The following is a 115,343-nucleotide window of genomic DNA, read 5'->3' as shown; positions in this document are numbered from 1 at the left end:
TCCTGATATTGATAATTTTGTTGTTCCATTTTAAATTTTGTGTATTTAACTATATAAAAATAAATATTTAGTTTAATCTTTTTGTCAGCAGTTCTTCAACTTTTTTAAAGAACTGTAAAGGTTTTAAGGTGCGCCATGGCAGGTTGTCAAAAGCACCACCAAAGTTAATGTAATAATCGATGTTATTGTCGCGAAACTCGGTAATAACGTGTTGCTGAAAATTTACGCCCACAATCCAGCCGTCTTCTACTTCCTGAAACCATTCTTCGTAATAACTATCGTCAGAAGCATGGAAATTTAGCACATTTTCTCCGATCAGGATAAATTTATTAATACCTTCATCCATCATCAGCTCTAAAATATCGCGTTTCAGCAGCATAATATCATTATTAATGGCATCATTCCACTCGCCTATAAACTCGATAATGGCATAACTGCGATCGTAATCGGCATATAACACCTTCATGTACAGGGTACTCGAACCAAATTCGTCCCACTGCGGGTGCAATAAAAAGTTATAAATCTGCTTATCGAAGTAAAGTTCTGAATATTCGGTATTGTAAAATGGCGATCGCTCATCTTCTGCCGAAATGTAATCATCTCTCCACTGATAATAAGGCTCAATTTCGTGCATACTTCTTTCTAATTATGAATGAGTGAATGTTTGATATTGTGCTAAGCTCAATCATTCTTTAATTCTATCACTCAAACATTTTCTCCTTTTTAATGTCTTGCTGCAACTGCTTTACGCACGCTTCCGTAACGGGTTAACAATTCGGCGGCTTCCTCATAACCAATATTTAACTCATCGGCAACCATTTGTGTACCGCGGTCTACCAGTTTATGATTGGTTAACTGCATATCAACCATTTTATTACCCACAACACGCCCCAGCTGAACCATAACAGTAGTGCTTAACATGTTTAACACCAGTTTCTGTGCAGTGCCCGATTTCATCCGTGTAGAACCGGTAACAAACTCAGGTCCAACCACCACTTCAACCGGAAAATCCGATTCTGCAGCAATAGGTCCGCCGATATTACAAACAATGCAACCCGTTAAAATGCCATGCTTACGTGCCGTGTTTAAACCACCAATTACATACGGTGTAGTACCCGATGCGGCCAGGCCAACCAAACAATCTTTTTCATTAATTTCAAATTCCTGAAGATCTTTCCAGGCTTGTTCGGCATCATCTTCAGCAAATTCTACTGCTCTTCTAATTGCAGTATCGCCACCGGCAATTATTCCGACAACCCAATCAAAAGGAACACCATATGTAGGCGGGCATTCTGATGCATCTACTACACCCAAACGTCCGCTCGTGCCTGCACCAATATAAAAAAGACGACCACCTTTTTTCATGCGCTCGGCAACTGCCGAAGTTAATTTTTCGATCTGAGGCAAAGATTTTTCAACTGCAAATGCTACAGTTTTATCTTCGTTATTAATGCCCTGCAAAACTTCTAACACCGACATCTGATCGATGTGGTCATAGTTAGATTCTTGCTCGGTAACTCTATTCATAAATTTAATTTTGATAAAATTCGGTAAATTCTTTCTAAAAACTGCGCTAAAAACCCAAAAATATCTGTCATAAATTTCAAGTGAAGCCTTCCCCGCGTTAATTAATGTTAAATATTATAAACAAAAGACATGAAAATGCAGTTAAAAAATATATCAACTCGCTAATTTTCATAAATTTGCAGTAACGCTGATGAAAAAAAATACCCGAAATAACATACTGATCGCTGTAAGCTATTCTGTAATTTTAATAGTGGGTATGTTTTTGGGCATAAAATTTATTAAAGATCAAGGCTTTGGCATTAAAAAGAGTCCTCAGCTAGCCAGCAATAGCGACGAAAAATTAAACGAAATCCTACACATCATCAACGGCAATTATGTTGATGACATCAATACCGATTCGCTTCAGAATTTACCTATCGATAGCGTTTTACACCAACTCGATCCGCATAGTGTTTACCTGCCACCAACTGATGCGCAAGATATGACCGATAACCTGGAAGGGAACTTTGAAGGTGTAGGCATAGAATATTACATGCTTAACGATACCATGATGGTGACCGGTGTGGTTAAAGACGGACCGGCTTACCAGGCGGGCATTAAATTGGGCGATAAAATCCTGAGTATTGATACGGCTGTGGTAAGCGGACGAAACCTGCCCAAAGATCAACTTACCGGTCGTTTTAAAGGTAGATCAGGTACTGGTGTGAGTGTAGTGCTTTTACACCCGGGCGCTCCGCAAAGTAACCGCATTATGGTTACCCGCGGAAAAGTAAACATCAGTAGTATCGATGCCGCCTACATGATCAATAACGAAACAGGTTATGTGCGGATTAGTAAATTTGGCGCCAATACCGATAACGATTTCTCTGCTGCTGCTAACAACCTGAAAGCAAGGGGCATGAAAAAACTGATTCTTGATTTACGTGATAATGGCGGTGGTTATTTTACTGCAGCTACAGGTTTGGCCGACCAGTTTTTAGCAGAGAATAAACTTATCGTGTATACACAGGGCAAGCACGAACCACGTACCGATTATTTCTCTACCGGAACAGGTGCTTTTCAAAATGGGAAACTGGCAGTGTTGATTAATGAAAATACCGCTTCTGCCAGCGAAATTGTAGCTGGGGCCATTCAGGATTTGGGTCGCGGGATTATAGTTGGCCGCCGCTCTTTTGGTAAAGGTTTGGTACAGGAACAATTTGCCTTTGGCGATGGCTCAGCGCTGAACTTAACCATCGCGAGATATTATACCCCATCTGGGCGTAGCATCCAAAAATCGTATAAAAAAGGTTATGATGCCTACAAACATGAATTAGACGAACGCATGATGGATGGAGAGCTTACCGGAGACCGTACCTCTTTTCAGGATTCTATTGAGAAAGCTGAAGGGGTAAACGTTCAGCCTGGCAGAAAAATTAAACCCATTGGTGGTATCCAGCCAGATGTATTTGTGAAATTAGATACAACAGGCTACAATAAGTTTTACAGTAACCTGGTGAGCAAGAAAGTACTTTCTGATTATGTATTTAATGTCCTAACCAATAAGTACAGCGCCAGTTTTGTAGAGCAGAACATCAATATTTTTACCATGAACGATAACGACTTTAAAGACTTTATCGGGTTTCTCCAACGCAAAAATGTAACAATAGATCGTTTCCAGCTATACAATTCGAAAAATGTGATCTTAAACGACCTTAAAGCTTTGCTTTGTCGCTATTACCTGGGCGATGTGGGCTACTACAAGGCAGCAAACCAGACCGACAATGCGGTAAGGCAAGCACTCCTTAACCTTCAGTAGCCATATTTTATATTTCATGGAGGATAAATGCATAGCTAGAATTAAATTTTAATTTCGACCAAACCAAATAATACAACATAATATTCTTAATTAAACACTAACCATAATACTATATTTTGTTTTGTTAATTTTGCCCGTAAATCATATTTTTTATGGAAGCGAGCAAATTACAGGAAAAGGATCAACAGGTATTAAATGATCTATTAGAAAAGGTTAAGGAACAGACCGATTTATTTTTAGGTTATCCTGTTTCAAAAGACTTCGACTATCAGGCATTATCCGATTTTTTAAAATATCCGATGAACAACCTGGGCGATCCTTTCGTTACATCAACCTATGGCGTAGGCTCTCGTGAACTGGAAAAAGAAGTAGTGCAGTTTTTTGCCGAACTTTTCCGTGCCCCTGCTGATAATTGGTGGGGTTATGTAACCAATGGCGGCTCAGAAGGCAATTTATATGGCTTATACCTTGCCCGCGAATTACACCCAAAAGGAATGGTTTATTATTCTGAAGCTACACATTATAGCGTTCAAAAAAACCTGCATCTACTCAATATGTCGAACATCGTGATCCGCACACAGGAAAACGGAGAAATCGATTACGAAGACCTCGAGCACACTATCAGGATGAACCGGCATATGCCTGTTATTATTATGGCCAATATTGGCACCACCATGACTGAAGCGCGTGATGATGTGGCCAAAATTAAAAGCATTTTAAAAAAACTGGCTATCCAACATTATTATATTCACGCCGATGCGGCCCTTTCTGGTACCTACAGCGCCTTAATTGAGCCAAGACCTGCATTCGACTTTGAAGATGGCGCAGACAGCATTGCCATTAGTGGTCACAAGTTTTTTGGCTCGCCAATGCCTTGCGGAGTAGTGGTGGCCAAAAAATCGAACCGTGACCGCATTGCCCGTTCGGTGGCTTATATCGGAAGTGTTGATACCACCATTACCGGATCCAGAAATGGCCATAGTCCCTTATTTTTATGGCACAGCATTAAACGCTTGGGTTTAGCAGGATTAAAAAGTAGGGCCATGCACAGTTTGGCAACAGCAGCTTATACAGAAAACAAACTTAAAGCGATTGGTATTGCAGCCTGGCGGAATGTGAATGCGATCACCGTGAACTTCCCTACCCCATCTGTAAACATCTGTAAAAAATGGCAGCTGGCAGCAGAGCAGGGACATTCACATATCATCTGTATGCCAAACGTCATGCAATCACATATCGATCTTTTAATTGCTGATCTTAAAGCTGAAATGGTGTTGCAGGATTAACATGTTATACAAACATTTTAATGAAGCTGATGTTTAATAACGATGCTAAATTAGTATTCGCACATTAAACTGCTTTATATGAAGATAATAATTGTAGGCGCAACAGGTACACTAGGCAAAAAAGTAGCCGAAGCTTTTGCGCAAAAACACGAGATAATCCGTGTAGGAAATACCAAAGGCGATGTTCAGGTAGATATTACCAATGAAGCATCGATCAAAGCCATGTTTGAGCAGATAGGTCCTTTCGATGCACTAATTAGTACCAGCGGGAAAGGCCCTTTTGCACCTGTAAGTGAAATGACTGGGGAAGTATTTAAGACCGGTCTGCTGGATAAACTATTGGGGCAGGTTAACCTGGTGCTTATCGGTCAGCACTACATTAATAAAGGTGGCTCATTTACGCTAACATCGGGCATATTGGCCGATCATCCGGTTGCAGCAGGCGCCGCACTAAGCACAATAAATGGAGGGTTAAATTCTTTTGTCCTCGCGGCTGCTCCGGAACTTAAAAACGGGGTTCGTATAAACGCCATCAGCCCTAATGTGGTTGAAGATTCGCCCGCTTATTTCGATTCATTTCCCGGCGAAATTCCAGTTACTATGGAGAAAGTAGTCAAAGCCTACGAGAAAAGTGTGCTGGGTATTGTAACAGGCCAGGTAATAAAGGTTTATTAATTTCGCCCGCATTTGAAGAAATCCAGGACATCCTTTCTTAACAAAAGCTTGTTCTAAAATTTTGGTTATTCAAAACTCAAAGTATTATATTAGTCTGTCTAACAATCTCAAAAATGATAGAAACACAACGCCTCATTTTAAAACCCTTAACACACAATCAGCTCTTAAAATATATTAAAGATGATCATTCCCTTGAACAGGAGTTAGGCCTTTTGCCAACAAAGAAAAACATTTCGCCTTCTCTCCACGATGCGCTGGAACAAACCATTTTACCCAACGTTTTCGATAAGGATAAAGATTACCTGTACCATACTTTATGGACGATTATATCCAAACCCGATCATCGAATGGTAGGCGATATCTGTTTTGTTGGTGAGCCCGATCCCAATGGCGAAATCGAAATTGGTTATGGCACTTACGAAGAATTTAGAGGGAAAGGATTTATGACTGAAGCCGTTGGCAGGATAATAGAATGGGCAAAGGAGCAGCCCAAGGTAAAATCTGTTTTTGCGGCCACCACGAAAGATAATGTAGCCTCCTATTCTATCTTGGAAAAAAACAACTTTATCCATATTGGAGAAGTTGATGATATGTTAAGCTGGAAGATTGAGTTGAAGTAAATTTTACCAACATCCTGAATTTATTTCAGGATTTACCCAGAGGTTATTTTTTTACATGAAAGATGCTGAAACAAGTTCAGCATGACGATCATTTATGGTGAACTTGTTTCAATTGTTACGTTAGTCGGGATTTGCAATCCCGTCTTTGAAGCTTAGTCTGTTGTGGATTTAAAATCCATAGCACAGTGTGACGAGATTATAAATCCCGACGAACAAAGGAAATCTATGTAGTTACCGTCATCCTGAATTTATCTCAGGATCTACCCAAAGGTTATTTTTTTACATGAGAGATGCTGAAACAAGTTCAGCATGACGATCGTTTATTTCAGCAAGACGATTGCTTTATAAAAATTCCAGTTTTTATAAAGCAATTTCAAACAGACTTAAACTAATTCCTTCATAGTGTTTTGGTAATCCATCAGTTTTTTCCATGGTTACCACACCAACATAATCAAAACCACAACCCGTATAATATTCGAGCAGTTTTTCATTGTCGGCCCAGGTATCCATTCTGATAAATTTAATGTTGTTTTTTGCTGCGTAATCTTTGGCCCATTTGATAATCTCTTTCACAAAAGAATAACCCCTAAATTCGGGATGGGTTACAATCCGATGGATATAAATCGCATCGTGGTCGCGATCACCCCAAATCAAGCTATCGTTAAAGGTAACAGCAAATATACAGGCTACCGCGTCATCTACCAGAATTTTATATTGACGGTTTTCATCAATTTCGGTCTGCACCATTTCCCTGCTAAAGCCTTGCCAGTGTTTGTTAAACACTTTCTTTTGATGAGCTATAGCCATATCATAAAATTCGAAAATGGTATCGATATCAGTTGTCTGGCTATTTAGAACTTGTAATTGCATGAGGCAAAGGTAAGGGTAAATTTTTATCTGTTAGCCGGGATTGACAAATCCTGGCTTTTGGTGGATTGCAAATCCACAACACCGTGCGACGAGATTACAACTCTCGACGAGCAAACAAAAACAGGGCTATTTCTCAAAGAAACAGCCCTGTTTTAAATACGTTGATTTGTAGGTATATTGACCTTACGCCCTCTACCTTTAAACTTCAACCTTACCTTATTTCTGTCTGAAATAAATCTGGATCGGTGCACCGGAAAAATCAAAGTTTTCCCTTAATTTATTCTCAATGAAACGTTTATACGGATCTTTAATGTACTGAGGCAAGTTGCAGAAAAAGGCAAACATTGGCGAAGTGGCATTAATCTGTGTGATGTATTTAATCTTAATGTGTTTTCCTTTTAATGCCGGTGGCGGGAATTTCTCGATCAATGGCAACATCACATCATTTAATTTAGATGTAGGAATTTTTTTGCTACGGTTTTTATAAACTTCTAAAGCTGCTTCAATGGCTTTGAAAATACGTTGTTTGTTTAATACAGATGTGAAAATGATCGGCACATCGGTAAACGGGCGGATACGCTCATGAATCTGCTCCTCGAAAGCTTTCATGGTTTGGGTATTTTTTTCAATTAAATCCCATTTGTTAACCAGAATTACGATTCCTTTTTTGTTCTTCTCGGCCAGGTGGAAAATATTAATATCCTGACTTTCGATTCCTTCTACCGCATCAATCATTAATACCACAACATCAGCCTCTTCTAAAGCTTTAATGGTACGCATTACCGAGTAAAACTCTAAGTTTTCTTTAACCTTTGTTTTTTTACGTAATCCGGCGGTATCGATCAACATAAATTCATGACCGAACTGGTTATAATGGATTTTAATCGAATCACGGGTTGTACCTGCATTTGCGGTAACAATATTACGTTCTTTACCAATTAATGCATTAACCAAAGAAGATTTACCCACATTAGGGCGGCCTGCAATGGTAATTTTAGGCAGCTGGTTTTCCTCTTCCGCAATATCTTCGAAATTTTTAACAATTTCATCCAATAACTCTCCTGTTCCGGAACCTGTCATGGATGACAATGGATACACTTCGCCTAATCCAAAACCATAAAAAGTATGGATTTCGTTATATAATGCAGTATTATCTACTTTATTTGCACAAACGAAAACCGGTTTATTACTTCTGCGCAATACCTGCGCAATATCATCATCCAAATCGGTAATGCCTGTAGTTACATCGACCATAAAAACCAAAACACTGGCTTCTTCGATGGCGATCATTACCTGCTCGCGGATTGCGGCTTCGTAAACATCTTCTGAGTTGGCTACGTAACCACCCGTATCGATTACGGTAAATTGTTTATCTATCCATTCGCCCACACCATAGTGCCTATCGCGGGTTACGCCGCTCATATCATCTACAATGGCCTTACGGCTTTCTGTTAGTCTATTAAAAAGGGTGCTCTTGCCTACGTTTGGCCTGCCTACGATGGCTATAATATTACTCATGGGTGTTCTTTTGATAGTTAATGGCTTATAGTTAATGGTCGTGGTGTTTAGGCAAGCTGCTCAAACTATTTGGCTATCAGCCATTGACTATCAACTACTAACCGATTTATTTCGGGCTGCAAAGGTACGGTTATTTTTCGTAACCTCTATTAATATTAATTTTTATACTTCTCTAAAAGTCCTTTTATGACTTCTTCGGTTAATTGATTTCCCTGCAATAAAGGAAATCCCTCCCACCTTACAATTCCTTTCGGATCAATTAAAATAGCATGCGGAATACCTTTAACCTGAAGTGAGTCTTTTACCGTTCCCTTCGTATCAATGGCTTCAAAATAGTTGATTTTAGGATTATTAAAAGCTTCTACTTTTTCTGCTGCTTCATCAGAAACACAAATAATTACCATTTTATCAGCGTATTTCTTTTGAATATCATTTAATGTAGGGATATATGCCCGGCATGGCCCGCACCAGGTTGCCCAAAAATCGATTAATACAAACTTACCTTTGGTATCAGGCTGTTTCGAAATCCACTTTTCCACAACCAAATCTGGTGCTTTTTCATTCAGGATAGATTTTGCCCACAATTTTTTACCATTGTTTGATTCCTGGGCAAAAACTGTTGTACCGATCAACAGCAAGAGAAACGTTAAACTTTTCTTCATCTCCTAAAATTCGAAATTAATTATCGTAACCGAAGCTTTTTAAATAATTCTTTTTGCTTCTCCAGTCAGGGATTACTTTAACAAACATTTCCAGGAAAACCTTGCTATCTAAAAACTTCTCGATTTCTAAACGCGCCTCGGTACCCACCTTTTTCAACATACTCCCGCCTGTACCAATTAAAATGTTCTTTTGTGAATCGCGTTCTACCACAATTTCTGCAGTAATCCTGATCATGGCACCTTTACCGTTTTTCATTTCTTCTTCTTTAAAACTCTTCACAATGACCTCGGTACTGTAAGGAATTTCTTTCTGATAATTAAGGAAGATTTTTTCACGAATAATCTCCGAAACGAAGAAACGTTCTGAGCGATCGGTTAAATCTTCTTTATCATAATATGGTGGATGTTCTGGCAACATTTCCAGTACGCGGTCCAATAATCCGTCGACATTGTGTTTATGTAAAGCCGAAATTGCATAAATAGCAACCGGATTTAGCTTCTCCTGCCAGTAGGCAATCTTCTCGTCAACCTGTTCCTGTAATGCTTTATCGATTTTATTGATGAGTACAATTGTTGGGATATTACGGTTCAGAATTTTCTCCAGAACGTCTTCCTCATCGTGCTCTTCATTAATGTCGGTTACGAATAAAAGTACGTCCGCATCAGTCAAAGATCCGTTAACAAAGCTCATCATACTCTCTTGTAAACTGTATTTTGGCTTAATTATACCCGGAGTATCAGAGAAAACGATCTGATATTCTTCTTCATTTACGATCCCTAAAATGCGGTGTCTTGTGGTTTGTGCCTTAGGAGTTATAATGCTAAGTCGCTCGCCTACAAGCACATTCATGAGGGTAGATTTACCTACATTTGGTTTACCTATTATACTAACAAAACCTGCTTTATGCGCCATTAAAATATTTTTTAAAAAAAATTTGCAGCACAAAGAAACGAATTATATCTTTGCATTCCAATTCGGAAACAGAGTTAAGGATTTAATTCAAAGAAAAAAACGAGTTGTATAGAGTGCGGGGTGGAGCAGTTGGTAGCTCGTCGGGCTCATAACCCGAAGGTCGCACGTTCGAGTCGTGTCCCCGCTACCAATTCAGTTGGCAGTTTTAATTGCACATTGTAAACTGGAAATTAAAATGCTGAAAATGGCCCGTTCGTCTAGGGGTGAGGACGCCAGATTTTCATTCTGGAAACAGGGGTTCGATTCCCCTACGGGCTACGAAACCGCTACAAGAGCTGAGCGGTTTTTTTTATCAGTTTCAACACTGCAAAATTGAAGGTTGGTATTCCTTAAAAATACATGAGAGTGCGGGGTGGAGTCCCGAAACTTCGGGAGTACGCTCGGTGAGCCCATAACCCGAAGGTTAAATGACAACATAGAGTGCGGGGTGGAGCAGTTGGTAGCTCGTCGGGCTCATAACCCGAAGGTCGCACGTTCGAGTCGTGTCCCCGCTACCAATTCAGTTGGTCGTTATCAATTGGCAGTTTTAATTGCAAATGATAACTGGAAATTAAAATACTGAAAATGGCCCGTTCGTCTAGGGGTGAGGACGCCAGATTTTCATTCTGGAAACAGGGGTTCGATTCCCCTACGGGCTACGAAAAGCATCAATCTGATAAAGGTTGGTGCTTTTTTTATGCTCCATGAAATAGCAATGGGTATAATCTTTGCCAAGATTCAAATAAAAACACAGCCACTATTTGTAACAAGTCTAAATAAGCTTATATTTGCCGCATATCCTCCAAACAGATATGAACAACCAGCAATTTATCGATTTCTTTAATCTACATTGGGGCAATGTTTATGGTTTAGCGCTATCAAAATGTGGCGACGAGGTAATCGCTAAAGATATCTGTCAGGATATATTCTTATCCATCTGGAAAAGGGAAATCACATTTGAAAATGAGGTAGAAGCATCCAAATACCTTGCCCGGTGTACCAAATATCAGATTCTTAATTTTTTCAGGAACAAGAAACAACAGGAAGAAATTACGGATGTAAACTTTGGTAGCGATATTGAAGCTTTACGATACAATCCGGAGGCGATGCTGCTTGATAAAGAACTTTCAGGAGAACTTGAAGTGTTTATATCAAACCTGACAGAACCAACCAAAAGCATCTTTCTACTGAGCAGAGAACAGCAGCTGAGTTATAAAGAAATTGCATCAGAATTGGGAATAGCTGTAAAAACGGTTGAAAAACATATTTCGCGTGTACTTAAGGAGTTTAGGGCAGTTCTCAACCCTGCTTAAAGTATCCAATCATCCTCAAATAAAATATTTTTCAGATTTCGCGTAGGGTAATCCCATCTTAAGGGTAGATATAGGTATGGAAGATATCGATGCCGACTTACTGGAAAGGTATGCTAAAGGCAAATGCAGCCCTTCGGAGCAAAAGCAAGTTGAGTTATGGCTTGCCGACGAGCAATTCCCTGAAGGATCAAAAATTGAGGATGAGCGTATTCAGGCGGAGATTTATTCAGCCATTCAGCCTCACCTAAAGCCGATTCAAAGAAAAATCAATTTCAAATGGCTGATCTATGGATCGATAGCTGCTAGTCTTGCGCTGGCATCTGGATTTTTCTTCTTTAACCAGCAGAAACACCAGACGCAAAATATAGTATTTAATGCCCCGTTTGGGCAACCCAGTACCATTACCCTGCCCGACAGCAGCAAAGTAGAACTTCAACCAGGAAGTCAAATTTCTTACCCCAGTAAATTCGACAAAACCACAAGAAATGTAACGCTATTTTCTGGTGAAGCCTTCTTTATTATACGACATAATTCCGCACAAGCCTTTATCTTAAATAGTGCCAACAGTGAAATTAAGGTCCTTGGAACGAGGTTTAATGTGCGCAATCTAAAATCAGCACCTGTTCTTGAGGTTACCCTTACCCAGGGCAAGATTAGTTTCCAACCGAAAAATGGTGCGCTGAGTATCCTAAAACCAGGTGAAAGTTTAACTTTCAATAAACACAATCAACATCTTTTAAGCATTACTCAGGTAGATACCAGTGCGGTAACAGCATGGAAAACCGGAACGATCCGTTTTAATGATACACCTATGCCCGAGGTACTGGAAACGCTCGAGAACCGATATGGATTTAAATTCAAAATCAGCTGCCAACTTGATAAACCCATTAGCGGAAAGTTTGGAGAACAGTCTATAAGCAGAGTGCTGCAACTTATGGAGCGGGCTTCTGATTATCGCTTTAAAAATTCAGGAAAATATATTGAAATCTATAAATAAAAATTAAACAAGAAACTACCGGAAGTGCGTCAACACCCCGGTAGTTAAAATTACCATCAATTCTCACAATCAATGATCAATTACAAATTTATGAATTTAAAGTCTGTTCTCTCAGCCTTTTGTATTTTGCTATGCCTCCTGCTCTCGAGCAATAGTTTTGCTCAGCAGGCAACTGTAAACATTTCTCCACGAACACTAAAATTACGTGCCGCACTTGAACAACTTGAAAAAAAGGCAGGCCTGAATTTTATCTACAGTGATCTCAATACTGAGCTGGACAAAACCATTACCTTATCACCATCAGCTTTATCGGTTAACGAAATCCTGATCGAATTAGCTAAAAAAACCGGACTGACCTTTACGGCTAGCGGGAAAGACATTACCATTAAACAACAGGCTAAGGGCGAAGTTCGCGGTAAGGTAATTACTGCAGAAGGAAAACCTGCCCAATTTGTAAGTGTTAGTCTCGATCGCTTACGCACTACGATTGTTGACGCTGATGGGAATTACCGGTTTCGTGATATACCAGAAGGCGCACATACACTTTTCGTTAGCTATATTGGCTTAGAAAGTCAGAGCAGAGAAATCAACATCAAAGCTGGCACGAAAGTTAGCGCTGATTTTACTTTACGCGAAAGCCATTCACAATTGGATGAGGTAGTGATTAATGGCGGTGAAACCAATAGATTTTCGGTAAAAAAAACCACTACGGCAGCAAAAATGCCATTGGCAAATTTAGATAACCCTCAGGTTTATACCACCATCCCAAAAACCTTGTTAAACGAACAAATGATTACGGATTTCAGCTATGCGCTTAAAAATTCTCCCGGGGTTTATAAAATTCAGGGATCGAGGGGCATTAATACTGATGGTGCATCGTATTATAGTATGAGAGGTTTTAGAACCGAAGCTGCATTGGTTGATGGGTTACCATCGCAAACCAATGGTGAAATCGATCCATCCAATATCGAACGGGTTGAGCTGATTAAAGGCCCATCAGGAACACTTTTTGGCGGCGCAGTGGTATCGTTTGGTGGCCTGATCAATATTGTAACCAAAAAGCCTATTGATACGGCTGGTGGAGAGATATCTTATCTTACCGGAAGCTTCGGACTAAACAGAATAACAGCCGACGTTTACGGACCAGCTAAAAAGAATTCGAAGTTATTATTTAGGATGAACGCGGCTTACCAATACCAGGGCAGCTTTCAGGATGCTGGTTTTAGAAGGACAACATTTTTTGCCCCTGCGGTAGAATACCGTGCATCGAACCGTTTAACACTCAGCCTTAACGCTGGTTTCTATCAAACAGAGGCAACCAGTTCATCAACAATCTTTTTAAACAGGGTAAGAAAGTTTATTGCCACCACACCGGAAGAATTAAATTTTGATTGGAAAAGATCTTACAACTCGAACGATCTGACCATGAAAAACCCAACCGTAAACATTAAGGCACAAATAAACTACCAGATCTCAGATCAATGGCGCTCACAAACCATTTATTCTAGCAATTCCAGAAAATCGGATGGCTTTTACCAATATGAATTTATCAGAGGTGCTACCAGCGATGAAATGTTAGAACGGAATATCAGTCTTCAAAACTCGACAAATACCGCGAGTGATATCCAGCAGAATTTTATCGGAGATTTTAAGATACTGGGGCTTCGAAATAGATTAATTGTTGGTCTCGATTACCTTAACCAAACGATAAACAATAACAATTCGCCATACCTGGTGTTTGATAACGTAAGTGGATTAAATCCATCAGATCCGAATTATGTAAAACTTTCGAGAGCGGCTGTTGAGGCCAGATTAGCAGCAAGTACCGCAGCACCAACTAAGAACATTGGAAAAAGCAATATCTATAGCGCTTATGCTTCGGATGTACTGAATATTACCAACCGTTTACTGGCCATGTTAAGCTTACGTGTTGATCGTTTCCAGAACAGAGGTACATTGAACCAGGCCACCAATACCATTGTTACCAATAGCAAATACATGCAAACGGCTGTATCGCCAAAGCTAGGTTTAGTTTATCATGTAATCAAAGATCAGGTATCTGTTTTTGGAAATTATATGAACGGTTTTGCAAACGTAGCACCTGTTACACAGCCTGAAGGCGCTGGTGTATCGGGTACATTTAAACCGCAGCATGCTAATCAGTTTGAGGCAGGAGTAAAAACCGATCTGTTTAATGGTTTGTTAAGCTTCACTGCCAGCGTATATGATATTAAAGTGGATAATCTAACCCGCAACGAGGACTTGATTGTAGGTGGAACAACTTATAATATTACGGTTCAAAATGGCACGCAGCGGAGTAAAGGTGTCGAATTAGAACTGATCGCCAATCCGTTGAAGGGATTAAATATTATTGCCGGATATAGTTACAACGACAGTAAACTGACCAAAGCTACTGTTGCGCTCGAAGGCAGAAGACCAGCTTCTGCTGGTCCTGCCACCTTAATTAATAGCTGGATCAGTTATGTTCTTCCTTCAGGAGAGCTTAAAGGATTGGGGCTTGGATTGGGTACAAATTATGTAGGCAAACATTTAACCTCTAATTCTGCTGTAACCGGGATATTCACGCTTCCATCATATGTGATGATGAATGCAACCGCATTTTATGATACTGGAAAATATCGTCTGGGATTTAAGGTGGATAATCTTACTAATCAATTGTACTTTACCGGCCAGGGCGTATTGAGTGCCCAGATGCCAAGAGCTTTTGTTGCCAATGTTTCGTACAGGTTTTAAAAAAATCATCTACTTATTACACCTCTGGCTCGGACTTTCATCCGGGCTAGTGGTGTTTGTAATCGGTTTAACAGGCGCTATTTATTCGTTTTCTGATGAATTAAAAGCTGTTCTGTATCATGACAGATTATATGTAGATATTCCACATGGCGCAAAAAAGCAATCATTCGATCAGCTTTTGTTTGTTGCACAAAAAAAGCTCGGTGGGCTTAAAAAAATATCCAGGGTAGAAATACAGCAATCGCCGGATAGAACCTACATGTTCAGGGCATACAAAGCAGAGAAATATTTTGAAAAAGTATACCTAAATCCCTACACCGCACAAATTGTATTTCATGAAGACGCCAACAAGGAGTTTTTCAATGTGGTGCTTTCCATTCACCGTACTTTGCTCCTTGGAGATGTTGTTGGTCATTTTATCATCCGTTGGTCGGTAGTTTGTTTCGTGATATTACTCCTTTCAGGCATTGTACTCTGGTGGCCAAAGAAATGGAAAATGAACTTCTGGAAACAAAAGCTTCAGGTAAAATGGGATGCGAAAGCAAAGCGACTGAATTACGATCTGCACCAGGTTTTCGGGTTTTATGCTTTTTTAATATTGTTAATCATTTCGCTTACCGGCCTGATGTGGTCGTTTGATCTGGTATCCGATAAAAAAGTAAAGATTTTTTCAGATACCACATCATTGGCCGGACCAACGCCAAATCACCTTATTCTTTCAAATACCAAATCGCTGAGTAAGGAGGCCTCCTACCTCCTTTATAATCTTCCGGTTACCAAAGGAGGAACAGTTAATGTTTCGGCTTATCTTGATCCTCAGCGAATCCATCAGAAGGTTCAATATAGATTTGATCGCTACAGCGGTAAATTATTATTAAAGGGGAAATCATTTTCTTCCCTACCTGCATTAGATAAAGTAAAAGCACTTAATTACGATCTGCACACCGGAAGTATTTTTGGATTCTGGGGCAAACTTCTTGTGTTTTTCGCTGGATTAATTACGGCTTCACTCCCCATTACAGGCTTCTTAATTTGGCTCTGGCGGAAAAAGGGAGTTAATAACCGTTAAACACGTTTCTTCTTTATACTATTTTTGCTTTGGCAATTTTTCTATTTTTTTAAAACACTCTTTTTCTAATACGGTTACTGGATTAAATTTGTCACTTTCCATATACCTCAACAGGCTGTATTTTAACTGCCTGGCGATTGGCCTATTGGCAATATTGGTATTGATATCCATTGTACAGAGCAATAACTTACCATTGCCAACCTTTGCTTCAACTATGCTGGCCATATTTCTATTTTTAAAAAAATTATCAATATTTCGCAGCACAATGGCCGAAGGCGCTAAACCAATACTATCGAGCTCCAACGTTGTTGATTTTTTGCAAAGGTCCCACCATTGCCAGTCTGTATGATTATCAGTAGGGAAGTTTTCAAAAGCAGGATGTTGCGGGTTGATCAACAAGCCCATCGTACCCGGCTGATTAGGAAAGTGAACCGGGCTCCAAAAAACCTGTACAAATTTACCTTCAACACCATTTATTTTTTCTTTAACTGGATTTAACAACACCTTTTTCCCTTGTGCTAAAGCATCCGCAGCCTCCTGGTAATCGGCAGTAAAAATAACATCTCTAACTACTTGCTCCACTTTTTGAGGGTACACCCAGATATTCCAATTGTTGCTGTATAGCGTATTTTCAATACTTACATGTACCGTTAATTTTTGTGCCCGATCTACTTTAGTCAAAACAGCATTAATCTCTCCTACAACGGAACTATTTCCCAGATTAATATTTGTACCGCTTATTTTACCCGATGCAATTTGCATATTGTTATCGCCTTTAATCTGCCAGATTATGTTTACATTTTTTAAGGGAGCCGCGCCAAAATTAGCCACCTCGATTTTAGCTTTAAAGGTTTCATCATTGGTGTAAGTTGCCTTTTCAAATCTGATCAGGGGCACAACTGGCGCACAGAATTTCCTAAAATCTTCTGGTTTAATTAAACCTTTACTTTCCCAAAATGCATCAAGGATACCTACCAGTGCAGTTCCTTGTCCCGGAAAATCGTGCAGGTCTAACAACTGAAATCCACTTACTCCTTTGGTTTTAAGCGCCCGTTCAATTTCTTCTTTGTAAAGGAGTACGGCCAGCTTCCCACTGGCATTTGTAAAATCACCAGCTAACGAAATCATTTTTTTCTTTTCCAGATCATCTTTAATGGCCATAAAGTTTAATGGAGCAAGTACACCGGTATATTTAGAGATTTCATTGATATTGGGATACACAGCATATTGTCCAATCTCATGGGTGATGAGTGGAACGGGCAAACTATCTACCGATGTAGTATAATCTTTGTTAAAAGAAGGTGCTTCAACGTCAAAAATTCCTTGTCCCCGTACCCATCCTTTTTTGGTTCGTTGCGTAATAAAATAATCATCAGCTGTTACCGGCCAATCGCCAAATCCCCGTTCAAAGGTATAGGAAGTAGTGGTATACATCCTCCGCTGGTCTTGCGCTTTTAATTTAACAACCTCATCACTTAACCATTTCATGTTGCCTTGCATTTCGTTGCCCATGCTCCAAAAACAGAACGATGGGTGGTTACCATAATACCGGATGATCCTACTGGCTTCCCTATCAAAAAAATCGTCAGCCAATTTATCGGTTCCTATTTTAAGCGACCATGCGGGTAATTCGATCTGCAGGTAAAAGCCCATTTCATCAGCCGCACTAAAAGCTGCTTCAGGTGGGCACCAGCTATGAAAACGGAGATGGTTTAAGCCATATGCCTTTGCGCTTTCGAAAACTTTTTTCCACCCTGCTTTTTCCATTGGCGGATACCCGGTTAATGGAAAAATATTGCATTCTAAGGTTCCCCTTAAAAACAAAGGCCGATCATTGATGAGCAGTTGTGAGCCCTTACTACGCAATGTTCTAAAAGCAAAATTGGCACTTGTGCTATGTATTGTAGAGCCATATTTTACCGTTGCATTTAGCTTATATAATGATGGATTAAATTCATCCCATTTTTTAATGGCCGATCGAATGGCCATATAATTCACCACCGTATTTATACCAGGTTTCAGCAATACCGGAACAGGTGCATTTTTAAACTTCACCTGATTACTTATGGTTAAATGAAGTGCTGAAGTAATTTTTTTACCAGACTTATTCTCAATCTCGCTGACAACTTTTATCCGTTTTAATTTTTCTTCAGTAAAAACCTGTACATTTTTAATATAAATGCTTGGCCGGGAAATCAGCTGTAGCTTCCCGATTACACCATTCCAGATAATCTGTGTTTCGGCTGAATAGGCATGTCCATCGCCAATATCGAATTTCTTACTGTTATCGATCCTAATGGTAATGGTATGTTTTCCTGGTTTCAAAAAAGCTGATAAATCAAACTCATGTGGTGCACTAAGACTTTCACCCTGTACATTCACGCTTTTCCCATCAATCCATACATCCGTTTGCCAGATTACTCTTTCTAACAGCAGTGATATTTGTTTGTTATTCCAGGATACAGGAATATTTACTTCTTTTTGGTACCAAGCTGCCCCAACATATGAAAATTTACGCCACAAATGCAACATTACAGCGCGCTTAAGCTCAGGTTTCAATTGTAGGGGATTTCCTAAACCGGCATCATCAGTAGTACCGGGCAATTGTATTTTTTGTTGAAAAAATGGAGCAGGCTTGCTGTACCATTTTTCCTGTTCCCCTACTTTAAGAGAATCCATTCGGAACAACCAGGTTCCGGCAAGATCTATTTGCGCTTCGTCAATTGCAGTTTTGTTTTTGCCTTGTCCAACCACGCCTGAGATGAGGAGAAGTTGAAAAAAACAGGCAAACCATAATTTCTTCATCTAAAAATATATTTAGTAATTGGTTCTTTAGTTATATCATGAGCAACTAATCTTCTGGTACCACGACCAGTTGATCTATTTCAATACTGGCGCCACCTTCGGCAGTTACGTTTATATTTAACTTTCCATCGTTAGTATCTTCCCTCATCATAAATACTTTTATCCATTTGCCCGCAGCTGGTATTTCACCAATGGCCAATTCCCTACCCTCTAAAGAAACGATACCGGATGTTTTTGAAGCATTTGGGTTGGTGAAATGCAGGTAGATGTACCCTTTTATTCCATTTGGCGGAGCAATATTAATATTCATCCGTCTTGACGACCAGCCGCCCTTTTCATTCTCTTTCGAAACCTTAGCGCCACTTACTTCATACGTAAAGCCTTTGTTTACCACAACTTCATCCAGCGTATTATTCCAGTCGCTTTTAGCTGTACCGGCTTTTTTCCCTGCATTTAAATAAAGAATGGCATTTTTAAACTGATCGGGCAATAAACTCTGATTTTCTGCTGTCGGCACTTTTGCCAGGATGACCTTAAGTTTTTCAACTGGAAGTGCCTGGCCTGGATTAAACGCATTGCTCTGCATATAATTCGTTAAACTATACCTGAGTTGCTGTAAATAGGCATTTTCTTTTTTGGTTAAATCGTAACCACAAACCAGCAGTTTACCTGTGCCTACTTTGGTTTCGAATATACTGCCCAGCTTTTTATTGTAATGAAAATCGGAAACGGGCTGTACCAATGGCTTAAAGGCTTCAGGCATTGCCGATAGATCGAAGTATTTTGCACCACTACCCGCTTTATACCATTGCCAACTGGCAAAACCATCAGTTGGGAAATTTTTAAAGGCTTCACTTTGGGTATTAATCAGTGAACCTAAAGTTTCATTTCCCTGTCCAGGGAAAAAACTACTCGACCAAAAAAGTGGGGTAAAAGAAACTGGCTTAGCTGTATTTTTGGTACCCAGTTTGCTGGCCAGAAGTAATACTTTACCACCATTATTTAAAACACTATCAACTTTATTATCCCATTCGGAAGCTACATAAACTGCATTATGACCTATGATTTCAGGCGTTTTTGGGAATACATACAAAGGCCATGAATTGCGGTATTCTGTGCCCGCAAGCTGCAGGCTGAATGTATATTTTTTTGCTTGCGCAGGAAAGCTGTTACAGGCGATGGTCAACTGTCCGGCCGCGGTTAATGTTCCCTGTGGAAAACGGTCTGTTGAAGCTGTACCACTTTTAATTACATGTCCACCATCATCCGTTAATTGCCAGTTCAGTTTTGCACCAATATCTTGTTTGAAATAATTGGCCACCTCCATTGATAATTTGATGGTATCGCTTTCCGTAAATGTAAAACTGTTAATGCGGATTAATGGTACAACGGCATTTGAATGTTGTCTGAATACCTTAGGATCGGCTATCCCCTTATCCTCCCAGAAAGCATCTAACCAACCGATTAAAGCTTCACCCTGTCCCTGGTAATCCTGCATGCTCAGCAGCTGAAAACCAGCACTCGATGGTGCAAGCAGTACATTCTCTATTAAATTTTTATATAACAATTGTTGCAAAGCGCCGCTGGCTTGATGAAAATCGGCATCCTGACCTACAATGCCATTTTTTTGCGCCATTTCTTTAAAGCCTTCGAGGTTACGTGCTTTTAAAACGCCTTTATATTTATCAATTTCTTTCCATTCGGGATAAACAGGATACTGCCCCACCTCGTGTGCAATGATCGGAATAGTAGCCTTGCCGTAATTCTTTTCTAAATCGGCATCGGTTTTATTGATGCTGTTACCATAAGTACCACCTACGCCGGGGATATTATGGGTAACCATATAATCGTCAACCGGGGTGATTTTTCTGGCCGTAGAAACAGCATATAAGCGACGTGGATCTTCTTGTTTTACTTTTTTAATCCATTCCTGCATTACTGTAAAATCAGAATTTCCGAGTTCATTACCAATACAGAAGAAAAGGAAAGATGGATGATTGCCATAAGTATCTACTATACGCTTCATTTCTTCCTGTACAAATTTATCGGCACTGGGATTTTTCCCTAAACCCTGCGGAAAACCTTTTGTGTCCATTTCCGGGCGGTCTGGATTGGGTTTAGACATCCACCAATCGATCCACAGGACTTCAGCCTGGATGTAAATACCCATTCTATCGGCAACCCTGAAGGCAGCTTCCGGCGGACACCAGGAGTGAAAACGGACCGTATTCAGGCCATAGTCTTTGTACTTTTGAAAAATCTTTTCCCAATCTTTATCATTGGTAGAGGGATAACCGGTTAGCGGAAAGTGTACACAATCCAAATTCCCCCTGATGTACGAAACTTTGTCGTTTACTAAAATTTTATGTGCCGTGGTGCTTAATTTTCTAAATCCGATTACATCAGTCCAGGATGCAGCCGAAATGCCATTTTTAATTTGCAGGGCAACCTGATATAAAGCAGGGTCAAATTCATCCCAGGCATTAACTCCTTTTAATTGATTAAGAACCATATCGTATTTCGCTTGGCCAGGCTTTGCCACTACCTGCTGTTGCTGCGTACGGATTACCTTCCCTGTTTTCTGATCTTTTAGGGTAGCTGTAAGGATGAGTGGCATTTTCTTTTGCAGCGAGTTGTTGATCAAGGCCTCTAACCGCAGGCTTTTTGCCGAAAGATCGGGATAAGTTTTAACTGTATGAATGGCAACATCTTCCTGTTTTTGCAGCTCGATACGGCCTACCACCCCATTCCAGATACTTTGCGTATATTCTGAATAGCCATGGCCTTTATCGCCAATATTATGAACCATATCATTATTGACACAGATGGTAATGGTATGTACACCTTTGCTTAGCCTACCCAAAGCATGTTGGTGTGCAATATATAATGGTGATAGGGCTGAAACCTCTTTGCCATCAACATATACTTTACTTTCCCATAAAACACGTTCTAAAAAAAGGTTAACCTTTTTATTGTTCCATGCCGCAGGAATGGTTATTTTTTTTTGATACCAGGCTGGTCCGACATATTTATGTGCACGGGTAAGTATTCCATAATCAGAACCTTTGGTAACCGTTCCATATCCAGCCTGATCGGTAGTACCGGGTAGTTGTATCGACTTTTGGAGTACTTTTTTTGACCAGTTTTGTTTGTAACCCAGACTATCGGGATCTAACTCAAAAGACCATTTACCGGCTAATGAAATGATATGCTGGGCGCTACTATTTAAGTGGAGAAAGATGAAAATTATAAAAATCAAAAACCCTTTTATATGAAAATATCTTTTCATTTTTTATCTGTTGTTTTTTATGGTTTTAAGCCATCATGAACATTTACCATTCCTTTTTGTGGACGATATGCTCATGATGCTTTGGTTTGTAATATAAGATCAGTTTTTAACTGAATTGGTGTGATTGGTTATTGCCCTTACACCCAGATGTCCGTTATCCAGCATCAATATTTCGTTTATACTTTGTTCTGCAAGGTTGTTTTCTTCCAGGCCAGTATATCCTAATGCGGCCATGTACAGGCAATGCACTTTGTTGCGTTTATTCAGGTCATCATCAAAAATCATCAGATCGGGTAAGGATACGGCAAAATAATCCAGCTTAATGTTGTCATCCATATGGCGTTTTCCATAATCGATTAAGCTATTAAACTTTTCATTTGCAGCAAGATTATCCTTCAGCTCACGGTAGGCCAATCCCTGGTAAAATATGGCATCGGGTTGTGCATCATTGTAAAATATAGCCGCAGTTGGCTCCATATCTCCTGCACTTGCACTGGTAAAATATGCTTCTGCATTTTTTTGATCACCTAAATTACGGTATGCTACGCCCAGCCAATAATCAATATCGTTTTCTCTGGTACCGTACAGCTTGCCTTCGCCCAAATTCTCAGGATATCCAGTTGCATCATTCAGTAATTTTATCGCCCCGGTATAATCGCCTTCTTTAATGGCCATTTTTGCTAAACCTACTTTTGCAAAAACATATTGTTTACTTACTTTACCTTCTCCACCTTCCCAAGGATGAAATTTACGGCTGGTTAATAATGCTAAGGCTTCATCTAAATCTCCGTTTAGATTTTTTAATGTGAGGTACTCCAGGTACAGGTCATCCCTGTTTAATAGGAGTGCTTTATATTTTTCCAGAAAAGTCAATCTGTAAGAAATGGAATAATTTAATCTTTTATGCAGCTGATCCAATTCCAACAATACCCTGGCGTCTGTGGGGTCGTTAAAAAATGCTTTCTCCATGAAAGACAATGCTTTCTCTTCATTGTTATCCCGATTATAATAAGCGATGCTTAAATTACGGTTTACTGAGGCAAAATCAGGATTTATACTTACCGACGCATTCCAGCAGTTTATGGCTTCTTTATATTGCCTTTTATCGTACCATAAATTGCCCAGATAATAAAATGCCTTATCATCCTGTGGATTTTCTTTGGTCACAAATTTTAAGATTTCAATATCCTCTAAGCGATTGGGAAATACTTTATCCGGCCCCAGTTCAAAGCCCATGGACAGATACTGATGAGCTTTTTCTTTATTACCTAATTTGGCGTTATAGTTGGCCAGGTAATAAAAGTATAAAGGTTGCTGTTCTTTATTTTCGCATAACAACAATAAAGCAATTGCTTCTTCATACCTGCCAGAGGTCGCATAATCGATGGCGATTTCAATGTAGCTATGTGCATTATCCCTTAATCTTTCTTTTAAAATCTCTACCCATTTCTGGCTTTCAGCAGGGTTTTGCTGATGGATTAAAGATAATTCATAGATAGACCCGAAATCAAAATGATCAATCGATAATGTTTCGGCAGCTAGTTTCGCCGCGTCGTCGAATCTATGTAATTTGCGTAACAGCAATGTTTTTAAGTGCCTTGCTTTAAAACCATGTGCATTTCGGATCAGGGCCCGATCTACCAATTGCAGGGCCTCATTCCAATTATTTCTAATGGTTTCTATTTTGGCTAACTGCAGATAAGCGTTGTCTTGCTGTGCTACATTCCAGGCTGCCTTGTAAAACTTATCATAAGCATCGTTAAGCTTATCCTGATATAACAGGCTCAATCCTAAATGATATAAGGGTTCACCATCGTAAGGATTTGGATTATGCCTGGTTAAGGTGTTAACTGCACTTTGAAAATACTTTTCAGAAACGGCAAATTGCCCTCTTCTAAAATAATATAAGCCTAATGCATTGTTATTTCTGATATCGGTATCATCCCGTTTCAGCGCTTCTTCATAATAGTCCTTGGCCGAATAGGTGGCGTGTCTGTACTGCTCTAAATGAAGTCCGGCCATGTAAAGTTCTTCATTCGTTTTCATCGCCTTAGGCGCCACTAAGGGTTTGGCTGCTTCTGGCGAAACATCTACATCCTTTACCGCTATTGGCGAATAAACCACTAATTTTTCCCCTGCCGAATTACTGACCATCAATTCTATATTTTGTTCAACATAGTTTTCGGGCAGTTTAATGGTGGTTTCGAAAGCTTTAAGTGGTGATAGGTTCTCCTGGCTGCTAAAAAGGATTTGTCCTTTTAACTTCAAGGTAATATTGGCCTGATCCTGAATGGCTGTAGCATAAACTTTAACATTTGCGGTGTCGCCGTTAAATGTTAAGTTAACTAAGGCATCTTTTGTAGCATTTTTAACGTAACCGATTTCTTTGTAAGGCAGAAAATATTGGGTAAAAGTTATTTCCTGATTGGGCATAATCCACGAAAAATCTGGCTGATTATCGGTATAAACACCTGTCATTATTTCGATATAGGGCCCATCTTCGTCCGTTAAATGTTTATCCCACATTTGCCCAAAGTTACCAGATCCCCAGGTCCACTGTTTTTTACCCGGCGAAATATGGTGATTGGCAATGTGTAAAATTCCTGCTTGTTTTTGATGGTGATAGCCACCAACAAAATCGAAATCAGAACCTACGGCCATAAATGAGGTAGGCACAGGTATATTTTTGTACCATGAAATATCGGTACCTGGTGCATAATCCTTTTTATAATAAGTCCCCTTAGCTATCGGAAAAAGTGAGACATCTCTTTTTCCATGATCGTAAACGGCTGTTACATCCGGTGGAAAAACAGATTGATAATGTTCATCTACTGCAACCGCCGGATTTGCCCACCACAAAAAGGTTTGCGGTAATGCCGTTCTGTTATAAAGTTTACCTGTAATTTCGAGGTAAGCACTTTCAGGATACAATTTGAAACCAGCCATCCCCTTGGTATGGAACATTTTTTCAATTTCACTTACCCAAACGGTTTTGCTCCCGTCGGCGTGTGCTTCAATCGTAAAATCTATGGGATCGAAAGTGCTGGGACGGTGATGCTGGGGCCAGTTAAACTCTATTCCTCCCGATATCCAGGGGCCAGTTAAACCCACAAGCGCTGGTTTTATAACCTGGTTGTAATAAACAAAATGATAATCATTTGTTTTATCGTAGGCCATCTGAATGCGTCCACCCAGTTCTGGCAAAATCATGATTTTAATAAAATCGTTTTCCAGAAAAACAGCAAGATATTCCTGATCTACCTTTTCATCATATACCTGGTCTATTACAGCGTGAGGATAAACCGTGCCGCTACTTCCCTGATAAATTCTCTTTTCAAGAAACATTGGATTCTTGTCTGGCCCGCTCGTTTTATAGGTAGGGATAATTACTTTTTCTTCCCAGGCTTTTACTTCCATATTGTATATAAAGTGTTAATCGTAAATAGTAATGTTATTGCATTGCAGGTTTAATCTGCATGGTTTGTTGAGTGCGGTAATTATTTTATAGTAAACCAGGTTTAATGTACCATCTGTATATCTTCGATTTCTTCGAGGGTTTTTCCTTTGGTTTCTTTAACAAATTTCCAGATCCCAATACAGCCTAAAGTGCAGATTGCTGCATAGATGTAAAAAATACTTTCTTTGAGCCAATCGAATAAAATTGGAAAGGTAAATACAAGCACAAAATATGCACCCCATAAACACAGTATAGCCCAGGTAGTGGCTTTTACACGCACTTTGTTTGGAAATATCTCCGAAATGAGCACCCAGGTAACCGGTGCCAGCGAAACCGCATAAACGCCGATGGCACTCAATAAAAACCAGGAAACCATGGTAGAGCCAGATGCCAACAACTGAGAGATGAGCACATACAAAACGGCCAAACCACCTGCCCCGATCAGCATTAATGGTTTTCTTCCTATTTTATCGACTAAAAACATGGCCGAAATCGTGAATATCACATTTACCGCTCCAATAAACACTGTTTGTAAAAGCTGGTCATCCTGCGAGGTACCTATGCTTTCAAACAATTTAGGTGCGTAATTAAAAACGGTATTAATGCCACAGAACTGCTGAAAAATAGCCAGACCGATACCGATCATCACTGCAGGGAAATACATTTTATTGAATATACTTGCGTGCTCCACATTGAATTTGCGTTGCAAGGTTTGCTCTATATTTTTTAAAGCATCGGCAGCAAATTCATGATTCCCGATCTTATTTAAAACTTTAAGTGCTTTTTCGTTTTTACCTTTTTGTACTAGCCACCTCGGACTTTCAGGGAGTATTGAAATGCCTATAAGGAAGATACCTGATGGGATTGCCCCAAGCCCAAACATCCAGCGCCAGGCATCGTCGCCAGTATTTCTTAACGTATAATTGATCAGGTTCGTAATCAATATCCCCAATACAATCGTTAACTGATTAATGGCAACCAGTCGCCCTCTAAATTTTGGAGGTGCCAATTCGGCGATATACATGGGCGATAACATGGATGCCATGCCAACCCCTATGCCGGAAAAAAACCTGGAAACAATAAAAAAATCACGGTTTGGCGCCATAGCCATCGCTAAGGACGAAGCTAAAAACACAAATGCTGCAATCATTAACCCCGGCTTACGTCCATACGCATCAGACACATAACCGGCAATCAGACAGCCTACCATTGCGCCTAAAGCTAAACTGCCGGTTGCAAAACCTTCCCAGTAAGGGGTAAGCTGAAATTGTTTCTCTAAAAAGGGTAAACTGCCTGATATTACGGCGAAATCGAAGCCGAATAAATAACCCCCGCCTGCCGCAAGTAAGGAGATGAAAGTGATGTAAGCCGTATTAAATTTGCTTTGAGACATTGTGTGCATATATTTGGTTATTGATAAATACAAAACATACACAAACATCAGTATACCGCGGTAACATTTCAATGCACGGATTGAGGATAATAATGGATTTTCTTACTTTCTTGTAAAAAAATAGAATGATAAAAAAAAATGATGGTTTTGAGGGGCAAAAGGCCGTAATAGTGCCAAAAAAAATACTATCCAAAACTTGCGCAAGCAATAGTGTAATCAACAGCATGTGCGTAAACAGTATAGGTTATTACCCTAAAGCACGTTTTCATTACCGAAAAAGGGCAAATGGCACAAATGAACATATTCTTATTTACTGTACAGAAGGGCGGGGAACGGTTAAAATAGACAAAAAAGTTTATGAGATAGAACCCAATAATTTTTTCATCATCCCTAAAGGTACCGAACATGTTTATGGTACCGTTGGAAATAATCCATGGACTATTTATTGGGCACACTTTACCGGCCAAAATGCCGATTCTATCGTAAATGACATCAGTTTACGGCTAAATAACGGTAAAGAATTTATCCATTATTCTGAAAAAAGAATAGCACTATTCGACACGATATACCATCAGCTTGAGCGTGGTTACAGTGTTGAAAACATGGAGTATTCCAGCCTTTGCTTCTATCACTTTTTAGGAAGCTTTGCCTACCAAAATAAGTTCGATATCGACAAAACTAACCAGGATCTGGGTATTGTAAACAGAGCGATTGATTATATGACGAATAATATTCAGCAAACATTATCATTAACGCAGATGGCCACTGATTTAAATATTTCTGCTTCTCATTTATCTTTTTTGTTTAAGCAAAAAACAGGGTATCCGCCTATGGAATATGTAAATCACCTTAAACTCCAAAAAGCCTGTCAGTATTTGATGTTTACCCCTATGCGCATAAAAGAGATCACAACAGAAATTGGCATGAGTGATCCGTTTTATTTTTCCCGCTTTTTTAAACGTCAAATGGGGATGTCGCCTAAAGCATATAGAAATAAAAGGAAAAAATAAAGAGGTATAATTTTTTTGCAAAGGTTGCTTTCCCGAACATTCGGGATTCCTCCTCGCAATGACGACCTTTTTTTGGGATCTGTCACAATAGCTTGCCGAAGGACCTGTTTTAAATATCTTAAAGGGCGTTTCGGCAAGCTTAATGTGACAAATTCGAAGTGAATTACCAATAGCTCATTTTATTTCATGGCCAGTTGCTGATCATCGGCGTCGGCCATTTCTTTATAGAAAGCCTTAAACTGATCGATCTTATCTAAAGGAACATAATCTTTCTTTAGTGCAAAAGTCCGTTTTAAAACAAGTTTATTCCCTTGCTGTACGCTTTCGAGTTTAAAATCAACAAAATCATTACTCAGTTGAACAGCTTTAAAAGGCTGAACCATCGCTTTTCCGGTTGGAAGTTCTAATGATAATTCCTGATTAGACTCATCTACACCAAAAAGCTGGGTAAGATCGATACCAAATTTCCGTGGCGCAACCACCTGTAAGGCTGTTGCATAAGACTTGTTTGACCATGGAATAGAGAATATCGACATGCCCGCTACACTTTTACTGACGTTGAGCAACTTATATGAACAGGCTGTTCCAACAGTATCTGAACTCGATTTTGAAGTATTGAGGTTGGTAAAAGTAAGGTTATAAATCTCGTTTTCAGGATAAATACTGGTTAGATCCTCTTTCATTTTCTTAATTTGATCTGCACTGCTCAAATCGTTAAAAACACTTCTGATATAGCTAGACATTGATCCAGTATTCCAATTGGTTTCTTTAACCGTCATGTCGGCATTTTCCAGTTTAACCTCGGTTTTGTAGCCCATCATATTTCTTCCTCTTATACCAGGATTAAACTTGGTCAACGCCGTGCTTGTTTTATTAATTTCGAGGATATTAGAACCCAAAAATGTATTGCTGAAAGTATTAAAAGGCAAGGTTCCCGAAGTAAGCTCAACCCAGTAATCTTTCCCTCCGATGGTAGATTTGGCAATACAGTGGTTAAATTCAATACTAGGCAACAATAATGTATTTTGTCCGCGATCTCTGGTATTGGCTAAAGCCAGCGTTGCTGTAATTCCAGCCTCCTTACACATACTCACAAATAGCGTAGATACATCTTTGCAATCGCCAATTCTGGTGTTAATAACCGTTGATGGATTTTGAGGAATAATACCACTTTGCCTGAACGATACTGAACTGTATGCGATGTTGGTAATGATGTAATTATAAATCATCTTGATTTTGGTTAAATCATCCAAATTACTTTTACCGGCAAACAAATCGTTTACTACTGTTTTTATTTCATAACTGCTCCGCGCTTTAGCCGATGCAATATTGTCGTACCAATCTGCAATAAATTTCCAGTCGGGTATAGATGATAAATAAAGCATATTGGTTACATCATCCATTGGAGGCATTTTATCTTCATACCTCAAAGCTTCCTGTTTATTCTTTTCCCATACATACAGGTCAAACTCATCTTTCGCTGTTTTAACCGGCGCAATATCCTGTTGTGAAAACACATATTTAAAGGCTTTATCACGGTGGATTAACAATGAATATTTAATGTTAAGGTTATCTAAACCATCGCTAAAATAGAAAGAGTCCCAGAAGTGTGTAGACATTGCCCCGACATGGAAATTTTCGATTTTGTAACGGATATTAATCACATCGCCAATTTCGAGGTTTGTAAACACCAATTCGTTATTATTGGTTTCGGCAGGAACTTTTATTCCGTTTGCTTTTATCACCTCCGCTATTTCTACAGCATAATTCTGATCGTTGTTGTATGAAATCGAATATTCTTTAAAGCTTTCCAGTCCTTTTTGGGTTAATATTTTTGCTGTAAAAAAGTGCTTCTCTTCCGATCCGCCATTTTCATATACAACTTTCTGCACTTCATTATTTAAAACGACAACCTGCCCATCGGGATATTCGGTTTTAGACGGCGCCTTGCTCACCAGGCTTTTAACATCGGGTTTGTCGAAATAATCGAATACGGCTTTTTTATCCTGAAGTGTTCTTAACAACTGGATAACCGTGTAATTATTAGGGTTGATTTGTAAGCTCTTTTCGTATGCTTTAACACTTTTCTCCTTCTGTTTATTTGCATTGTAGAGCGTACCTAACTGAGAATATACAAATGCATTGTTAGGATCAATTTCGAGTACTTTTAAATATAATTTTTCAGCCTCATCGTATTGTTGCAACTGATAATAAATACCTGCAAGGTCGGTGTAGATTGCAAATCCGATCGGATCGTTCGCTAATTCCTTTTTGTAAATATCAATACCGGCATCGGTTTCTCCTTTATCCAAATGTAACTTTGCTACATATTTAGCGGCCTTGTAATCGTTATTCTCATCAATATATTTCTGCAAAATATCAATCGCTTTAGGGTTCTTCCTGATCTGCACTTCAATCAGGTATTTTAAATTGACAATATCAGCTGAACTTAAATATTGAGGATAAATTTTCTCCACCAGGGCTATAATTTCAGGTTGCTTTTTCTCCTGACCGAGTATATTGAGTTTTTTCAGCAGCACAGCTTCATCCTCTCCGTAAATTTTCTCCAGTTTAGCAAGAACTTCCTTTGCACGCACATAATCATTCTGTTGAAAGTGCTCCGTGTATACGAGTTCTAAAGCCAAAGAACATTCCGGATCGTGTGTTTTAATTTCTTCCCTGAGTGTTTCAATACCTGTTCTGTTATCGGCTTTAACAAACAGTTCTATCATCATCAGGTTGAGATAGGTGCTTTCGGGAAAACGTTTTTTAAGTTTCTCGAGAATCAACCTTGCATCGAACACATTTCCCAAACGCAAATAAAGCTTGGCCATCATTAACTGATTTAAATAGCTTTGTGGTTTTGCTTTTAGGGCATCTTCGAAATATTTAAAGCCAACTGGTTTTAGCTGCGCAGGAACCGGACTTGTTTCTTTTGAATATGCCTGCGGCGTGCTCGTAGTAGACAGATTGTTTAATGGCGTTCCGTTGGCATCAGTTAACCGCAGCATAAAATTCGATCGGCCAGCATAACTCTCGCCTATCTGCACCAAAACGCGGTTGTAGCCTTGGTTTAATTTAACCGGTACGATGTAGGCATCAAGGTCGTTATTTCTTTCTTCAGACTCACTGATTAAAAGCTGATCGTTTACCCAAACCTTTACCGATCCGGATACGCCAATTCTTAATTGTGCGGTGGTACTTGCGGGTGCATTAACAAAAGTTTGGGCAAACTGTAATGCATTTTCGTAAGTGTTATAATAGGTAAAATCGAACCATTTATCATGTCTTACATAAGGCACTGTTCTCCAGCTAAATTTGCGGTTCTTTTTACCGGTAAAAACATAATTAAGTTCTGGGTGGGCTAAAATATCATCATAAGGTTTATCGAAACCACTGGTCGAAATATTTTCATATTCGCCCGTGATTAACCAATTTTCGATTTCGCCTATTTTATTGAAATACTGATCGGCTTCGGTGTATTGTTTTTTTTCTTCGAAATGCGAACCTAATGATGCATAGGCCAATGCATTAATGGTACCATCAACATCTTTTCTTGTCGCCAGTTTTTTATAAAACTCCAATTGCTCCGCCGTTTTTATCCTCGAAGCATTATTAGGCAAATCGCTCCAAAGTGCAACAAGGTATGACTGCGGGTTTTTAGAAGTATTGGATAATTTATTTAGGTAGTTAAAACCTTCATTGGCCGGCCGATCCATTTCTGTCATCATAGATAGCGCAACATTCGCTTCATCAGAAAATGCGGGTTTAAGTGCTGCCTTAGTGAAAAAATCGCGTGCTGCTGTCCGGTTGTTTTTAAAAAAATATTCCCAACCTGGGTTCAAATTTGTTTGTGCCTGAATAGACGAAGAAACAAGAATTGAGAGAATTAATAGTTTAAATTTCATTTTGTAATTATATAAAAAAAACAAATCTGAATCAAAGCAATTTAGATTAAAAATAAGTGAGAAATACCCACGCACATACTGCGTTAATGTCTGTGCAATATTTTTTAACTTAGATGATCAGAGTAAAAAATTGCTGTAATGGAAAAAACAGAAAACAGATCGATGCAGATTAAGGGAGCTTTCAAAGCAAATATTCAATTGCTTTGGGAGGTTTGGACTAACCCCGATCACCTTAAAAACTGGTGGGGACCAAAAGGCTTCAGTGCGACCATCCATAAAATGGATTTGCAGGCGGGCGGTGAATGGAAACTGACTTTACATGGGCCTGATGATAAAGACTATGCCAACCGCAGTATTTTTAAAGAGATTATTCCACTTAAAAAAATTGTGTTCGAACACTTTAACCCACATTTCTTTACAACAGTTCTTTTTGAAGCACAGGGTGAAGATAGCCGGATAGACTGGACAATGTTATTCGATACCGCGGAGATGCGCGAAACGATAGTTAAAGTGCATAAAGCGGAGGAGGGGTTAAAGGAAAATATGGATAGACTTGGGGAGTACCTTTTGAACTATCAACCGATTAGGTCTGGTTCCTTAAAAACTAACCAAGTCTTTCCATAAGATGTTCTATTTCTGAATTCGCTAAACACATAGATGCTGAAACAAGTTCAGCAGGACGATCGTAGTAGTAGAAATAGTGCAAGAATTTTATTTTAGGCGGATCATTTCACCAGTTTTCACCGATTCATCACAGGCAAAAGCAATCTTCAGGCTGTTTACAGCGTCGTCAGTGGCATTGGTTAAATCGATACCTTCCGTAATTGCTTTTAAGAAATACCTTTGTTCACGGTTGCACAATTCCTGATGATCGGGTTCATCAGTAAGGTCTACCCAATTATCGGCTTTGCTGAATTCGTCATGTTCGTCTAAATCGGCATGATGTATTTTAATCGATTCGGTTTTGGTATGTGCATCAATGTTATCAGAGTTTCCTGCGGCACCTGCTTTTTTAGCCGTGATGGAAACTGATCCCTTCGGGCCAAAAACATCTTTAATAAAAAAAGCATTATCGCTTACCATCGGGCCCCAGCCAGCTTCGTACCATCCGACAGAACCATCTTCAAAACGGATCTGCAATTGGCCATAATTGTAATTCCATTCCGGTATATCGTTAGTCAGTCTTGCTCCAATGGCACTCACCTGTACAGGTTTCGATCGGGTCATCTGGCACATGATATCGATGTAATGTACGGCACAGTCTACAATGGGACTTAAACTCTTCATCAGGTTACGATGTACCGTCCATTTAGGTCCATGGCTCTGTTGGTTCAGATTCATGCGCATTACTAAAGGTTTTCCCATTTCCTGAGCCAGCTCAGTAAATTTTTCCCAGGATGGATGGTAGCGGAGAATATATCCTACGAGCAACTTTTTGTTTGCTTTTTTTGCGGCTTCTGCTACCTTTATTGCACCTGCTACACTATCAGCCAATGGTTTTTCGATAAACACATGACAACCGCTTTCGAAAGATTTGATAGCATAAGCTTCGTGTGTATCGGGATAGGTAGAGATGCAAACGGCATCGGGCTTGGTTATTTCGAGCGCCTCGTAAAAATCAGTATACAAATCATATTGCCCACCTAATTTTTCATTAAGTTTTTCTTTGCTTTTACCCGTCGAAACCAAGCCGCATATTTCAAAACCTGGTAAGGTATGATAAGCCGTGGCATGGGAAGCACCCATATTGCCACAGCCTACCACTAATACTTTTAAATTCTTATTTCCTGTTGACATACAGTTAAAGTTGTACCGTTTTAAGGTTGAACGCTTCAAAGTTGAAAGTAATAGCTTTCAAAATTAAACGCCTAAAGTCCAACCTTTGCGGTATTCGCGTTTCACAAACTGGTTTACCTCATCAAAATTGGTCACCTTCATGTTTACTTTATCCCAAAGCATTTTGATATCTCGGCCCGGATAACTGATTTTACCTGCTGCATCTCTGCGCTGTACATCTGTTCCTCTAATGGCCAGATTGGCAATCAATAAAGTTTCAGTAAGTGGTCCGGCGATTTCAAATGGCGAACTTAGTTCCATTTTTCCATAACCGGCAATGGCAGCTTCGGCAAATTGAGTATAGTGGCCTTCTTCCTGATTAGTGATACGTGGAATAGTAATTTTCGTTTTATCTGATTCGTTGCGCGACAGTGGCAGTAACTTTGGATTTTTGCCATAGGTTTCGCAGATCATTTTACCTTTGGTACCGATAAAAAGCACACCGTTATCGCCAAAACTTTCATTAGGACCTAATTCTTCCGGACGCTCGGGCTTGATTCCACCGTCCATCCAATGCACCTGAACCTCGTGTTTGGTTTTTGGCGTTTTGGCAAAAGTTAAAATAACGTGGCTTGATGGCGGACAACTTTCCGGTAAATAGGCGCGTTTAAATTCATCTACATACACGCTGCCCACGCTGCATTCTACACTGATAGGCGTATCTAAACCCAATACCCTAAAAGGAGGCTCTACCAGATGACAGCCCATATCGCCAATGGCACCGGTACCATAATCCCACCAGCCCCTCCAGTTAAAGGGAACCAGTTTATTTACATATTCTTTGTATGGTGCACTACCTAACCACAAATCCCAATCGAGTTCTTTTGGTATTTCGGCCTTGCCTGTTGGCCATGAAATACCCTGCGGCCATACAGGCCGGTTAGTCCAGCAGTAAACGGTATGTACTTTACCTATCCTGCCTGCATCGTACCATTCCTGAAGTCTTCTTACCCCATCTCCTGAAGCACCTTGATTACCCATCTGCGTAACCACTTTATAGCGGTTTGCCGCTTCGGTTAACATCCTGGCTTCATAAATATCGTGCGTTAAAGGTTTTTGAACATATACGTGTTTGCCTAACTGCATGGCAGCCATGGCAATTTGCGCATGGGTATGATCGGGTGTGGATACCGTTACAGCATCAATGTTTTTGCCTTCTTTATCCAATAACTCACGGTAATCTTTATAGTATTTTGCCTTTGGGAAGTTTTTTAAAGAATTTGCCGCCCTTCTATCGTCTACATCGCATAAAAAAGCAACATCAGTTTTCCCTCCCCTAACAATACTGGCAATATCACTCTCTCCTTTGCCACCTGCGCCTATACCAGCCAATTGCAAACGATCGCTTGGTGCCAGAAAACCCGGCCCACCCAACACATGGCGGGGTACGATCATAAATCCAGCGGCGGCAAGTGCTGTTGTTTTAATAAAGTTTCTTCTCGAATTTTCGGTTTTCGAATTTGCCTTATCTTCTATCATTATTAACTTGTTATGATGCTAATTTAACTTATTTCTTTTTACCCGCAGCTTTTACATCTGTTTCTTTCTGATCTGTCGCTTTCTTGCTCAGGTCTTTAATCCTGATGTTACGGAACTGCACAGGAGAACCATGGCCCAGGAAGCCGATATGCCCACTTTCACGTGATAAACCCGGGTGTTCTTTATGGTCTGGTGTTCCGTTTTTCTTAAAGGGTTCGATATCGCCATCTAAAATTACGGTGCCGTTTAAGATCACTTTAATTTTCGATCCTTTTGCAATTACCTCTTCGTAGTTCCACTCGCCTGTAGGTTTTAAAAATCCTCTTTTGGCCGGGATAGTACCATAAACCGAACCATGGTACTGGTACACTTTCAGGTCTTTATAAATTGGCGCATCGTTATCCAGTATCTGCAATTCCATCCCCACATAAGCTGCATCGCCTTCTAATGGCGCTCTGATTCCTAAACCGTTGTTTGCACCCGGGGTTAACTGAAATTCGAAACGGTAAACGAAATCGCTGAATTCTTCTTTAGTGAATAAGTTACCACCTGATCCTTTGCCTGGTTTAGGTCGGATGGCGATATTTCCATCTTCAATTACATAATCGGTGGTATTACCGGTCCAGCTATGCATGTTGGTTCCATCGAATAATACTTTGTATCCTTCTTTTTTCTCTTGTGCACTCAGCTCAAAAGGTTTTGGACGGGGAATTTCTTTGATGTAGATATCACGGTAAGCTACTGGCGATCCATGTGCCTGTAATTCAATCTGTTCTTCTGCAAAGATTGGCAAACTTCTGTTCCAGTAATTTTCTAAAATTACATTGTCGGTAACCAATTGTCCGTTCAGATAAACGGTAACGCGGTCGCCTTTCATTAAAATTCTGAAGGTATTCCACTCGTCTAACTTATTATCGGCTACTTTAAGTGGCTTACTTTCGTTAGTCTGGTTATTATACAAACCACCGGAACCTACCTGAGCACCCACTTTTGTGCGGGCAAGATCCCAGATTTGTACCTGTGGTGTACCGCGCAGGTAAATGCCCGCATCGCCTTCTCCTTTTTTATCGTCGATGATTTTCCAATCTACCAGCATTTCAAAATCGCCGTACTTTTTAACAGTAGCCAGGTTATTGCCATGACTCTGAAACTGCAGTTCACCGTTAATTACTTTCCAGCTTTCTTTTGCTTCGGCATCAGCTTTTGTTTGTGCTTCGGCCAAAGTTTTTTCATCCATTTTAGATCTTTTGATCGGATCGGCCACAAGTCCTTTCCAACCCGATAAATCTTTGCCGTTAAAAACCTGAACAAAGCCTTCGCCGGCTTTCATTTCAGAAATATACTTACGCATACCCTCTTTCTGATAACCCGCATCACCTCCGGTAATTACAGCAATGGTTTTATTTAACAGGCCTTTTACAATGTCGCCATTGTAGGTTCCGGCCATGGTAATGTTCATCACCGCATTGGCCGCAGCCTGTTGTAAAGTAGCATTATCTAAATACTGACCTGCAAATACGATGGCATTAAAACATTTAGCCTGTTCGGTATCTTTAAGGATCTGCTGTTGTTGTGCAGGGGTTTTGGCCACTGCCATTGCGTTGCGTAAGAGTAGTAAACGCTGTTCGGCAGGATACTTTGTATTCCTTACCAAAGTTAAGTAACCCACAATCGCCTGGTTCAAAAAGTCTGGATTGGTCGTCGTACGGGCAATGTTAATCAATGCATCCGTAGAGCCTGCATCCGACCATGAAGAAAGCGCTTCGATTGCAGCTTTTTTAGTCGCATCGTCGCCTGTGGCATAAGCTTCTGATACTGACTTTAACGACGTCTGCCCACCTAGGCTACCCAGCACCTTATAAAACAGCACTTTTTTATCAGCAGGTGTATTACCCATTTGCTGAAGGATAGCATTGGTTTGCGACTCTTTATCCGCTGATCCTTTTACCGAAGCGATAATGGCATCTTGTACAGCAGTTAGTTCTGTGGCATCGGTGGTTTTATTTAAAAGATCAAATAATTGTGCTTTATTTTCCGCTGCTGCAACATCTTTTAAAGAAAGAAATGCTGCCTTTCTCACTTCAGGTTTTTTACTGTTTAATGCAGCATAAATTACTTCAGTTTGGCTTGTGGCTGCACGGGCAGCTAATATATTAATCAAAGCAACCTGAACTTCTGGTTTAGCTTTCGGAAGATAAGCGCCAACTTTAGTGGCTACGCTTTCGCCTTTTATTCTTAAAATACCATTAGCAATGCCAGCAATATCTGCAGCATCTCCTTTGCCCATTAACTTCAACAGGTCGTCTATAACCTCTTCCTGGCCTAGTTTTACGGCTGTATTAATTGCAGTCAGTTTTACCTGTTGATCGTCGCTTTTAATTAGTTTGAGTACGGCCGGCAATGCAGATTTTGCTTTACTATTCGCCAGCATATCTAAAATAGAAACCTGAGTTGGGGCATCCACCTTTTTTAACTGGCTTACCCAGGCTGCACTATTGGTATCATTTACACCATCAGCAGCAAATTTAACCGCAGCTGCACGATATTCGAACTGTTTATCAGCCATGGCAGCTAACAAAACCTGCTGATCACTTTGTGCTGCCGAAAGTAATTTTAAGGCCGCAATGCGTTCATTTACCTGATCATCAGCTGTTGCTTTTTCTAATATGGTTTTAGCTATCGTTTCTGCTCCGCTTTTATCTGTTGCCAGGGTCTTTTGTGCAAACACCAATAATGCTGCAACCGCATTGGTTTGGTCGTATTTATAACCTGCTTGTTCAGCAGCTTTTACCAAAATTTCTTTAGCAGATGCATCACCAATATTGGCCAAAGCATACAAACTTACTTTGGTTAATGCTTTATCTGTTCCGGTAGCCAATGGCGCAATAGCGGTTGATGCTGTTTTAGCATTAGTATGCCCCAATGCTTCTACAATAGCAATTTTGGCCTGACCGTTGGCTTTACTCAAGCCACTAATTAATGCATTTGTAGCAGAGGCCGTACCAATTTTGGCTAGTGCTCTAGATGCTTCATCTGCCAATTGCTCGTCAGTTAAATAATCTGTTAAGCAAGATACCGCAGCATCATTTCCTACTAAATCGAACTGACTGATGATAAATGCTTTATTCTGTTTATCGGATAGTTTAGCCAGCGATTTGCAATAGGCACTAACAGCCATAGTCCTTAAGTTCTGTTGGCCATTTTTTGTAGCGTAGGCCGTAAAACCGCCTACGGCGTACTCAATAAGCGCGTTATTTCCTTTTGCTGAAGCGGTTAAACCACTAATTAAGGTTACGTATCCTTCCTCACCTAAATCGGCCACTTCTTTCATGTTACGTTCCAGCTGGGCAGCATCTCTGGCTGGTAATTGAGCCAGTAAATCGGCAATACGTGTGGTGGTCGTTCTTTCGTCTTTTTTATCCTGGGCCAGGGCTTTTACCGTAAATAATGCATTGGAAAGCATTACAATGGCTAACAGCACCAATAATATTTTTTTATTCATGATCGTCGTATTTTGGGATGTTTTAAATAGAAAATGGTGCACGCATTACGGGATTAATCAATCTGTTAGCCGCCTCATCATCTACGAATTCTTGCTTAACCGGGTCGAATTTTAACGATCTTCCCAATCTTAGGGCAGCCAAACCAATATTTACAATGTTGCATGAACGGTGTCCGTTCTCTTCATTTAAAGCGAATTTTTTTCTGGTTCTTACCGATTCTGAAAATTCTACAATCTCCGGATCAGGATCAGGGAATTGCGCCAGTTTACGTTCCAGATCAGGGATGTCGGATTTAAAACCCGGATATAATTTACCTTTTGGTCCTTCTATATAAGGTACATTGGTATCTTTACCTTCACCATCCAGAATAATCTGGCAGCCATCGGCATAGGTATAGGTAATTCTGCGCCAAATGCCTACCGCATCGGTATGTTGTTGTGGGGCATCAACCTCTACAGAAATCGGGTTTGTATCATCCTTACCCAGAAAATATTGTATCGGGTCGATATAATGTTGTCCCATATCACTTAATCCACCACCATCATAATCCCAGTAACCTCTAAAAGTCTGGTGAACCCTGTGGGCATTGTAAGGTTTATAGGGTGCAGGGCCTAACCATGCATTATAATCCAATTCTGGTGGTATGGGCTGAGGCTCTAAATGATCTTTGCCCACCCAATAGAACTTCCAGTCGTAGCCGGTATGTTTACTTACGGTTACTTTTAATGGCCAGCCCAACATGCCGCTATCAACCAGTTTTTTAATCGGTTTTACAGTTGTACCCATTCCGTAAAAAGTATCTTTAAACCTAAACCAGGTGTTTAACCTAAACATTCTACCATGTTGTTTTACCGCCTCAACCACTCGTTTTCCTTCGCCTATGGTATGGGTCATTGGTTTTTCGCACCAGATATCTTTTCCTGCATTTGCCGCATCTACCGCCATTATACCATGCCAGTGTGGCGGGGTAGCAATATGTACAATATCTACTTCAGGTAATTGTATAAGTTCTCTATAATCACTAAATGTTTTTACGCCTTTATCTAACATCGATGCCGCTAGCTTAAGGTGGTTCTGATCTACATCACATATGGCTACAACCTGGGTACCCTCATAGCCAAAATGGCCTCTACCCATTCCGCCGACGCCGATTACGGCTTTGGTTAATTTATCGCTTGGGGCAAGATAGCCTTGCCCACCCAATACATACCTAGGGACAATAGTAAATGCTGCCAGGCCAATTGCAGTTTTTTTGATAAAATCGCGTCTGGTGTTCTGGTCTTTTTGTGGTTCTTCTTTAGTTTTCATTTGTTTATTGGTGTTGTAAAAAAACTTATACGATAGTTTGGTTCCAAAAGCATTAGGGTGCCGGAACATCTGGTTTATCGATTTGGTTAGATTAAAATTACAAGGTTAATGTTAATAAGAAATTATTATAAAGACAAAACATCGTTGATTTCTTTACGAATTAAAAAAACTTTAATAAAATTTTAATAGAAGTTATCTATATTTATCAAAATAGTGCAATTAACAACATGAATCTTAATCTATTAAATAACCTAACATCAAACACCAGCGATAAACAGTTTATTCAAAAACACAAGCTCATCAAATATCTTTTCAATTTAGGCGCCTCATCAGTTTCTACTTTATGCGAAATCATGGAAATGAGTACACCGAGTATATTGAAACTTCTGATTGGTTTAATTGATGAAGGCTGGGTAGAAAAAAAGGGTTATGGTTTATCCATTGGCGGACGAAAACCCGATCTTTACCGTTTAAAGGATAAAAAGATTCTGATTCTCTGTATCGATATTGAATTATTTCATACTAAAATAGCCATCATCGATAACAACTATAATTTTGTGCTCGATGTTAAAACGGTTTTAGTACCCATTTCAAAAAGCAGGACCGATTTCTTCAATATTTTACACAGCCACCTTCAGGATATTCTAAAATCTGCAGGCATTCAGCGTGAACAGTTTATTGGCTGTAGTGTTGGTATGCCGGGCTTAATCGATGCGGAAAAAGGAGAAAACTACAGTTATTTCTTAAGCGATGGCGAAAACATACCTTTAACTGCTGCATTTGAAAAAATGCTGAATATGCCTGTAGTGATCCAAAATGATGTGAATGGCTCATCAATGGCTGAGTTTACGCACGGAATGGCGAAGGGCAAAAAAAATGTACTCGTATTGTTAATGGATTGGGGCGTGGGTTTAGGCATTATAATGGATGGTAAACTCAGGCAAGGCACTTGTGGCTTTTCCGGCGAATTGGGCCACATGCCTTTTGTAGAGAATGGCGCTCTTTGTTACTGCGGGAAACATGGCTGCCTCGAAACCATTGCATCAGGAAACGCCCTATCTGAAATGGCAAAAGAAGGGATATTATCGGGTAAAAACTCGATGCTTAATAAACTTTCTAACGAAGAACTCGAAAGAATTGAACCCGCTTTGATTATTAAGGCCGCGAATAAAGGTGACCAATACGCCATTCAGCTGCTCTCCAATGTTGGCACTTACATGGGCAAAGGAATAGCTGTGCTTATCCAGTTATTCAATCCCGAACTGATTATTTTAAGCGGCAAAATTGCCGGGGCCAAACAATATATCACCTTACCCATGCAACAGGCCATAAACACTTATTGCATGACCCAAATTAGAGAAAAAACAACCATAGTTTCTTCTGAGCTGGGCGAAAACTCCCGGTTATTGGGATATGCGGCAACTGGTATTGATCAATTTTTAGGTGCCTACATCAAAAAAGCAAAAAAGCTTAGAAAGTAAGATTCCACCTGGCTCAAATCCCCCTAAATTTGTCTGTTATCAGCACCTTATTTTCAGATAGCTTATTTAGATTTGTATAGCAAAAATTTAAAACCGAGACTGATGGAAACATATAAAAAAGCAGGACATGAAAAGGTAAATGGCATTAACATGTATTATGAAATTTACGGCGAGGGAGGAATCCCGCTTGTACTGATACATGGCGGTGGTTCTACCATTCAATCTACCTTTGGCAGACTTATTCCGCATTTGGCAAAATCCGGTCAGGTTTTAGCAGTTGAGCTTCAGGCCCATGGGCGTACCAGCGACCGTGACCAGGCAGAGTCTTTTGAGCAGGATGCAAAGGACGTATCTACTTTATTAAATCAGTTAAAAATAGCAAAAGCCAATTTCCTGGGTTTTAGTAACGGCGGAACAACCACTTTGCATATCGCAGCACATCATCCCGCAGTCGTGAATAAAATCATTGTTATTTCGGCCAATTACCAACGGGAAGGTTTAATTGAAGGCTTTTATAATGGCTTTGGAGATGCCACCATCGATCATATGCCGGAGCCACTTAAAACAGCCTTCTTAGCCGTAAACCCAGATCAAAATGCACTGCAGACAATGTTCGAGAAGGATAAACAGCGCATGCTCGATTTTACCGACCTGAGCGATGACGATCTGAGGGGAATTACTTCCAATACGCTTTTAATGGTGGCCGATCGGGATGTAATCAGGCCAGAACATGTGGTAAAAATGTCGAGATTGATTGCAAATGCACAGCTGGTTATCTTGCCCGGTGTGCATGGCGCCATGATCGGCGAAAACCTGAATCCGGATGTAAGCGACAAAACGATTGAGATGACGGCACATTTGGCGGAAACTTTTTTAAGCCAATAGTTGCGCGACCAGGCGTATTTTGGATGAATCGTTCCAAAAATTACCCTTGTCTGATTTAGCTTTTAATATCTTTGCCCAATGGAACACCTATTGGATAATCCAATTTATTATGCCTTAACATCTGGTCATAGCCCTGTTGCAAAAGGCCATGATGAGGTAAAATATTATCATGAAGATATCACCGCATTTGCCGGCTTAAAAGATAATTCGCAGGAGAATCTGAACACCCTTCATCAGATCAGCGCTCCGAATAGCCTTTTCGTGTTTTTCTCCAAAACACCGGTCGAGATACCGAAACAATGGAAGTTACTAACCCATATCGACATGTTCCAATTTATTTTCCGGGGCAAGGAAATGCCAATAGCAGATGCAACGGAAATAACAGACCTTGACGTAGACCATGTTGCAGAAATGCTCGATCTCGTGGAGTTAACCAAACCAGGACCTTTTCTGGCCAAAACCATTAACCTTAGCAATTACACGGGCATATTTGTGGATGGAAAATTGGCTGCTATGGCCGGGCACCGGTTTCATCCTAGTCCTTACCGCGAAATAAGTGCAGTTTGTACCCATCCTGATCATTTAGGCAAGGGTTATGCCTTTAAGATTTTACAGGAACAGATTAAACGGATCCTGCTCCGCTCAGAAATCCCCTTTCTGCACGTTAGAAACGATAATGAAGGAGCCATTAAACTCTACCATAAACTGGGATTTGAAATCAGAACAGACATGACTGCCTACGTCATCAAAAAAGAGGCTTAGGTTAAGAAGAGAATGTTTCTAAATAGAAAACTGAGGAAAAATTGCGGTTTCTATGTTTTAGTTTTGCACTAAACTAACACATACATGTCTAAAACAAAACTTACCATTAACAATAACGGCTCTGTTAAAATTGAGGGCGATTTCGAAATTGTAGATAGAAACGGAAATACTTATGGCTTACAGGGTAGAGAAGTACTCTCGATCTGCCGTTGTGGTTTATCAAAAAATAAGCCTTTTTGCGACGGTGCACATAACGGCCATTTCGAACACGAGGCGATAGCCTTCGATCTTCCTCCAAAAAAGGTTTAATAACGAAATTAAATTTTCAAAGAGGTTATATCATAGATATAGATGTCACCCTGAGCCTGTCGAAGGGCCTTTTAAGTTACTCCTTAAGGTGTTTCGACAGGCTCAACATGACAGCATCTGAGGTAAAACCATCTTTATGACACAACCTCTTTTATATTGGAAAACAGCATACTACACACCAATCTTTGAAGGCGCCGTGCCATAAGCTTTTTTAAATGCAAAAGAAAAGTGAGACAGGTCTTTAAAACCAACTTCCAGATATACGTCTGATGATTTCCAGCCTTTTTCGGTTAGGAGATAATAAGCATCATTCAAGCGTTTTTTCTGCAGCCAGCGGTTAGGCGAAAGGTTAAAAATCTTCTCAAAATCTCTTTTAAACGTAGCCAAACTTCTTCCGGTTAAGTAAGCAAAACGGCTAATATCTACATTGAACTTATAATTGGCATTCATGTAGGCTTCCAGGTCTATTTTCCCGGGTTCCGAAAAATCAAAAAGCACATCTTTTAATATTGGGTTGGTTTGCAGTAAAATCATTACCGCCTCTTTAACTTTCAAATCGATTAAAGCCTGGTTAAATCCATTATTTCCGTCTAAATACGGCCATATCGAATCGATATAATTCTTCAGCAAACTGTTTGCTTCAAGTGCCAAACCTTTAAGATCGTGATTGGGCTTTTGCAGGTGCAGGTCATATTCATTGCTGATGCTGTGCAAAATATCCTGATCAATGTTGATGCTGATGGATTTAAACTCTCCCCCAACTGGTGGATATTTGGTATACCGGGCTAATTGATTCCGCCTGAAAAAACGAAAATCGCCATCCGAAAACACAAACTTCTCCCCTCCGATAAAAATTTCTGATGTACCTGCAATAACCAAACCCAGCGAATGATTGGGAATAAACTGTTCGCCCTCGCTACTTTTCTGGGCATAACACGAATACAGGATATTGGGACGTTTCTCTTGATTTGACATCTTGATCAAATTTATGGATTTATGGTGAAAGGTTATCATTCCCGTCGGCACGGGAATGACGTACCCAAATTATCCCTTTGTAAAAGATTTACCCAGGTCCGTTGCCAGGAAATTCTCCGCCTCATCATGATCTGTTGATAAACTTACCTCCATCCATTTCTCCATTTCGGCAGTTCTGGCAGCATCAGCATGTTTAAGCATGCCAATGGCTTCACTACCAAACACCAGGTGTACCGGCGGCTCATCGTTTTCTACCAGTACCAGCATAGCTTTCGCTGCTTTTTGCGGGTCGCCCATCGGTATGAAGTGACCACTTTGGAAAAAATCTGAGCGTTTTTCTACGGTAGATTCATAGCCCTCAACGCGAGGTGCATATGACATTGAGGCACCAGCCCAATCGGTACGAAAACCACCAGGTTCTACACAGGTTACATAAATCCCTAAATCCACTACCTCTTTTGCCAGGGCTTCACTAAAGCCGCTTAACCCAAATTTTGCTGCCTGGTAAATACTTACTCCGGCATTACCTACCCGCCCGCCTATCGAGCTGATTTGAAGAATTCTGCCCGAACGTTGCTTGCGCATAAATGGCAATACCGCTCTCGTAATTTCGATCGGTGCATATAAATTTGTTTCCAACTGGCTGCGTACCTGATCTTCAGTAAAAGCTTCTGCTGCACCAACAATACCAAAGCCGGCATTATTAACCAAAACATCTATTTTACCAAAATGGGCTACAGCCGATTCTACCGCCAAATGTACCTGATCGTAATCGGTCACATCTAAAGTAAGCGGAAAAATCTGATCCGGATATTCTTTAACCAAATCTTTTAAGGCATCGGTATTTCTTGCTGTTGCTGCAACCAAATCACCTTTTGCCAATACCTGTGCGGTTAGGTCGCGACCCAATCCACGGGAACTTCCTGTTATAAACCAAACTTTTTTCATTTTTTCTATATTTTATGAATCAAAGGTAGGTTGATAACCAAGTCAGCGCTTTGCTTTAAGGCTCAATTTACTTTGTTAAAAAGCTCAACTGGTTTATCAGAACTTTTATTACAATTTGCTGTTAATTAATTAGTAAATAACTGGGTTATGGCGAAAGAAAAGAAAAAAGGAAAAAATAAAAAAAAGAAAAGCGGGAAAAAGAATAAGCTCGGTGTTAAAAATTCATTGGTAAACAATATTAATGCCCGAAAGAAGAAAGGGAAGTCGAGGTCTAAGAAGAAATCAAAAATTAGTAAGAAAGCCTATAAAAAAATGCAAAAAGACTGGAAAAAGTAATTATTGATGTCTACCTACCCAAGAATCCGGGCAAGCAGTTGATAAAAAAGCCTTCAGGCAAGGATGATCAACTTTAATTTATCTCTTAGGTAGTACAAAGTTTTCCTTTGCCCAGTTTTGCCACTTTGCATTCAGCTCTTTTACCTTATCAGGATGCTGAGCAGCAACATCGTTCAATTCGGTCTGATCATTTTTGATGTTATAGAGATGCCAGGTAGAATCGCCAGAAAGATTAACCATTTTCCAATCACCCGAGCGCACAAAACTGGCGTTAAAATGTTCGTTAAATAAGATTTCGTGTCCGTTTGATACCCTTCCTTTTAAAGCAGGTACCAAACTCATGCCTTGCATTGGTTTAATGGCATTACCCTTATAGCTGGCGGGATACTTCGCGTTGGCAAGTTCGACAAAAGTGCTCATAAAATCCATGACATGCCCTACCTGATTGCTATAACTGCCTTTTTGGGCAGCAATACCTTTTGGCCAGAAGGCGATCATCGGCGTATGCACACCACCTTCATACGATTGTGCTTTTGCCAGTTGATAGGGCGTATTGGCTACATTTGCCCAGATTGGGCCGATTGAGGTATAACTGGTTTGCGGACCCGGCATTACTTTCTTATAAATGGGGTAGGCAATTTTTTCGCCAGCCCTCGTCTCACTTGGACGGTCGAAACCTGGCCCATAGCGCATCGCATCTTCAGGGCTTGCACCATTATCACTCAAAAACACAATCAATGTATTATCCAATTGATTGGTTTCTTTTAGGGCTTTAATAATCCGCCCAATGCCCTGGTCCATCCGGTCAATCATTGCTGCATGAACAGCCATTGCCATTTCATCAAATGCCTTTGTAGGATTAACTTCCCATTTCACAGTCGATTTGCGTGGAGATAAAGGAGCTGTTTTAGGATCGATTAATCCCATCGCAACCATTCGCTTATACCTCGCCTCGCGAATGGCATCCCAACCAACTTTATAGGTATCTTTATATTTCGCGATATCCTCTGGTTTTGCCTGCAATGGCCAATGTGGCGCATTTTCAGCTACATAGAGGAAAAATGGCTGATCACCTTTGCTAAATTCACGGATGTAAGTCGCGGCAGTATCGTTAATGGCATCTGTATGGTAGTAATCTTTAGGCACATCTTTAATCGGGGTTGTACCACTTACCAAACTAAATGGATCAAAAAAGTCGACCACGCCCCAAAGTGTTCCGAAGAATTTCTCAAAGCCTCTGCTGGTTGGGTATTGATCAATTGGAGAAAACAAAGGAAAAGATGTTTTATGGTTTAGCCAATCTAACTGCGCTTGCGGTGTAGGTTGTTCTATGGTATTTGCAACATGCCATTTACCCGACATTGCCGTCCTGTATCCCGCATCTTTTAAAACCTCTGCCAATGTTACTGTATTTTTTGTAATGGCACCACGGTATCCTGCTTCACCACGGTCGGTAGTCATTTCGCCAATGCCAGCATTATGGTTATAAAGCCCTGTTAATAAGGCGGCACGTGTTGGACAACAACGGGAGGTATTATAAAAATTTCTGAAACGGATACCCTGGCTAGCCAGGTAATCGATATTTGGTGTTTTAATTTCTCCGCCATAACAGCCGATATCAGAAAACCCCAGATCATCGGCAAGGATGACAATGATATTAGGTCTTTTATCAGCAGCTTTCTTGTGCTTGGGTTTATCGGTAAAAGCGGTTAAAACAGCTACAATAAAGATTAAAAACAGGCCAGAATATTGGGTAAATACGCGCATAGTAACCTAAATTAAAATAAAAAGACGGAAGATCCGCCTTTATCAATTAATTTGTTGCAAACACAGCTAAATCGTTTTATAGGCGCTGAAAAATTTCAATATCTCATCTAAATGGATGCTGTTTTCGCTTTGTGATAGGTAAAATACGACAGCAATAACACGATTAAAAATACAAGCGGACCAACGCGGTTATTGATCGGATCGCCCGATGCCGTATGTGCGATAAATGCCGAAATAAATGTAAATGCGAAACCGGCATATGCCCATTCTTTCCATAACCCTTTTATCGGTAACAATAATACAACAGCACCTAAAATTTTGGCAATGGCTAATTCTACCCTGAAATAATCAGGAAAGCCAAGGTGATGAAAACCTTGTTTAATGCTTTCATTGGTCAGATACGAGTAGGCCGAAAATGTCATCATTAACGAAACTAAAGCGGTTGATATCCAATAAATAATTTTGATTGTTTTTGTTTTCATATTATTTTTTTTTGATGCAAACTTATGTAGTTTTACTATCTAAAAGATACTAGTATCCCAAAGGATAGTGCTATCCTTTACGAAAGCTTATACCTTTGTACCATGGGCCCAAGAAAAGAACACCGGAATAAAGAAACCTGTACTGCAAGTTTAAATGCGGTAAAAGATGCACTCTATGTGTTAAATGGTAAGTGGAAACTCCCTTTGATTATTTCTTTACAGGAAGGACCGCAGCGTTTTAATGAAATCCAGAAATCGCTTGGAGAAATTACACCCAAAATATTATCGAAAGAACTTAAAGATCTGGAATTAAATGAATTTGTAATCCGCAAGGTATTTTCTACCACTCCGGTTACGGTAACTTACGAGCTCACCCCTTACAGCGAATCGCTTGAAAGAGTAATTGATGAATTAAGGGATTGGGGACTAAAACATCGCGAAAGGTTAGTTAAAAACAGACGAACCGAATCGGTTGAAGCAGAAATGAGTACGCCAATTTAACCACCAAATCTAATCGCCTGTACCATCCATTTTTACCGAAAAAAGCAAAAAACTGATAATGATAAAATTCGTCTATCTTTGTACAAAATAAAATCGATGGCGGTATTACATAAAAAAGAAGAAAAAATTCAGGCAGTGCTGGGTAGGTTGCCTAAAAAATATACGGACGAACAATTTGTAGAGATGTTTATCAGACTTTACTCTAAAGATTGGGGCAAAATTAAATCGGCTTACATCAAGCAATCTCAGGATAAAGAACCTGGAACCATCATCAATATGCCTAAACCAGAGGTATATTTACGACAGATCCTGGCTAACTACCTGCAACAAGACCATGCGCCAAAAGCAGTAGCGATTAAAGAAGAACCTGTTGCTGAAGCTCCGGTTACGGAAGTTAAAAAAGCGAAAGCTCCCGCTAAGAAGAAAGAAGTTGTAGCTGAAGAAGCACCTGCCGAAGTAAAAAAAGCAAAAGCACCTGCTAAAAAGAAAGCTGAAGAAATTGAAGAACCGACTGTAGAAGTTAAAAAAGCCAAAGCACCTGCAAAGAAACAAGTGGAAGCGATTGAAGAGACTCCAGTAGCGGAAAAGAAAGCAAAAGCAGCCGCAAAAAAGCCTGCAGCAAAAAAATAAAAAAATATTTTACATCAAATATAATAAATCACCTTTTTGGTTGTTTATATATATGAGAGCGTTAATTTAGATGACGGGGATAGGTCGGTATGATTTATCCCCGTTCTTTTTTGACCATTTTTTCTATCAGGTTAATCTTAGCCACGGAAGCACAGAAGATATGATCTCGATCTAGGTTTTGTATGCTGCATTAAGATCCCCGCCTGCACCTATCATGTGAACATATCGTTTGATTTTATTCTTTAGGCGCTTTGCTAGCTTCCTTAAATAATCCATCGTTTTAACCGAAGAACACCGTCAATCCCAAGGGCCGGAGAAATCAAAAAAACAGTTGCAGAAAAGAACGAACAGCATTGCCAAACCTAAAACGCAGTGGTTTTGTGTTCATAGAGGCTAATTCAAAGCTTTACTAAGTGTTGAATACAAAACGAAGTGCCGCTGTTTTTTTGATGCGTGAAGGATTGTGTAAAAGGCCCATTGCTGGATTGACAGAGCGCTTTGGGTACTTTGGCGCTCCCAAAGTACCATGCCTCCGTGGCATAGAGTGGAAACGTCAATATTTGTGTTTAGTATCACATAATTGCAGGAAAGATGCTGATCCCGAAGCTTCGGGACAGCATGACGACCGTATTAGAATATGTACTAAAAACAAATACAGGCTAATGTAGGTGTGCACACGATAGGCCTGCGCGGGAATGACGCCCCTTCTCTAAAATCGATTAATAATATTCAACAAAAATCTTTCCGCTCATACCATCATTCATTTTCCCATCACTAAGTTTTACATGCAATTGTAAACTTTATTCTTTTAATTGGCATATCGGGAAAAGTCGATATACATTTGTGCCATGGATCAGGTAGAAATATTTAAAGCACTTTCGAACAAAACACGTTTACAGATTTTAGGCTGGTTAAAAGCGCCAGAAATACATTTTCCGGAACAACCCAATGCCGATTTTGAAAATGTTGGTGTTTGCGTTGGACAAATTCAGCTTAAAAGCGGACTGTCGCAAAGTACCATTTCCGAATACCTGTCTATTTTACAGCGTGCCGATTTAATCAGTTCAACCCGCTTAGGCCAATGGACCTATTACAAACGCAATAAAGAAGGCTTAGAAAAATTAAGCGAAATCATCAATACCGAATTATAATTTAAAAACATATGAACACAGATAGTTTATTCAGGCCTTTTAGCCTTAAAACATTAAATATCAAAAATAGAATCGTAATGGCGCCAATGACGCGTTCGTTTTCTCCTGGTGGCGTGCCAACGCCTGAAGTTGCAGCCTATTACGCTAAGAGGGCAGCTGGTGAAGTGGGTTTAATTTTATCAGAAGGAACCGTAATTAACCGTCCATCATCTTCTGCAGACCCTAACATACCACATTTTTACGGTACTGAAGCTTTAGCAGGCTGGGAAAACGTGATTAAAAGTGTACACCAGGCTGGCGGTAAAATGGGCCCGCAGATCTGGCACCAGGGCATTATGGATAACCATGCATCGGGTTGGCTACCAGTCACACCTTTCGAAGGACCATCAAGCCTAAACAAACCAGGTTTTGAAAATGGGGTACCGATGACCGATGCTGCCATTGCAGATACCATTGCGGCTTTTGGCCAGGCAGCAGCCGATGCTAAAGCTTTGGGTTTCGATACGGTTGAAATACATGGTGCACACCAATACCTGATTGATCAGTTTTTCTGGGACGGCACAAATAACCGTACCGATATTTATGGTGGCAAAACTTTAGCAGAGCGTACCCGTTTTGGTGTTGAAGTAATTAAGGAAGTACGTAAAAGAGTTGGTGAAGATTTCGCCTTAATTATACGTCTATCACAATTTAAACCTGCTGCTTACGACTTCAAACTGGCTAAAAACGAACAGGAAATGGAGCAGTGGTTAACCCCATTAGCCGAAGCCGGAATTGATATTTTCCATTGTTCGCAGCGCCGTTTCTGGGAACCTGAATTTGAAGGCTCTGACTTAAATTTTGCCGGTTGGGCCAAAAAAGTAACCGGAAAAGCAACAATTTCAGTAGGTTCTGTTGGTTTGGATGGCGATTTCTTTGGCGCATTTGCTGGTCAAAGTTCACAACCTAGTTCCCTGGAAGAGCTGGTACGCAGAATGGATCGAGGTGATTTCGATTTAGTAGCAGTTGGCCGTCCGCTTTTAGCAGACCCGAACTGGGTAGAAAAAATTAAATATAACCGCACAGAAGAATTAAAAGGCTTTAGCAAAGAGGCTTTAATGGAACTGGTATAAAAATCCTATTTTCTTTTTAAGTTTAGAAAGGCATCTCGAAAGGGATGCTTTTTTTGATAAATGGGTTTCGTCATCTCGACTGAAGCGTAGCGAAATGGAGAGATCTACTCGCAACATCAGATGTTACCATGATACTGCATTCAGAAATAAATTTTTCTGCCACGGAAGCACAGAGGGCACGGAAATTTTCTTGATAGTTTGAAAAGCAGTACCCGTATTACTTCGGTTGTTCCAGCCCCGCCCTTTGCTTAATCCTGATAGAAAAAATCAGGATAACGCTGTCGGTCGGGTTTATTTCACTTCTGACAGTAGCATTGCCCTAGCCACCTAAACCCGCTCAAAGCAAATCCCGACATGAAGTCGGGAGAAGCGGGAGCGGAAAAACAACAACCTAAAAGCTTCTGTTATTGCTTTCCAAGAACAAACTAGTTTTTCGCGCCAACAGATATTACCAAACCATCTGCCTTAGCATTTTTTTCCTTAAATTCACGTCATCAAAAAATTGATTATCCCATGTCGAACATTAAACTCATTATCGAAGAAAGGCCAGCAAATATTGGCAATTTTATGGTTGGCAGATTACTGCCTTTCAGAGAGAAACGCATGGTTGGTCCTTTTTCCTTTATCGACCACATGGGTCCTGCCGCGTTGAGCGATCATGAAAACCTCGATGTTCCACCACACCCGCATATCGGCTTATCAACCTTAACCTTTTTGTTCGAGGGCGAAATTACACATAAAGACAGTTTGGGTTCGGATATTGTGATTAAACCTGGACAGGTAAACTGGATGACCTCGGGTAGCGGTATCGTACATTCAGAAAGAACTCCTGAATACCTCCGTCATACCGATAAAATGCTCCATGGCTTACAGATCTGGGTAGCCTTACCTAAAGATTTAGAACAAATGGAACCTGAATTTTGCCATGTAGAGGGGGCAGACATTCCAAGCTGGACACAAGATGGTGTTGATTTTAAATTAATCGCCGGAGAAGCTTTTGGTTATAAATCTCCGGTTCCGGTCTACAGTCCCTTATATTTTTTAGAGTTAAAAAGCACTAAGCAGCAAAAGTTAAACATTGGCGATTACCTGTTTGGCGAAAGTGCACTTTATATTTTAGAAGGTGCGATTGAAAGTGAAGGGAATATTTTTGAACCGCGTTTAATTTTAATTGCCAACGATGCCAAACTCTGCGAATTTACCATGCATGAAAACACCACGGTTTACATTTTCGGTGGTGAAGCTTTTCCTGAAGAACGTTTTATTTACTGGAATTTTGTTGCATCAGACAAGGAATTGATTGAAAAAGCCAAAACTAAATGGCTGGAGCAAAGCTTTAAACCGGTTCCCGGCGAAACAGGCTTTGTGCCCCTACCCGATCCCATCCGCAACATTAAGCATTAATTCTTTCTAAACAGGTTCATATTTACCGAAACAGCCACACCTGTTGATGATAACTTAGAGTTTCCATAACCTATATCTGTTAACGGGATTTTCATAAAAGGTTTAGCGCTGATGCTTAAATTATTATTTATTTTGTGCTGAAACTCCACCCCAACATTGGCTACACCTAAATAGTGCTGATTCTGGTTTTTTACTTCGAAACTTTGAGGCCCCTGATAAGCTCCGTTATAAGAATAGCTGTATTTTTCCTTCAGCATTAAATAACTGGATAAACCTGTGCTTACTGAAACCGAATTTCTACGGCCATCAAAAACCTTATAGTTCACATTGATTGGAATATCGATTACATCACAATTGGCATGGATATTTGCCGGATCTACCTTAAAAACATAATTGGTATTGGGATTATACTGGCTAAAATCTGAATCGTAAATTTTCTTGGCATAAACTGCGCCGGTCGTAACACTTAATTTCCGGGTTAAGAAAAGCGTAGCTTCTACACCAAAACCGCCACTTAAGCTACTTTTACCTGAATTTTGCACACTGGTTAAATCGGGTGCGGCCAGGATACTTAAAACAAAGCGTGGCGCTTTCCTAACCAAAGGCGTTGGCATTTTCTCCGGTTTTCTTTGCGGAAGGGTAACTACCAGATTTTGTTGTTCTAGTTCTACTCGTTTGGCTTGAACGCTTATTTGCGGATTATACAGGGTATTGGCTAAAAGGTTCTGATGGATATAACCACCCTCCAAAACTTTAGAAAAACCAGCTTTAACCTGGCTTGTTTCAGCCACTTTATCATCATTCGCAACTGTATTATTCCTCTTATTCCCGGCCAATAAAGTTCTTTCACCATTCCCTGACGAAGTATTGTTATTGGTTTGTTTTTCGATTAAATCTCCCTTATTCTCTATAGGTTTGTTATGCTCTTTATTGTTAATTTTTGTATCTGTTTTAACGAGTGGATTGTTTTTAGGTTGATCGCCATTTGGCTTAACCAATAAAAACACCACCAGTAACATTGCGGCTATCCCAGCCACAGCAGTTAACCAAATCAGCGGCATTACCCTCCTTTTTGGTGCTGGATGCAATCTCTCCTCCAGATTATCCCAATCTAAATCATTAAAAGGAAGATCGGGATTTTCCAATCCATCCTTAAATAATTTATCTATATCTTTTCCCTCTTTCATTGCATATTTGTGTTTAACCTTACCTGTAAAAGGTTCCTGTCTACTTCCGAATTCCTTACCTGGTAAGTTGTCGCCTCTGTAGCTTTTAACATTTCCTGTAATTTTTGCCTGGCCTTAAACAGGTTCGACTTTGATGTACCTACCGATATCCCTAGCATTTCGGCAATTTCTTCATGTGTATATCCATCAATGGCAAAAAGATTAAAAACGGTACGATAACCTGCGCTTAACTTTTGCACCAATGCCAATAAATCGTGGTAAGCTAACTTATCGTACACAGAACTTACCTGCGCAATATTTTCATGATCCAGAATATCTACGTGATCAGCAAATTTCAGATTAGCACGATAATAGTCGATAGCTGTATTGGTTATTATACGCCCAAGCCAGGGCAAAAAAGCCTTGCCAGGTTCGTATTTAGTGATGTTTTTAAAAGCTTTAAAAAAGCCGTCGTTCAGTATTCCCGCAGCATCCAACCGATCGTTTGCATAACGCAAACAAATACCCATAGCAAAGCTATAGAAATGTTTGTATAGCGCTTTTTGACTATCCCTTTCATTTCTAATGCAGCCCTGAATATGCTTTTGTATAATAATATCTTCTCTATCGCGGTTAGCGGTCACAAGTTCTCCTTTCAAAACACATTACGATGAGGATTTACAAAAGGTTGCCTCAAAAAAATATTTTTTTTAAAATAATTATGATTCGTTCGGTTTGGCTAAAATTCTCGTTTCTGCAAGCAACCATTTACAACCTGGTGGCGTAATACCGGCATATTAATGATTAAAGTTAAAACTAAAAACAAAAAAATCTTATGCTAATCTACTTAAAAAGAAACCTATTGGCTGTATTGTGTGTGGCCATGGTATTTAGTGCCTGCAAAAAAAATAGTTCAGACGAACCGACAACGCCACCTGCATCTAACAAAAAGGGAATTCAACTGGCAGCCGATGCCAAATTCGGATCAGTATTAACCGATAAAGATGGCAAAACTTTATACTTTTTTGCTTCTGATGCTGCCGGCATGCCAACCTGTACCGGGGGTTGCGAAACCACCTGGCCACTTTATTATTCTGCCGATGCCAGTACAGATTTAAACCTGAACAAGGCCGAAGTTGGTGAAGTTACCCGTGCCGATGGACGTAAACAAAGTACTTATCGTGGTTATCCGCTTTATTATTATGCAAATGATGCTGCAGCAGGCGAAATTAAAGGGGATGGTGTTGCTGGAATCTGGTTTGTAGCTAAACCCGATTATTCATTAATGCTGGCCAATGCACAACTGACTGCGAACAATATCAATTATACCAGCACCTATGCAGTTGGCGATGGCAAAACCATTTACTTAACTGATAACAAAGGCCGTACTTTGTATGCTTTTGCGCCAGATAAAAATGGTGTAAATACCTATACCAAGAGTGCAACACAAGAAGGTATTTGGCCAGTGTACGAATCTGAAGTGCTTAACGTTCCGTCAGCGATAGTAAAAGCTGATGTAGGCGTAATTACTGTAGCCACCATCAACAAAAAACAGTTAACCTATAAGGGATGGCCTTTGTATTACTGGATATCAGATGTAAAAAGAGGAGATAACCTCGGCATCGTAATCGGAAAAGGGCCAGGTTTAACCTGGCCGGTATTACAGCTAAATGCTACAATTGCTCCGGCGCCGTAAAAATATTTGGGTTAGGCGGGTAGAATGGTCGGCTGGTGTTTTCACAGCCGGCCTTTTTTATACTTCCAGTAAGGCTTGCTTAATTTTTTCGGCAGCCTCAGCCAGTTCTTCGTTTGTTGGCTTCAGTTTTTCTTTGCTAAAATTCATATCGCTTACATTATTCATCGGGATTAAATGAATATGTGCATGCGGCACTTCCAGTCCAATTACCGAAACGCCCACTTTTTTGCAGGGGAAAGCTATTTTTACACCCTTCGCTACAATTTTGGCAAACATCCACAAACCCACATACAGATCTTCATCCATATCGAAAATATAATCAGTCTCAATTTTCGGAATAACCAAAACATGGCCCGCTGTTAAAGGCTGAACATCTAAAAAGGCTAAATATTCTACAGTTTCAGCAACAACATGTGCAGGGATTTCGCCAGCAACAATTTTTGAAAAGATAGTCATAAGGTGGAAGGTTAAAAGGTGTAAGGGCTGGGCGGTTAGCGTTATGCGTTTGGCGGTAAGCGATTGATAAAACGCACATCGCCAAACGCTATTCGCTTATCTCGATATCTCTAAAACTTCGAACTGCATTTTACCTGCAGGCACTTCGATTTCGGCAAATTCGCCTACCGATTTACCTAACAAACCTTGTGCAATTGGCGATTTAACAGAAATTTTTCCTGTTTTTAAATCGGCTTCTGTTTCGGCTACCAACTGGTAAGTCATGGTTGCGCCGTTTTTAACATTTTTTATTTTAACAATCGATAAGGCAAGTACTTTCGATAAGTCTAATTTAGACTCATCAATTAAACGTGCGTTTGCCAAGGTATTCTTTAATTTTGAAATTTTTGCTTCATGCAAACCTTGTGCTTCTTTGGCAGCATCGTACTCTGCATTCTCCGATAAATCACCTTTATCCCTTGCTTCTGCAATTGCTTTAGATATTAGCTGACGACCGGTGGTTGTTAAATAATGAACTTCCTCTTTTAATTTATCTAACCCCTCTTGGGTGTAGTATGTTACCTCTGTCATTGCTCTATTAATTTTATTCAAACGCTATAAAAAACAAACAAGACTATATAGTTGGTTTGCTACATAGTCTTGCTTCAATTATAACGAAGATAAAATGTGGAAATTACAAAAGCAAATAAAAAATTAAGAAGTGACCAAGATTTTAAGCTTTTATGACTTCCAACTATCAATTCGGAACTTCAATTAACCCCTTAAAATGATGAAAAATTAAGCTTTTTCAATTAATCAGGCGCTCATTCAATCGTTAAAAGCTTAATCAGGCTATAATATGCAAGAATCACCACAATGGTAACATTCATTTATACACTTATTCAAAATTCAAGCATTAGTTATATTTTAGCTAAAATTATTCGTAAAAATGAAAAAGTTATTCTCTATTGCCCTGCTCGTTGGTTTGGGTGCTTATACCGTTTCTGCCCAGGAGCTTTATATGCCCCGAAATATTAAAGCAGCATATAGCAAGGGCACGCGTGCCATGAATGGAAAACCTGGCCCCAATTATTGGCAAAACCACGGTAAATACAACATGGATATTAAGGTAGATGCCGAAACCAAAGTGGTGAGCGGTAAAGAAGAAATTTTATACAGCAATAACAGTTCCGATACCTTAAAAACCCTGGCTATCCGTTTTGTAAACAACCTACACAAACCAACTTCGCCCAGAGGAGGTGCAGTAAGCGAAGGCTTTTTGAGTACAGGTTTAAACATCATCTCTTTTTCTGTTGATGGCGAAACTTATCAGGTAGACAGTAAAGATTGGGGAACAGTAGGAAACGTAAAATTGAACAAACCCTTGTTACCGAAATCGAAAATCACGGTTAAAATTGAGTGGGATTACCCCTTATCAAAAGAAAGCGGTCGCGAGGGGCAGATTGATCCAAACTCATTTTTTGTGGCTTATAGCTATCCGCGTATCTCGGTGTATGATGATTATAACGGCTGGGACCGCATCCCACACACCGATAGGGCAGAGTTTTATAACGACTTTAACGATTATGAATTCGCTATTAAAGCCCCTAAAAACTATGTGGTTTATGCAACCGGCGATTTTCTGAACCCTGATGAAGTGTTACAGCCAGAAATTTCTGCCCGTTTAAAAAAATCGTATAATGGTAATGAAGTCATCCACATCGCTACCGAACAGGAAATGAAAGACGGCAAAGTAACGCAGCAAAAAGACTGGAACACCTGGAAATTTGCAGTAAAACACATTACCGATGTCACCTTTGCACTGAGCAACCACTATGTTTGGGACGGAGCAAGTGTTATTGTAGATAAAAAGACCAACCGCCGTGCAAGTGCACAGGCTGCCTACAACCCAACTACCGGAACAGATTTTATCAACTCGGTTAAATACAACCTTAATGCATTAGATTGGTTCTCGAACAATTGGCCCGGCATTCCCTATCCTTATGTAAAAACCATTGCTTTTCAAGGTTTTGCCGATATGGAGTACCCTATGATGGTTAACGATTCTCAATTTGGTGATCCGGTGTTCGCACAATTGGTTCAAGACCATGAGGTGGCGCATACATACTTTCCCTTTTACATGGGCATTAACGAAACCCGTTACGCTTATATGGATGAAGGCTGGGCCACCACATTCGAATATTTAATCGGCATTGCAGAACATGGAAAAGAAGCCGCCGATAAATTTTACAAAAGTTTCAGGGTAAACAAATACATTAACGATAAATCTACTGAAGAAGACCAGCCGGTTATTTCAATGTCTGACCAGGTTTCGGGTGCAGGTTATGGGAATAACTCCTACGGGAAAGCTTCATTATCTTATTTGGCGCTTAAAGATATGTTAGGAGATGACTTATTCAAAAAAGCACTACATAACTATATGAGCAACTGGAATGGCAAACATCCAATTCCATGGGATTATTTTAACTCGATGAATGCAGGGTCCGGACAAAACTTAAACTGGTTTTTCCAGAATTGGTTCTTCACCAACAACTACCTCGATTTAGCCATTACCAAAGTAACACCGGCCAAAGGAAAATCGACTATAACCATTAAAAATGTTGGCGGTTTTGCCATTCCATTTAATGTGGTGGTTACGTATAGCGATGGAAAAACAGACACCATCCACAAAACACCAGCAGTTTGGAAGGCAAACCAAAAAGAAGTGAATGTAACGCTTAATACTACTAAAAAAGTAAAATCAATCAGTTTGGATAACGGCATTTACATGGACGCTACACCAAAAGATAATGTTTGGTCAGCTAAATAGTTGACAGTTCGCAATTTTCAGTTGGCAGTTCCGTAAACGGCCAACTGAAAACTTTTATTGTAAGCGACAAGCTTTATAGTCCCCGTTTGCAACGGGGATTACCGAGATTCGCATTTGTAATGCGGTTAATCATACATATGGCGATAAAATCGCCATTCTCCTGCATCCTCGTTACAAACGCGAACGATAAGGGTAATGTTTAGTCAGCTAAATAGTTGACAGTTCGATATCGACCAGCTGAAAACTGTTAACTAATAACTGAGAACCGGTTCGTGTTTAACCGGAAAATTTAACGAATTGGCAATAAAACACATTTTATTGGCTTCGTGATGCAGCGATGCTGCCAGTTCGTAATGTGCTTTATCAGCAATTAAAACCTGAGGATGTAGCGTAACTTCTCTAAACCTGCCACTGCCATCGGCCGATTCTTCCATGGTGCCTACAGCCTCATCCTTATAATCGATTACTACAATTTCGTTTTTAGAGCATAAATGTAAATACCAGAGCATGTGGCAGCTTGATATAGATGCCAGTAACAGATCTTCAGGATTATATTTAGATTTATCGCCCAGAAAAGCTGAATCAGACGATCCGGAAATATCGGCTTTCCCTTTTACTGAAATTACGTAATCGCGATCGTACGAACGGTAATCCATTGTACCTGAGCCTTTATTGCCCGTCCAAGTAACTGTAGTTGAATATAAATGATCTTTCGGCATGATAAAATTGGTTAGATTGTATAGCCAATTTAAGAAAATAAAATTGAGATTTATACCTTTTTTTTTAGGCCTAAGACTATAAAAATTAAGTTTAAATAGCGATTAACTTTTATTTTTGAGCGCATTGCCAGTACAAGAAAATGAATTGGCTCCCGTGTTTCGCTAATACACTTTGGGCTTCGTACCTCAGCCCTGCAGGGTAACGCTTCACCCGGGGCTAGATGGCAGAAACAGTAGTTCATTTTAGGGTTTGCAGGTTGCAACCGCAAAATATAAACCTGATTGTAATGATTCCGATTCTTCATCGGAAGTAATGGAAAGCAGGACAGAACCTTGACTACTAGCAGTGCCCTTGCTTTCCAAAACCAAAATAATTCAGCATTATGCTCACTAGAAACTAAGCCCGCTTAACTTCTCGGCCAAAACCTCCGAAATTTTACGGTACGAATCGAATGTCCAGCCGCCAACATGTGGCGTTAAAATCACTTTGTCGTTATTTTTAAGTTCATTGTACCAAGCTTGTTCACCCAGGGCCGGGAATTTTTCTGTTTGTAATACATCCAGTCCGGCACCTAAAATCTTTCCGCTTTTAATGGCATTCAACACTGCCGGTGTATTTACAATTTCACCCCTTGCCGTATTGATAAAGAAAATGGGCTTTTTAAAATGAAAGAAATACTCATCATCAACCATCTGTTTGGTTTCGGCGGTTAAGGGAATATGCAGACTCAGCACATCGCTGTGTTTCACAATTTCTTCCATGCTTACCTCGCGGGCAAAAGCATCAGAAAAGCCGGTTTTGTATTTATCATAGGCCATTACATCAACCTCGAAACCCGCCAGCTTCTTTGCAAAACTTTGTCCCATAAAACCATAACCAATAATCCCTACCTTTTTTCCTTTTAATTCGTAGCCACGGTTACCTTCCCTATCCCATACGCCATTTCTGATTTCGATATCGGCCCTGCGGAAGTTGTTCATCAATGATAACAGTAAACCAGTAGCATGTTCGCCAACGGCATCGCAATTGCCTTCAGGTGCGTTAATCAGTTCGATATTTCTTTCAAAAGCGATTTTATCATCGATATTATCCAGACCTGCTCCTGCCCTGGCCACAAATTTTAAATTTGGGGCTGCAGCAAAAATTTCGGCATCAATCCTAAATTTTGTCCGGACAGCAATACCGGTATAATCTTTAATTTTATCTAATGTTTGTTGACGGGTGATTTGTGGTTCATCATCAACCTCGTAGCCCATGGCAATAGCCTGCTCTTTAAATGCAGGGTGTAAATCATCAACAATTAATATCTTATTCATAATGAACAAAAGTAACATTTTGCAGATTGTTCAATTGTAATATTCTTTTATTGTTTCCGCAAAACTGAAAACCGCAAATTATTAGCTGTCAACTGTGCATTACCCACAAAAATATTACTATAAAATGGCTGTAATAAAATAGTTACGGCTCCTTAATTAAACTAAGTTGCCGTTACTTTGTCTCCCTTTATAAAAACATACGAAATTTTATTTTTTAATGAGACTTTTACAATCGAGAACAATACAGATCACCCTTTTACTTTTAAGCTTATCATTTAACCTTTTCGCACAAACAAGTGGAAAAGCAAAAATTACCGGAATACTTAAAGATGCAAAAACACAAGAAACCATTCCATTTGCTACTGCAATTTTAATTGATAAGGCTACGGCCAAAAATGCAAAAATTGTGCAAACGGATGTTAACGGTGCTTTTGTAATGGCTGATATCCCTACCGGAAACTTTACCTTTAAAATAAGCTTTGTAGGCTACCAAACCATGGTTAGGGATAATGTTGCCATTACCGCTGCAACCGGCACCTTAAACTTCGGCGAGATTAAAATGAATCCTGCAAAAGGAAATGTGCTGAGTGAAATTACCGTAACAGGCCAGAAACAGGCAATGCAAATGGGTATCGACAAAAAGATTTTCGCGGTAGACCAGAGCGTAATCAGCGAAGGTGGCTCAGCCAGCGATTTATTGCAGAATGTCCCTTCTGTTTCTACCGATATGGATGGTAATGTGAGTTTACGTGGCTCTACAGGCGTTAAAGTATTAATTGATGGAAAACCATCTTTAATTGCCGGCGGTAATGTAGCGCAGATTCTTCAGTCAATCCCAGCAAGCTCTATCGAAAGTGTGGAGGTAATTACCAACCCATCAGCTAAATATGATGCTGAAGGGCAATCAGGCATCATCAACATTGTATTGAAGAAAAACACAAAACTTGGTTTTAACGGTTCAGTTGCACTAACTGCAGGTAACCGCGATAATTATAATGCCAACACCAACTTAAGCTTTCAGAATAGCAAAGTAAACCTTTATGGCAATTATGGCTACCGTTACGGCAACCGTGTGGGCGGTGGTTTTCAAGACATCACCTACAAAACACCAACCAGCTCAACAGCTTTCGCCAATCAGAATACGGTTTCTACCTCTAATGACAGGGGACACAATGCCAAAGCGGGGCTAGATTATTATCTGGCACCAAAAAGCGTCGTTAGCTTATCCGGCGGTTTTAACTCGAGGGAAAATGAGCGGAATGAGTTGCTTGACATCAGACAGTTAAATTCAAACCAGTCGCCAGTTTTATTGAGCAACAGAACCAATAATAATGATGGTTACGGAAAAAGTTATGATTTGAATTTAGATTACGTTCAGAAGTTTAGTAAGCCTAAAGAAGAGTTAACGTTCAACTTTGGCTATTCGCACGGAACAAATAACAACGACCAGACTTACAGCACCAATACCACGAACCGAAATGGCGTGCCGATTGATGAAACTTTAAGTTTACAACGTGTTTTTAATACAGGGGATAACACCAATTACAACATCCAGACTGATTATGCATTACCTGTTGGTAAAGCAGGTAAAGTTGAAGTAGGTTACCGCAGTCAGATCCGCTTAGGAAATAACGATCAATATGCCGATTCAATTCCAACCAATACGGAGGTTTATGTACGTAACAACAAGTTGATTAATGGTTTCGATAGCAAAGATCAGGTGCATGCACTTTATTTAAACTACCAGAACCAGATTAAAGATTTTGGTTACCAATTGGGTTTAAGGGCTGAAGATGCGCGTTTAGACACCCACTTGGAAGGTTATACAAACAATGTGTTAACTACTGCAGAAGGAAATATCCACTACAAAAGGTTATATCCAAGTGTTTTCTTAACACAAAAACTAAAGGGCGATAATCAGCTTCAATTGAGTTATACCCGCCGTGTAAACCGCCCTCGTCCCTGGGATACCAATCCGTTTTTAGATGTTTCAGATCCTTTAAACTACAGAGGTGGTAACCCAAATTTATTACCTGAAGATGTGCACTCTTTCGAATTGGGTTATAGCAAATACTGGAAAAAAGTAACCTTAACATCGAGTTTATATTTCCGTCAAACCAATGATGTCATTCAAAGAGTAAGAAGTACGCCAGTTAACGGGATCATTACGTCAACCCCTCAAAACTTATCGCACCAGATTAACAGTGGGGTAGAATTGATTGGCCGTTTTGATCTGATTAAAGCTTTAAATTTTACCACCAATGTAAACTTATACCAGGCAAAATTTGCCGGAGATGCGAGATTTGATATTGCATCGAGCAGTGGATTTAGCTGGAATGCCAACATAACGGCTAATTTAACGGTTGTTAAAGATGTTTCATTACAATTACGCGGCGATTACCGTGCGCCAGAAGTAATGGCACAGGGAAAACGCAACGCCATGTACGGAATTGATGGTGGAGCCAAATATGATTTCCCAAACAAAAAAGCATCTTTAAGTTTCAATGTTCGGGATGTATTTAACACCAGAAGATGGAGCATGACCACAGAAGACAAAGCAACAATTGTTGATTTTGAACGACAGATGCAGGGAACAATGGGCAACTTAACCTTCTCTTACCGGTTTGGGAAAACAACATTTACGGGTGCTAAAAAGAAGAAAGACGATCAGCAGGATAACCGTCCTGATGAGGGATCATTTTAATAACCAAGGTGCTTAGAAGAATATTGCTAAGCACCTTTTTTTAACTAATCGGATATTGGAAAAACTTTTACCTAAGCTTTGCTTTACCTTATTAATTTTACTCAACGCCATTGCGGCGTTTGCTGTAGAAAAAGGCGTAATCAGCGGAAAAGTGGTTGAAGAAGTTGGTGGGTTATCCATACCATCGGCCGTCATATCTGTTTATATTGATGGATCTGAACAGCCTGTAGTTACATCCGCTACAGATGAGGACGGCCATTTTAGCATTAAAAATCTAAAACCCGGAAATTATAGCATTAGGGTAAGTTTTGTGGGTTATGCGCCGTTAAAAGTAAATGGAATAGCCATCACAGAGAAAGATTTCGATAAAAACCTTGGTGCATTAAAACTAAGTTCTGATCAAAACTCTTTGCAGGAGGTAACCATTACCGTTCAGAAACCACCTATCGAATTTGGTGCCGATGGCGTTACTTACAATGTGGGTTCAACACTATTGGCCGAAGGCAGTACGGCAACAGATGTACTAAAAAACGTACCCATGGTACAGGTAGATATTGATGGCAATGCAACCATTGCCGGAAAAAGAAATACCAGAATTTTTATTGATGGCAAACCGTCAGACTACATGACCTCCAACATTGCTGACCTGCTGAATGTGCTTCCCTCTGATGCCATTGATAAAATAGAAGTCCTGACCAATCCACCATCTAAATACAGCGGAGATGGCGAAGGCATCATCAATATTGTGATGAAAAAAGGCTTCAAAGTTGGTTTTAATGGAAATGTTGGCATTTCGAGCGGCTTGCAAGGCAATGGCAATACCAATGCAAATGCTTCTTACCGCGGAAAATCTTATGCCATAAACGGAAGTGCAGCATACCGTTATAATGTTGGCAAAGGTGATAGCCATAATTTCCGCGAAAACTTTTTCCCTGATACAACTTTCTATTATGACCAGTATGGCGCTTACCGCAACCATAACAACGGCGGAAATTTTAGAATGGGCTTAGACTGGACCATTAGTCCAAAACAAAGTTTGCGCTTATCAACCAATTACAACCTCAACAATTCTAATTCAAATTCGACCACCGATCTTCATTATTTAAGCGAAGAAAAGATAGAAAACCGTTTACGCAATCAGCATAATACGGGCAAAGGCAACAGCAATAACTTTGTTTTTAATGCCGATTACGATCTCCAGACCGATACTAGTGGAGGTAAAATATCTTTAGGTCTAAATTTCAACACCAACAAAAGCATTGATTTTAGGGATTACAGCACCTCTTATGCCCAACCCAGCACATCGGCCCCAACTTTACAGCAAAACAATAACAATACCGGGAACAGGGGCTTAAATGTAACCTTAGATTACGAAAAACCAGTATTCAACAAACGCGATCGCATTGAGGCAGGCCTGGCTTTTAATTACAGAAAGAACGACAATGATCTCCTGATCGAGAATTTTAATTTTGCAACTCAACAGTTTGTGCGTAATAACAAATTATCGAATCAGTTTTTATACAATGAAAATATTGCTGCAGCATACGCGTCTTATAACTACCGCAAAGTAGGCTGGGGTGTTAAAACAGGCGTTAGAGCAGAACTTACCGACGTAGCTTTCGATTTATCTACTGGTCAGAATTACAATGTGAAACCCTATCTGAGTGTTTTTCCTAATGTATCTTTAAACCGGTTTTACCGCAAACGATATAATATTGGCGCCACCTATAGTATCCGTGTTAACCGTCCGAGGGAAAATACCTTAAATCCTCAGGTAAACAATGTCGATACGCTAAATATTTCCTACGGAAATCCTAATCTATCGCCGGCTTATACCCACCAGTTTGATATTAATTTTGGGGCTTTTGGCCAGAAATGGTCGTTTAATCCACGGCTTTCTTATTCAACCAGTCAGGGTGTTATAGAGCGTTACCGCACGGTTACCTTAATTCCAGGATCTAATACCGCGAGATCTGAAAGCACTTATGATAATGTGGGAACTAACAATTCACTATCGCTTATCTTAATTGGAAATTATCGCCCTACCAATAAGATATCGGCCAATGGAAATTTCAGTGTGATCCAAAGTAATTATAAATCACAGTTAAACAGTTCGTTAAATCGGGATGGCCTAAGTTTTAGAGGAGCAATAGGCTTATCCATGCAATTACCACTTAAAACCGCCTTTGAATCGAACTTAAATTATGCCAACAACACCAATGCGCAAGGCCGGAACAAAGGTTCAATGACATCTAATTTCTCGGCACGGAAAGTCTTTTTTGGTAACCGGTTAAACCTTCGCATCACGATAAATGATATTTTAGGGAACAGAACCAATACTTTTTACAATGAAGGGCAGAATTTCAGACTGGAGAATTATTCGACAAACAACACCCAAAACTTCACCTTTAGCCTGAATTATAGGTTTACTAAAATTACTGTAAATAAAATCCCTCCTCCGCCCCCAGCTGTAAAACCACAGTAATAAATCATATTTGTTATCTTGCGGCATGGAAGAGATTAACCCCTGGAAAACGCTAGAGAGCGAGGCAAAATACGACAACAACTGGATTCGTTTAACCGAACATCAGGTAATCAATCCATCTGGCGGACAAGGGATTTACGGCACGGTTCATTTTAAAAATCTCGCTATTGGCATCCTTCCTTTGGATGAAAATTATAATACCTGGTTAGTTGGTCAATACCGGTATCCAATTAACGTATATAGCTGGGAAATTCCAGAAGGTGGCGGGCCGTTTCATGAAGCACCATTGGAAAGTGCTCGGCGTGAATTGTTAGAAGAAACAGGAATGAGTGCCCGAAATTGGAAAGAGATCCAAAGAATGCACCTTTCTAATTCGGTAAGCGACGAATTAAGCATTATCTATATTGCTACCGACCTCATACAAGGCATTGCCATGCCTGAAGAAACAGAGGAACTTGTGGTTAAAAAACTGCCTTTTGATGAAGCCTATCAAATGGTTTTGAATGGAGAAATTACCGATTCGATGAGCGTAGCTGCAATCTTAAAAGCCAAACTGATGATGTTGAATGGTGAATTGTAATTGCAATAACCACCAAATGTTCCTAACGGAACATAAAAACCATTTCATGTTTTTCTACCAAGGAGATGTCCCGATGGGACATCATTATTGATAATTTTAAATTTGAGGCCCTGTAAAATCCATGTAATGCCAAAAAAGATACTGCATCGCGGCTTTTTCAATACAAGCAACTTGTTTTAAATTGCTAAGACCATCCCTAATTTTTAAACTATCTCTAAAATTATTAGTGTCCAACATGGACATTTCATAGATAGAAATTGCAGATGGTAATTTTCATTCAGTAGGGACTTAACTCAAAAGATGGTTAAAATTTCTTTAACAATCTACGCTGTCCCGTAGGGAAATTATAGATAGTTTTCCTAACATCATTATTGATAATTTAAATTTGAGGCCTTGTAAATACATATAAAACCAAAAAAGATATTGCATCCTCGATTGAATTGCAGACGGCAATTTTCCTCCAGTAGAAACTCAATCCAAAATACTGTTAAAATCTCTTTAACAAGCAACGCTGTCCCGTAGGGACAAATCCTAGGTAGAAAATAATGTAAATGGTAATTTTCGTTCCGTAGGAACGTTTCGTGTTTAATAAAAAATTCTACATTTTATACGATTCAAAAAATTATACCTAATTTAAATTAATGATTGCAATCCTAGAATAAACCTACCCGTGTCTTTCAGAGACAAAATCCCCGGTAGAACGTTTGATGTTAATTTAAATTTAAACGCTATGCCTAATACCTATACCCAACTGCACATTCAATTCGTTTTTGCTGTTAAATTTCGTGCTTCATTAATTCATCAAGATTGGAAAGAAAGGCTATTAAAATACATCACAGGGATATTCCAAGCAAATAACCATAAAATGATACAGATAAATTCCATGCCTGATCACATCCATATTTTCATTGGTTTACGACCACATCAGTCTATTTCCAGCATTATTCAAAATGTAAAAACAGAAAGTTCAAAATGGATTAACAATCAGGGATTTTGCAAGACAAAATTTGCATGGCAGGAAGGTTATGGTGCGTTTTCGTATTCAAAGAGCCATATTCAACAGGTTATTCAGTATATCCAAAACCAGGAACAGCACCATAAAAAGGAAAATTTTGTACAGGAATACACGCGTTTTTTAAAAGCATTTGAAATTGAATATGAAGAAAAGTTCATCTTCAAAGAACCAGAATAATTTATTATTATCTTTGCCACCTATTCAATCAACCAGATGAGCAAGCTTTTCGGATATATTTTAACCCCTGTTTTTTATATTTTCTTTGGATTAATGCTTTGCATTTTCCATCCTATCCAATGGATCTGTTATAAGTTTTTTGGCTACAAAGCACATAAAGTTTCGGTAGATATCCTCAACTTTTTCCTGACCTATTGCCAGATTTTTCTGTTCAATTCGATCAGTTTTAAGAATGAATACGATTTACCTACAGACAGGCCCATTATCTTTGCCGCTAACCACCAAAGCATGTACGATATCCCTTCGTTAATTTGGTTTTTAAGAAAACACAGCGCAAAATTCATCTCGAAAATTGAACTTACCAAAGGCATTCCATCTATATCCATTAACCTGCGCCTGGGCGGTGGGGCAAACATTAACCGGAAAGACAACAAGCAGGCGATTTCCGAAATCATCAAACTGGGCCGTAGAATGAAAGAGAATAATTGGAGCACTGTTATTTTCCCAGAAGGAACGCGTTCGAAAGACGGTCAATTGAAAACATTCCAGTTTGGAGGCATCGCTACCATATTAAAAGTAGTACCCAATGCGCTGGTAGTTCCGGTGGCTATAGAAAATTCATGGAAAATTGTTCGCTTTGGCATGTTTCCCTTAACCACAGGAAATGCCTTAAAATGGACGGTTTTAAAGCCAATTGAACCAGGCGTAAAAACACCAAATGAAATTACGTTAGAAGTAGAAAACGAAATCAGGAAAGTTTTAGGCCAGCCAATGGCACAGCCTGCTACACTGTAAGTTTAACCGACTAATTGTTAGAATTGGTTAATCGGTGAACGCTAAACGTCTAACCTTCCATCACCCATTTTACATTTTACCTATTCCCTAAATATTCTTATTCCCGATCACCCTGAAAAATTCATCACGATAGGTATCGCCAACAGGAATAATTTTTTGGTTGATGGTAATGCGGCTACGCTCGATACTTTCAATTTTATCAACAGCCACAATATAAGATTTGTGCACCCGGATAAACTGACCTTGAGGTAAGGCTTCTTCCATTTTCTTCATACTCTGTAGCGTAATTACACGCTCATCTTTCGTAAATATCGAAATGTAGTCTTTTAAACCTTCGATAAATAGAATATTGTGCAAATAGATCTTTTGAATCTTATGCTCAGTTTTTACGAAAATATAATCTTGAACAGGATTTGGCGAGCCTGAAAATGGTGCAGGTGTAACGATGGGCTGTGCTACGCTTGCAGGTGCCTCAACTGGTTTTACCTGATTATGTACTTTTTCTACTGCCTTATAAAAACGGTCGAATGCAATTGGCTTTAATAAATAGTCTGAAACATTCAGGTCGTAACTTTCTAAAGCATATTGCGGGTAAGCGGTAGTTAATATGTAGTGGCATTTACTGCCTGCAATTTTTAAAAACTGGATTCCGGTGAGCTCAGGCATTTGAATATCTAAAAACACAAGATCAATCCCTCCGCCCTGAACAATCTGCAAAGCCTCAATTGGGTTTTCGCACCTTTTAACCATGGTTAAAAAAGGCACTTTCGAAATATAATCCTGTAAAATATCAAGCGCTAAAGGCTCATCATCAACAACAATACAGTTTAGGTTCATTTTAGGTTATTATTTTAATTAATGATTTTTATATCCGGTTTTTGGATTATATGTCAATCATCAGTTCACAGGTATAATGAGTAGCCGAATTTACAACATTTAATTTATATCTATCAGGATAAACCAATTGTAATCGTCGTTCTACATTGGTTAAACCAACCCCGCCCTGTGCATCTTTATTCTGCTGGTTCTTTTTATTAACTACGCTAAAATGCAAAATCTTCTGGTTGGCAATGATATTGATTTTAATAGGCTCGGCCGGATCATTCACCACACCATGTTTAAAAGCATTTTCTACAAACGAAATCAACATCAGGGGTACAATTTTTTGATTATCAATTTCGCCGTTTAAGGTAAGTTCGATATAGGCACCATCTTTAAATCTTATTTTTTGCAGCTCGATATAACTGGTTAAATAATCTACTTCTTTGCTTAACGCTACGGTTGGCGTATTACTCTCGTAAATCATGTAGCGCATAATCTCCGAAAGCTTCATAATGGCATCGGCGGTTTTGTCTGATTTCTGATAAGCCAGGGAATAGATATTATTAAGCGAGTTAAAAAGAAAATGAGGGTTTAACTGCGACTTTAAAAACTGAAGTTCCATTTCACGGCGTTCACTTTCTAAGTTACGTTGAATCCTTTCGCTTGCAAACCAATCGATCGTAAACTTGATAATGCAGCTACAGATTAAGAAAAAACCCGATAAAAATGTAACCAGAATCACAAAGTTGTGAACAGGTATTTCCATTCGTTTTCCTTTGGCACTTACCGTAGTCAATACATCATCTGGATACAATACTGCGATGGCGGTTTTAGCAACAACTGATACGGCAATCAACAATAAGAATGCTAAAACATATATGAGGTATTTTTTTCTTTTTTTAATTAACGAAGGAATTAAAAAGATATAGTTAATGTAGAAAATAGAAATATTGATGATACCATAAACCACATAGCTAATAAAATAATCTTTCATCGTATGCTTGGTGGTATCGAATATATTGCCACCAACGATAATCATTAAGATAATTGTCCAAAAAATAGCATGTAATATTAAAGGCCCTTTACTCTGTTTCATTAGAAATATATTAAATGGTTATGGAGCTGATATCCGTTCAATAGACGCATATTAACTTCATGCATCCAAAATAAATAAAGTTTTATCGATTTACTTACACAATCTACCAACGGGCATTTTTTTTCTACCAACGGCCCAATAGGCAAATTTTATCGACAAACGCCAAAAATGTCTGTTGATCTAGAATCTTGAACACTTGGTATAATAGATTTTAGCAGGTTGATTTTCTTGAGTTTCTTTGAATCATCAAAACGAAAACAAAATGAAAACATCATCAGCAATCAACTTAAACAATCAAGCAGTAATGGCTGATGATCACTTCACAGCCTCTCAAATAAAACTATCGATCATGAAAAAGTTAGCAAACACATCACCATTTTTACTTTTATTATTACCTGTATTTATGATGATTATCTTAACCCTTACCGTTAACACCAATCAGAATGATGCAGAAATAGTTGTAAAACCAACCAAAACATCTGGTTCTGTTGTGAAACAAGTTAGTGCTATTTTCAAATAGAACTATGGGTAATTACGCTATCGAAACAGTAGGTCTAAATTTTAACTTCGGCAACCAGGTTATAGTAAAAGATCTTTCCCTACAAGTACCAAAAGGCAGTATATATGGTTTCTTAGGCCCCAATGGGGCGGGAAAAACAACCACCATAAAAATCCTGCTGAACCTGCTGAAGTCGCCATCCGATCAGGTTTTTATATTTGGTAAAGAAATAAACAGTAACCGCATAGCGACCCTTAAACGTATAGGCGCTTTAGTAGAACAACCGGCCATTTATGGTCATTTAACGGGAAAAGAAAACCTAATTAACCGCTGTATTCTACTGGGCATTAAAAAAAATAAGGCTGATGAAATGCTGGCCCTGGTGGGCTTAACTGAAGCAGCCAATAAAAAAGCCAATAAATATTCATTAGGCATGAAACAACGGCTGGGCATTGCTCAGGCATTAATTTCAGACCCAGAATTATTACTACTGGATGAGCCTACCAATGGCTTAGATCCAAATGGCATCATTGAGATTCGAAATCTGATGATCGATTTAGCCACAAAACATCAAAAAACAATATTGGTTTCAAGCCACTTATTGGCAGAAATAGAAAGAACAGCAACTCATGTTGGTATTATAAACAAGGGGCAATTATTATTTCAGGGCACGATTAACGAACTTCATTTACTGAGTAAACCTATGCTCGAAATCGAGGTAGACAAGATTGAAAGTGCAAGTTCCTTTTTAACAAAGTCGGGTTATGAAATTGCTTCAAAAACCGATAGGGTAATTACTATTCCATTTACTTCATCGCAAAATAGCGGCGAGCTAAATACTTTACTCATTCAAAACGGTTTTACAGTGAGCAGTCTTTATCAGCAAAGAAAAGATCTCGAAAACTTATTCCTTGATATTACTAAAACAAACTAACATGCACGCTCTTTATATTTCCTTAGTTTCAGAATTTTACAAATCAAGAAAGACCCTGGCTTTCTGGGCAGCGATATTGTTACCGCTGATCATATGCGGCTTAATCACTTTTGGTTTTTATTCCAGTTCCGAAAAAGTTCTCGCCAATCATTATCCTCCCATGATATTGTGGGCTCAGTATAGTGGTGCAGCACTTGGCGTAATGGGCTTTTTGGTCATGCCTTTTTACGTCATATTTATGGCTTTTTCAGTTAATAATATCGAACATAAAAACGATACCTGGAAAATGTTATTTGCTCAGCCTTTAAATAAATTTTCGATTTATGCCGCGAAATACCTTTATGCGATATTTTTAATATTTATCTGTTTATTCCTTTTTGCTTCCTTAACCTTTGCTTTTGGCCATTTACTACAAGTTTTGGTGCCAAAATATAATTTCAATCAATATAACCCACAAAACATCCTCATCAACTCTTATGCTAAACTTTTCCTGTCATCATTAGGCATTTTATCGCTACAGTTTATCCTGAGTTTGATATGGGGCGATTTTCTTAAACCGATGGGCATTGGTTTTGTTGGAACTATAATGGGCATTATTACGGCAAATGTAGGCTGGAAATACGCCTATCTGATTCCTTATTCATTACCTGCCTTGGCTTTAAAGATGACCAGGGTAAAAAAAGGAGACGATCCGCTGGATTTTCCGGTTTTTACACAGGAAATATGGACAAGTTTAATTTATGCGGCTATTCTTTTCATTATAGGCTATTTTATCGTAACCAAAAAGAGTATAAAATAGTATCAATCTGTAAATTTCTTGCCTTAGATAAGGTAATCATGTAAAAATCTCATTGGATAATAATTTGAAGTGGTTTAAAGTGTATTTTAGATCAAATCAACCACCAAATTATTCATAAAATGATCAAAAGATTTACAATCACGGCATTGGTCTTTGGCCTCTGCTTTTCAGCGCTTGCACAAGACACCCCTGATGCAGCTGTAGTACAAAAAATAAGAAAGGAAGGTTTAGAAAATTCGAAGGCAATGGATATTGCTTTTAATTTAACAGATGTAAGCGGTCCCCGCTTATCAAACTCTCCGGGATTAAAAAAAGCACAAGATTGGGCAGTGAAACAACTAACCGATTGGGGATTAAAAAATGCGCACCTCGAAGCATGGGGAACTTTTGGAAAAGGCTGGCAGATTGATAAATACTATGCAGCCACCACACTTCCTTACTATCACGCCATTATTGCCGCTCCTAAAGCATGGACACCTGGCACAAATGGCCCGATCAAATCGCAGGTCATTTTAATCAAGGCCGATAGTGTTGCCGATTTAGCGAAATATAAAGGTAAATTGGCCGGAAAAATCATTATGATGGATCAGGGTACCCCACTTACCAGTGGCATTAAACCTGATTTTTCGCGCTATGCCGATACTACATTGGCACAAATGGCCGCAGCAAAACCTCAAACTGCAGGCCCAAGACAACGCCCGGCCGGGGGACCAATGGCCGATAGAATGGCGCAGATGGCGAAAATGCGCGAAATCCGTGCGGCAATGAGTGCCATGTTGGTTGAAGAGAAAGTAGGTTTAATTTTAACTTATGCCCGTGGAGGACAGGGGACCTTTTTCACCAGCAACGGCGCTTCCTATGCTTTAGATGCAAAACCAGTATCGCCTGAACTTGAAGTTGCAGCAGAAGATTACTTGCATATATTGCGCCTATTACGCGCTGGCAAGCCTGTAGAAGTTGAAGCCGACATCAAAACCTCTTTTTACGACCAGGATCCTCAAGGATATAACGTAATTGCCGAAATATCTGGGACAGATAAAAAACTAAAAGATGAAGTGGTAATGATTGGCGGGCACTTCGATTCGTGGCATGCAGCAACTGGTGCAACAGATAATGCGGCAGGTTCTACGGTAATGATGGAAGCCATGCGCATTTTAAAAGCGATAGATTTTAAACCAAAGCGTACCATCCGTATTGCACTTTGGAGCTCAGAAGAGCAAGGTTTATTTGGGTCAAGGGGTTATGTAGCAAAACACTTTGGCGATCCGAAAACCATGGTATTAACGCCAGATCAGAAAAAAATATCAGCTTATTACAACCTCGATAATGGAACAGGAAAAATCCGTGGTGTTTATTTACAAGGCAATGCAGCGGCTGGTCCGATTTTCCAAAGTTGGTTAACACCATTTAACGATCTTGGTGCAACCACCATCACGCTCAATAATACAGGCGGTACTGACCACCAGGCCTTTGATGCAATAGGCATCCCGGGTTTCCAATTTATTCAGGATCCTGCCGATTACAATACCCGTACCCACCATAGCAATATGGATACCTATGATAGACTTGTTGAGGATGATTTAAAACAAGCAGCAACTATTATTGCTTCTTTTGTTTACAATACTTCGCAGCGCGAGGGACAAATTCCAAGAAAAGAACTACCTGCTCCACAACCCGCAAGACCTTAAACCAAAATACAGTATAAACAAAAGCCTGCTGATTTGACTTTAGTATCAAATAGCAGGCTATATTGTTTAAAAGTGAGAGGTTATGGTGTATTTTAAAATCTCTAAAGAGATAATATTCTTTCTTTAAACGCCCAAACAATTAATTGATAAGAATTTTTAAGATCAAGTTTTCTTACCATATTTCTTCGGTGCGTATTAACCGTATGCTCGCTGATAAAAAGCATTTCACCAATTTCTTTACTGTTGTAACCCATTGATAACAGGTGTACAATTTCGACCTCCCTTTCGCTAATCGAACCATGATTTTCCTGTAGTAGGATATTATTTATCATTTTGAAAGTATTAAATGGTTAATGTTTCTAATAATCAAGCCTTGATAAAAACAGACTTATTTTAAAATAAGTCCAAAATATTTGTTTTCATAGGATAGACCGTATTCATTGTTTACAATAACAAATTATTGAGTTGCTATTGTATACCAAAAGTAGTGGTAGGTCGTAATTGGGTGTTAGCACAAAAAGCCCTAAATAAAAGGGTATTTTTACGGTATTTTAATTGCAAATATTTCTTGTCGGAACCCTTATTATTATCGATTTTTAGAGAAAATCAAACAATAAATTTATGAGTCAAAAATTAAATTCGGAACCTATCGATAAGAAGGTTGCGCAGGACATGGTTGATGCCTATGCCGTAGAGGCAAGAAAATTTCCACAATCTTTCACCAAAGCAGTATGGTTTCCGGCAGAACAGATCTTAGAAATTGCAAAAGCAATGAGCGAAGGAAAATATGATGGGTTAAGGCTTTATTTTGCGCAGTATACTGATGTTTTGCCTGAAGGTGTAAAAAGTGGATCTACCGGTAGAAACACCTTATTACTGGTGCCAACTATTGCATGCGAGAGCAATGACGACGAACACCAGGATAATCTTGATGATATTGGGAATAGAGGGCAGGGCTGCCCTGATATGTGCGAAGGAACAGGATTATAAACAATGAGGTACTTCTCTCCTATAATTATAGCAGAACTAATCTGCTTAATAGCTGCCATTGCTATACTATGGAAAGATAAAAATGCCTTTGGAAAAGTAATTACCTGCTATTTAGCCATTGCACTACTTACTGAAGAGGCCGCTGCTTATATGGCTATTAGAGGTATACACAATTTATGGCTCTTTAATATTTTTATATTTTTTGAAATCAGCACAATATTATATGGCCTTTACCATTGCTTAAAAGAGTACACCAATCCCAAACCTATATTTATTATAGGTTCGGGTATTGTGTACTTGCTTTATTTTAGCTTTTTTATCACCCATCCCTTTACCGATCCGAATACGATTACCATTAGTGTGATGTCGGTCCTTTTCACACTTTATTGTCTGTACTATTATTATTTACTGTTAAAGGATGAAAACTTTATCGAAATCAAAACACATCCCCAATTTTGGTGGGTAACAGGCGTTTTATTTTACTACTTTGGTAGCACCATGTCGAACATCTTTGATGGATTGTTTACCGTTAAGATTATAAGTTATTATACCTTAAGATATTGTATTTACATCGTATTAAACCTTATTTTATATAGTTTTTGGTTATATTCCTTTATATGCAGAATGAAACAGCAAAAATTGCAATCTTAGTTGCCATTTCAACACTAATATTCCTGCTTGTACCTGTGTTTTTGATTTTATACATCCGATCGTACAATCGGCATAAAAAGAATCATGTATTGGAAAAACAGAATATGCAGCAAAAATTTGAGTCCGAAATGCTTCAAACCCGGGTTGAAGTACAAGACCAAACCATGCAGAGTATAGCTACAGAATTACATGATAACGTTGGCCAGTTACTCAGTCTTACCACACTCACCTTAAATTCTGTAAACTTAAATGATGGAGAAAAAGCCAGGAAAAAAATCGACAATTCATTGGCACTTGTTAATAAATCCATTAAAGAACTAAGGGAGTTGGCCAAACTATTACATGGAGAGCAACTGGTAGAAAATGGCCTTGGCCATGCCATCGATCAGGAAATTAACTGGCTGAATAAAGCTGGTACTTATGAATTAAAGATTAACAACCTGCTCGTTGACCTGCAAATTGCATCACCAGATAAGGATTTGATCATTCTTCGTTTATTACAGGAAGTTATCAATAATATCATCAAACATGCCCAGGCAACCTGTATCCAGATCGATTCACACCTGGCAGACAATATTTTATACCTGAGAATTGCAGAAAATGGAGTTGGTTTTGAGCCTGAAGAAATTAAATCAAAAAAATCAGGGATGGGCTTAAATTCTATTTATAAAAGAATTGAGATGATCAATGGAAAATTAATATTAAATTCGGCTCCAGGCGAGGGCACTTCCATCTCAATAGAAGTTCCATACCCTTAATTGTATGCAAGAACAAAGTATTTCTATCGCTATTGTTGATGATCACACGCTTTTCCGTTCCGGATTGGCAAGCCTGTTGGAAGAATTTGATGAAATAAATATAACGTTTGAGGCGGTAAACGGATTGGATCTCCAGGCCAAAATGAACAATCATCAGCGGGTTCAACTGGTATTAATGGACATCAATATGCCTGTAATGGACGGTTTTGCAGCAACTAAATGGGTTAAAACGAATCATCCGCATGTACATGTGCTTGCCTTAAGTATGCTTGAAGATGAAAAAGCGATTATTGGAATGCTTAAAGCAGGCGCCGGAGGCTACATGCTTAAAGAATCAACACCATCCGATCTGCTAACTGCCATTAAAGTAATCGTAGATAAAGGTTTTTATGTAAACGAACTGGTATCGGGAAGACTTTTGGTGGCACTGAAAGACAGCGACCAAAAGCCTGTATTCACCGCAAGGGAACTTACATTTTTACAATATTGCAGCACAGAACTTACTTATAAGGAAATTGCAGACCTCATGAATGTTAGTCCACGCACTGTAGATAACTATCGTGAATCACTTTTTGCCAAACTGAATATTAAATCGCGCACCGGATTAGTGGTATATGGTATCAAAAACAACCTGATCACGATCTAAGCTCCCTCCACAACAAATCAACATAACAGACTGTAATACAACAAATTAAATAGCAAAGTCTTATTGCTTTTTGCTGAGAAAAATCCTAAAGCAGAACAAAGGATTGCACGCATTAATTTTTCCTGATAATTTATTAAATAAAATTTGGATAACTAACTAATTAGTTTTAACTTTAGTTAAGGCAATTTATTTGCTATCATCCTTATTATTATTAACTATTATGGAAATTAAAGATTTAACCAAAGCCGAAGAACAGATTATGCAGGTTTTATGGCAATTGGAAAAAGCATTCGTCAAAGAAGTGATTGATGAGCTACCCCTCCCTAAACCTGCCTACAATACGGTATCAACCATTATTAGAATTTTAGAAACCAAGGGTTTTATTGGCCACGAAGCCTTCGGTAAGGCCCACCAATATCATCCGTTAATCAGCAGAGAAGAATATAAACGCCATGCAACAGAAAAACTGCTGGGCAATTACTTCGAGAATTCGGTAGAGAGTATGTTCTCTTTCTTCGTTAAAGAAGAAAAACTGGATTTAAGTGATGTTGATGAAATTTTAAAAATGATTAACAAAATTAAACATAAGCCAAAATGAGTTTTGCCCACTACCTATTACAGGTGAACTTATACTTAATTGTTTTTTTCGGTTTTTACAAATTACTGTTAGATAAGGAGACCTACTTCACTTTAAACCGCATTTATTTAGTGGCTGCGGGAGTTTTGTCGTTATGCATACCTTTTATCCGTTTAGAATGGCTAACGGAGCAGAAAGCGGCACAACAGGTTTATACTTCAGTTAATTGGGAAGCCGTATTAGCACAGGCAACAATTGTAACAGAGCATAATACCGGTTTTAACTGGGGAAATGCATTCGTTTATATTTATTGCGCAGGTATTTTGTTCTTCTTAGGTAGATTGGTATTTAACTTATTTGCAGTTAAAAAACTCATTAATGTAAATAAAGCTGGTTCAGCTTTCTCCTTTTTTGGCAAAAAAGTAATTGATCAGGAATTACCACAAATGGATGTGATTGATATTCATGAAGAAGCACACATCAAACAATGGCATACAGCAGATATTTTGTTTTTCGAAATCATAGGGATTATTACCTGGTTAAACCCGGTTATATACCTTTATAAAAAAGCCATTAAAAATATCCACGAGTTTTTAGCTGATGAACTAGCTGCCGAATTTCAGGGTGATAAAGCCGAATATGCCATGTTATTATTAAGTAAGTCTTTTGGTATTTCACCAAATACATTAACCAATGGCTTTTTAGATAAATCATTGATCAAAAAAAGAATTTTCATGCTTCATAAAGAGCGGTCTAAAAAGATCGCTATTATGAAGTATGGAATTTTTATTCCCCTGTTTGCCTTACTCATTGTGTTTTCGTCTGCCACTGTTCGTAAAAACGAGAAATTGTTATCTATTACCGATCAGATCCCTTTAGAGAAACCGATCGAGATTGTTGAAAACATGGTTACTACTCCTGAGAAGATAATGGTAGCACCTAAAATTTCGGTTGATGGCAAGACAGATGCAAACTGGAAAGGGTTTTATCAGTTTTTATTAAGAAATATTAAATATCCAGGCGCAGCCAGCAGTGATGAGGTACAAGGTAATGCACAGATAAAATTTAATTTAAAAGGTGGCAGGGTTACCAACATTACATCAAATGTTGAACTCGGGTCAGGTTGCGATGAAGAAGTGATGAAAGCTATTTTATCTTACAAAGGATTTAAAACGGTAGCTGATGGCAAATATGCTTTAACGGTAAGTTTTAAAATTCCAGAATCTTCAGAAGAGTTTAAGAATAAATTATTACCTGAATCAGGCGGATATGTAAATCTGAATAAGATTAACATCATTTCTTATCTGCCTAAAACCGCCGAAGCAGAAACCACCGTTATTAAATCCGAAAATACAGATAAAGTATATGATTTCGTTTCGATTGAGAAACAGCCAGAATTTCCGGGTGGTATAACCAAATTCTATAAATATTTGAGTGGCAGCATTAAGTATCCAAAATTGGCGCAGGAGAATAATGTGCAAGGCAAAGTTTTTCTCAGTTTTGTGGTTGAAAAAGATGGTTCTTTATCAGATATCCAAATCACACGCGGTTTAGGAATGGGCACAGATGAAGAAGCGATGAGGGTTATAAAAGAATCACCAAAATGGAACCCAGGCATCCAGAATGGCCTAGCCGTAAGAGTAAAGTACAACATCAATGTTAATTTCACACTCAACGACCCTTTAAAAGAAACTAAAACAAGCAGTATACCTACCAATCGGATTACCCTTAGAAATGGTGTAAATCAAGAGGCACTGATCATTTTAGATGGCGTGAGGTTACCAAACAATAGCCAATTAAGCGCTATAAATCCAAATAACATCGAATCAATTTCTGTTTTAAAAGACCAGGCAGCAACAGATTTGTATGGACCAAGAGCTAAAGCTGGAGCAATTGTAATTACCAGCAAAACAAAAAATAACATTTTCCGCAATCCTGATGAAAAAGAGCTTGCCATAGATAAAAACACTAATTTCTTCGATCTCAAAAGGAAATTCTAACCAATATCCCATATGAAAACAATACTCAGCTTTACCATCATCATGTGCTTCAGTTTAGTTGGTTTCGCACAAAAAGAAGACAGCACTAAAGCTAGCAAAATTACGATAAGAGGCGTACGGACTACTGATGCGTTAGAGCCTTTGATTGTTATAGACGGAAACAAACAGTACATCAGGGGAAACGCGGCTTTAAACGAAATAAATCCTGATCATATTGAATCTGTTAGTATTTATAAAGATAATACGGCACTAAGTAAATATGGTACTGATGGTTTAGCAGGTGTGATCGAAATTAAAACCAAAAATAATGCAGTCGGTTATGGGCTTAAAAACAAGCCCGTTAAACCTGACGAACTTCAATTAAAGGGTAAAGTATCTGGATTCAGTATACGCCCGTCAATACCTAATATTGATACACCTTCAGAAAGAAGATATTTACTAAAAAGAGATTTTGATGCCAGGGCGAAGCTACTTTATGTTGTGGATGGGAAAGAAGTTACTGACCCTAACTTAGATGAAGCATCCATCGAATCAATAACGGTGCTCAAAGATTCGGCTTCACTAAAATTGTATGGCGATAAGGGTAAAAATGGGGTAATAATTATCACCACAAAAAAATCTAAGCCCACCCAGAAGAAAAACTAAATAATTAAACCTTTAATTAAAAAACGAATGAGAAAGCTAATCTTTTTAGCCCTAATGGGCATTGCCATGTGTTATAATTTGGCTAAGGCACAGAATAACTCCGATAAAGTTTATGATTATGTGTCCGTTGAAAAACAACCGGCTTTCCCCGGTGGAATTTCAAATTTCTATCAATACTTAAGTCACGAAATTAAATACCCGGAAGCAGCACAGCGGAATAAGACAAAAGGCAAGGTATTCGCCTCTTTTATAGTCGAAAAAAATGGTGCTTTAAGCGATATTCAGATCATTAGAAGCCTATCAGCAGAAACGGATAAAGAAGCATTAAGGGTATTAAACAAGTCGCCACGCTGGAATCCTGCCTTACAAGACGGAGTGCCTGTAAGGGTAAAATATAACATCGCTATTAATTTCGCCCTGAAGTAAAAACAGATTACATGACTGCGCTCCAAACACAAAACCCCAGCAAAATTGCCGGGGTTTTATGTTTTCTCTCCTGTCTCGGAGGACTAAATTTAGAAAAATTTTAATGCATATGCAAATATTACAGAATAAAATTTCTAATAACGTAAAATTTTAATATGCAAACATAAGATTATTACAACTTTCGCAAACTTTTATTTCGGGGCAACTTTGTTGTGCAAGGTTTCGGTTTTAAAATCTGAAGTTTCATATGTTTTCACAAGGGCTGGCAAATGTTAAATGCGTATCCGTTTTAATCACAGGCTTGCTCATAAATTATCAAAATTTAATTCATTATTATTCCTGGTTTATAACAAAAGTTAGACCATATACACCTCAAAGAAATATAAATTCAGCATGATAATCGCGGATTGATTTAGATGAAAATGGTTATACAGACACCATAAAACTAAAAAGCCCCCACAATGTGGAGGCTCAAGAACCCAGCTGTTAAACTGGGTGCACAGTATATTTTTTAAACGGTTTCTTCTGAAATAAATTTTGCAGAAGCAAAATCACGGTTCATACGGGCAATGTTTTCCAAAGAGATTCCTTTAGGACATTCAGCTTCGCAAGCTCCGGTATTGGTACAGTTACCAAAACCTTCAGCATCCATTTGCGCAACCATGCTTTGTACCCTGCGGTAACGCTCCGGCTGTCCTTGTGGCAACAATGCCAGCTGAGAGATCTTAGCCGATACGAATAACATGGCTGAAGCATTTTTACAAGTTGCCACACAAGCACCGCAACCAATACAAGCTGCCGCCTCGAAAGCCGCATCTGCCTGCATTTTAGGGATTGGCAGGTTGTTCGCATCTTGCGCGTTACCGGTGTTTACCGAAATAAAGCCACCAGCAGCGATAACCCTATCAAAGGCAGAACGATCTACCGTTAAATCTTTTACTACCGGAAAAGCTGCTGCTCTCCAAGGCTCAACCACAATGGTATCACCATCTTTGAAAGAACGCATGTGCAACTGGCAGGTAGTAACCAAATCTTTTGGTCCGTGTGGACGGCCGTTGATAAACATCGAGCACATTCCGCAAATTCCTTCGCGGCAATCGTGATCGAATACAACAGGCTCTTCACCTTTGTTAATTAATTGTTCGTTTAATACATCGAACATCTCTAAGAAAGACATATCCGGTGAAATATCGGCCAATTTATAATCTACCAAAGCACCTTTGGCATTGTTATTTTTTTGACGCCAAACTTTTAGCGTTAAGTTCATATTTCCTGTACTCATGATATTGAGGTTTTAGGTAAGCGGTTAGCGTTCGGCGTTCGGCGAATAACCGCTTAACGCTTAACGCACTGCGCATCACTATTTATAACTTCTTTGTGCTACTTTAATATTTTCAAACTTCAGTTCTTCTTTATGAAGTTCGAAGTTTACACCTTCTTTAAATTCCCAGGCAGCTACGTAAGCATAGTTCTCATCATCACGCAGTGCTTCACCTTCTTCTGTCTGATACTCTTCACGGAAGTGACCGCCACAACTTTCGTTACGGTTTAAAGCATCAATACACATCAACTCGCCCAGCTCAATAAAATCAGCAACACGGCCGGCTTTTTCTAATTCGGTGTTTAACTCATCAGCCGTTCCAGGCACGCGAACATCGCTCCAGAACTCAGCACGTAAAGCCCTGATTTCCTGAATGGCTTCGTTTAAACCTTTTTCGTTACGGGCCATACCACATTTCTCCCACATAATGTGGCCTAAACGTTTGTGGAAATGATCTACCGATTTGGTTCCTTTAATATTAATCAGTGTATTTAAAATACCAACTGCTCTTTCTTCAGCCTCTACAAAGGCCGGGTGATCAGTAGGAATTGCTTTTACCGAAATCTCTTTTGATAAGTAAGCACCAATAGTGTAAGGTAGAACGAAATAACCATCAGCTAAACCTTGCATCAAAGCAGATGCACCTAAACGGTTGGCACCGTGATCGGAGAAGTTAGCTTCACCTGTACAATATAAACCTGGTACAGATGTCATTAAGTTATAATCAACCCATAAACCACCCATGGTATAGTGAACCGCAGGATAGATACGCATTGGTGTTTCGTAAGGATTCTCACCAGTAATCTGCGCATACATATCGAACAGGTTACCATATTTAGCTTTAATTACCTCAGTACCCAAACGCATACAGGTTTCTTTATCCGGATTGTGGTTACCTGATTTAGAAGCTTCGATTTTACCGTAACGTTCTGTATTGGCTTTAAAATCCAGGTATACGGCTAATTTAGAAGCCCCTACACCATAACCAGCATCACAACGCTCTTTTGCAGCACGAGAGGCCACATCACGCGGAACCAGGTTACCAAAAGCAGGATAACGGCGCTCTAAATAATAATCTCTTTCATCTTCAGGAATTTCTGAAGCTTTACGGTTATCATCTTTCTTTTTAGGAACCCAGATACGTCCATCGTTACGTAACGACTCAGACATCAGGGTTAATTTAGATTGGTGATCGCCAGAAACCGGGATACAGGTTGGGTGGATCTGCGTATAACATGGGTTTGCAAAATAAGCACCTTGTTTGTGCGCTTTCCAGGCCGCTGTAACATTACTTCCCATCGCGTTGGTAGAAAGATAGAATACGTTACCGTAACCACCTGTTCCTAATACCACTGCATGACCGAAGTGACGTTCGATTTCTCCTGTAATTAAGTTACGGGCAATAATACCACGTGCTTTGCCATCGATTTTAACCACCTCAAGCATTTCATGACGGGTATACATTTCTACTTTACCCATACCAATCTGGCGTTCTAAAGCAGAATATGCCCCTAATAGTAACTGTTGACCAGTTTGACCTGCAGCATAGAAAGTACGTTGTACCTGTGTACCACCAAATGAACGGTTATCTAACAAACCACCATATTCGCGGGCCAAAGGCACCCCTTGTGCCACACACTGATCTATAATGTTGGCACTTACTTCGGCCAAACGATGCACATTGGCTTCGCGGGCACGGTAATCGCCACCTTTAATCGTATCATAGAAAAGGCGATAAACGCTATCACCATCATTCTGATAGTTTTTTGCTGCATTGATACCACCTTGAGCAGCGATTGAGTGTGCTCTACGCGGTGAATCCTGAAAACAAAAACATTTTACTTTGTAACCCATCTCAGCCAAAGTAGCTGCTGCCGAAGCACCTGCTAAACCCGAACCTACAATGATTACTTCAATAGTTCTTTTGTTCGATGGGTTAACCAAAGGCACAGAAGACTTATATTTTGTCCATTTGCTGGTTAATTCGCCTTCTGGAATATTTGAATTAATATCTGACATATCTTTTGTGCTAAAAATTATTGAATAAGACCGAAATAAACTGCAATCGGCATGGCTGCGAAAAGGATCGAAATAATAACCGAATACCAAACGCCAGCTCCTTTAATGATACCGTTATATTTTGAGTGGTTCCATCCTAATGTTTGGAATGCCGAAGCAAAACCGTGCAATAAGTGGTAGCATAAAGAAAACATAGCCAAAATATATACGGCAACCCTTACCGGATCCTGAAATTTTTCTTTCATTACCGCATAAAGATCTTCATGTCCGTTGGCATCAACCGTTGGGATTCCTGTAAAACGAGAAACTACCCAAAAATCTTTTAGGTGAACCACCAGGAAGATCAACAAAAGTGTACCCAGCAAGCCCATAGAACGGCTATACCATTTACTGTTTGCCTTACCATCGTTTACGGCATATTTAACAGGTCGTGCTTTTTGATTTTGCAACGTTAAACGTAACGCCTGAAAAATGTGCGCAAGTAAACCAATAAACAACACAATCTCGCCAGTCCGGATAATCCAGTTAGTGGCCATAAAATGTGCGCCTACGTTAAATGTTAAACCACCGTCGCTAATAAAAATTAAAGCATTAATACCGCAGTGTACAATTAAAAAAAGTATCAGGAACAAACCTGTAATACCCATGATGAATTTCTTCCCGATAGAAGAAGAAAATGCATTTCCGAAACCACTCATTTGATTAGGATTTATATCTAAATTTCTTGCAAAAGTATCTAATTATGAGTTTAATTTATAAACGAATATGACAAAACAACGATAAAACATTTATTTAGAAACATTCTAAAGCATATTCGGAAATAATTGAAAGATTATGGGATTATTTAAGGTTTCATATTGGCATTAACCAAAAAAAACTATTATGGCAAACAGCTTTACCATTAAGAAATTGAGGGCATTAAGATTCAATAATCAATGACTTCTGATATTTCACTCATCTGGCAAAATTTTAAAATAATCATTAACCAGTGGCACTATACTCTTGGTAATATTATCTGTAAAAAAGTTAATCAACAACCCCTGGGGAGCATTAAGAAGTTTCATATAGGTTAATAGTTGTGCCTGATGAACGGGTAGAATATTAGAGATTGCTTTTATTTCTATTACTACACAATTATTAACAAATAGATCCAGCCGTAAATCTAAATCCATCTCTAAATTGTCATACATGATGGACAATTCAAACTGTTGAGAAACAGCGTATCCATTTTTTTCCAACTCATATTTTAAGCAACGTTCATATATGTGCTCTAATAAGCCTGGCCCTAAAACTTTATGAACTTTAATTGCTAATCCTGTTATTTCATAGGATAATTGTATAACCTCTTTTTTAGTCATTCCCTAAATAATTAAAATAAGAAGATGCACTCTACATTATTAATCAAGCACACAGAATTAGGGTATGATTAGATAAATCAGATCATTAAGAAACTATTTACCATAACTAAAATAATAATTTTCTTCTTAACTAACTCAACTTCTTAATGATAAAAGATTGATTTGAACTTATTTTCATTAAAACATAACTAATCTTTTCGTTATATTGCTCTGTCAAATTATTAACATGAAAAAACAGCTCTACTTACTTACTTTATTAGCAGGTTTCTTATCTGCCTGCGACCCAGCTCCTGCTACATTTAACCTCGAAACCAAAAACTTTGGCCCTAATGCCGTGATCACCATCCAAAACGCTGAAAAGGGCGAGACACTGAAAGTTGAAAACATCACCAACAGCAATCAGACTTTTAAAATCAACATTCCAATAAAAGGTTATGCTACTTTGAAAACCGAGGATGGCAATCGCAAAGGAGAATATTATTTCTATCTTGACAAAGGCGACTTCAAAGGCACTCTTGACGCAAAAAACATCAATTCGTATCCTTTAAAAAGCGTTCCAACCCAGGAGGGTGAACAATTTCTTGACTTCTATAAGCTAAAAGACAAGATGAGCAAAAACCTGCTCGACAGTTTGGATATCGCTGAATTGGAATTCGACCAGGCCTCAAGAAGCAACATTATAGAAAAGGCAAAAAATGCAGACCGTTGGAGAGAGAAAAAAATCTTGCTCCAAATGGACATCATAAAGGCCTTTGCTAAAAAATATCCCGGTTCTGCGCACAGCCTCTTTTTATTAGAACAACTAGGCAGGGCAGATTCGGAACCCAAAACTTATTTATCCATTTTTAACAGTTTAGACAAGGATATTCAGGAAAGCAAAAAGGGCAAAAATCTTTTAGAAGAGATTAAACAGGCTAACCAGATGATGGCCGGAAGTAAAATGCCCGGCATTGAAGGAGAAAATCCGGAAGGAAAAAAATTCGACCTGAGTGTGCTTAAAAAGGTAAACCTGATTATCTGCTGGACTTCTTATAGCGGGAAAAGCAGAAAAAACAATCAGGTATTGGTTAAGCTATACGAAAAGTATAAAAATAAAGACGTAGAATTTATCGGGGTATCGTTCGATAAGAAAAGAGACTGGTGGGTAAATGTAATCAAGGATGACCACCTAACCTGGCCGCAATATTCAGATCTAATGGGAGCGAAATCGCCCAATGCAAAAAATCTGAGCAATTATAATGTTACTTACTTCTTTTTAGTGGATAAAAACGGCACTGTATTAACCAACAATGATCTTTCTTTAGATTTTGTTGACGATGAGATCAGCAAAAATTTGGCAGGCAGATAAGTGTGGGCACCGACAATCCAAAAGTTGGTTCCACAAAAAAAGTCCCGATTTGCATCGGGACTTTTTACGATTTATGTGTTTGAGTTTTCTTAAGCTACTTTAACATTTACCGCGTTTAGGCCTTTTCTACCTTCTTCTACATCGTAGTTTACGGTATCATTCTCGCGAATGTTATCGATTAAGCCTGAAGCATGAACAAAAATTTCGGCATCGCCATTAGATGGAGTGATAAATCCGAAACCTTTAGTTTCATTAAAAAATTTTACTGTTCCTTGTTGCATTATATTGTATTTTAATTTGTTTCAAAGATAGAGTTAAATACCTATAAATCAATTTTTTATTTTTTATTATATAAATAAATGCTAAATATATTGACTATTTGCCCTTTAAGCCCTGTTTAGCAGCCCGATTTAATTCATCAATAGCTGAGTTTTATCCACAAAATACATCCAAAACGGTCTCTCCCCCTCTGCTTTTCTGCCTGAAAAAGTAAAGACCAGCAAGCAGAAAGTACTTCCTCCCGCCATTTATTATGGATAAGCATCCGGAAAGAAATTAAGATTAAATTAACTATAAACCAGGCTTTCGCGTTGCTCATAATTGACCATCAGGTTGTCGGTAATTTTTATCACTAATGTTTCGTCCGCTTTATCATTATAGCTTAAGACCAGCAAATCACCAATGATTTCGTGTAAAATTAATTTCGGGCTGGTATAGGTGATCGAAACTACATGTGCGGCTTTATTTAAAAGGTCGGAAGCATAAATATGTAATTCGGCCCAATCGAAAAGAATCGGATGATCTTCCAGATCGTTCAAAACGGGTATTTTATGCTCTAATGCTTCTAGCGTATTCATTACTGAATATTGAAGTTTTTGGTGCAGCGAGTTTGCCTTTCCGTTAGCCTGCTGCATTTGTGAAAAGGTGTGGAGATGGTGGTCCAGACTGTATATTTTTGATCTTTTTTGAAATTCTTTGTACGTATCATGAAATATCCTTCTTTCAAAATCTGTTCTGCACATGAAATTGAAATATTGTTTTACGCTGAGGTTAATACGAGCTAAAGCCATAATATTCGGTTTTTTGTTGCTGATTCAAATATGGAACAATAAATAAAAATAATTTACAGGGCATCGGTAAACGCTGAATACCAATCGGTAAATAGCGAAACTAAATCTTGATTATGAAAAACGGATGAATATTAGTTTGAGTACAAAGAATTGGATGAACAACCTGTTATTTAAGATATTTTAACATATGGCCTTCGCGTAAAACAGTCATTCTGAACGCAGACGTCATGCGATGGAATCTGGATCAGCACCAATTCTATTTTTTTAAAACAGTTTAATTTCCAGCAGGTTATTAATAAACAAAACATTTATAACCAAAATCTTTAACGATATGGAAACGAGAAACAACTATGGTCTGATCCAGGCTTTACTAGATTGCGCACTGGCTTGCGAACACTGTGCATCGTCGTGCTTAAAAGAGGAAGATATCAACATGATGATTGATTGCATTAAACTCGATAGGGATTGTGCGGATATCTGTACTCAGGCGGCCAGATTGTTGCAAAGAGATTCAATTATCGGGCACCAATATTTATTGCTCTGCGAAGAAATATGCAGACTTTGTGCGGCTGAATGCGGCAAACACGATCATGAACACTGCAGGCAATGCGCTGTTGCCTGCGAAGAATGTGCAGACGCTTGCCATGCTAATCACGAACCGATCCATCAGGATTAAAAAAAAGCGTCCCGATTTTTATATCGGGACGCTTTTAAAAACTATTTTTTATCAAATCAACTACTGTGCTGGGAAGCTGTAGTTATACGAACCCTGCTCGCCAACACCCGAAATGCTCACCATGTTGTTTCTGCCTAAAGGCAATGCTTTTTGCACATCAGCTACAGAATTTACAGGTTGTCCATTTACTTTGGTAATAATTAAACCTTTTTCAACTCCGATATTATCAAAAGCTTTTCCTGTGGTTACAGAAGTCACTACGACACCACTGTTGATGCCATATTTCGATTTCTGTGCCTGAGTAGCCGGAGCAAAAGTTGCACCTAATTTAGAAACCTCAGCACCTTTGCTTGTTGCATTTTTCGCAGTTAAACCAACACTGGCTTCGCCTTTTAACGTTACACTATAATCTTTAAGTGCACCATCGCGTAACACCGTTAATTTAACTTTATCGCCTGGGTTTAAACGGCCAACTCTTTCCTGAAGATCAGGCGAATCATTGATTACAACACCGTCAACTTTTTTAATTACGTCGCCCGATTTGATACCTGCCGCAGCAGCACCACCACCCGCAACCACATCATTCACATATAAACCACTGATTTCATTAGTTTTAATGCCTTCAGGTTTTTCCTCACCACTTAACGGTACAAAGTTAACACCGATATAACCACGTTTAACTGAGCCATATTTCATAAAATCATCAACAATTTTACGGGCAAGGTTAACCGGAATTGCAAATCCATAACCCTGGTTATATCCGCTTTGCGATGCGATAGCCGAGTTAATACCCACCAATTCGCCGTTTGCATTTACAAGGGCACCACCGCTGTTACCCGGGTTAATGGCAGCATCTGTCTGAATAAATGATTCGATACTGGTATTTGCCGGACGATCCGGTCTTTTACCCGTACGTTGGTATTCGCGATATTCCTCTTCTGTAATTTCATTACCTTGTTGCTCGCGACCAATAATACCAATGCTACGGTTTTTCGCACTTACAATACCAGCCGTTACCGTAGTATTTAAATCTAACGGGAAACCAACGGCTAAAACCCATTCTCCAACCTGCACATTATCTGAGTTACCCATTTTTACTACAGGTAAGCCAGTTGCATTAACTTTAATTAAAGCTAAATCTGTATTCGGATCGCGACCAATTACTTTCGCCTCTACTTTACGTCTGTCTGTTAAAACCACCTCAACCTTCTCTGCATTTTCTACCACGTGGTTATTGGTTACGATATAACCATCCTGACTGATAATTACACCAGAACCCGATGCCGCTCTGGGCTGACGTTGCATCTGACGGCCACCACCACCAAAGAAATCTTCCATCATATCAAATGGAGACGAACTTCTGCCACCGCCACTTTGTGCCGCATACGTGGTTTTAATGTGAACCACACCAGGTGCAACTACTGCTGCTGCCTGCGTAAAATCTGTCGTACCCGCTGATGATACCTTAAGCGGATTATTGGCAAAGTATAAATTCTGTTTTTCAGTAATTGTACTGCCTGTTTGGTTACGCTCAAATAGTTTGTAACCTCCAATTGCTGCTGCCCCACCTATAAAAGCAGCCAACACGGTAATGCCTAATATTTTTTTCATGTGTTTATATATTGTTTTTTAATGGCCATGAAGCTATTAAAAGCTGAACGTTACTTTTAATTTAGATAGCTTTTAATGGTTTCATGTGTTTATATTGTTTTTTAAAGCCATGATTTATTATAAGCTGATTTGCTAGCTAATTGTTTGGTTAGCTTATAATATTCATTTGTTAAATGTTATTATTTGCGAGAGCACTTTCACTTTGATTTAAGCAGAATGCTCAGGCAGTTTTTATCTGCTCAAATTTTCTTTTGTAAGTTTATTCAAATTTAATACCATATAAACGATATTTGTATCCTCAAAGCACTTAGTTTTGTGTTAAAAAATGTTAAATTAAAAAACACAATCCGCTTATTACCTTTTGCAATTCAAATATTGCATTAAAAAATGAAGCTTTCATGAAAATTAATTTCTTTAAATACCAGGGCGCAGGCAACGATTTTATTTTAATAGACCACACCATGAGTCCGTTAAAAAATATTGATAATCAATTAGTTGAACAATTATGCCACAGAAGATTTGGCATTGGCGCCGATGGATTAATGTTCATTACCAAACATGAGGATTATGATTTTGAGATGCATTATTTTAACGCTGATGGTAAACTGGGCAGCATGTGCGGAAATGGTGGCAGGTGTATTGTTGCCTTTGCCAAACAGCTCGGCATTATCGACCGCGAAACAAACTTTTTGGCAGTAGATGGCCCACATTATGCCAGAATTTCAGAAAATGGCGAATGGGTTGATTTACAAATGATTGATGTAGATACCATTACCAAAGATGGCGAAGCTTATATATTGAATACCGGCTCGCCACATTATGTTGCTTTACAAAGCGATTTAAAAGACTTTGATGTTTTTACGGCAGGAAAAAACATTCGCTACAATGCAACTTATGCTGAAAAAGGTATCAATGTAAACTTTGTAGAAGACAAGGGTGATCATTTATTTGTGCGTACCTACGAGCGCGGTGTTGAAGATGAAACTTATGCCTGTGGCACCGGAGTAACCGCTGTAGCGATGGCCGTAGCTAAACATAAAAATCAGACCGGCCACATTAAAACAGCCATTAAAGTTTTGGGTGGCGATATTAAAATAGAATTTGATTACGATGGTAAGGAATTTACCAATGTATTTTTATGTGGCCCGGCCAAATTGGTTTTTGAAGGAGAAGTGGAATAGTTTTCTTTTTCAGAACTATCATTCAGGCCTGTCAGGTTTTAAAACATGATAGGTTTAACACGATCTGAACATCACATATAAAACAGACAGCATCAATATATTTGCTGCTTCAAATACTTACATCGTCCTCGTTTATAACGAGGACGTACGAGATGAGCGATTTCATCGCCTTCCTTAAATCTCACTCGTCCTAAGATCATGGGAGATTTATCATTCAATATAGATCAATATTACTCCACATTACAAATGCAGTTTTCGTTAATCCTCGTTACAAACGAGGACTATTGTCAGGAAATGGGATAATCTTCTTTTCAAACCTCGAAGATTCAAAAACCTGATAGGTCAAGCGCTATCTGAACATCCCGTGTAAAACAGACACCATAAATGTATTTTATTGCCTAAAATAGGCAACATTTATTCTAATAAAATCGTATATTTCCTTTGAATTTAACAGCTTTTAACATCTGTCGCAAGATATTTACACACTGTTTTTCATGCTAAAAAATACGACAACACCATCTATAACAGCAATTTAAAGGAAATCCGATCTGTTTTCAATCGCAAAATAAATCAATCGATTGATTAAATGACAGAATTCGGACAGATTTATTTTTTTTTAGGCTCTATTTTTGGGCATTTATCGGCGAAAATCGAAGTCCTATTTTTTTGACAACGCCCTTAATTCCGGAAATTTAAATTTAAACACACAGAAATACCCATGAGAAAAGTAACAACTCTCTTTTTTAGCGTGAGCATTGGTATGCTTTTGGCATCCTGCGGAAATAACGATGCAGCTAAAAAAGCTGCCGCTGCTGCAGCAGCTGGTCCGCAAGCTTACCCTGTTTTTACAGTAAACACACAAAATACAACCTTAGATTCTGATTATCCAGCAACCATTGAAGGTATTCAAAACATCGATATCCGTCCGAAAGTTGATGGTTTTATCGAAAAAATATTGGTAGATGAAGGCGCGGTAGTGAAGAAAGGGCAGTTACTTTTCACCATTAATGCTCCACAATATGAGCAACAGGTTAGAACAGCAAGAGCCGCGATTAGCAGTGCCGAAGCTGACGTAAATGCTGCTCAGCTTACGGTAAACAAAACCAAACCTTTGGTAGAGAAAGACATCATTAGCAAATACGATCTGGATGCAGCGCAGTTAACCCTTCAAAGCAGAAGAGCGGCATTGGCACAAGCAAAAGCAGAACTGGTAAACGCACAGGTTAACTTAGGTTATACTTCAATTACCAGCCCTGTCGATGGTGTTGTAGGCAGTATCCCGTTCAGAAACGGAAGTTTGGTGAGCAGCTCAAGCACACAACCTTTAACCACTGTTTCTAACACTTCGAAAGTTTATGCTTATTTCTCGTTAAATGAGAAACAGCTTTTAGATTTTTCCAATACCTATAAAGGCAATACGCTTGCCCAGCAGATGAAAAACATCCCTGCAGTGAGTTTGGTTCTTGCTGACGGATCCATCTATGCACAGAACGGCAAAATCGAATCCATCAATGGGCAGATTAACACCAGCACTGGTTCCGCAAGTTTAAGGGCAACCTTTCCTAATCCCGTTTTCTTATTAAAAAACGGTGCAAGTGCATCGGTTAGAATTCCACAGCACGTTGAAAATGCAATTTTGGTCCCTCAAAAATCGACCATCGATTTACAGGGCAAGAAATTCGTTTACATTTTAGGCGATTCGGCAAAGGTGATCAATACCCAAATCGAAGTGATGGAATTGGCCAAAGGTAATTTCTACGTAGTTACCAAGGGACTTAAAGCAGGTGATAAAGTTATTTTAGAAGGTTTTCAATCATTAAAAGACGGAACTAAAATTAAACCTGAGGTAAAAAACACCGATTCAGTTTATGCTGAAATAAAAAAATAACAATATAGTCAGTGCAATCACACTACAGCAGTGTAATCCATATTAATTATGTTTAAGAAATTTATAGACAGGCCCGTTTTATCAACAGTTATATCCATTATAATTGTAATATTAGGTGTATTAGGCCTTGTAACTTTACCCATCTCGCAATACCCCGAAATTGCACCGCCAACCGTTCAGGTATCGGCTTCGTACCAGGGGGCAAATGCCGATGTGGTAATGAGTAGTGTTGTTGTTCCGCTGGAAGAACAGATAAATGGTGTGGAAGACATGACCTACATGACTTCCAGCGCCAGTAACGATGGTACTGCAACCATTACCGTTAACTTTAAACTGGGCACGAATGCCGATTTAGCGGCGGTTAACGTACAGAACCGTGTAGCCAGAGCAACCAGTTTATTACCTGCAGAGGTAACCAGATCGGGTGTAATTACAGCAAAAAGACAAGCGAGTAACTTGCTTATTTTTGCCATTTACAGTGATGATCCATCATACGATCAGAAGTTTTTACAGAATTATGCCAACATTAACATCATCCCAGAGATTAAAAGGATTAGTGGTGTGGGTGATGCAAGTGCATTCGGTACTTTAGATTATACCATGCGTATCTGGCTTAAGCCAGAAGTAATGGCCGTTTATGGCCTGGTACCAAACGATGTAAGTGTAGCGCTTGCTGAGCAAAATATAGAAGCTGCACCAGGTCAGTTCGGTGAACAGGGCAATCAGGCTTTTCAATACACCTTAAAATATAGTGGCCGTTTAAAATCGGAAACCGAGTTTAGCAACATCATTATTAAAGCGGATGCAAACGGACAAATTCTTCGTTTAAAAGATGTGGCCAGAATAGAGCTTGGTGCACAAAGTTATGCGAGTTATGTAAAGTTTAATGGTAAACCTGCTTTAGGTATTGCCATTAGTCAGACAGCAGGTTCGAATGCGAAAGAAGTAATCGAAAATTCGATCAAAACTTTAGATAAAGCAGCAACATCTTTCCCTAAAGGTGTTCACTACGAAACGGTTGTTAACGTAAATAACTTCTTAGATGCCTCAATCGAAAAGGTAATTCACACCTTAATCGAAGCATTTATTCTGGTGTTCCTGGTGGTATTTATCTTCTTACAGGATTTTCGTTCAACTTTAATCCCGGCAATTAGTGTTCCGGTAGCTATTATTGGTACCTTCTTTTTCCTGAGTCTGTTCGGCTTTACCATCAACCTGTTAACCTTATTTGCATTGGTACTGGCCATCGGTATCGTGGTGGATGATGCCATTGTGGTAGTGGAGGCGGTGCATGCCAAGCTTGATGCAGGTTATAAAGATCCTAAAAAAGCAACAAAAGATGCGATGGATGACATTAGTGGTGCGATTATTTCGATTACACTGGTCATGGCGGCGGTATTTATCCCGGTAAGTTTTATCCAGGGTTCATCAGGCGTATTCTATAAACAATTCGGTTTAACACTGGCTATCGCAATTATTTTATCCGCGATCAACGCTTTAACCTTAAGTCCGGCATTATGTGCCATGTTTTTAAAACCACATGCAGAGGATCACGAAAAAAGCAAAAATTTCTTACAACGTTTTTATACCGCTTTTAATACTTCATTTGATGCCGTAACGCAAAAATATAAACGTTCGGTAGGCTTTTTGGGTAAAAAGAGATGGTTAGCAGGATTAGGAATTGCTGTTTTCGCGGTGGTGCTGGTATGGATTATGAATACTACGCCTAAAGGTTTCGTACCAAACGAAGATTTGGGAACAGTTTTTTCTGACATTTCATTACCACCTTCTACTTCACAGGAAGAAACGGATAAAATTATTGTAAAAATCAATGATATTGTAAGTAAGGTACCAGAGGTAGAAGCTACATTTAGGGTTGTTGGCCGAAGTTTGATCAGTGGTTCAGGTAGTTCTTATGGTATGGTTATCGCAAGGCTAAAACCATGGGATCAACGCAAACGCGATGTTAAAGCCATTATTGGTGAATTATTTGCAAAGGCAGCCGGTATAAAAGGTGCAAAAGTCATTTTCTTTGCTCCGCCAACCATTCAGGGTTTTGGTACCGGTGGTGGTTTCGAATTCCAGTTGCAGGATAAAACCGGTGGCGATATTAAAAAATTCAACGAAGTAGGTAATGCGTTTTTAGGGGCTTTGAGTAAACGTCCTGAGATTCAATATGCATCAACCTCATTCAACCCGAATTTCCCGCAATATCAGATTGATGTTAATGTGGCGAAAGTGAAACAGGCTGGCTTAACCGTTAGCGATGTATTAGGTGTTCTACAAGGTTATTATGGTGGTGTTTATGCCTCAAACTTTAATAAGTTTGGTAAACAATACAGGGTAATGTACCAGGCAGATGCCAAGTACCGTGCCAACCAGCAAAGTTTAACCAATATTTATGTTCGTAATTCAAGCGGAACCATGGCACCGATTTCTGAGTTTATTACGCTCGAAAAAGTTTACGGTCCACAGGCTATTTCACGTTTCAATTTGTATACTTCAATTGCGGTTACGGGTAACCCTAATGCAGGTTTTAGTTCTGGTGACGCCATTAAGGCCATTCAGGAAGAAGCGGCAATCCACCTTCCAACAGGTTATGGATATGAGTTCTCAGGTTTATCACGTGAAGAAGTAAGCAGTGGCAGTCAGACGATTTTCATCTTCCTGCTGTGTGTAATCTTTGTGTACTTCCTGCTTTCAGCACAGTACGAAAGTTATATCTTACCGTTGGCAGTATTGTTTTCACTACCCATTGGTTTGGCTGGTGTATTCATCTTCGATAAGATCTTTGGTGTAGACAATAACATTTATACACAAATTACCCTGATCATGCTGGTTGGATTACTCGCCAAGAATGCCATTTTAATTGTAGAGTATGCGGTAGACAGGCGACGAAAGGGAATGAGCATTGTGAATTCGGCTATTGATGGTGCAACTGCACGTTTACGCCCGATTTTGATGACCTCTTTTGCCTTTATCCTGGGTTTATTGCCTTTAATGTTGTCATCAGGTGTTGGTGCAGCAGGTAATACCTCAATTGGTACCGGAGCTGTAGGTGGTATGTTAATCGGTACTATATTCGGAGTATTTGTAATCCCTGCCTTGTTTATTGTTTTCCAAACCTTGCAGGAAAAAATAAGTAACAAATCTCCATTTGAGGAAGGCATTGATCGCGAACAAACAGAGGAAGAGTATGAGTTAGCGACTAACCATCCACATTAATTTGAAAATCATGAAATTTAGATATAAGCATTCCATATTAATCGGTTTAGCCATCCTCAGCCTAAGCGCCTGCGTAACTAAAAAGTACGAGCGCCCGCAGCTAAAGAGCGAAGGTTTATACCGTGATAACAATACAACAGATACAACCACTATTGCCGATCTGCAATGGAAAACGTTGTTCTCGGATACCACTTTACAGTCGCTGATCCAACAAGGAATAAATGAAAATTTAGACCTGAAACAGGCGATCGAGCGTATTAAAATAGCCGAGGCTACCTTAATACAAAGCCGCGGGGCATTATTACCCAGCTTACAGGCTGATGTAAATGTAACCGACAATAAAGCTTCGGCAGCAGCGCAGAATTTTCCGGCAGGGATTAACATCAATCTGGAAACCCAAACTTATAAAGCACAATTGAGTACCAGTTGGGAAGCTGATATTTGGGGAAAATTAAGCAGTGCAAAACGTGGCGCTTACGCTACTTTATTACAAAGCGACGCAGCAAAACGCGCTGTTCAAACCCAGTTAATTGCCACCATTGCCAACAATTATTACACTTTATTGGCGCTGGACAAACAACTGGCCATTACCGAGCAAACCATTAAGGTAAGAACGCAGGATGTTGAAACCATGAAAGCCTTAAAACAAGGAGCTGTAGTTAATGGTGCAGCAGTGGTACAGAGTGAAGCCAATTTATACGCTGCTCAGGTAACCTTGCCCGATTTAAAAAGAAGCATTAAAGAAGCTGAAAATGCGCTTAGTGTTTTGGTTGCTAAAGCGCCAAATGCGATTAACCGCACGACCTTAGATCAACAGACCCCTTACGCGAATTTACAAACCGGCGTTTCTGCACAATTGTTAAAAAACCGTCCGGATGTGATAGCCGCTGAATTTGGGTTCCGATCAGCTTTTGAAAACACAAACGTAGCGAAAGCTTACTTTTATCCTGCTTTAACCATTACTGCAGCAGGTGGTTTATCAAGTTTGCAATTACAGGATTTCTTCAGCAAATCGATCTTCTATAATCTGGTTGGTGGTTTAACGCAGCCCATTTTTGCAAAAGGAGCAAACAAGGCCCGCTTAAAAACAGCTGAAGCTAATCAGCAAATTGCTTTTTATAACTTTCAACAAACATTGTTAACCGGTGGGCAGGAAGTATCAAATGCATTGTATGCTTATCAAACCGCTTCAGAGAAAGAAGAAACAAGGGCAAAACAAATCGCTTCTTTGACCAAAGCAGTCGATTTTACCAAAGAATTATTACGTTACAGTTCGGCAACAAACTATACGGATGTATTAACTTCAGAACAAAGTTTGTTAACAGCTCAATTAAGTGGTATTAACGATCGATTACAAAAACTACAGTCGGTTGTAAACTTATACCGTGCATTAGGCGGTGGCTGGAAATAAAAAATAATTAACCAATTTTTAAGGCATTCTGGGTTTCAGGATGCCTTTTTTGTTTTAGGCTGATTTGCTTTCGCTCCTTAGAAAGGAGGTAAACTAGTGTTTGTAGAACCCTCCTCCCTACGGAGTAACCATCCTACAGATCATGAAACCTTCCCACCTATGGAGGCACGAAATCATTAAGGTCATGAAAGCTTCCCGCCGTAGGGAGCGAGCTTTCATAACTACTTTGAAACCTCCCTGCCCTGCGCAGCGCGAAATCAAAGTAAAATAGTGGAATGCGAAAATTTTCTAACTTGACTATTTCACATAAACCCATTTCTAAACCAGTATACGTGTGCCAACTATTTTTAAGAAAAATAATGTAGGTTTGTTTCACTAAAACGCTAGCCACTAAATAGTTTATTTGTATTTTGGCTGTACCAAACAATTTTATGCGCTTCTCAAAACTTCTAGCCCTCTTTGCCGGCTTATTTTTCTTTAGTAATAGCTACGCCCAAACTTATGTAGTAACCAGTAATGCCGATAGCGGTCCTGGTACGTTAAGGGAAGCATTGACACAAGCCGCCATAGCGAATAGAGTAACTACATTTACCATTAACTTTAATTTACCGGGTACACCTAGCGACAACGCTAACCGCACCATCAGGTTGCGTTCAGCACTACCTATTGTCTCTTCAAATGTAGTTATTGATGGCACCTCTCAGGCAGCATGGCCGGCACTTGGCGTTTCAGGAGCCAAGGTAATTTTAGAGCCAGAATATCCTAATTCCACATTTTCGGGGCTGGTAATTGGCCAGTCGTCATCCACGCAGGTCCAAACTACAGGGGTTGAAGTTTATGGTCTGTACATCAGGAATTTTGCCACCATTAATAATTTACAAAATGTAAATATGGCGCAAGGCTCGGGAATTGTGATCGATTATCGTGCAAATAATATTACCATTGGGGCACCGGGGAAAGGAAATGTTATTGGAGGAAATATTAACGGTATCATTGTTCAGAACAACTTTTTTTTCACCACCATCACGGCCACCAAAATCAAGATCCAATCGAACTTAATCGGGGTGATATACGATGGAATAACCCCCAATACAAATGTTTTTGGTATTTCGGCCAATTTATACGATAGTGCACTGGATGTTGGAGGAGATAATGCTGGCGAAGGGAACGTAATTGCCGCAAACCGGATTAATGTTGACATCACGCGATCATCCTACTCCACTAACGCAAGGTTTGATGTTAATGTGATCAATAACAAAATCGGGGTTGATTATACGGGCAAAAAAGATTTCCATGACTTACCGATATTTCTTTCTTCTTCCGCTTTAGAAATTGCAGGTTTAAAAGTTAACGCCATCAATACAGCACTTTATGTGCGGAACAACATTATCGGAGGAAACAGAACTACAGGCGTTTCGATTACCAATTCAGACTTTATTCTAACCGGTAATGCCATAGGCACCGATGCCGCCGGAACCGTGGTAATGGGTAATGGTATTGGCGTAAAAATAGAGTTGGGTGCAGGCGGAACTATTGGTGGGGCAACACCAGCTGAAGCGAACTTAATTGCGAACAACAATTTCGGTGTCGAAACGGTGTCGTCAAAGCCTGTAAAAATTACGAGAAACAGTTTCTTTTGCAATAAAACGTTTGGGATCGGAAAAACATTAAGCATACTGCAACCATATATTCAGGTGCTAAAAAAACGCAGCGATTATGTTTCGGGTAAAGCTACCCCTAACTCAGAAGTAGAATTATTCTATACCGTAAACTGCCAGGGTATTTGCGAAGGCAAAACCTATATTGCAACCGTACAAGCCGGTAGCGATGGCCGCTGGGAATACAACGGAAACCTTAGCGGTATGGTTACCGCAACAGCCAGTTTGTTAAATGCCACCACCTCTCCTTTCTCTACGGCTGAATTATTACCAAATGAAGCTATAGTTGAGCCTGTAACCTGTAGTGCTAACGGATCAATCACCATTCCCGAAGTGCGTGAGGGATTCACTTTTAGCTGGGTAAAAATAGAAACCGATGGTAGTCGCGTACCTAAAGGGAATACACAGAGCATCTCTAATTTAGATGTCGGCACTTACGAAGTAACTGTTGATGATGGCTGTAAAGCATTCCCATCGGTGTTTATCATCAAAGATCAAAAGTTAACCAAACCTGCTATCCTGCCGGTTTCGCCTGCGTGTGGACAAACTACTTTTACCTTTACCGCTGAGGTTTTAAGAGGGAAAGGTGTGCTAAAATACGAATGGATAAATGCGGCAACAAATGCTGTGGTAAGCAGAAGTAACCCCGCTAGTTTACCTGAAGGTACTTACTTCGTAAAAGTATCGGATGAGGCAAACTGCTCATTAGATTCTGATCCGATAACGGTTAAAAGGAAACCTCAACCTAAAATTGGGAATCCCACTAAAACTACTTCTGCAGCATGTGGTAAAGAAAACGGGGCTATTGTAGGTATTACCATTACAGATGCAACGGGTACCCTAAGCTACAAATGGTTTAAACGTGATCCGATCACAGGGATTTTAGGTACAGATGTGGTATCAACTACGCTGGATCTTGAAAATGTAGGAGGCGGTAACTATACCTTATCTGTTTCTGATGAAGGTCAATGTTCGCCAGTTTCTTCATCTTTCTTTATCGGTACTTATAGTGATGTTGCCATTAACGGAGGAACAGTTACACCAGCCCGATGCGGTGTTAACAATGGTGTTATTGATGGTGTGTCGATTACCAATGCCGATACCTATGAGTGGTTAAGCCCAACCGGACAAAGCATTAAAAAAGGACCGTACTCGCCCGGAATGTCTATAAAAATGATTGACCTTGCACCAGGAACTTATACCTTAAGGGCCAGCAATTCGCTATATACCTGCACTTTAGACAGACCTTTTAGGGTGGATGCATTAACACCAACGGTTTATACTTTTACACCAACCGTTAATAATACCACCTGTGAACTCATTAACGGAAGTATCAACTTAAACTTCAGTTCCGTTCTTCCAACATTGTTTAAATGGGTAGATGAATCAGGCGCTACAGTTGCCGGAGCAACCAAAACAGGGAACATTATTGAACTGAAAAATTTGCCGGGAGGAAATTACAGAATGTTCGCTTATGATGTAAACAATTGCGAAACAGTTTTAGGACCTTATGCTATTAATATTACGCCAAAACTAAACATCGTATCCAATACTGCAACCGTAATTAAAGATGGCTGTACCTTACAGAGAGGTTCTGTTAAAGGCATTCAGGTAATTGGTGGTGTACCAGGCTATGATTTTAAATGGATAAACGAAGCTGGCGAAGCCGTTCAGTATACCCAGGATCTGATTAATGTTGGTGCAGGTACCTATCGCTTAGAGGTAAAAGACAAAACATCTTGTGGTTATGCGATCAGCGAGGCTTATACAGTAGTAGACGAACCTTTTAAAATCCTGGCTCCTATCATTAACGACCTACGTGTTTGTTATGTTTCTGATATCGTTTTACCTGTAATTGCACCAGAAGAAGGAACTTACCAGCTCTTTGAAAAAATTGATGATACCAAACCGTTTTTAGAAAACACCAACGGGATATTTAAATTTAAAGTCGCCAAAACAGCCGATTATTTTGTGCGGCGAAAATTGGGTTCCTGTACCAGCGAATTTACCAAAGTACATGTAGAGGTAACACACGACAATTTAGAGGTTACCAATACCATGACCCCAAATGGTGATGGGATGAATGATGTTTGGCAAGTGAGGGGTTTACCAGATTTTAAAGGCACCAACATTAAAATTTATACCCGGGGCGGTCAATTGGTGTACGAATCAATCGGCAATTACACCAAACCTTTTGATGGCAGGTTTAGGGATAAGGAATTACCGGCAGGTGTTTATTATTATGTGATCGATTTGCGAGCCGAATGTAAACCATTGGGTGGTAGTATAACCCTTTTACGTTAAAACTGCCTGCTCGGGCAAACTACCTGATAACGGTTATTTAATAAAATACCCAGCACAATTTCGTGCGTGCCATTATTTACCGAGCGTAAACCTGAGGTATTTACATCATACGAATAACTCAGGTTTACTAACGATGCAATGTTAAGCCCGGCCAGAAGTGAAAAAGAATCGTTGTTCCTGAAACTGGTTCCAACCCAGAATTTATCCTGATAGGCAAATTTCAAATTCGCATCAAAAGTAGCCGGAGAGTTGGCCCAATACGAAATCAAACCAGACGGGATCATTGCGATATCCTCATCCAGAAATATTTTATAGCCCGCGGTTCCGTAAAAAGTAGCCGCTTGATATGGGCTGGTTTTAACTTGGTTATTGACAATGCTGCTTTTATTTCCGATAAGCTGTTTTGCCGAAACACCAGCAAAAAACCTTGGGCTATACAGCCAAATACCTGCACCAATATCGGGTCTGATTTTATTGTTGTAATCGGCAGAGAATAAAGGATCACCCGACTCGTCAGCAATAATTCCACGCACATCAACACTGATTGATTTAAATCCGCCAGATAAACCAACTGATAAATTTACTTCGTTTGTAATACCCAAATGATAGGCATAGGTTAAGTTTACATTGGTCTGCCGAACTAATCCTGCTTTATCAGTCATGGCCACCAGGCCAATTCCGTGGTGAGGTTCTGCTGCCGTATAGCTGTTTACAAAACTTCTGCTCATTGGATTATCGCCATTCCCGGCAAATGAGTTTACATTGCTCCGAACAAAATCTTCGCCAATAGCGGTACTTAAAGAAAGGTATTGCGTACTTGGCGCACCTTCTAATCCACTCCACTGTTTACGTAAACCTATTTTTAAATCTGTGTAATTATCTATTCCCGATAGTGCAGGGTTCAGCAAAATATTGTTAAAAATATATTGGGTGCTCCGGGGGATTTCTTGCGCATAGCTACAAAAATGTAAGCAGGCAAACAGAGAGAGCGCGTAAAAAAATTTCATTTAAACCTTAGTGATGCGTTAATGGATTGATAAAGAAAGCCTATCAATACAAGGACTAAGATAATAAGTTGTAGCCAATTATAAAGTATTAATATTTATCTGCCCGTTAACTTCAAATAGCGCTCCATCCAACAGCAGCATTTACGCGTTCTTTAAGATTTCCAGAAAAAACTGATAATTTTTATTTCAAAAACCGATACTTCTTTTGATGTAACCTCAAAATATTGTAAGTTTAAAGTTTTTTAAGCGCTTAGCTTAGAAAAAATTTTAAACCAATCAATGTTACGTGTCGATAGTTCTAAAGCCTGTAAAGTGGTGTACTCTTTGTGCAAACATGAGTACTTGGGCTATTTAATTGAACCTCACGTTGTTCAGCTCAATCCACAAGGAGATTTTTCTTTTACCTATCAACGGATTTTCACACATACCGCAGAAGAATTTAATGCCTGTTTAAGTGATATTGATTATAAGCTGATCAAGATTTTAGATGACATTGAGCAAGACTCGCTGATTAAAAAATATTACAAGAAACTAATCAGGCCAACTGAGTTTTTCACTAAAATTTTCGACAATAAATTTTACGAAAATGTTCGCCCTAAAATCGAAAAGAAACTTGCCGAAGCTTTAGAGCTTTTAAAGGTTAAAAACGAGCTTTATGTAATGGACAAAGATGGCTGGCCGGTAGAACGTAAAATCGAACTGGCCGATGAACCCGCCTCTATTCTTTTTCATTTCCGCCGAAATGAAACGGAAACACGTTATTTCCCGACCATCAAGTATCAGAATCTACGCATCGAATTTATGTTTAAAGAAGCGCAGATTATCAGTAACAAACCTGCGTGGCTATTGCTTAACGATGTACTGTACTTTTTTGATCAGGATATTGAAGGAAAAAAACTGCAACCCTTTTTAAATAAACGCTTTATTGCCATACCCAAAACAACCGAAGCTACTTACTTTGAAAAGTTTGTTGCCCCTTTAATTGAAAAACACCATGTGTACGCCGAAGGTTTCGAAATCAGAACCGAACAGTTTGAAGCCACACCTGTAATTAAAGTTTTGTATGTGGATGGCGGACTTTCTCAGATTCAGTTGTACTTTAAATACGGCGAATATATTTTCCCTGTAGAAAATGCGCATAAAGTAACCGTACGTTTAGAAAAAACGGCCGATAACTATATTTTCCACCGCATTAAACGTTCGGCAGAATGGGAGAAAAAACAGTTCAATCTGTTATTATCATTAGGATTAAAAAAAACAAGCTCGCTGTTTAGCAACCTGGAAGTGATTTCAGCTGATGAAAACCCGAGTTATGCAGCCATTAATTGGGTAAACGAACATATCGAACTTTTACAGGCAGCAGGTTACGAAATTGAACAGGCTACAGGCCAGAAAAAATTTGTTTTCGGTGCCAGCAAAATAGATCTTGAAGTTAAAGAAGGAAACGATTGGTTCGATATCCATGCCGTGGTATGGTTCGGAAAATACCAGATTCCTTTTCTTTCGCTAAAACAACATATCCTACACAAAAAGCGGGAATTTTTATTGCCCGATGGCGAAGTGGCCATTATTCCCGATAAATGGTTTACGCAATATGGTAGTTTGTTCAGTTTGGCAGAGGCCGGAAAAACGCTGAAATTAAAGAAACACCATATCGGTTTAATCAACGATTTGGCCGAAGATAGTTTAGCTAACGTGACACTCGAACGTAAATTGCAGCGCTTATCAGATTTTGAAGATATTGCCGATACACAAATGCCTGTTCATTTTAAGGGCAGTTTACGCGATTACCAGAAAGCCGGTTATAACTGGTTCAGCTTTTTACGCGAATACAATTTCGGTGGTTGTTTGGCCGACGATATGGGTTTGGGTAAAACCATCCAAACATTAGCCATGCTGCAAAAAGTGAAGGAAGACGATCAATTGCTTGAAACGCAAACGACCTCGCTCATCATCATGCCTACCTCTTTAATTTACAACTGGTTAACGGAGGCTAAAAAGTTTACACCAAAGCTTAAAATACTGGCACACACGGGTACCAACCGAAATAAAGATGTAGCCAATTTTGCCAATTACGATATTATCATTACCACCTACGGTGTAACCCGAGTGGATGTAGATGAACTGAAAAACTTTTATTTCAACTACATTATTCTTGATGAAAGTCAGAATATTAAAAACCCGGCATCAAAATCGTTCAAAGCCGTGAGAAGCTTAAAATCGAAACATAAACTGATTTTGAGCGGTACACCCGTAGAAAATTCAGTAAGCGATTTATGGTCGCAGTTAACCTTTTTAAACCCGGGTTTATTGGGTACGCAGGCATTTTTCTACGAAGAATATGTGCAAGCGATAGAAAAGAAAAAGGACGAAGAAAAAGCGCGCAAACTACAATCGATTATCAAGCCATTTGTACTCCGCAGAACCAAAGAGCAAGTGGCGGCAGAATTACCACCTAAAACGGAACAGGTAATTTACTGCGACATGAGCGAAGATCAGGCTGCTTATTACGAGAAAACAAAATCAGCCTACCGCAACGATTTATTGCAGAGCATGGACGATGGAACTTTCGCGCAGAAACAGGTGCAGCTTTTACAGGGATTAACCGCCTTACGCCAGCTGGCCAATCACCCCATAATGATTGACGGGGCTTATGTTTCAGATTCTGGAAAGTTTGAAAACGTGATCCACACACTGGATAATGTGCTTAAAGGTGGACATAAGGTTTTAGTATTTTCTCAGTTTGTAAAACACCTGGATATCTTCAAAAAACATTTTGAGGCGGAGCATATTCCTTTTGCTTATTTGGATGGTGCAACGCGTAACCGTGGCGAAATTGTTTCCGAATTTCAGCAGAACACCGAATTAAAGGTCTTCTTAATCTCCATAAAAGCGGGTGGTGTGGGATTAAACCTAACCCAGGCCGATTATGTTTTTATCCTCGATCCATGGTGGAACCCTGCAGTAGAACAACAAGCTATCGACAGAACGCACCGTATTGGGCAGGATAAAAAGGTTTTCATTTACAAATTCATCGCAAAAGATACCGTTGAAGAGAAAATACTGGCCTTGCAAAACCGCAAAAAATCGCTTGCCAACTCTTTAATTACCACTGAAGAGAGTTTCTTTAAATCGCTCAGCAAGGAAGATATACGTGATATTTTGAATTAATCACCAGAAATTGCCACAGAGGCACGGAAACAGGATTTGAATTCTTTTATAGATTCAGTACTTTTAGCTACATCCCAAGTTAATAAGTTTAAATTGTTATTAAATCACTTGGTATGGAAATCCGGCAATCAAACTTCCCGTTAAAACACGAAACAGACCTGATTATTAATGCAGCTCTAGAAATCCATAGTGATTTGGGATGCGGCTTCCTTGAAATTGTGTATAAGGATGCATTGTGTATTGAACTAAAAAACAGAGAATATTTTTACGAAAGAGAAAAATTATACCAGGTTTATTACAAAGGTATTTTATTACCACATAGCTTTTATGCCGACTTTATCATATTCGATTCGGTAATACTAGAAATCAAGTCAAAAAGCGGCATCGCGAACGAGGATATGGCACAAACCCTAAATTATCTCCGATGCTCAGGGTGTAAAGTTGGACTCATTTTAAACTTCGGAAAGCCATCCCTCGAAATTAGACGTGTTGTTTTATAACTCATTAATGAGTAAAGTTTTCCGTGTTGATCTGTGCCTCCGTGGCAAATGCCACTATTTAATTTTCTTTTCAAAACTCAATTCCCTCTTACTTGTTATACAGTAGAACATAAATTCTACCATCATGACAAATCAAGATTTTAATACTGCTGTAAATAACGTTAAAGAAGCCTGGAAGTATCCGGAATTATTCGAAAACGTTTCAAAATCTGAGCGCTGGTTATCTGGCGCGGCAGGAACATATTTACTTTTTAAAGGTATCACCAGCATTTTTTCGCATCCGGTAATTGGTTTAACCGGAGCCGCAATTGGTGCAGGATTATTGTACCGCGGCATTACAGGTTATTGCCCAATGCGCGATTTGGCAGAACAGCGTAGTGCAGACATTGCTCCTGATGAAGTAATTATTAGCGAAACTTACGTTGTTGACGATTTGGGGTAAAATTTTAAATACCAAATTTCCATTTCTTAATAAACTGGTTAACTTTAAAAAGTTAAACCACAATCATGAACAAGTATACACTATTATTTATTCCTGCGCTTTTTGCAGGGCAAGCGATGGCACAAGATAAAAAACCAGATCCTGCCAAAGACCCAAAAACAACCGAGGTTTGGGAACCCGTTCCAAAGGTTGTTACACCAGGTAAATTGCCTCAGGATGCGCCATCTGATGCAACCATTCTTTTTGGTGGCAGAAATTTAGATGCATGGCATTCAGTTAAAGATCCATCTAAACCAGCCGAATGGACAATCGACGATGGATTTTTCACCGTTAAAAAAGGGACTGGCAACATCGAAACGAATAAAAAGTTTACCGATTACCAGCTGCACATGGAATGGAAAATCCCTGAAAACATATCGGGCGAAGGTCAGGCCCGTGGCAACAGCGGGGTATTTTTAGCCTCAACCGGCGGCGGTGATAATGGTTATGAAATCCAGATTATGGATGCTTATAACAACAAGACTTATGTGAACGGACAAACAGGTAGTGTTTATAAACAAGCGATTCCATTAGCTAATGCCAACAAAAAACCAGGTGAGTGGCAATATTACGATATCATTTGGAACGCACCACGTTTTAACGAAGATGGAACCGTACAAAAACCAGCTAGTGTTACCGTATTTTTAAACGGCGTGCTTTTACAGAATGGTTTTGTATTAAAGGGCGAAACCAGATATATCGGTGCTCCTGAATACAAAAAACATGGCCCTTCTTCAATTAAATTACAAGATCACGGCGATCCAAGTCCTGCGATTAGTTATAGAAACATTTGGGTTAGAGAATTATAATTTCAACAAAACAATAATATAGTCCTCGTTTGTAAAGAGGATTATTGAAAATTGCGATTTTATCGCTACAAGAAAACAACAATAAGGAACCTGCAGGCCAAAAGCTTGCAGGTTTTGTTTTATAAGATAATTTGACGGATAATTGCATCAGATTATTAGCGTTGAATTTTATGAACAAAGGCAGATTAGAAGCATTTAGTGATGGCGTAATTGCAATTATCATCACCATTATGGTTTTAGAGATTAAAGTACCGGAGCATGGCGATACATTGGCCAGCTTAAAGCCCCTTATTCCGAAATTTATCAGCTATGTTTTAAGTTTCACCTACGTAGGTATTTACTGGAACAACCATCATCACCTCATGCATGCCGTAAAAAAAGTAAGCGGATCAATGTTATGGGCTAATTTAAACTTACTGTTCTGGTTATCACTTTTCCCGGTTACGGCCGGATGGATGGGTGAAAATCACTTTGCCTTTTGGCCGGTGGTGGCTTACGGCATCGTATTATTTTTAGCGGCAATTGCTTACTTAATCTTAGTTATCACGATTAAAAAAACAGAGGGTGCACATTCGCTTGTCGTTGAAGCAATAGGCAACGATAGTAAAGGGAAAATTTCGTTAGTTTTTTATGCATTGGGCATTGGGCTCAGCTTCATAAACCCATGGATTGGCTGTTCGATGTATGTAATTGTTGCGGCCATTTGGTTTATACCTGATACCAGAATTGAACGGGCTATACATCAATCGCTAGAGAATAAAGATTAGTCTTTTCTCAAAATACCCATAAATGTTTCTCTGTCTATCATTTCGGCGCCTAAGCTGATTAAATGATCGTTCGGTAACTGGCAATCAATTAAATCGATATTCATTTTACTTAAAAAAATCAATGCGGCTTTAGAAGCATTACTTACATGGCTAAACATACTTTCGCCACAAAAAACGCGGTTTACTTTTAAACCATAGAGGCCGCCAACCAGTTGATCTGCACGCCAAACCTCTACACTGTGCGCATAACCTTGCTGATGGAGATTGATGTAAGCCGCTTGCATTTCGTTGGTAATCCAGGTGCCATCCTGCCCTTTCCTTTCAGTAGTTGCACAATTGCGGATCACTTCGACAAAAGCCTGGTTAAAAGTAATCTTGAAAACTTCCTGCTTTAAAATTTTACGCATGCTTTTACTGATCCTGATCTGATCAGGATAAATCACACATCGCTCGTGTGGCGAATACCAAAGGATGGGCTCACCTTCACTAAACCATGGAAATATTCCATTCGAATAGGCCATTAACAACCGCTCCATACTTAAATCACCCCCAATAGCCAATAAACCATCCTCTTCTGCCAAGGCCGGGTCAGGAAAGCCCGGGTGATCATCTGGTAACTGAAAAAACATAAACAAAAATAAGAAAGAAAACAAAGATTAAACCCTGGCGTTTTAAATATGTCATACTGTAAAACAGTCCATTATGAGCGCAAAAGATAATTTCTTAAAAGTAAAACATCTTTATAACCGGGCGGGTTTCGGGGTTTCTTATGCAGACTTACAAAAATTAAGCAGGAAAAACATCGATAAGGTGGTGGATAATCTGCTTAAAGATTCTCAAAAAAACGATCCCATCAATTTAGTGAACGATTACGAATCGAAGCGCCAGCTTCTGGTTCAGGCGGGTTTATACTCAAAAAAAGACCTGACCGATGAAGAAAAGAAAATGCGCCAGCAGATTGTGCGCGAGCAAAACGAAGTAAGCCGCGACCTGAATATTGCTTTCATTAACAAAATGATCAATACCGATGCCCCGCTAAGGGAAAAGATGACGCTCTTTTGGCATGGCCATTTTGCCTGCCGCAGCAACAACCCTTTTTTTGCGCAACAGTTAAACAATATTCAAAGAACAAATGCCCTAGGGAGCTTTAAAACTTTACTGGTTGAGGTCTCTAAGTCGCCGGCAATGCTGCAATACCTGAATAACCAGCAGAACAGAAAAGGTAAACCAAATGAGAACTTCGCACGCGAGCTCATGGAACTTTTCACCTTAGGCAGGGGAAATTATACCGAACAAGACATTAAAGAGTCTGCACGCTCATTTACCGGCTGGATGTACGACAAGGACGGCTCATTTATTTTCAGACAAAATCTGCACGATGCCGGAACAAAAACATTCTTTGGTAAAATCGGGAATTTTGAAGGCGAAAACATTATCGATATTATCCTCGAGAAACCAGAAACCGCACAGTTTATCGCCCGGAAAGTATATAAATTCTTCGTAAATGATAATCCAAACGAGGCGCACATTAAAGAACTTGCTACTCATTTTTACAACTCGAAATACGACATCGCCTCGATGATGAAAAAAATGTTTACAGCTGAGTGGTTCTATAGCCCTGAAAATGTAGGCACAAAAATTAAGTCACCAGCCGAATTTTTAGTGGGCTTAAGTCGCGAGTTTTATGTTACCTACAACAAACCGCAGGTTTTAATACAGCTACAAAGCAGTTTGGGACAATATTTATTTAACCCACCTAATGTTGCAGGCTGGCCTGGCGGACAAAGCTGGATTGATAGTTCATCGTTAATGTTAAGGATGCGCATTCCCTCTCTTGTTTTAAATGATGGGGAAATCGATTTCAGCGGTAAAGCTGATCCTGAAGATGAGGCCGTAATTGCCTTAAGCCGGACAGCTACCAGCAATGCAAACGCCAACATGAAACCAAAATCGTATGTAAACGCAAATGCAGACTGGCCTAAATTTTTAAATACCTTACCAAAGGGATTAACGCCATTGGAACTTACCGAATTTTTATTGCAGCCCAAATTAAACGCTAAAATCACAACGATGGTAAGCGATAATAAAGGATTGCGGAGTACGGCAGTAGAAATTACCAGCATGCCCGAGTATCAGTTGTGCTAGAGAACAGTTAATAGTTGATGGTGAAGAGCCCATTAGCTAAGCGCCCAAACCAATGAACTATTGACTAATGAACAAGTGAACCAAAACATTAACAAGATGAACAGAAGAAACTTTTTAAGAAATACAGGATTTGTTGCAGCTGGTTCGCTATTCGTTCCGGCTTTTATGAAACCACTGGAGGCCATGGCACTTGATGAGCTGAGTCTTTATAAAAACCTGGTTGTGGTACAGCTTTCTGGCGGAAATGATGGCTTAAATACGGTTATTCCTTTTGGAAACGATATTTATTATCAAAAAAGAAAAAGTATTGCCATTAAACCTGAAGAGGTGATTAAACTGAACGATATGCAAGGGCTAAATCCGAACATGGCCGCCTTGCAAGAAATTTATGATCAAGGCTGGATGACCATTATCAATGATGTTGGCTATCCCAATCCCGACCGATCGCATTTCCGTTCGATGGATATCTGGCAAACAGGGAGCGATAGCAATCAGTTTTTATCAACCGGATGGATTGGCCGCTATTTAGATAGCAATTGCCAGACCTGCAAATTTCCCTATACCGCAATAGAAGTTGACGACTCACTTTCTCTGGCCATGAAAGGGCAAACCAAAAAAGGAATTGCCTTAAAAGATCCTGCGGCTTTGTTCCGCAATACAAACGATCCGTTTTTTAAAGCCATGTTGCAGAATGACAAGGAACATTTAGATGAAGATAATTTAGGTTATTTATACAAAACCATGATCGAAACTTCATCTTCTGCCAATTATATCCAGAATACATCTAAAATTTACCAGTCTAAATCCACTTACCCTACTTCAGGCTTTGCAAACCAGTTGAAAACGGTTTCTAAATTTATTTCTTCAGGATTAAAAACCAGGGTTTATTATGTGTCGTTAAGTGGTTTCGATACACACGTGAATCAGATTGGTCAGCAAGGCAATCTACTTAAACAATACAGTGAGGGCATGGCTGCTTTTTTGAAAGATTTAAAATCGAACAATAAACTGGAAGATACGCTCGTGATTACTTTCTCTGAATTTGGCCGTAGGGTAGAGCAAAATGCCAGTAACGGTACCGATCATGGAACGGCAAATAACATGTTTGTTTTTGGTGGAAAATTGAAAAAACAAGGGATTTTTAATGCTGCGCCTAATTTGGGCGATCTGGATACCGGCGATTTAAAATACCAGTTGGATTTTAGGCAGGTTTATGGCACCATATTAGATAAATGGCTGGATGTAAACAATGCTGATATCCTGAACAAAAAATTTAATACACTCGATTTTATATAGGTTGAGTGCTAGAAGGAAGAAGCTATCTTACAAAAATACGATCTGTCACGTTGAGCTTGTCGAAACGCCTTACAATATATTTTGGCTAGTCCTTCGACAAGCTCAGGATGACAAATTGGTATTAATAATATAGCCTCTTCTTATTTTTTACAATAACAAATCCTATTTCCTTTTCAATACATACACAGGCCTGCTGCTGTCCTTATCAATCTGATCGGTATAGGTATTAAAAAGTTCATAACCATATCTTTTCAGTTTATTGAGGCAATCCATCTGAGAATTGAAAAGCAAATCATTGCCATCATCGTCTCTTACGTTCAATTCTTTATTTCTTTTGAATTTTTGCCCATAATCTATTCTGGCAATATAGGTATCGCCACCGTTGTAAATCGGTTTTACCTCAATGTATTCTACCTTGATGTCGCTTAATTTAAAGCCGTTTACATTTTGGGCTTTGGCATTAGATAGCCCAAAGCACGCGACAATTGCCGCTGCAAGAATTAATTTTTTCATGTTGTGTTTCTTTTGTGTGTAATTCTAAATTACAAAGAATACAAGTAGAATGCATGGACGAACTGTAACAAAATACCCAATATTAAATCTTAACCTTTAAAAAATACAATGAACTTTTTAGGCAATATTATCTGGATTATTTTTGGCGGTATCTTTATTTTCTTTGAATACATTATCGGGGGACTAATCCTTTGCCTAACCATTGTGGGTATTCCTTTTGGTATCCAATGTTTTAAATTTGCCATTGTAGGCCTAGCTCCGTTTGGGGTTAAAATCACCGATACTTCATCAAATACAGGCTGCCTGTCTACCATCATGAACCTGATCTGGATTTTATGTGGTGGTTTCTGGATTGCATTAACACATTTATTTTTTGGGATCCTGCTTTGCATTACCATTGTGGGTATTCCATTCGGGCGCCAGCATTTTAAATTAATGAATTTAGCTTTTACACCGTTTGGGAAGTCGATTTCTTAATTCAAACCTAAACTTCAAGATAGTTTCTTCCACCTATTCGTCATTGCGAGGAGGAACGACGAAGCAATCTCTATTGTAAATATGACAAAAGATTGCTTCGGCTCGCTCAGTTCCAGCCTCGCAATGACGATAGCTTTTTTTTGAAAAGCAGGCTTCGGTGTCTATCGGGTCCGAAAGCCCCGCCATTCGCTTTATCCCGATGAAACCTGTGAAACAAGCAAGCACACGATAAAAGACAAAACAGACAGTGCTTAAATCGGGATGCCCGCTGCTGTCGGGTTTATTGAACTGTGGCCTGTTCCCATTACCAAAAAACGCTATACCTAGCCCCGATTGAATGGATGCCCACAATACTTCATCGGGGCAGGAAAGAAAGCGGGACTGTTGAAACCGATGAGCACAACAACTGCGCTCCAAATTATTGGATCAAGCCTATAAATTTAGAATGTTCGATCGCTTCTTCACTATAATTAAATAAACATGCCTTCACCCCTTTCTCTTCGACCATTTTAAGCAATTGTCTTGTTTTTGCTTCTTTTTCTGGACGAATATTACGGATGTATACTGCTTCGATATTTTTTGGATACTTCTCCACTATGCTTGAGTAAATTTCGGGATCCTGCTGGGAGTTATCACCAAAGAAAACAAACTTCTGATTAGGGAAAACGTCTAAAATCCGCATTACCCTCAATAATTTACCTTCATGCCCAGTTTTACCTGTTCTAACTAAATCCTTCCACCGTTTTAATGTATTTAAAAGGAAAGCACCTTCAGGCAGTTTATTGAATCTGAAAGTCTCGACCAAATAATCGTAAAGGTTCCATTCGCTGCTGCTTACATAAAAAAAGGGATTGGGCTGATTTACTTCGGTGTGCGACAGGGCCAATTGCTGATAGTGGCTGGCTGCCTCTGGGAAAGTTTTACGTGTATGCGGATTTTTGATAAACAGCTCCCTTAACCGCCGCCCAATAGTTGCCGAATGAGAAATCATTACGGTATCATCCACATCAGAAATAAAGGCATACTGCGTAATGTGTGGTACATATACCCTGCCTTCTCCTTCACTTAAAACCGTCCCGTCTTTACCAATGGCTTGCACGTTAACAAAATGCCAGCCCGCAGGCACATCGTTTTCGGCCTTCCATTCGAATTTAAAAAAGCCATCTCCTTCGGTTTTATTGTAAATCGTCTGGTCGAAAAATTGCAAACGTACCTCCACAAAAGCATAGGGTTTTAAGATGAAAAGCTTTAAAAGATGTGCAATATTAACAAAGAGATTGTTGCTATAAACCTGCTGTGTTTTTGCCTTGCGTTTAAAAACATGACCATAAACAACCAAATTATGTGCGTGGCCATAGCCATGGTATACTTTAATGCTTACAGATTTATTCATCAATATTAAAACAGAGTTTATTAAAAGTTGTTTGTGATGTACACTTAAGATAGCCAAATGAAATTATTATTCATCATCAACCCAGGCTCAGGCAGTCATGACATTAACTTGAAGGAAGTAATTTCTACCCATTTCGATGCAAAAAATACGGAGATCGATCTTTTTGAATTACCAGAAGACTGCTCTTTAGAAAAGATAAAGGCGCGGATTAAAAGTGCAAAAGCAGATCGTGTAGTGGCCGTTGGTGGCGACGGGACCTTAAAACTGGTGGCCGAATGTTTACTGCATAGCGAAACCCCTATCGGCATTATCCCTGCCGGCTCGGCCAATGGGATGGCGAAAGAATTAGGCATACCTACTGATATTGAACTGGCGTTAGCCATTTTGGATAAAGGCCGTTTACAAAAAATCCATGTGGTTAAACTTAACGATGAAATCTGTATCCATTTATCCGATTTAGGTTTTAATGCTTACCTGGTAAAGAAATTTGAT

Annotated in this window: 95 protein-coding genes and 4 tRNA genes (2 of these 99 running past the window's edge); 59 read left to right on the top strand and 40 right to left on the bottom strand. The window is 39.3% G+C overall.

The annotated features are described in order from the left end of the window. The 3 genes from AC04QZ_RS12560 to murQ all read right to left on the bottom strand — a co-directional run. Nucleotides 1-29, bottom strand: partial view of a Bax inhibitor-1/YccA family protein gene (locus tag AC04QZ_RS12560; protein WP_086548854.1) — the beginning only. The gene continues 727 nt to the left of window position 1, outside the view; 29 of the gene's 756 nt are visible here — the first part of the coding sequence; its start codon is at nucleotides 27-29; its stop codon lies beyond the left edge, outside the window. Between the two features lie 38 nt (nucleotides 30-67). Next, the gene (locus tag AC04QZ_RS12555; protein ID WP_086548853.1) at nucleotides 68-634 is read right to left on the bottom strand and encodes a hypothetical protein; all 567 of its coding nucleotides are present in this window, start codon (nucleotides 632-634) and stop codon (nucleotides 68-70) included. An 89-nt stretch (nucleotides 635-723) separates the two neighbouring features. Beyond that, nucleotides 724-1,527, bottom strand: coding sequence for an N-acetylmuramic acid 6-phosphate etherase (murQ, locus tag AC04QZ_RS12550; protein WP_478358031.1), 804 nt, complete (start codon nucleotides 1,525-1,527; stop codon nucleotides 724-726). A 190-nt stretch (nucleotides 1,528-1,717) separates the two neighbouring features. Between murQ and AC04QZ_RS12545 the strand changes: the two genes are divergently transcribed. From AC04QZ_RS12545 to AC04QZ_RS12530, 4 genes are all read left to right on the top strand, one after another. Then, on the top strand, nucleotides 1,718-3,325 hold the full coding sequence (locus AC04QZ_RS12545) for a S41 family peptidase (RefSeq protein WP_086548851.1): 1,608 nt from the start codon (nucleotides 1,718-1,720) through the stop codon (nucleotides 3,323-3,325). 152 nt (nucleotides 3,326-3,477) lie between these two features. Continuing rightward, nucleotides 3,478-4,611 carry a histidine decarboxylase gene (locus AC04QZ_RS12540; RefSeq protein ID WP_478358030.1) on the top strand — a complete coding sequence of 378 codons (1,134 nt, stop codon included), beginning with the start codon at nucleotides 3,478-3,480 and terminating at the stop codon, nucleotides 4,609-4,611. A gap of 78 nt (nucleotides 4,612-4,689) precedes the next feature. After that, nucleotides 4,690-5,286: a short chain dehydrogenase gene (locus tag AC04QZ_RS12535; RefSeq protein ID WP_478358029.1), complete on the top strand. Its 597-nt coding sequence runs from the start codon at nucleotides 4,690-4,692 to the stop codon at nucleotides 5,284-5,286. Between the two features lie 113 nt (nucleotides 5,287-5,399). Further along, on the top strand, nucleotides 5,400-5,906 hold the full coding sequence (locus tag AC04QZ_RS12530; RefSeq protein WP_478358028.1) for a GNAT family N-acetyltransferase: 507 nt from the start codon (nucleotides 5,400-5,402) through the stop codon (nucleotides 5,904-5,906). A gap of 360 nt (nucleotides 5,907-6,266) precedes the next feature. Here the strand turns inward: AC04QZ_RS12530 and AC04QZ_RS12525 are convergent, their stop codons facing one another. The 4 genes from AC04QZ_RS12525 to era all read right to left on the bottom strand — a co-directional run bounded on the left by AC04QZ_RS12525 (nucleotide 6,267) and on the right by era (nucleotide 9,869). Beyond that, nucleotides 6,267-6,776, bottom strand: coding sequence for a GNAT family N-acetyltransferase (locus AC04QZ_RS12525; RefSeq protein WP_478358027.1), 510 nt, complete (start codon nucleotides 6,774-6,776; stop codon nucleotides 6,267-6,269). 216 nt (nucleotides 6,777-6,992) lie between these two features. Beyond that, nucleotides 6,993-8,294 carry a ribosome biogenesis GTPase Der gene (gene der / locus AC04QZ_RS12520; protein WP_086548846.1) on the bottom strand — a complete coding sequence of 434 codons (1,302 nt, stop codon included), beginning with the start codon at nucleotides 8,292-8,294 and terminating at the stop codon, nucleotides 6,993-6,995. Between the two features lie 155 nt (nucleotides 8,295-8,449). Then, the gene (locus tag AC04QZ_RS12515; RefSeq protein WP_478358026.1) at nucleotides 8,450-8,956 is read right to left on the bottom strand and encodes a TlpA family protein disulfide reductase; all 507 of its coding nucleotides are present in this window, start codon (nucleotides 8,954-8,956) and stop codon (nucleotides 8,450-8,452) included. A gap of 16 nt (nucleotides 8,957-8,972) precedes the next feature. Next, nucleotides 8,973-9,869: a GTPase Era gene (gene era, locus AC04QZ_RS12510; RefSeq protein WP_086548844.1), complete on the bottom strand. Its 897-nt coding sequence runs from the start codon at nucleotides 9,867-9,869 to the stop codon at nucleotides 8,973-8,975. Between the two features lie 114 nt (nucleotides 9,870-9,983). Here era and AC04QZ_RS12505 point away from each other — a divergent pair. The 8 genes from AC04QZ_RS12505 to AC04QZ_RS12470 all read left to right on the top strand — a co-directional run bounded on the left by AC04QZ_RS12505 (nucleotide 9,984) and on the right by AC04QZ_RS12470 (nucleotide 16,041). Then, a tRNA-Met gene (locus AC04QZ_RS12505) sits at nucleotides 9,984-10,059 on the top strand. 56 nt (nucleotides 10,060-10,115) lie between these two features. After that, nucleotides 10,116-10,187 (top strand) — tRNA-Glu (locus AC04QZ_RS12500). A gap of 163 nt (nucleotides 10,188-10,350) precedes the next feature. Continuing rightward, a tRNA-Met gene (locus AC04QZ_RS12495) sits at nucleotides 10,351-10,426 on the top strand. Between the two features lie 69 nt (nucleotides 10,427-10,495). Next, a tRNA-Glu gene (locus AC04QZ_RS12490) sits at nucleotides 10,496-10,567 on the top strand. 153 nt (nucleotides 10,568-10,720) lie between these two features. Continuing rightward, a complete protein-coding gene (locus AC04QZ_RS12485) occupies nucleotides 10,721-11,221 on the top strand; it encodes an RNA polymerase sigma factor (protein ID WP_478358025.1) in 501 nt (166 codons plus the stop codon). 76 nt (nucleotides 11,222-11,297) lie between these two features. After that, the gene (locus AC04QZ_RS12480; protein WP_478358024.1) at nucleotides 11,298-12,218 is read left to right on the top strand and encodes a FecR family protein; all 921 of its coding nucleotides are present in this window, start codon (nucleotides 11,298-11,300) and stop codon (nucleotides 12,216-12,218) included. Between the two features lie 90 nt (nucleotides 12,219-12,308). Beyond that, on the top strand, nucleotides 12,309-14,972 hold the full coding sequence (locus AC04QZ_RS12475; protein WP_478358023.1) for a TonB-dependent siderophore receptor: 2,664 nt from the start codon (nucleotides 12,309-12,311) through the stop codon (nucleotides 14,970-14,972). After that, complete coding sequence (locus AC04QZ_RS12470; RefSeq protein WP_478358022.1) at nucleotides 14,953-16,041, top strand: PepSY-associated TM helix domain-containing protein; 1,089 nt, start codon at nucleotides 14,953-14,955, stop codon at nucleotides 16,039-16,041. The genes AC04QZ_RS12475 and AC04QZ_RS12470 overlap by 20 nt, the downstream gene beginning before the upstream one ends. Nucleotides 16,042-16,059: 18 nt before the next feature. Here AC04QZ_RS12470 and AC04QZ_RS12465 read toward each other — a convergent pair whose 3' ends face one another. The 4 genes from AC04QZ_RS12465 to AC04QZ_RS12450 form a co-directional block, all read right to left on the bottom strand. Further along, nucleotides 16,060-18,846 (bottom strand): sugar-binding domain-containing protein, encoded by a 2,787-nt coding sequence (locus AC04QZ_RS12465; RefSeq protein WP_478358021.1) that lies wholly within the window; start codon nucleotides 18,844-18,846, stop codon nucleotides 16,060-16,062. A gap of 46 nt (nucleotides 18,847-18,892) precedes the next feature. Continuing rightward, on the bottom strand, nucleotides 18,893-22,135 hold the full coding sequence (locus tag AC04QZ_RS12460) for a glycoside hydrolase family 2 TIM barrel-domain containing protein (protein ID WP_478358020.1): 3,243 nt from the start codon (nucleotides 22,133-22,135) through the stop codon (nucleotides 18,893-18,895). A gap of 99 nt (nucleotides 22,136-22,234) precedes the next feature. Further along, nucleotides 22,235-25,552 carry a tetratricopeptide repeat protein gene (locus tag AC04QZ_RS12455; RefSeq protein WP_478358019.1) on the bottom strand — a complete coding sequence of 1,106 codons (3,318 nt, stop codon included), beginning with the start codon at nucleotides 25,550-25,552 and terminating at the stop codon, nucleotides 22,235-22,237. Nucleotides 25,553-25,653: 101 nt separating this feature from the next. Next, nucleotides 25,654-26,985 carry a sugar porter family MFS transporter gene (locus AC04QZ_RS12450; protein WP_478358018.1) on the bottom strand — a complete coding sequence of 444 codons (1,332 nt, stop codon included), beginning with the start codon at nucleotides 26,983-26,985 and terminating at the stop codon, nucleotides 25,654-25,656. A 125-nt stretch (nucleotides 26,986-27,110) separates the two neighbouring features. Here AC04QZ_RS12450 and AC04QZ_RS12445 point away from each other — a divergent pair, with 125 nt between their 5' ends. Further along, nucleotides 27,111-27,995: an AraC family transcriptional regulator gene (locus AC04QZ_RS12445; RefSeq protein ID WP_478358017.1), complete on the top strand. Its 885-nt coding sequence runs from the start codon at nucleotides 27,111-27,113 to the stop codon at nucleotides 27,993-27,995. A 179-nt stretch (nucleotides 27,996-28,174) separates the two neighbouring features. Here AC04QZ_RS12445 and AC04QZ_RS12440 read toward each other — a convergent pair whose 3' ends face one another. Further along, nucleotides 28,175-31,903, bottom strand: a complete 3,729-nt coding sequence (locus AC04QZ_RS12440) for a tetratricopeptide repeat protein (protein WP_478358016.1) — start codon at nucleotides 31,901-31,903, stop codon at nucleotides 28,175-28,177. Between the two features lie 138 nt (nucleotides 31,904-32,041). Between AC04QZ_RS12440 and AC04QZ_RS12435 the strand changes: the two genes are divergently transcribed. Further along, the gene (locus AC04QZ_RS12435) at nucleotides 32,042-32,527 is read left to right on the top strand and encodes an SRPBCC domain-containing protein (RefSeq protein WP_478358015.1); all 486 of its coding nucleotides are present in this window, start codon (nucleotides 32,042-32,044) and stop codon (nucleotides 32,525-32,527) included. A gap of 87 nt (nucleotides 32,528-32,614) precedes the next feature. Here AC04QZ_RS12435 and AC04QZ_RS12430 read toward each other — a convergent pair whose 3' ends face one another. The 4 genes from AC04QZ_RS12430 to AC04QZ_RS12415 form a co-directional block, all read right to left on the bottom strand. Further along, complete coding sequence (locus AC04QZ_RS12430) at nucleotides 32,615-33,700, bottom strand: Gfo/Idh/MocA family protein (RefSeq protein ID WP_478358014.1); 1,086 nt, start codon at nucleotides 33,698-33,700, stop codon at nucleotides 32,615-32,617. 63 nt (nucleotides 33,701-33,763) lie between these two features. Then, nucleotides 33,764-35,218, bottom strand: a complete 1,455-nt coding sequence (locus AC04QZ_RS12425) for a Gfo/Idh/MocA family protein (RefSeq protein WP_478358013.1) — start codon at nucleotides 35,216-35,218, stop codon at nucleotides 33,764-33,766. 28 nt (nucleotides 35,219-35,246) lie between these two features. Beyond that, a complete protein-coding gene (locus AC04QZ_RS12420) occupies nucleotides 35,247-38,720 on the bottom strand; it encodes a 3-keto-alpha-glucoside-1,2-lyase-like domain-containing protein (protein ID WP_478358012.1) in 3,474 nt (1,157 codons plus the stop codon). Nucleotides 38,721-38,742: 22 nt separating this feature from the next. Further along, complete coding sequence (locus tag AC04QZ_RS12415; RefSeq protein ID WP_478358011.1) at nucleotides 38,743-40,029, bottom strand: Gfo/Idh/MocA family oxidoreductase; 1,287 nt, start codon at nucleotides 40,027-40,029, stop codon at nucleotides 38,743-38,745. 227 nt (nucleotides 40,030-40,256) lie between these two features. Here AC04QZ_RS12415 and AC04QZ_RS12410 point away from each other — a divergent pair, with 227 nt between their 5' ends. The 4 genes from AC04QZ_RS12410 to AC04QZ_RS12395 all read left to right on the top strand — a co-directional run bounded on the left by AC04QZ_RS12410 (nucleotide 40,257) and on the right by AC04QZ_RS12395 (nucleotide 43,466). After that, a complete protein-coding gene (locus tag AC04QZ_RS12410; protein WP_478358010.1) occupies nucleotides 40,257-41,510 on the top strand; it encodes an ROK family protein in 1,254 nt (417 codons plus the stop codon). A gap of 102 nt (nucleotides 41,511-41,612) precedes the next feature. After that, the gene (locus AC04QZ_RS12405) at nucleotides 41,613-42,395 is read left to right on the top strand and encodes an alpha/beta fold hydrolase (RefSeq protein WP_478358009.1); all 783 of its coding nucleotides are present in this window, start codon (nucleotides 41,613-41,615) and stop codon (nucleotides 42,393-42,395) included. Between the two features lie 78 nt (nucleotides 42,396-42,473). Continuing rightward, on the top strand, nucleotides 42,474-43,157 hold the full coding sequence (locus AC04QZ_RS12400; protein WP_478358008.1) for a GNAT family N-acetyltransferase: 684 nt from the start codon (nucleotides 42,474-42,476) through the stop codon (nucleotides 43,155-43,157). 84 nt (nucleotides 43,158-43,241) lie between these two features. After that, nucleotides 43,242-43,466 (top strand): CDGSH iron-sulfur domain-containing protein, encoded by a 225-nt coding sequence (locus AC04QZ_RS12395; RefSeq protein WP_086548824.1) that lies wholly within the window; start codon nucleotides 43,242-43,244, stop codon nucleotides 43,464-43,466. A gap of 171 nt (nucleotides 43,467-43,637) precedes the next feature. Here AC04QZ_RS12395 and AC04QZ_RS12390 read toward each other — a convergent pair whose 3' ends face one another. Together AC04QZ_RS12390 and AC04QZ_RS12385 are read right to left on the bottom strand one after the other, a co-directional pair. Continuing rightward, complete coding sequence (locus AC04QZ_RS12390) at nucleotides 43,638-44,441, bottom strand: helix-turn-helix domain-containing protein (RefSeq protein ID WP_086548823.1); 804 nt, start codon at nucleotides 44,439-44,441, stop codon at nucleotides 43,638-43,640. A 69-nt stretch (nucleotides 44,442-44,510) separates the two neighbouring features. Next, on the bottom strand, nucleotides 44,511-45,389 hold the full coding sequence (locus AC04QZ_RS12385) for an oxidoreductase (protein WP_478358007.1): 879 nt from the start codon (nucleotides 45,387-45,389) through the stop codon (nucleotides 44,511-44,513). A 147-nt stretch (nucleotides 45,390-45,536) separates the two neighbouring features. Here AC04QZ_RS12385 and AC04QZ_RS12380 point away from each other — a divergent pair, with 147 nt between their 5' ends. Next, on the top strand, nucleotides 45,537-45,725 hold the full coding sequence (locus AC04QZ_RS12380) for a hypothetical protein (RefSeq protein WP_478358006.1): 189 nt from the start codon (nucleotides 45,537-45,539) through the stop codon (nucleotides 45,723-45,725). Between the two features lie 78 nt (nucleotides 45,726-45,803). On the opposite strand, the gene AC04QZ_RS12375 is transcribed toward AC04QZ_RS12380, so the two are convergent. Together AC04QZ_RS12375 and AC04QZ_RS12370 are read right to left on the bottom strand one after the other, a co-directional pair. Continuing rightward, a complete protein-coding gene (locus tag AC04QZ_RS12375) occupies nucleotides 45,804-47,492 on the bottom strand; it encodes an arylsulfatase (protein WP_478358005.1) in 1,689 nt (562 codons plus the stop codon). Nucleotides 47,493-47,599: 107 nt separating this feature from the next. Beyond that, complete coding sequence (locus tag AC04QZ_RS12370) at nucleotides 47,600-47,974, bottom strand: DoxX family protein (protein WP_478358004.1); 375 nt, start codon at nucleotides 47,972-47,974, stop codon at nucleotides 47,600-47,602. A gap of 102 nt (nucleotides 47,975-48,076) precedes the next feature. On the opposite strand from AC04QZ_RS12370, the gene AC04QZ_RS12365 reads away from it, so the two are divergent. From AC04QZ_RS12365 to AC04QZ_RS12345, 5 genes are all read left to right on the top strand, one after another. Continuing rightward, entirely contained in the window at nucleotides 48,077-48,475 is a 399-nt protein-coding gene (locus tag AC04QZ_RS12365) for a winged helix-turn-helix transcriptional regulator (protein WP_478358003.1), read from the top strand. 78 nt (nucleotides 48,476-48,553) lie between these two features. After that, entirely contained in the window at nucleotides 48,554-49,105 is a 552-nt protein-coding gene (locus tag AC04QZ_RS12360; protein ID WP_478358002.1) for a hypothetical protein, read from the top strand. Between the two features lie 848 nt (nucleotides 49,106-49,953). Continuing rightward, the gene (locus AC04QZ_RS12355; RefSeq protein ID WP_086548817.1) at nucleotides 49,954-50,256 is read left to right on the top strand and encodes an ArsR/SmtB family transcription factor; all 303 of its coding nucleotides are present in this window, start codon (nucleotides 49,954-49,956) and stop codon (nucleotides 50,254-50,256) included. Between the two features lie 11 nt (nucleotides 50,257-50,267). Continuing rightward, on the top strand, nucleotides 50,268-51,368 hold the full coding sequence (locus AC04QZ_RS12350) for an NADH:flavin oxidoreductase (protein WP_478358001.1): 1,101 nt from the start codon (nucleotides 50,268-50,270) through the stop codon (nucleotides 51,366-51,368). Nucleotides 51,369-51,881: 513 nt separating this feature from the next. Continuing rightward, entirely contained in the window at nucleotides 51,882-52,772 is an 891-nt protein-coding gene (locus AC04QZ_RS12345) for a pirin family protein (RefSeq protein WP_478358000.1), read from the top strand. On the opposite strand, the gene AC04QZ_RS12340 is transcribed toward AC04QZ_RS12345, so the two are convergent. Next, nucleotides 52,769-53,959 (bottom strand): porin family protein, encoded by a 1,191-nt coding sequence (locus AC04QZ_RS12340; protein WP_478357999.1) that lies wholly within the window; start codon nucleotides 53,957-53,959, stop codon nucleotides 52,769-52,771. The two genes, AC04QZ_RS12345 and AC04QZ_RS12340, sit on opposite strands and share 4 nt — an antisense overlap. Next, nucleotides 53,956-54,597 carry an RNA polymerase sigma factor gene (locus AC04QZ_RS12335; protein WP_478357998.1) on the bottom strand — a complete coding sequence of 214 codons (642 nt, stop codon included), beginning with the start codon at nucleotides 54,595-54,597 and terminating at the stop codon, nucleotides 53,956-53,958. The genes AC04QZ_RS12340 and AC04QZ_RS12335 overlap by 4 nt, the downstream gene beginning before the upstream one ends. Before the next feature lie 176 nt (nucleotides 54,598-54,773). Here AC04QZ_RS12335 and AC04QZ_RS12330 point away from each other — a divergent pair, with 176 nt between their 5' ends. After that, complete coding sequence (locus AC04QZ_RS12330; RefSeq protein WP_478357997.1) at nucleotides 54,774-55,634, top strand: hypothetical protein; 861 nt, start codon at nucleotides 54,774-54,776, stop codon at nucleotides 55,632-55,634. Nucleotides 55,635-55,691: 57 nt separating this feature from the next. Here the strand turns inward: AC04QZ_RS12330 and AC04QZ_RS12325 are convergent, their stop codons facing one another. Together AC04QZ_RS12325 and greA are read right to left on the bottom strand one after the other, a co-directional pair. Beyond that, nucleotides 55,692-56,090, bottom strand: a complete 399-nt coding sequence (locus AC04QZ_RS12325; RefSeq protein WP_086548812.1) for an HIT family protein — start codon at nucleotides 56,088-56,090, stop codon at nucleotides 55,692-55,694. A gap of 96 nt (nucleotides 56,091-56,186) precedes the next feature. After that, nucleotides 56,187-56,660 carry a transcription elongation factor GreA gene (greA, locus tag AC04QZ_RS12320; RefSeq protein ID WP_029276724.1) on the bottom strand — a complete coding sequence of 158 codons (474 nt, stop codon included), beginning with the start codon at nucleotides 56,658-56,660 and terminating at the stop codon, nucleotides 56,187-56,189. A 358-nt stretch (nucleotides 56,661-57,018) separates the two neighbouring features. On the opposite strand from greA, the gene AC04QZ_RS12315 reads away from it, so the two are divergent. Further along, complete coding sequence (locus tag AC04QZ_RS12315; RefSeq protein WP_478357996.1) at nucleotides 57,019-58,899, top strand: M1 family metallopeptidase; 1,881 nt, start codon at nucleotides 57,019-57,021, stop codon at nucleotides 58,897-58,899. Between the two features lie 251 nt (nucleotides 58,900-59,150). Here the strand turns inward: AC04QZ_RS12315 and AC04QZ_RS12310 are convergent, their stop codons facing one another. Both AC04QZ_RS12310 and AC04QZ_RS12305 read right to left on the bottom strand, forming a co-directional pair. Further along, on the bottom strand, nucleotides 59,151-59,618 hold the full coding sequence (locus AC04QZ_RS12310; protein WP_086548810.1) for an OsmC family protein: 468 nt from the start codon (nucleotides 59,616-59,618) through the stop codon (nucleotides 59,151-59,153). A 390-nt stretch (nucleotides 59,619-60,008) separates the two neighbouring features. Beyond that, a complete protein-coding gene (locus tag AC04QZ_RS12305) occupies nucleotides 60,009-60,935 on the bottom strand; it encodes a 2-hydroxyacid dehydrogenase (RefSeq protein WP_478357995.1) in 927 nt (308 codons plus the stop codon). Nucleotides 60,936-61,152: 217 nt separating this feature from the next. Between AC04QZ_RS12305 and AC04QZ_RS12300 the strand changes: the two genes are divergently transcribed. From AC04QZ_RS12300 to AC04QZ_RS12280, 5 genes are all read left to right on the top strand, one after another. Further along, nucleotides 61,153-63,639, top strand: a complete 2,487-nt coding sequence (locus AC04QZ_RS12300) for a TonB-dependent receptor (RefSeq protein WP_478357994.1) — start codon at nucleotides 61,153-61,155, stop codon at nucleotides 63,637-63,639. Nucleotides 63,640-63,694: 55 nt separating this feature from the next. Further along, nucleotides 63,695-66,124 carry a TonB-dependent receptor gene (locus AC04QZ_RS12295; RefSeq protein ID WP_478357993.1) on the top strand — a complete coding sequence of 810 codons (2,430 nt, stop codon included), beginning with the start codon at nucleotides 63,695-63,697 and terminating at the stop codon, nucleotides 66,122-66,124. Between the two features lie 25 nt (nucleotides 66,125-66,149). After that, nucleotides 66,150-66,704: an NUDIX domain-containing protein gene (locus AC04QZ_RS12290; protein WP_478357992.1), complete on the top strand. Its 555-nt coding sequence runs from the start codon at nucleotides 66,150-66,152 to the stop codon at nucleotides 66,702-66,704. A gap of 730 nt (nucleotides 66,705-67,434) precedes the next feature. Continuing rightward, nucleotides 67,435-67,896 carry an IS200/IS605 family transposase gene (gene tnpA / locus AC04QZ_RS12285; protein WP_478357991.1) on the top strand — a complete coding sequence of 154 codons (462 nt, stop codon included), beginning with the start codon at nucleotides 67,435-67,437 and terminating at the stop codon, nucleotides 67,894-67,896. A gap of 36 nt (nucleotides 67,897-67,932) precedes the next feature. After that, nucleotides 67,933-68,691 (top strand): lysophospholipid acyltransferase family protein, encoded by a 759-nt coding sequence (locus AC04QZ_RS12280; RefSeq protein WP_478357990.1) that lies wholly within the window; start codon nucleotides 67,933-67,935, stop codon nucleotides 68,689-68,691. An 87-nt stretch (nucleotides 68,692-68,778) separates the two neighbouring features. Here AC04QZ_RS12280 and AC04QZ_RS12275 read toward each other — a convergent pair whose 3' ends face one another. Next, the gene (locus AC04QZ_RS12275; protein WP_086548804.1) at nucleotides 68,779-69,528 is read right to left on the bottom strand and encodes a LytR/AlgR family response regulator transcription factor; all 750 of its coding nucleotides are present in this window, start codon (nucleotides 69,526-69,528) and stop codon (nucleotides 68,779-68,781) included. Between the two features lie 46 nt (nucleotides 69,529-69,574). After that, nucleotides 69,575-70,609: a sensor histidine kinase gene (locus tag AC04QZ_RS12270; protein ID WP_478357989.1), complete on the bottom strand. Its 1,035-nt coding sequence runs from the start codon at nucleotides 70,607-70,609 to the stop codon at nucleotides 69,575-69,577. Nucleotides 70,610-70,871: 262 nt separating this feature from the next. Between AC04QZ_RS12270 and AC04QZ_RS12265 the strand changes: the two genes are divergently transcribed. From AC04QZ_RS12265 to AC04QZ_RS12250, 4 genes are all read left to right on the top strand, one after another. Next, nucleotides 70,872-71,129: a hypothetical protein gene (locus AC04QZ_RS12265; RefSeq protein ID WP_086548803.1), complete on the top strand. Its 258-nt coding sequence runs from the start codon at nucleotides 70,872-70,874 to the stop codon at nucleotides 71,127-71,129. Between the two features lie 4 nt (nucleotides 71,130-71,133). Next, nucleotides 71,134-72,042 (top strand): ABC transporter ATP-binding protein, encoded by a 909-nt coding sequence (locus AC04QZ_RS12260; protein WP_478357988.1) that lies wholly within the window; start codon nucleotides 71,134-71,136, stop codon nucleotides 72,040-72,042. Nucleotide 72,043: 1 nt separating this feature from the next. Then, nucleotides 72,044-72,841: an ABC transporter permease gene (locus AC04QZ_RS12255; RefSeq protein ID WP_478357987.1), complete on the top strand. Its 798-nt coding sequence runs from the start codon at nucleotides 72,044-72,046 to the stop codon at nucleotides 72,839-72,841. Nucleotides 72,842-72,960: 119 nt separating this feature from the next. Next, entirely contained in the window at nucleotides 72,961-74,529 is a 1,569-nt protein-coding gene (locus tag AC04QZ_RS12250) for a M28 family metallopeptidase (RefSeq protein WP_478357986.1), read from the top strand. 101 nt (nucleotides 74,530-74,630) lie between these two features. On the opposite strand, the gene AC04QZ_RS12245 is transcribed toward AC04QZ_RS12250, so the two are convergent. Next, complete coding sequence (locus AC04QZ_RS12245) at nucleotides 74,631-74,861, bottom strand: response regulator transcription factor (protein ID WP_478357985.1); 231 nt, start codon at nucleotides 74,859-74,861, stop codon at nucleotides 74,631-74,633. A gap of 289 nt (nucleotides 74,862-75,150) precedes the next feature. Here AC04QZ_RS12245 and AC04QZ_RS12240 point away from each other — a divergent pair, with 289 nt between their 5' ends. The 8 genes from AC04QZ_RS12240 to AC04QZ_RS12205 all read left to right on the top strand — a co-directional run bounded on the left by AC04QZ_RS12240 (nucleotide 75,151) and on the right by AC04QZ_RS12205 (nucleotide 81,222). Further along, entirely contained in the window at nucleotides 75,151-75,519 is a 369-nt protein-coding gene (locus AC04QZ_RS12240) for a hypothetical protein (RefSeq protein ID WP_478357984.1), read from the top strand. A gap of 3 nt (nucleotides 75,520-75,522) precedes the next feature. Next, complete coding sequence (locus AC04QZ_RS12235) at nucleotides 75,523-76,170, top strand: hypothetical protein (RefSeq protein ID WP_478357983.1); 648 nt, start codon at nucleotides 75,523-75,525, stop codon at nucleotides 76,168-76,170. Then, nucleotides 76,137-76,928: a sensor histidine kinase gene (locus tag AC04QZ_RS12230; RefSeq protein ID WP_086548796.1), complete on the top strand. Its 792-nt coding sequence runs from the start codon at nucleotides 76,137-76,139 to the stop codon at nucleotides 76,926-76,928. Before AC04QZ_RS12235 ends, AC04QZ_RS12230 begins: the two co-directional genes overlap by 34 nt. Before the next feature lie 4 nt (nucleotides 76,929-76,932). After that, nucleotides 76,933-77,574, top strand: a complete 642-nt coding sequence (locus AC04QZ_RS12225) for a response regulator transcription factor (RefSeq protein WP_478357982.1) — start codon at nucleotides 76,933-76,935, stop codon at nucleotides 77,572-77,574. A gap of 220 nt (nucleotides 77,575-77,794) precedes the next feature. Further along, nucleotides 77,795-78,172, top strand: a complete 378-nt coding sequence (locus AC04QZ_RS12220) for a BlaI/MecI/CopY family transcriptional regulator (RefSeq protein WP_029280636.1) — start codon at nucleotides 77,795-77,797, stop codon at nucleotides 78,170-78,172. Further along, the gene (locus tag AC04QZ_RS12215) at nucleotides 78,169-80,151 is read left to right on the top strand and encodes a TonB family protein (protein WP_478357981.1); all 1,983 of its coding nucleotides are present in this window, start codon (nucleotides 78,169-78,171) and stop codon (nucleotides 80,149-80,151) included. The genes AC04QZ_RS12220 and AC04QZ_RS12215 overlap by 4 nt, the downstream gene beginning before the upstream one ends. Nucleotides 80,152-80,163: 12 nt before the next feature. Then, nucleotides 80,164-80,796, top strand: coding sequence for a TonB-dependent receptor plug domain-containing protein (locus AC04QZ_RS12210; RefSeq protein WP_478357980.1), 633 nt, complete (start codon nucleotides 80,164-80,166; stop codon nucleotides 80,794-80,796). A gap of 27 nt (nucleotides 80,797-80,823) precedes the next feature. Continuing rightward, nucleotides 80,824-81,222 (top strand): energy transducer TonB, encoded by a 399-nt coding sequence (locus tag AC04QZ_RS12205; protein WP_478357979.1) that lies wholly within the window; start codon nucleotides 80,824-80,826, stop codon nucleotides 81,220-81,222. Between the two features lie 511 nt (nucleotides 81,223-81,733). On the opposite strand, the gene AC04QZ_RS12200 is transcribed toward AC04QZ_RS12205, so the two are convergent. From AC04QZ_RS12200 to AC04QZ_RS12185, 4 genes are all read right to left on the bottom strand, one after another. Then, entirely contained in the window at nucleotides 81,734-82,504 is a 771-nt protein-coding gene (locus AC04QZ_RS12200; RefSeq protein ID WP_029278232.1) for a succinate dehydrogenase/fumarate reductase iron-sulfur subunit, read from the bottom strand. A 78-nt stretch (nucleotides 82,505-82,582) separates the two neighbouring features. After that, nucleotides 82,583-84,562, bottom strand: coding sequence for a fumarate reductase/succinate dehydrogenase flavoprotein subunit (locus AC04QZ_RS12195; protein WP_086548791.1), 1,980 nt, complete (start codon nucleotides 84,560-84,562; stop codon nucleotides 82,583-82,585). Nucleotides 84,563-84,579: 17 nt separating this feature from the next. Further along, entirely contained in the window at nucleotides 84,580-85,260 is a 681-nt protein-coding gene (locus AC04QZ_RS12190) for a succinate dehydrogenase cytochrome b subunit (protein WP_478357978.1), read from the bottom strand. 252 nt (nucleotides 85,261-85,512) lie between these two features. Next, the gene (locus AC04QZ_RS12185) at nucleotides 85,513-85,920 is read right to left on the bottom strand and encodes a GxxExxY protein (RefSeq protein WP_478357977.1); all 408 of its coding nucleotides are present in this window, start codon (nucleotides 85,918-85,920) and stop codon (nucleotides 85,513-85,515) included. Nucleotides 85,921-86,146: 226 nt separating this feature from the next. Here AC04QZ_RS12185 and AC04QZ_RS12180 point away from each other — a divergent pair, with 226 nt between their 5' ends. After that, entirely contained in the window at nucleotides 86,147-87,268 is a 1,122-nt protein-coding gene (locus tag AC04QZ_RS12180) for a TlpA family protein disulfide reductase (RefSeq protein WP_478357976.1), read from the top strand. Nucleotides 87,269-87,357: 89 nt separating this feature from the next. On the opposite strand, the gene AC04QZ_RS12175 is transcribed toward AC04QZ_RS12180, so the two are convergent. Continuing rightward, nucleotides 87,358-87,549 (bottom strand): cold-shock protein, encoded by a 192-nt coding sequence (locus tag AC04QZ_RS12175; RefSeq protein ID WP_010599638.1) that lies wholly within the window; start codon nucleotides 87,547-87,549, stop codon nucleotides 87,358-87,360. A 285-nt stretch (nucleotides 87,550-87,834) separates the two neighbouring features. Beyond that, nucleotides 87,835-88,338, bottom strand: coding sequence for a hypothetical protein (locus AC04QZ_RS12170; RefSeq protein ID WP_478357975.1), 504 nt, complete (start codon nucleotides 88,336-88,338; stop codon nucleotides 87,835-87,837). Nucleotides 88,339-88,669: 331 nt separating this feature from the next. On the opposite strand from AC04QZ_RS12170, the gene AC04QZ_RS12165 reads away from it, so the two are divergent. Then, the gene (locus tag AC04QZ_RS12165) at nucleotides 88,670-89,014 is read left to right on the top strand and encodes a four-helix bundle copper-binding protein (RefSeq protein WP_086548787.1); all 345 of its coding nucleotides are present in this window, start codon (nucleotides 88,670-88,672) and stop codon (nucleotides 89,012-89,014) included. Between the two features lie 60 nt (nucleotides 89,015-89,074). Here the strand turns inward: AC04QZ_RS12165 and AC04QZ_RS12160 are convergent, their stop codons facing one another. Then, a complete protein-coding gene (locus AC04QZ_RS12160; protein ID WP_478357974.1) occupies nucleotides 89,075-90,625 on the bottom strand; it encodes a trypsin-like peptidase domain-containing protein in 1,551 nt (516 codons plus the stop codon). A gap of 398 nt (nucleotides 90,626-91,023) precedes the next feature. Between AC04QZ_RS12160 and dapF the strand changes: the two genes are divergently transcribed. The 5 genes from dapF to AC04QZ_RS12135 all read left to right on the top strand — a co-directional run bounded on the left by dapF (nucleotide 91,024) and on the right by AC04QZ_RS12135 (nucleotide 102,292). Beyond that, nucleotides 91,024-91,806: a diaminopimelate epimerase gene (gene dapF, locus AC04QZ_RS12155; RefSeq protein ID WP_478357973.1), complete on the top strand. Its 783-nt coding sequence runs from the start codon at nucleotides 91,024-91,026 to the stop codon at nucleotides 91,804-91,806. 718 nt (nucleotides 91,807-92,524) lie between these two features. Next, complete coding sequence (locus AC04QZ_RS12150) at nucleotides 92,525-93,694, top strand: efflux RND transporter periplasmic adaptor subunit (RefSeq protein ID WP_086548783.1); 1,170 nt, start codon at nucleotides 92,525-92,527, stop codon at nucleotides 93,692-93,694. A gap of 48 nt (nucleotides 93,695-93,742) precedes the next feature. Then, nucleotides 93,743-96,919: an efflux RND transporter permease subunit gene (locus tag AC04QZ_RS12145; protein WP_086548782.1), complete on the top strand. Its 3,177-nt coding sequence runs from the start codon at nucleotides 93,743-93,745 to the stop codon at nucleotides 96,917-96,919. Nucleotides 96,920-96,929: 10 nt separating this feature from the next. Continuing rightward, entirely contained in the window at nucleotides 96,930-98,330 is a 1,401-nt protein-coding gene (locus AC04QZ_RS12140) for an efflux transporter outer membrane subunit (protein ID WP_086548781.1), read from the top strand. A gap of 431 nt (nucleotides 98,331-98,761) precedes the next feature. Further along, nucleotides 98,762-102,292, top strand: a complete 3,531-nt coding sequence (locus AC04QZ_RS12135) for a T9SS type B sorting domain-containing protein (protein ID WP_478357972.1) — start codon at nucleotides 98,762-98,764, stop codon at nucleotides 102,290-102,292. Here AC04QZ_RS12135 and AC04QZ_RS12130 read toward each other — a convergent pair. Beyond that, nucleotides 102,289-103,299 carry a PorP/SprF family type IX secretion system membrane protein gene (locus tag AC04QZ_RS12130; protein WP_478357971.1) on the bottom strand — a complete coding sequence of 337 codons (1,011 nt, stop codon included), beginning with the start codon at nucleotides 103,297-103,299 and terminating at the stop codon, nucleotides 102,289-102,291. The genes AC04QZ_RS12135 and AC04QZ_RS12130 overlap by 4 nt on opposite strands. A 279-nt stretch (nucleotides 103,300-103,578) precedes the next feature. Here AC04QZ_RS12130 and AC04QZ_RS12125 point away from each other — a divergent pair, with 279 nt between their 5' ends. The 5 genes from AC04QZ_RS12125 to AC04QZ_RS12105 all read left to right on the top strand — a co-directional run bounded on the left by AC04QZ_RS12125 (nucleotide 103,579) and on the right by AC04QZ_RS12105 (nucleotide 109,027). Beyond that, nucleotides 103,579-106,470: a DEAD/DEAH box helicase gene (locus AC04QZ_RS12125; RefSeq protein WP_086548777.1), complete on the top strand. Its 2,892-nt coding sequence runs from the start codon at nucleotides 103,579-103,581 to the stop codon at nucleotides 106,468-106,470. Between the two features lie 113 nt (nucleotides 106,471-106,583). Continuing rightward, on the top strand, nucleotides 106,584-106,970 hold the full coding sequence (locus AC04QZ_RS12120; protein WP_478357970.1) for a GxxExxY protein: 387 nt from the start codon (nucleotides 106,584-106,586) through the stop codon (nucleotides 106,968-106,970). 124 nt (nucleotides 106,971-107,094) lie between these two features. Continuing rightward, entirely contained in the window at nucleotides 107,095-107,412 is a 318-nt protein-coding gene (locus AC04QZ_RS12115) for a YgaP family membrane protein (protein WP_086548776.1), read from the top strand. 65 nt (nucleotides 107,413-107,477) lie between these two features. Further along, nucleotides 107,478-108,260: a 3-keto-disaccharide hydrolase gene (locus tag AC04QZ_RS12110; protein WP_086548775.1), complete on the top strand. Its 783-nt coding sequence runs from the start codon at nucleotides 107,478-107,480 to the stop codon at nucleotides 108,258-108,260. Between the two features lie 170 nt (nucleotides 108,261-108,430). After that, on the top strand, nucleotides 108,431-109,027 hold the full coding sequence (locus tag AC04QZ_RS12105) for a TMEM175 family protein (protein ID WP_086548774.1): 597 nt from the start codon (nucleotides 108,431-108,433) through the stop codon (nucleotides 109,025-109,027). Here AC04QZ_RS12105 and aat read toward each other — a convergent pair. Beyond that, complete coding sequence (gene aat / locus AC04QZ_RS12100) at nucleotides 109,024-109,656, bottom strand: leucyl/phenylalanyl-tRNA--protein transferase (RefSeq protein WP_478357969.1); 633 nt, start codon at nucleotides 109,654-109,656, stop codon at nucleotides 109,024-109,026. The two genes, AC04QZ_RS12105 and aat, sit on opposite strands and share 4 nt — an antisense overlap. Nucleotides 109,657-109,729: 73 nt before the next feature. Between aat and AC04QZ_RS12095 the strand changes: the two genes are divergently transcribed. Both AC04QZ_RS12095 and AC04QZ_RS12090 read left to right on the top strand, forming a co-directional pair. After that, nucleotides 109,730-111,172 carry a DUF1800 domain-containing protein gene (locus AC04QZ_RS12095; protein ID WP_478357968.1) on the top strand — a complete coding sequence of 481 codons (1,443 nt, stop codon included), beginning with the start codon at nucleotides 109,730-109,732 and terminating at the stop codon, nucleotides 111,170-111,172. A 96-nt stretch (nucleotides 111,173-111,268) separates the two neighbouring features. Beyond that, on the top strand, nucleotides 111,269-112,468 hold the full coding sequence (locus AC04QZ_RS12090; protein WP_478357967.1) for a DUF1501 domain-containing protein: 1,200 nt from the start codon (nucleotides 111,269-111,271) through the stop codon (nucleotides 112,466-112,468). A 162-nt stretch (nucleotides 112,469-112,630) separates the two neighbouring features. Here AC04QZ_RS12090 and AC04QZ_RS12085 read toward each other — a convergent pair whose 3' ends face one another. Continuing rightward, nucleotides 112,631-112,981 carry a hypothetical protein gene (locus AC04QZ_RS12085; protein ID WP_478357966.1) on the bottom strand — a complete coding sequence of 117 codons (351 nt, stop codon included), beginning with the start codon at nucleotides 112,979-112,981 and terminating at the stop codon, nucleotides 112,631-112,633. Between the two features lie 108 nt (nucleotides 112,982-113,089). On the opposite strand from AC04QZ_RS12085, the gene AC04QZ_RS12080 reads away from it, so the two are divergent. After that, complete coding sequence (locus AC04QZ_RS12080; RefSeq protein ID WP_029274540.1) at nucleotides 113,090-113,458, top strand: YccF domain-containing protein; 369 nt, start codon at nucleotides 113,090-113,092, stop codon at nucleotides 113,456-113,458. Nucleotides 113,459-113,876: 418 nt separating this feature from the next. On the opposite strand, the gene AC04QZ_RS12075 is transcribed toward AC04QZ_RS12080, so the two are convergent. Next, complete coding sequence (locus tag AC04QZ_RS12075) at nucleotides 113,877-114,851, bottom strand: App1 family protein (protein WP_478357965.1); 975 nt, start codon at nucleotides 114,849-114,851, stop codon at nucleotides 113,877-113,879. Nucleotides 114,852-114,908: 57 nt separating this feature from the next. On the opposite strand from AC04QZ_RS12075, the gene AC04QZ_RS12070 reads away from it, so the two are divergent. Next, nucleotides 114,909-115,343: the 5' end (the start) of a diacylglycerol/lipid kinase family protein gene (locus tag AC04QZ_RS12070; protein WP_478357964.1), read on the top strand. It continues 450 nt past the right edge of the window; only the first 435 of its 885 coding nucleotides appear in the window; the start codon lies at nucleotides 114,909-114,911; its stop codon lies off the right edge, out of view.

The sequence above is a fragment of the Pedobacter folensis genome (assembly GCF_056490665.1).
The sequence above is the reverse complement of the archived record's forward strand: the minus strand, read 5'-3'. Positions and strand labels throughout refer to the sequence as shown.

Excerpts from the sequence above, each read along its gene's own strand:
- AC04QZ_RS12330 (WP_478357997.1), top strand. The coding sequence starts at position 54,774 with ATGCTAATCTACTTAAAAAGAAACCTATTGGCTGTATTGTGTGTGGCC.
- AC04QZ_RS12185 (WP_478357977.1), bottom strand. The coding sequence starts at position 85,920 with ATGACTAAAAAAGAGGTTATACAATTATCCTATGAAATAACAGGATTA.
- AC04QZ_RS12075 (WP_478357965.1), bottom strand. The coding sequence starts at position 114,851 with ATGAATAAATCTGTAAGCATTAAAGTATACCATGGCTATGGCCACGCA.
- AC04QZ_RS12370 (WP_478358004.1), bottom strand. The coding sequence starts at position 47,974 with ATGAAAACAAAAACAATCAAAATTATTTATTGGATATCAACCGCTTTA.
- AC04QZ_RS12540 (WP_478358030.1), top strand. The coding sequence starts at position 3,478 with ATGGAAGCGAGCAAATTACAGGAAAAGGATCAACAGGTATTAAATGAT.
- AC04QZ_RS12475 (WP_478358023.1), top strand. The coding sequence starts at position 12,309 with ATGAATTTAAAGTCTGTTCTCTCAGCCTTTTGTATTTTGCTATGCCTC.
- AC04QZ_RS12300 (WP_478357994.1), top strand. The coding sequence starts at position 61,153 with ATGAGACTTTTACAATCGAGAACAATACAGATCACCCTTTTACTTTTA.
- AC04QZ_RS12175 (WP_010599638.1), bottom strand. The coding sequence starts at position 87,549 with ATGCAACAAGGAACAGTAAAATTTTTTAATGAAACTAAAGGTTTCGGA.
- AC04QZ_RS12405 (WP_478358009.1), top strand. The coding sequence starts at position 41,613 with ATGGAAACATATAAAAAAGCAGGACATGAAAAGGTAAATGGCATTAAC.
- AC04QZ_RS12230 (WP_086548796.1), top strand. The coding sequence starts at position 76,137 with ATGCAGAATGAAACAGCAAAAATTGCAATCTTAGTTGCCATTTCAACA.
- AC04QZ_RS12180 (WP_478357976.1), top strand. The coding sequence starts at position 86,147 with ATGAAAAAACAGCTCTACTTACTTACTTTATTAGCAGGTTTCTTATCT.
- AC04QZ_RS12150 (WP_086548783.1), top strand. The coding sequence starts at position 92,525 with ATGAGAAAAGTAACAACTCTCTTTTTTAGCGTGAGCATTGGTATGCTT.
- AC04QZ_RS12345 (WP_478358000.1), top strand. The coding sequence starts at position 51,882 with ATGTCGAACATTAAACTCATTATCGAAGAAAGGCCAGCAAATATTGGC.
- AC04QZ_RS12125 (WP_086548777.1), top strand. The coding sequence starts at position 103,579 with ATGTTACGTGTCGATAGTTCTAAAGCCTGTAAAGTGGTGTACTCTTTG.
- AC04QZ_RS12390 (WP_086548823.1), bottom strand. The coding sequence starts at position 44,441 with ATGTCAAATCAAGAGAAACGTCCCAATATCCTGTATTCGTGTTATGCC.
- AC04QZ_RS12105 (WP_086548774.1), top strand. The coding sequence starts at position 108,431 with ATGAACAAAGGCAGATTAGAAGCATTTAGTGATGGCGTAATTGCAATT.
- AC04QZ_RS12365 (WP_478358003.1), top strand. The coding sequence starts at position 48,077 with ATGGGCCCAAGAAAAGAACACCGGAATAAAGAAACCTGTACTGCAAGT.
- AC04QZ_RS12355 (WP_086548817.1), top strand. The coding sequence starts at position 49,954 with ATGGATCAGGTAGAAATATTTAAAGCACTTTCGAACAAAACACGTTTA.
- AC04QZ_RS12425 (WP_478358013.1), bottom strand. The coding sequence starts at position 35,218 with ATGATAGAAGATAAGGCAAATTCGAAAACCGAAAATTCGAGAAGAAAC.
- AC04QZ_RS12235 (WP_478357983.1), top strand. The coding sequence starts at position 75,523 with ATGAGGTACTTCTCTCCTATAATTATAGCAGAACTAATCTGCTTAATA.
- AC04QZ_RS12415 (WP_478358011.1), bottom strand. The coding sequence starts at position 40,029 with ATGAAAACTAAAGAAGAACCACAAAAAGACCAGAACACCAGACGCGAT.
- AC04QZ_RS12530 (WP_478358028.1), top strand. The coding sequence starts at position 5,400 with ATGATAGAAACACAACGCCTCATTTTAAAACCCTTAACACACAATCAG.
- AC04QZ_RS12400 (WP_478358008.1), top strand. The coding sequence starts at position 42,474 with ATGGAACACCTATTGGATAATCCAATTTATTATGCCTTAACATCTGGT.
- AC04QZ_RS12455 (WP_478358019.1), bottom strand. The coding sequence starts at position 25,552 with ATGGAAGTAAAAGCCTGGGAAGAAAAAGTAATTATCCCTACCTATAAA.
- AC04QZ_RS12090 (WP_478357967.1), top strand. The coding sequence starts at position 111,269 with ATGAACAGAAGAAACTTTTTAAGAAATACAGGATTTGTTGCAGCTGGT.
- AC04QZ_RS12385 (WP_478358007.1), bottom strand. The coding sequence starts at position 45,389 with ATGAAAAAAGTTTGGTTTATAACAGGAAGTTCCCGTGGATTGGGTCGC.
- AC04QZ_RS12240 (WP_478357984.1), top strand. The coding sequence starts at position 75,151 with ATGAGTCAAAAATTAAATTCGGAACCTATCGATAAGAAGGTTGCGCAG.
- dapF (WP_478357973.1), top strand. The coding sequence starts at position 91,024 with ATGAAAATTAATTTCTTTAAATACCAGGGCGCAGGCAACGATTTTATT.
- murQ (WP_478358031.1), bottom strand. The coding sequence starts at position 1,527 with ATGAATAGAGTTACCGAGCAAGAATCTAACTATGACCACATCGATCAG.
- AC04QZ_RS12340 (WP_478357999.1), bottom strand. The coding sequence starts at position 53,959 with ATGAAAGAGGGAAAAGATATAGATAAATTATTTAAGGATGGATTGGAA.
- AC04QZ_RS12145 (WP_086548782.1), top strand. The coding sequence starts at position 93,743 with ATGTTTAAGAAATTTATAGACAGGCCCGTTTTATCAACAGTTATATCC.
- aat (WP_478357969.1), bottom strand. The coding sequence starts at position 109,656 with ATGTTTTTTCAGTTACCAGATGATCACCCGGGCTTTCCTGACCCGGCC.
- AC04QZ_RS12205 (WP_478357979.1), top strand. The coding sequence starts at position 80,824 with ATGAGAAAGCTAATCTTTTTAGCCCTAATGGGCATTGCCATGTGTTAT.
- AC04QZ_RS12160 (WP_478357974.1), bottom strand. The coding sequence starts at position 90,625 with ATGAAAAAAATATTAGGCATTACCGTGTTGGCTGCTTTTATAGGTGGG.
- AC04QZ_RS12440 (WP_478358016.1), bottom strand. The coding sequence starts at position 31,903 with ATGAAATTTAAACTATTAATTCTCTCAATTCTTGTTTCTTCGTCTATT.
- AC04QZ_RS12555 (WP_086548853.1), bottom strand. The coding sequence starts at position 634 with ATGCACGAAATTGAGCCTTATTATCAGTGGAGAGATGATTACATTTCG.
- AC04QZ_RS12315 (WP_478357996.1), top strand. The coding sequence starts at position 57,019 with ATGAAAAAGTTATTCTCTATTGCCCTGCTCGTTGGTTTGGGTGCTTAT.
- AC04QZ_RS12395 (WP_086548824.1), top strand. The coding sequence starts at position 43,242 with ATGTCTAAAACAAAACTTACCATTAACAATAACGGCTCTGTTAAAATT.
- AC04QZ_RS12210 (WP_478357980.1), top strand. The coding sequence starts at position 80,164 with ATGAAAACAATACTCAGCTTTACCATCATCATGTGCTTCAGTTTAGTT.
- AC04QZ_RS12260 (WP_478357988.1), top strand. The coding sequence starts at position 71,134 with ATGGGTAATTACGCTATCGAAACAGTAGGTCTAAATTTTAACTTCGGC.
- AC04QZ_RS12470 (WP_478358022.1), top strand. The coding sequence starts at position 14,953 with ATGTTTCGTACAGGTTTTAAAAAAATCATCTACTTATTACACCTCTGG.
- AC04QZ_RS12325 (WP_086548812.1), bottom strand. The coding sequence starts at position 56,090 with ATGACTATCTTTTCAAAAATTGTTGCTGGCGAAATCCCTGCACATGTT.
- AC04QZ_RS12165 (WP_086548787.1), top strand. The coding sequence starts at position 88,670 with ATGGAAACGAGAAACAACTATGGTCTGATCCAGGCTTTACTAGATTGC.
- AC04QZ_RS12270 (WP_478357989.1), bottom strand. The coding sequence starts at position 70,609 with ATGAAACAGAGTAAAGGGCCTTTAATATTACATGCTATTTTTTGGACA.
- AC04QZ_RS12200 (WP_029278232.1), bottom strand. The coding sequence starts at position 82,504 with ATGAGTACAGGAAATATGAACTTAACGCTAAAAGTTTGGCGTCAAAAA.
- AC04QZ_RS12515 (WP_478358026.1), bottom strand. The coding sequence starts at position 8,956 with ATGAAGAAAAGTTTAACGTTTCTCTTGCTGTTGATCGGTACAACAGTT.
- AC04QZ_RS12305 (WP_478357995.1), bottom strand. The coding sequence starts at position 60,935 with ATGAATAAGATATTAATTGTTGATGATTTACACCCTGCATTTAAAGAG.
- AC04QZ_RS12140 (WP_086548781.1), top strand. The coding sequence starts at position 96,930 with ATGAAATTTAGATATAAGCATTCCATATTAATCGGTTTAGCCATCCTC.
- AC04QZ_RS12255 (WP_478357987.1), top strand. The coding sequence starts at position 72,044 with ATGCACGCTCTTTATATTTCCTTAGTTTCAGAATTTTACAAATCAAGA.
- AC04QZ_RS12245 (WP_478357985.1), bottom strand. The coding sequence starts at position 74,861 with ATGATAAATAATATCCTACTACAGGAAAATCATGGTTCGATTAGCGAA.
- tnpA (WP_478357991.1), top strand. The coding sequence starts at position 67,435 with ATGCCTAATACCTATACCCAACTGCACATTCAATTCGTTTTTGCTGTT.
- AC04QZ_RS12215 (WP_478357981.1), top strand. The coding sequence starts at position 78,169 with ATGAGTTTTGCCCACTACCTATTACAGGTGAACTTATACTTAATTGTT.
- AC04QZ_RS12120 (WP_478357970.1), top strand. The coding sequence starts at position 106,584 with ATGGAAATCCGGCAATCAAACTTCCCGTTAAAACACGAAACAGACCTG.
- AC04QZ_RS12450 (WP_478358018.1), bottom strand. The coding sequence starts at position 26,985 with ATGTCTCAAAGCAAATTTAATACGGCTTACATCACTTTCATCTCCTTA.
- AC04QZ_RS12535 (WP_478358029.1), top strand. The coding sequence starts at position 4,690 with ATGAAGATAATAATTGTAGGCGCAACAGGTACACTAGGCAAAAAAGTA.
- AC04QZ_RS12135 (WP_478357972.1), top strand. The coding sequence starts at position 98,762 with ATGCGCTTCTCAAAACTTCTAGCCCTCTTTGCCGGCTTATTTTTCTTT.
- AC04QZ_RS12225 (WP_478357982.1), top strand. The coding sequence starts at position 76,933 with ATGCAAGAACAAAGTATTTCTATCGCTATTGTTGATGATCACACGCTT.
- AC04QZ_RS12380 (WP_478358006.1), top strand. The coding sequence starts at position 45,537 with ATGGCGAAAGAAAAGAAAAAAGGAAAAAATAAAAAAAAGAAAAGCGGG.
- AC04QZ_RS12375 (WP_478358005.1), bottom strand. The coding sequence starts at position 47,492 with ATGCGCGTATTTACCCAATATTCTGGCCTGTTTTTAATCTTTATTGTA.
- greA (WP_029276724.1), bottom strand. The coding sequence starts at position 56,660 with ATGACAGAGGTAACATACTACACCCAAGAGGGGTTAGATAAATTAAAA.
- AC04QZ_RS12545 (WP_086548851.1), top strand. The coding sequence starts at position 1,718 with ATGAAAAAAAATACCCGAAATAACATACTGATCGCTGTAAGCTATTCT.
- AC04QZ_RS12290 (WP_478357992.1), top strand. The coding sequence starts at position 66,150 with ATGGAAGAGATTAACCCCTGGAAAACGCTAGAGAGCGAGGCAAAATAC.
- AC04QZ_RS12195 (WP_086548791.1), bottom strand. The coding sequence starts at position 84,562 with ATGTCAGATATTAATTCAAATATTCCAGAAGGCGAATTAACCAGCAAA.
- AC04QZ_RS12275 (WP_086548804.1), bottom strand. The coding sequence starts at position 69,528 with ATGAACCTAAACTGTATTGTTGTTGATGATGAGCCTTTAGCGCTTGAT.
- AC04QZ_RS12430 (WP_478358014.1), bottom strand. The coding sequence starts at position 33,700 with ATGTCAACAGGAAATAAGAATTTAAAAGTATTAGTGGTAGGCTGTGGC.
- AC04QZ_RS12130 (WP_478357971.1), bottom strand. The coding sequence starts at position 103,299 with ATGAAATTTTTTTACGCGCTCTCTCTGTTTGCCTGCTTACATTTTTGT.
- AC04QZ_RS12350 (WP_478358001.1), top strand. The coding sequence starts at position 50,268 with ATGAACACAGATAGTTTATTCAGGCCTTTTAGCCTTAAAACATTAAAT.
- AC04QZ_RS12265 (WP_086548803.1), top strand. The coding sequence starts at position 70,872 with ATGAAAACATCATCAGCAATCAACTTAAACAATCAAGCAGTAATGGCT.
- AC04QZ_RS12220 (WP_029280636.1), top strand. The coding sequence starts at position 77,795 with ATGGAAATTAAAGATTTAACCAAAGCCGAAGAACAGATTATGCAGGTT.
- AC04QZ_RS12410 (WP_478358010.1), top strand. The coding sequence starts at position 40,257 with ATGAATCTTAATCTATTAAATAACCTAACATCAAACACCAGCGATAAA.
- AC04QZ_RS12310 (WP_086548810.1), bottom strand. The coding sequence starts at position 59,618 with ATGCCGAAAGATCATTTATATTCAACTACAGTTACTTGGACGGGCAAT.
- AC04QZ_RS12115 (WP_086548776.1), top strand. The coding sequence starts at position 107,095 with ATGACAAATCAAGATTTTAATACTGCTGTAAATAACGTTAAAGAAGCC.
- AC04QZ_RS12465 (WP_478358021.1), bottom strand. The coding sequence starts at position 18,846 with ATGAAGAAATTATGGTTTGCCTGTTTTTTTCAACTTCTCCTCATCTCA.
- AC04QZ_RS12445 (WP_478358017.1), top strand. The coding sequence starts at position 27,111 with ATGATAAAAAAAAATGATGGTTTTGAGGGGCAAAAGGCCGTAATAGTG.
- AC04QZ_RS12170 (WP_478357975.1), bottom strand. The coding sequence starts at position 88,338 with ATGGCTTTAGCTCGTATTAACCTCAGCGTAAAACAATATTTCAATTTC.
- AC04QZ_RS12525 (WP_478358027.1), bottom strand. The coding sequence starts at position 6,776 with ATGCAATTACAAGTTCTAAATAGCCAGACAACTGATATCGATACCATT.
- AC04QZ_RS12095 (WP_478357968.1), top strand. The coding sequence starts at position 109,730 with ATGAGCGCAAAAGATAATTTCTTAAAAGTAAAACATCTTTATAACCGG.
- AC04QZ_RS12435 (WP_478358015.1), top strand. The coding sequence starts at position 32,042 with ATGGAAAAAACAGAAAACAGATCGATGCAGATTAAGGGAGCTTTCAAA.
- der (WP_086548846.1), bottom strand. The coding sequence starts at position 8,294 with ATGAGTAATATTATAGCCATCGTAGGCAGGCCAAACGTAGGCAAGAGC.
- AC04QZ_RS12085 (WP_478357966.1), bottom strand. The coding sequence starts at position 112,981 with ATGAAAAAATTAATTCTTGCAGCGGCAATTGTCGCGTGCTTTGGGCTA.
- AC04QZ_RS12460 (WP_478358020.1), bottom strand. The coding sequence starts at position 22,135 with ATGAAAAGATATTTTCATATAAAAGGGTTTTTGATTTTTATAATTTTC.
- AC04QZ_RS12080 (WP_029274540.1), top strand. The coding sequence starts at position 113,090 with ATGAACTTTTTAGGCAATATTATCTGGATTATTTTTGGCGGTATCTTT.
- AC04QZ_RS12280 (WP_478357990.1), top strand. The coding sequence starts at position 67,933 with ATGAGCAAGCTTTTCGGATATATTTTAACCCCTGTTTTTTATATTTTC.
- AC04QZ_RS12480 (WP_478358024.1), top strand. The coding sequence starts at position 11,298 with ATGGAAGATATCGATGCCGACTTACTGGAAAGGTATGCTAAAGGCAAA.
- AC04QZ_RS12190 (WP_478357978.1), bottom strand. The coding sequence starts at position 85,260 with ATGAGTGGTTTCGGAAATGCATTTTCTTCTTCTATCGGGAAGAAATTC.
- AC04QZ_RS12420 (WP_478358012.1), bottom strand. The coding sequence starts at position 38,720 with ATGAATAAAAAAATATTATTGGTGCTGTTAGCCATTGTAATGCTTTCC.
- AC04QZ_RS12250 (WP_478357986.1), top strand. The coding sequence starts at position 72,961 with ATGATCAAAAGATTTACAATCACGGCATTGGTCTTTGGCCTCTGCTTT.
- era (WP_086548844.1), bottom strand. The coding sequence starts at position 9,869 with ATGGCGCATAAAGCAGGTTTTGTTAGTATAATAGGTAAACCAAATGTA.
- AC04QZ_RS12485 (WP_478358025.1), top strand. The coding sequence starts at position 10,721 with ATGAACAACCAGCAATTTATCGATTTCTTTAATCTACATTGGGGCAAT.
- AC04QZ_RS12110 (WP_086548775.1), top strand. The coding sequence starts at position 107,478 with ATGAACAAGTATACACTATTATTTATTCCTGCGCTTTTTGCAGGGCAA.